Origin of the sequence: Pontibacter sp. HSC-14F20, from assembly GCF_019599265.1 — a bacterium.
Classification (GTDB): Bacteria; Bacteroidota; Bacteroidia; order Cytophagales; family Hymenobacteraceae; genus Pontibacter.
On sequence record NZ_JAHZTC010000001.1, the window covers coordinates 461,129 to 576,471 of the forward strand.

Genomic DNA, 115,343 nt, shown 5'->3' on the forward strand with positions numbered 1-115,343 from the left:
TTGTGTTTTAGTTGCTATACACCTGCCTCCCAAGTTCACGCATAGCTACTCACGCAGACTAAAGGGCATGACGGACTTAGCTGTGGTTGAAGGGCGTGCAGGTATGATTCCTATGCCTGGTAAAGTGATTATAGCCCCCGGAGGTAGAAACATGATTGTACATACTGTGATGGGAAATACCGCCAATTTAAAAATAGGCTTTAGTGAAAACGACGGCACAGCGCATGATCTACCCTCAGTTGACCAACTGATAATGACGGTGGCGCAGAGTGGCGTGCGACGCGTGATTGGTGTGGTTCTGACAGGTATGGGCAAAGATGGCACAGCAGGAGTATTGGCCCTATCACAGCGCAAAGGAGGGTATGTCATAGCACAGGATGAGGCATCGTCTGCCATTTTCGGAATGGCAAAATCAGCCATAGATAGTGGTAATACTGACAAAGTGCTGCCTTTGTCAGAAATTGGCCAGTACCTGAACTGGTATGTGGCAGCAAACAGCAGCAAGTCAGTACAACTGACGTGAATTCATGAAATCGAGAGAGCAGGAGTATAAAGAGATTTTTATAGCAGAAGCGCTGGAGTACTACGACGCCCTTAACAGGCTCATCAGCGAACTGGAAAAAAAGCCGCAGGACGATCAGGTGCTGGCGGAGATATTCCGTATGCTGCATAACCTGAAGGCAAACGCAAAAGCGATTGGCTACCTGCAGATTTCCGATGTATCGCATAAACTTGAAACTGCCTTTGGCCTGATCCGCAACAAGGAACTGAGTTTCAGCGATGAAGTAGTTGGTGTCCTTTTTGACGGTATCGACTTGCTCGGTGAACTGATCAAGGGCATTGACAGCGAACGGCAGGTGGAAATTGATCCGGTTCTGATCCGCAACCTCGATATCATTGTTGATAGCCTTTCGGACAGTACGGTAGAGCTGGCTAAGGTGCAGAAGTTCAGTACTTCACGAAACCTGACGCTATCCGATCTCATTTACATTCAGGTAAAGAAACTGGACCACCTCATGAACCTGGTGGGGGAGCTAATCATTGACCGCGACCGAATTCTCTCTCTAAGCCGCGAACTGGACAATGATGAACTAAAGACTGTAAGCTCCCACCTATACCGGATTACAGAGGACCTGGAGTACAGTGTGATGGATGCGCGCCTGGTTAGCATCGGTACTTTGTTCAACAAATTCCCGAGGGTGGTGCGCGATATCTCGACTTCCGAGAAAAAAGAAATTAACCTGGAGTTAACTGGTCAAGACATTCAGATTGACCGCAATATTCTGCAGATTATAACAGATTCGTTGCTGCATCTGGTGCGCAATGCGATCACGCACGGTATTGAAAAGCCTGAACAGCGTGCTAAGGTGGGCAAGCCCAAAGTTGGTTCGCTTCAGCTCTCAGCCCGCAGCGACCGCGAAAGTGTGATTATCACCTTAGCTGACGATGGAAGAGGAATTGATGTCGGAAAAGTTAAGAAAGCAGCTGTTGAGCGGCATATGATTGCAGGGGAAGTGGCAGATGGGCTTCCGGACTCAGAAGTATACTCTTTCCTGTTTGAGCCCGGTTTTTCGCTGGCCAAGGAGGTAACAGAGTACTCTGGCCGGGGTGTCGGTTTAGATGTAGTGAAAAATGCGATTGACTCCATAGGCGGTCGCATTCGTATAGAGTCAGAGAAAGGCAAAGGAACCTCTTTTATTCTGCAGTTACCAACCTCAATTGCAGTTAAGGGAGCACTCTTATTCGAGATAGACAGTATTTTCTATGCCATCCCACTAATCCATACCGATTCTGTGGTGGCCCTGGATAAAGACGAACTCCACGAAGTAGGGGATGTGCTCGTTGCCGATATTAAAGGGGAGACCGTAACGGTAGTGTACCTGGACGAGCTCCTGAATGTAGAAGAAAGCCAGATGCGTCTGGGTGATAAAACACGGTTAAAGGGTCAGGTACAGAACATCATTATTGTTTCGTATAACAACCGCAAACTCGGCCTGATTGTGGACAAGCTATACCGGCAGCAGGATATAGTGGTGAAGCCACTCAGCAAACCGCTGGATAGCATTGATTTATATGGCGGTGTCACGCTGCTTGGTACAGGTAAGGTATGCCTGGTGCTGGATGTGCCCGCTATTACCAGATACTTTGTGAACAGAAGATGAGGAACTGAGGCGATGGATAACATTATTAATAACACGATGAACATGATGGATACGCATGTAACCGAGTTGGAAAAGGATATTATCAAGGAGATCCTGAATATAGGACTGGCCCGCGCTGCCGATTCTTTTGCTACTATCGCCAAAGATAAGGTGATGCTCAAGGTGCCTGATGTGCAGCTGATTGAAGTTAAAGACCTTATTTCGCTCATCGCCAGATACGAGAACTCACACTTTATCATTCAGTCTGATATAAAAGGAGACTTCAACGGGGCTACGCTCATGCTTTTTTCAGATGAGCACATCACCCTGCTTTCCAACGTTTGCCTTAGCATGCTGAACGTGCAGAAGGGCGAACTGAATGTGATGCAGGAGTCACTTTTACTTGAGATCAGCAATATCATCACGGGCGCACTGGTAACGCAGTTAGCCAACATTCTGAAGAGTAATATCTACGGATCACCGCCAAAAGCCCCTAAAAGCCATATCGCGAACTCACTAAAAGATATTCTGGTGCAGCACCCGCTATTTCAGCCGCTCGTTTTTACTGTTATCACAAAGTTTCAGCACAACTCAAAAGACGTAGAACTGCCCCTGCTGCTCTTCTTCGATACCAGCACACTACTTAAAATGCTTGACATTATCAGAACTTTTAAGGTATAAGCCATACATTCTATACCTGCTGATAATTTTTTGAAATAAATTATCTGACGAGCTATACCTGTCTGTTTCATCCCGACAGGTATAGCTCGTTCACTTTTTGGGCTATTCCTACTCTTATTTGAGACGGTTCGTGGCTCGCTTCGTACTATTCTAACTGAAAGGTGTAGTTTGATTATAGCGTCAGTTTTCGTTTTTTTGCATTTTTATTTACAAGAAACCTCAAAGTCAATTAATGAACGCCTTAGGAAGACACATTTTAGTTGAATTTTACGATTGCTCTCCTGAACTGATGAACGATGTGATTCACATCGAAAACAGCATGGTTGCCGCTGCCGAAACAGCCGGCGCCACTGTCATCAACAGTACTTTTCACCACTTTTCACCTTACGGAGTATCCGGCGTGGTGGTGATTCAGGAAAGCCACTTGGCCATCCATACCTGGCCTGAGTATGGCTATGCAGCCGTAGACCTGTTTACCTGTGGCGACTCGGTTGACCCATGGGTTTCTTACATGTATCTGAAAGAGGCCTTCGAGTCTGGTCATGGCTCTTCGATGGAACTGCGCCGCGGTCAGCTGAGTCTGTTAAAGCGCAACGACTTCAATCTGGAGACATTACGTGATGCAGCTTCCAAAACCATAGAAGCGGAAGGTTCTATTACGCGGGATGTTTGGTTCACAGAGCGTGACGAGAACATCGCCTTGTCACTGAAGCACACCGGCAATCAGCTTTACAAGAAAGACTCGGAGTACCAGCGCGTAGAGATCTATGAAACACTTGCCTACGGCAACATGCTTACCTTGGATGGTATGGTAATGTGCACGCAGAAGGACGAGTATGTATACCACGAAATGATTACTCATGTACCCATGTTCAGTAACCGCGCTGCGAAGCGTGCACTGGTAATCGGTGGAGGTGACGGCGGAACCGTACGTGAACTATTGCGGCATGAACAACTGGAGGAAGTGACTCTTGTTGAGATTGACGAACTGGTTATTGAAGCCTGCAAATTACACCTGCCTGAAACTGCTGTGGCATTTGATAATCCGCGTCTGAACCTGCTGGTAGAAGATGGTATCAAGTATATTAAGGAATGTGTCGATGAGCACTACGACTTGATCATTGTCGATTCTGCTGACCCGGTTGGTCCTGGTGAAGGACTTTTCACAGCAGAGTTCTATCAGGAGGTATACCGCTGCCTGACAAAAGACGGCGTGATGATTACCCAGAGTGAATCGCCTCGTTTTAACTCGGCTGTGTTTGTAGAGATTTACGATACCTATAAGAAGATTTTCGGACAGGATAAAGTGCACTGCTACCTGGCAGCTATACCTACTTATCCGACCGGCACGTGGAGCTTCTCGTACTCAGCAAAAGGCAATGCAAATCCTTTGCAGTTTGACAAGACGGCGGCTACTGAGTTTTCTAAGCAAGCGGGACTCAAATACTACAATGAAAACGTGCACATGGCTGCCTTTGCGCTTCCAAACTTTGTGAAGGAGCTATTAAACTCAAACCCTGATAACGTAACTGATGAATACTCAGCAGAACCAACCAACTAATAGCAAGCAACAAAAGATCGCTACGTTCGACCCGAATGGTGTAGGCGATGTGAACGGTGGCCTTTTCGGTTTGCCTTTTACCATAGAAGAGTCGGAGGTTGTGCTTATACCTGTGCCCTGGGAAGTAACGGTGTCTTACAGTGCCGGTACAGCAGCTGGCCCGCAAGCCATTAAATCGGCTTCTCCACAACTTGACCTGTTTGAGCCTGCCATTAAAGGTGCCTGGAAACTAGGTATAGCGATGGAAGAGATTTCAGAGGATTGGGCTGCTGTGAGCGATAACCTGCGCCAGCGGGCTGAGAATTATATCAACTGGCTGGAGGAAGGAAGTCCGGAATCTGACAGAGCCGAGTTTGAGAACCTGCCGGCTGAGGTGACTGAAAAAGGAGAGGAGCTGCTGCAATGGCTGAAGGCAAGGGCGCACAACTACCTGGATCAGGGTAAATTGGTTGGCGTAGTAGGCGGGGACCACAGCACCCCGCTTGGTTTGATGCACGCACTGGCAGAACGCCATGAGGAGTACGGCATCCTACAGGTTGATGCTCATGCTGATTTACGGGATGCCTATGAAGGCTTCAAATATTCTCATGCTTCGATCATGTTCAATGCGCTGCAACTGCCACAGGTCAAAAAACTGGTGCAGGTAGGTATACGTGATATCTGTCAGGCAGAGGCAGAACTAGCTAATCAGTCAAACGGACGGGTGGCGATATTCTACGATAGTGTGCTCAAAGAGAATATGTACGAAGGTGACAGCTGGAAAAAAGAGTGCAAGAAAATCATTGCCCAGCTTCCTCAAAAGGTATACATCAGTTTCGACATCGATGGTCTGGACCCAAAACTTTGCCCTGCGACAGGTACCCCGGTGCCTGGAGGTCTGGAGTTTGAAGAAGCCATATACCTGATCAAAGCGCTTGTGAGATCAGGACGTGAGATCATCGGTTTTGACTTGTGTGAAGTAGCACCTGGCGAGAGCGAGTGGAATGGCAATGTAGGAGCGCGACTGCTTTATAAGTTGTGTAACTGGATGGCCGTATCTCAAAAGCGACTGGAAGTACAGTAGTCTTACCTTTATTCCCGGTTTGCCGTATAGTGGGGTAGAAATAACAATCTATCACTATATATCGAAACAAAATGGGGATCATCATTAAGATTTTACTGACCGGTGTAGCCGCTCTTTTGGCTGCCTACTTACTGCCCGGTGTGCATATTGACGGATTTATAACGGCTCTGATACTGGCAGCCGTGCTGGCCTTGCTTAACGCGGTGGTTCGTCCGATCCTCGTTATCCTGACAATACCGGTTACAATACTGACCCTTGGCTTGTTTTTGCTGGTCATCAATGCATTAATTATTCTGTTGGCCGACTATCTGATAGGAGGTTTCGATGTGGATGGATTCCTGTGGGCGCTTATTTTCAGCTTGTTGCTGTCACTTATCACAGCAATACTGGATATGATCTTTTAATTCGCAATGTTACCACAAACAGAAAAGCTCCTGGTTTAGGTCAGGAGCTTTTCTGTTTTGTATAACCTGGTATTTAGCGAGACATCCAGGCTTCGCAGGCGTCAGCACACTCGCGGCAGGCGTCGGCGCATTTCTGGCAATGGTCATGGTCATGCTTGCGGCACTCTTCTTCGCAGAGGCGACAAATTTCAATACATTCCTTCATTACATGTTTGGCATGGGCTGAATCACGGGCTACAAAACGTGCGGTAAGCGTGCAGATGTCGGCGCAGTCACGGTCCAGCATAATACAACGAACCATCATTTTTACGTCGTCCTCCTGCAGGCAGGCAGTGGCACAGGTCTCACAGGCAGTAATACATTTGATCAGCACATGCTCTAATTCATTGGTTCTTTCAGATTTCATAGTTTATCAGTTATAAGGTTCACATCTTCATAAAATACGGTTACCCAAAGTCATTGTTTGTTAATCTGAAACGTGTAGCTAAAACAGGAACCTATTTCACGCCGATTATGGTTAACTTTGGGTTTAGTACAGCAAATATTTTTCGCATCGTTACACTGATTACAAGGCATGAGTTTAGGTATAAGAGAGGCACGTGAAGCATTAAAACTGTATTTTGGGTATGAGCAGTTCAGGCCCATGCAGGAGCAGATCATCACACATATTCTGGAGCAGAAAGATGTGGTGGTGCTGATGCCGACCGGCGGCGGAAAATCTGTTTGTTTTCAGGTGCCTGCTGTGGTGATGCCAGGTCTGTGCGTGGTTGTGTCGCCATTGATTGCCCTGATGAAAGACCAGGTTGAAGCGCTTTTAGCCAATGGTATACCTGCTGCTTATTTAAATAGCTCGCAGACTACTGATGAGCAGTATAAAATAGAGGAGGAGAGCCTGGCAGGGAAGATCAAACTGCTGTACGTTTCTCCCGAAAAATTGCTTTCCGCTGGCTTTTTCTCATTCCTGAAAAGATTGCAGGTTTCCCTTTTTGCTGTGGACGAAGCACACTGTATTTCGTCATGGGGGCACGATTTCAGGCCGGAGTATACCCAGCTTCGTGCCCTTAAGCAACAATTTCCGGCTATACCTGTCGTGGCGCTGACTGCCACTGCCGACAAATTAACGCAGAAGGATATACAGGAGCAATTGCAACTCCGAAAGCCTGAAGTGTTTGTAGCCTCATTTGACAGACCGAACATTAACTTGACCGTACTGCCCGGGCAGAATCGCTTTAATAAGATCACAGATTTCCTCTCACGAAGACAAGGGCAGCCAGGTATAATCTATTGCCTGAGCCGAAAAGCCACCGAGAGCCTCTCGGGCAAGCTGCGCGATAACGGGTATAATTCCACTTTCTATCATGCAGGTATGAGTGCCCAGCAACGCTCAAAAGCACAGGAAGCTTTTCTGCGCGATGATGTGCAGATTGTTTGCGCTACCATTGCTTTCGGTATGGGTATAGACAAGTCGAATGTGCGCTGGGTGATTCACTATAATCTACCTAAAAATGTAGAAGGATACTACCAGGAGATCGGGCGGGCCGGGCGTGACGGTGCCAAGTCAGATGCGCTCTTGTTCTACAGTTTTGCGGATGTTATGAATCTGCGCACGATGCTGTCGGACAATGACAAGTCGCAGAACGAATTGCAGTTGGTTAAGCTGGAGCGCATGCAGCAGTTCGCCGAAGCAACCTTTTGCAGAAGGCGCATTTTGTTGCAGTACTTCGGGGAGCGAATGAGCAAAGACTGTGGTAACTGCGATATTTGCCGCAACCCGCCCAGCCGCTTCGATGGCACCCTGATCGCCCAGAAAGCCTTGTCAGCCATCGCCCGCTCACAGGAAAAACTGAATATGAGTCTTCTAGTAGATGTGCTGCGCGGTTCCCGCAACAGCCAGGTGCTGTCCGGCGGCTTCGATCGCATCAAAACATACGGGGCAGGCCGCGACATTGGCACCCTGGACTGGCACCGTTATCTGCACCAGATGCTCAATGCTGGTTTGGTTGAACTGGCCTATGATCAGAACTATACCTTAAAACTGACAGAGCAGAGCGAGCAGGTTCTCTTTAAAGGCCGTAAAATAGAACTAGTGAAGTTTGAAGATGCCAAGCAGCAGACTGAAACATTACAACGAGAAAAGCCAAAACGGGAGATTATTCGCGATGCCTTGTTCGAGCGACTGCGTGCTTTGCGTAAACGAATGGCCGACGAACAGAATGTGCCGCCTTATGTAGTGTTCACGGACAGCACACTGCAGGAGATGGCAGCAGAAAAGCCCTCAAACCGCATTGCCATGTTAGCAATCAGTGGGGTTGGCGCTCAGAAATTCGAACGTTATGGGCATGATTTTATAAATGAGATCATTGCTTTTATGACAGAAGAGCAGGCTAAAGGCAGTGCGATCAAAGGAGCGACGCACCTGGTGACGTGGGAGGCGTATCAGCAGGGCCTGAGTCCGGAGGAAATAGCTAGGCGCCGCAACCTGAACCCTGTTACAATCTATTCCCACCTGGCCACGCTACTGGAGCAGGGCTACGATGTGCCGGTACACGATTTCGTATCGAAGCGGGAGTACGAGGTAATCGTGGAAGCGATTGAAAGTCTCGGCAAGGATGCCAAGCTAAAGGATTTGTTTGAACACTTGGAAGAGCGATACGAATACTTCAAGATCCGACTTTCCCTGGCCATGTACAAGATGCAGTATGTCTGGTGATTTTTCGGTATAGCAATTTCTAAACAAAGAAGGCCACCCGATCAGGGCGGCCTTCTTTGTTATTATGAGGTATAGAAATTACTCAATTGAAGCAATTGAATCTGGCCAGCTGTCTTTGTCACCATTCACGATACCTTGCGAGAACACTTCGCCACGAAGAAGCAGAATACCGGCTACGTGCGGTGCTGCAAGGGAGGTTCCGCTTCCGGCGCTACCGAAACCACCGCCTATGCGTGTAGAAGATATGTTCACGCCCGGAGCGGCATAGTCAACTGGTGCACCATAGTTGGAGCTTGACCAGAAATTCTGATATTGATCCATAGCAGATACTGTGTACACACCAGGCGCATTGACACGGGCTGGAGAGTTAACTGAGCAGTCTGTAGCGCTGTTTCCAGCTGCGATCGCAAACAGGATACCTCTTCCGGCGGCCGTTGTCACAGCATTATCCAGTGTGCTCGAAATGCCGGAGCCAAGGCTCATGTTCACCACATCACCAGGTTTTGCCATGTTAATTACATAGTTCACAGCGCTGATAGCACGTGATACAGTTCCGTAGCCTGTGTTATCGAATACGCGAAGAGCAACAATATTAGCATCAGCTGCTACACCTACCACGCCGCTGCCATTGTTTTTGGCGGCAATGATACCGGCAACTTTTGTACCATGACCAAATCCATCCTCAATAGAAGCATCGCCATAAATGAGTGATGCGCTGCGCTGAAAGTCTACATTCAGGTCCGGATGATCTGTGTCAATACCTGAGTCGATTATCCATACCGTTTTGCCGGTACCGTCACCGTAGCCATTCATTTCTATATTCCAAGGCAGGGTTTCACCAGCAAGAGGCGTAATTTTAGTGTATGAGCTGCTGCCAGGTTGCTCAGGTGCAGGGCTTGGTTCAGTAGGAGTCGGCTCTGTTGGCAGAGGCTCTGTAGGTGTTGGTTCAACTGGAGCAGGCTCTGTTGGGGTAGGCTCTACAGGAGCAGGTTCTGTTGGAGTTGGCTGAGTAGGAGTGGGTTCTGTTGGTGCTGGCTCAGTTGGAACTGGTTCCGACGGAGTCGGGTCTACCGGATTAGGTTCGGTTGTGTTCTTCTTGCCGTTACCATTACCATTACCATTACCCTTACCTTTTGTGTCTGTATCGGTATTTCCATCTTTGGTTTTGCCATTACCATTTGTGGAAGCGTTCATATTAGGTTCCTTGGTTTTACCGCTATTACCTCTCGTCATGCTGTTTTCGTTGGCAGAATTTGCAAGCATAATGATACGGTCCTGCTCAACATAAGCAACTTCCGGATTTTTACGCAACTGATCGAGCTGATTCTTAGTGAGACGGGCTGCAAAGCCGTTTACATTTCCTTCAAAAGTTTGTTTGATAGCTTCGCGCTCTATACCTGAAGCAAGCATCATCCGTTCCCGCAGTGACACTACAGCAGCACGTCCGGCTATGGTCATAGCGCTTACACCGGTCGAGCTTAAATTGCTGGAGCCGTTTTTAAATACCACAATGTACTGGTCAGGTATAGCCTGTCCGTGCTGTGCATTAAATTGAGCGGCATCGGTCTGAAACTGCTCCTCCATAAAGTCCTCTTTCTGACAGCTAGAAAGAGTGAGTACTGAGGCAAGCGCTAAACCAGACAGCGCCTTAAATAGTGTAGAATTGTTCATCATATAAGTTTGGTTGGATTGGGTAATTAATTGAATTATATTTTCACAGAAACCCGTAACATTGCAAGTTTTATAAAAGTTTACGAATGTGATAAAATTGTATGAATTTTATTTTTATGTAAGACCTAAAAGGATAAAGGATTCCGGTCCGCATTTAAAAATGTGGATTCTCGAAGATGGTTTTCTCGTGAAGAGATATACTGTATGTGAGGGTTTAGTAGATTTTTATCATATAATACACGTATTGAGTAACTTTTCACGAAAGATAATTGGATAAAAAGTAAGAAAGCAAATTTTCAATCAAATAAATTTATATTGAACTATTAAGAGGTGTTACTTTTATTAAATACTTGAATATACATTATTATAATTGTATTATACCGTCATGTATAGGTTTTTATAAATATAACTAAAAAAGACCACATTTATTTGCTAATAAAATTAGTATAATACGTATAGATTTAGTAAGTTTACATGCCGGCACCAAGCGTGCTCTGTTTATTATCAGTACACGAACAAACAATAATAGTGGAAAAGGTAACATCGAATATAAGACACCTTCGCAAGCATGCCGGTTATACCCAGGCACAGCTTGCAGAAAAGTTAGAGATCAAGCGTTCGTTGGTGGGAGCGTATGAAGAGGGTAGGGCAGAACCAAAACTGAGTACCCTTGTAAATGTCGCCCGCCTTTTCGAGGTTTCTCTGGACGAGCTCATCACAGCCGATCTCTCAGACCCGAATTACAAACCCGAAGCCGGTCAATCGGGTGGTGGCAAACTGCGGGTACTGGCCATTACGGTTGATCAGGAAGATCGTGAAAACATAGAACTGGTGCCGCACAAAGCGAGTGCAGGCTATCTCAACGGTTATTCAGACCCCGAGTTTATTGAGGAGCTTCCCCGTTTCCGGCTTCCTACTTTAGGCAGCGGCGGTACTTACCGTGCGTTTGAGATCAGTGGCGACTCCATGCTGCCCCTGTCCTCCGGCACCGTCATTGTCGGGCGTTTTATTGAGGACTGGAGTACCGTAAAAGATGGAACCCCCTGCATCGTTGTCAGTGGCAAAGAGGGAGTGGTCTTCAAGCGGGTATACAACAAGATGAAAGAAGCTGCTACGCTTCGCCTTCATTCCGATAATCCCCTTTACACTCCTTATGATCTCTCAGTTGATGATGTCGTGGAGATCTGGGAAGCCAAGTCTTATATAAGTTCTACTTTCCCGATTGCTGACATTTCTCTTGACAAGCTCTCTTCCATTGTGCTGGATTTGCAGAAGGAGATGCTTAAACTGAAGAAAGCGGAATAATTTAAAACTGTTTAAGGTATAGAAGTAACAGCGCATCCTGCTCCTGATAGGGCAGGATGCGCTGTTTTAGCGCTGTTTTACGCTGCTGGTTAACTACCAACGGCATTATGCGTAAAGGCATAACATAAAACAAAAGCGCGATATGATACGATTAATTACCGATTCTCAAAGATATGAGGCCAAAGTGGAAGGAGAGCTCCGTTCCCACTACCTTTTCTCGTTTGCAGATTATTACGATCCTGAAAATATGGAATTTGGACCGTTGCGTGTCTTCAATGATGACTACGTTCATCCACGCTCCGGTTTTCCCTCACACCCGCACACAGAATTAGAGATCGTGACCATCGTACTCTCAGGGGAGTTGACACACAAGGACAACATTGGAAATGAAACCAAGATTAGGCCAGGCCAGGTGCAGCGAATGACAGCAGGCACAGGCATCACCCACACTGAAGCGAATGAAACGGACGAGGAGATTCACTTACTACAGCTTTGGTTTTTGCCCAATAAGCGAGGACTGGCCCCTTCCTATGAAATGATGGATGTTGGTTTTCTGAAAGCAAAAAATGAGCTTAAACCGTTGGTGACTGGGCAGAAGGTGCTGGAAGATGTGGCATATATCAATTCAAACTCCACGGTGTACTATGGCAGTGTAACGCAAGGCGAGGAAATAACTTTCAGGACATTTAAGCTCCGCAGAGCCTTGATCTATGTGCTTACGGGAAGTTTATTGGTCAATAATGTGGAAGCTGATCAACATGACCAGATCAGGCTCGACGAGCAGGAAGTTATTGGTATAAGAGGAACCGCAGATGCCACTTTTATTTTGGTGGATGTTCCGGCTGTGGAGGCGAATTACTAAGATCACCTAAACAAATAAAGCAGTTGGCAGGCCGATAGTGGTGCTGCCAACTGCTTTTGCTTTTTTAATCGGCCTCATCGCCAGGCGTAGCAATGGCTTCCTGCAGGAGGTGTTCATCCAAATGTTTACTCGTTTTAGCGCCTAGTTCACGTAGTATCTCCACTCTTCGAATCAGGTTGCCTTTGCCGTCAGTCAGTTTGTTCATGGCACCGTTGTAGGCAGTCTGGCTCTGCTCCAGATGGCGGCCTACCGTTTTAAGATCCTCTACAAAGCCTACAAATTTATCATAGAGCTTTCCGCTCTCCTCCGCAATTTTAAGCACGTTTCGCTTCTGGTCCTCCTGCCGCCACACGCCGGCCACGGTGCGTAGGGTAGCCAGCAGGGTGGAAGTAGTCACTAGCACAATATTCTTGTCAAAGGCATCGGTAAAGATATTCTGATCATGCTGCAGCGCCAGATTAAAAGCCGGCTCAATGGGAATGTACATGAGCACAAAATCAGGAGAATTAATGCCGCTGAGACGATGATAGTTTTTGCGACCAAGATCGGTATAGTGTGTCTTGATAGAGGTGATATGGCCGCGCAGGTATGTTTCCAACTGCGATTCGTCTTCGCAACTGCAGTAGGCTTCATAAGCCACGAGCGAAAGTTTTGAGTCGATGACCAAGTGCTTGGAGTCTGGCAGGCGTATAATCACATCGGGTCGGTATACCTGTTGCTCGTCGTTTTGCCTGACTGCTTCGCGCTCGTAATGCACGCCTTTGCGCAAGCCCGATTTTTCGAGCAGACTTTCCAGCAGGTATTCGCCCCAGTTACCTTGTGTTTTGCTTTCGCCTTTCAGGGCTTTGGTCAGGTTGAGTGCATCCTGACTCATTTGCTGGTTTAAGGCCGATAGCTGCGTGATTTGTTCTTTTAGTGAAATGCTGTCCTTGAGTGTTTTCTCATACGTCTGGTCTACTTTAGTCTCAAATTCCCTGATTCGCTCTTTGAGTGGAGACAGGATACGTTCCAGGTTTTCGGAGGAGGCTTTGTTGAAGTGCTCTGCATTCGTCATCAGCACCTGGTTGGAAATATGCTGAAACTGCTGCAGGAATTTTTCGCGCAGTTGCTCCAGTTCATTGGCCTGCGCGTGCATGCGCTCACGCAAATGTTCGTAGTCAGATTCGGTTTTAGTAAGCGCATTGGTCAGCTCCATGGTTTCAGTCTGGGCATCGCGCAACTGGTTTTTCAGCGCTTCGGCTTCCTGCGCCTGATGTCTGGATTGTCCCTCCAGTACGCCCTGGGCCACAACTGCCTGATTGAATTTATCCTGCAGTGCGCTTATTTTTCCTTTCATAGCCAGATAGGCTACCACGAGCCCTGCCAGAAATGCCGCTATACCTTCCATTATCTCCATACAGTAAAGGTATGTTTTTTTAGCATTTCAAACCAGATGCTAACAATTTTAGTTTTTAAGTTTGCTCTGGATAGTCTGTTGCATTCCATTCAGCATAAAACTGGGCGAGAAATCCTTCCATGTACCGGTGGCGTTTTTCAGCCATTTGCCGGGCAGTTAGGGTATGCATCCGGTCCTTCAGGAGTAGCAGCTTTTCGTAGAAGTGGTTGATGGTAGGTGCAGTACTGGATTTGTACGTATCAAAATTGTCGTGCAGAACGGGTTTTATTGCCGGATTATATAACTCCCTTCCCTTATGTCCGCCATAAGCAAAGGTGCGCGCTATACCTATCGCTCCGATAGCATCCAGCCGATCCGCATCCTGCACAATACGACCTTCCAGGGTGGGCATGGCAGAAGAAGTGCACGCGCCTTTATAAGACAGCCCACTTACAATGGCACATACAGCAGCTATTATCTCTTCATCAAGCTGTAGTTTTTCCAGCCACTCGCGTACCATGCGAGGTCCGACTGTTTCGTCTCCGTTGTGAAATTTATGATCGCCAATATCGTGCAGCAGCGCCGCCAGTTCAACAATAAAGGTATCGGCGCCCTTTTCATGTGAGGCAATGTAAAGCGCATTTTTCCATACCCTGAAAATATGCCACCAGTCGTGACCGGAGCCTTCGCCCTCCAGTTGTGCTTTGACATAGGATGCGGTTTTGTCGATGATGGCTTGTTGCTGCATAGTATCTGGTATATTTTCCAAAACTGCGAAATATCCTGCAAAGCCACAAAGTGAGACCTATACCTTTATACCTGTCGCTGCACCAATTCCTATACCCTGCAGCAAGGGTTGTTCTACTAATTCCAGTTCGAGCAGGTTGGCCCATGTATTCAGGTATAGTACCACATCATCGCACTGGTTGTGTTTCAGGTAGCGCCTGTTGGGTGGCAGCGCTTCGAGCACATTTGCATCCGAGAGTTTTTCCAGGTGAGTTAGGTCAGCTTTAGACAAGCCCCAGTACATCATCTGGTCGATGATTTCGTCCATGGGCAAACCGCTTTGCGGACAGTAATCGCGCAGTTGTTCGCTCCAGTCGCCAGGCCGCCACATGGCTGCTCCGTGGATGTGCCACTTGTCGAGCTGGGTGATGGTTTGGGCCAGATGACCGCAGTTGCAGCTGCCCATGTGTCCCCATTGGTAATTGGCGCCTTGTGCCAGTCGGTTTGCTGTCTGGCGTATTGCGGTTACCAGTTTTGCTGAACTTCTTGCCATAAGCTTGGTCCTAAAAGGTAAAGTTTAAACGCTCCCTTCTATAAAACGACAGCTGGCTTAAATGTTTTGGACAGTTACCTGATTTTCATTGCTCCCGCAGGGTTTATACCTTTGTAGCTATACCTGCTCACCTGCAAAGTCTCAAATCATGCGTCCTATACCTGTCTTCATCTGTTTACTCCTAATCTCTTTATTCTATACCGTTCCAAAAGCTGATGCCCAGATCCTGAATATTGAACGGTCCAGAATTGAGCGTGACACCGTTGATTTCCTAACGGGCAAGGCTGGGCTTAACTTTTCGATGTTTAACCGCAACGCAGGTCGGGACAACCCTAATAACTTCCTGCAACTGACCTTTAACGGTGATCTGGCTTATATTTCTAAAAAGCATACCTACTTGTTCCTCAACTACTACAACTACCTGTTGGTTAACTACGACTCCCGCGAATTGCGTAACACGGTGGCTAGCAATGGCTATTCCCATTTCAGGGTAAATCTAATGAGCCGACACAAGTTGTCGTATGAACTTTTTACGCAGTATCAGGCTGATATGGCCCGTGGTCTGGAGCGCCGTATACTGACAGGAGGTGGTGTACGCTGGTTGCTATTCCGGACAGACAACACGTCCTGGTTTGCAGGAAGCGGCCTGATGCACGAACACGAGAGCTGGAAAGATCCGGAGCAGGAGGGGGTGACCCGGGTTTCGGATTTGCTGAAGTCCTCGAATTATATCAGTTTGCGTTCTAAACTGTCTGAACAAGTCGAAACAAATAACATAGCCTATTTCCAGACAGGTTATGATCCGGAAATTAGTCGATTTCGGAATCGCATCAGCGGCGACTTGGGCCTGACTGTAAAATTGATTGGTCGTGTGTCTATGCGCACGAATTTCAACTTCACATACGAAGACAGACCAATTGTTCCGGTTACCCGTTTTATTTACGCCATTACCAACGGACTTCAGGTTGATTTTTAGTGGGGTAGCCTGTGTGAACCAACCAATAGCTTATTTGCACTGCGCATTCACGGATTTATATCAAATTTTTTTAATATAATTTGCACGGAGCCGAACAATGCACTCAACTTTGGCGTAAGTTGCGTCAAAGGATATGTTATAAGGGGTATACTCAACATGCATTTAAGCACATATTCTGTAATCGGAACGCTCAATTCTGGTAATCAACGTTTAATTAAATAACTGGCAAGTCCAGCGCGCTGCGAATGCGCATTTTTGCACTTTTTTATCGATGGAAAAAACTTCTAAAATTTACATTGCTGGCCACCGGGGCATGGTAGGCTCTGCCATTCTGCGTCAATTGGAGGCCAATGGTCATACCAATATCATAACAAGAACCTCCTCCGAACTGGACCTGCGCAACCAGCAGGCTGTGCAGGACTTTTTCGAAACCGAAAAGCCCGACTACGTTTTCCTGGCAGCTGCCAAAGTAGGGGGGATCCACGCTAACAACACCTTCCGCGCCGAGTTCCTGTATGACAACCTGATGATCGAGGCCAATATTATCCATGCTGCCCACATGTCCGGTGTCATTAAACTGATGTTCCTGGGCTCTTCGTGCATTTACCCGAAGATGGCCCCCCAGCCGCTCGAGGAAGAGTACCTGCTGACAGGTCCGTTGGAGGAGACCAACGAGCCTTATGCTATTGCCAAAATTGCGGGCATCAAGCTGTGTGAGTCCTACCGCGACCAGTACGGCAGCAACTTCATCAGCGTAATGCCGACCAACCTATACGGGTATAACGATAATTACGACCTACAGAATTCACACGTATTGCCGGCGCTAATTCGAAAAATACATGAGGCAAAGGACAACGGCGCACCTACTGTTACCGTATGGGGTACGGGCAGCCCGAAACGCGAATTCCTTTTCGCCGATGATCTGGCTGCAGCTTGTGTCTACCTGATGGATACCTATGATGGTCGTGAACTCGTGAATATCGGTACGGGTGAGGATGTTTCTATTAAAGAACTGGCAATGCTGATCAAAGATGTGATTGGCTACGAAGGTGAATTGGAGTTTGACACCTCCAAGCCGGATGGAACGCCGCGCAAACTGATGGACGTGAGCAAGCTGCACAGCCTGGGTTTCCACCACAAAATTGAACTGCGTGAAGGTATAGCATTAGCCTATGCCGATTTTAAAGAAAAATACGTGACTGCATAGTCATACCTTAAATACAACCATAAAAAGAGAATTATATTAAAGAAGCATATCACATGAAGACAGCCCTTATCACAGGCGTAACCGGACAGGACGGCGCATATTTAGCGGAGCTTTTACTGAGCAAAGGATATAAAGTACACGGTGTGAAGCGCCGTAGCTCTATGTTTAACACCGAGCGCATTGATCACCTCTACCAGGACCCGCACGAGAAGAATATCAATTTCAAGCTGCACTACGGCGACCTGACCGACTCCACCAACCTGATCCGCATCATCCAGGAAACGCAGCCGGACGAGATTTACAACCTAGCCGCCATGAGCCACGTGAAGGTAAGCTTCGACACGCCTGAGTATACGGCCAATGCCGACGGACTGGGCACACTCCGTATCCTGGAAGCCATCCGTATTTTGGGCTTAACCAAAAAGACAAAGGTATACCAGGCCTCTACTTCAGAACTCTACGGTCTGGTGCAGGCTGTTCCTCAAACAGAAACAACGCCGTTCTATCCACGCTCTCCATACGCAGTAGCGAAACTGTACGCTTACTGGATCACAGTAAACTACCGCGAGGCCTACGGCATGTTTGCCTGCAACGGTATCCTTTTCAACCACGAATCACCGCTTAGAGGTGAGACCTTCGTAACCAGAAAGATCACGCGTGCTGCCGCTCGTATCGCCATGGGCCTGCAGGACGGTCTATACCTGGGTAACCTGGACGCCAAGCGCGACTGGGGCCATGCCAAGGACTATGTGGAGGCCATGTGGCGCATTCTCCAGCAGGACGAGCCGGAGGATTTCGTGATTGCCACGGGCGTTACCACGACCGTGCGCGACTTTATCCGCATGGCTTTTGGCCACGTGGGCATCGAGCTGGAATTCAAAGGCGAGGGTGTGGACGAAAAAGGCTACGTAGCGGCCTGTAACAATCCGGAATACCAGCTGGAAATCGGCAAAGAGGTCGTGTGCGTGGATCCGAACTACTTCCGTCCGACGGAGGTGGAACTGTTGATTGGTGATGCGACCAAGTCGAAGGAGAAACTGGGCTGGGTTCCGAAATACGACCTGCAGGCTCTGGTAACCGACATGATGCAGAACGACATTGAGCTATTCAAGCGCGATACTTACCTGATGGAAGGTGGTCACCGCATCCTCAACTACCACGAGTAAATAGCTTTACCTTAGGTATAACTCAAATAAGAAACGGCAGTCTCACTTTGGTGGGGCTGCCGTTTTTGTATTAGCACAACCTTTTTAGTTAAAAAGTATAAACAGCAATTAACTGATCATAGGTATACCTTGTCTGATGATAGGTATAGTTTAGCCAATAATTTAGGAAGTATAGAGTTAGAAAAGCTCAAACTCCTTAGCGAGGTATAGGTATAGGTATAGGTATAGGTATAGGTATAGGTATAGGTATAGGTATAGGTATAGGTATAGGTATAGGTATAGGTGCGGCAGGGGAAGCCTATAAACGTAAAAAGCCCTTGCTTTCACAAGAGCTTTTAAGCGGTCTGGACGGGACTCGAACCCGCGACCTCCGCCGTGACAGGGCGGCATTCTAACCAACTGAACTACCAGACCAATACTTTGAAAAGATCAGAGTCATCTACTCTGAAAGATAAACCGCAGTTTAAATCTGCGGTCCGGACGGGACTCGAACCCGCGACCTCCGCCGTGACAGGGCGGCATTCTAACCAACTGAACTACCGGACCAAAATCTTGCATTTGTAAAGCCTACTGCTTTACTATTAATAACCGCAGGAATTTAAGCTGCGGTCTGGACGGGACTCGAACCCGCGACCTCCGCCGTGACAGGGCGGCATTCTAACCAACTGAACTACCAGACCAGAAGTATTTCGATAACGCTATCCGTTAAAGTGTCACAAATGTAGACGGTAAATTTCGATTCTGCAAGAGCAATGCTATATTTTGCCCCTATATTTTTAGTCTGAAACCGTAAGTCGCTCAAAACCAAATATTCTTTTTTTGTAGTGCACGATAAATTTCGAATAATGGCTATTCCATATTCTGAAACTGTTAAATTTGTGATTCAATCAGCAATGAGGATTTATGCTTTTGGATTTTGAACAACCTATAGCGGCCCTGGAGGGCAAACTGCAGGAAATGAAAAAACTGGCTAGCGAAAGCCAGGTAGACGTTTCGGAAGCAGTCAAAGCGCTTGAAGAAAAGATAAAGACGCTTAAGAAAGAAACCTACGCCAACCTTACCCGTTGGCAGCGTGTGCAGCTTTCGCGCCACCCCGACAGACCTTATACCTTAGATTATATTGCCGGCATTACTTCTACGTTTGTGGAGCTGCACGGCGACCGCACCGTGAGCGATGACAAAGCAATGGTAGGTGGTTTTGGTGATATAGATGGCCGTAGCGTCATGTTTATCGGGCAGCAGAAGGGCCGCAATACCAAGCAGCGCCAGATGCGCAACTTTGGCATGGCTAACCCGGAAGGTTACCGCAAAGCACTCCGACTGATGAAAATGGCTGAGAAATTTGGCCGTCCCATCGTTACTTTCATCGATACGCCGGGCGCATTTCCGGGTCTGGAAGCAGAGGAGCGTGGACAGGGGGAGGCAATTGCCCGCAACCTGAAAGAAATGTTCATGCTGAAAGTGCCGGTTATCTGTATCATCATAGGAGAGGGTGCATCAGGTGGTGCACTGGGTATAGCCATCGGTGACCGTGTGATGATGCTCGAGAACACCTGGTATTCGGTTATTTCACCTGAATCCTGCTCGTCTATCTTATGGCGCAGCTGGAACTACAAAGAGCAAGCTGCCGAAGCACTTAAACTGACAGCTACCGACATGCTGCATAACAAGCTGATTGACGGTATCATCAAAGAGCCACTTGGTGGAGCACACACGGAACCGGATAAAATGATGCGCACGCTCAAGAAAGAGATTTGTAAAATGCTGGATGAATTGGAAGGTATAGCACCCGAAGACCGTATCATGCAGCGTATCGATAAGTTTTCTGCCATGGGTGTGGTAATGGAAAGCTAGAAAGCAGTCGTAGAGTTTGATACTATAAGCGTATAATAATATCTATTCCTTGAAGTATCTCGCAGTAAAATATATAAGAGGTGGCAGCCAGACAGGTTTTGCCACCTCTTTTTGTTTTGGTAACTTTAAGCTGAGGCCTATAACTATTGGCTGAACATTGAGTAAAACGTACCACTCTATACTCTAAAACTTAAACTCCCTAACGCTTTAAAATTATGAAACTACACGTAATCGATACAGGATTCTTCAAATTGGATGGTGGAGCTATGTTTGGCGTTGTTCCCAAATCGCTGTGGCAGCGCACAAACCCTGCCGATGAAAATAATTTGTGTACCTGGGCGATGCGCTGTATACTCATTGAAGATGGTGACCGACTCATTCTGATTGATAATGGAATAGGTGATAAACAGGATGCAAAGTTCTATAGTCACTATTATCTCCATGGCGATGCTACGCTGGAGAAGTCTTTACAGGCTGCCGGTTTTTCGCATCAGGATGTCACTGATGTCTTTCTTACGCACCTGCATTTTGATCACTGTGGTGGCGGCGTTAGGTATAAGAACAGCGATGGTGCCCTGGAACTGGTTTTCCCGAACGCCACTTACTGGTCTAATGCCGACCACTGGAAATGGGCTACCGAGCCAAATGCCCGCGAAAAAGCCTCTTTCCTGAAAGAAAATATTTTACCAATGCAGGAAAGCGGTCACCTGCAGTTCGTAGACCCTAACAAGCCATCACCTTTCCCGCAATTCTATATTTTTTATGCGGATGGACACACGGATAAAATGATGGTGCCGATTATACCTTATAAAGGTCGCAAAGTGGCTTTTATGGCTGATCTGCTGCCTTCTGCGGGGCATGTGCCGTTACCCTATGTGATGGGCTATGACACGCGCCCTTTGCTAACCCTAGATGAAAAAGCTCGTTTTCTGAAGATGGCAGCTGACGAAGACTTTGTGCTATACCTGGAGCATGATGCTGTAAACGAATGTTGCACCGTACAGCATACCGAAAAAGGTGTTCGGCTGGGTTCGACTTTCTCACTTAGCGAACTTTAATGAAAAAAATTGGGCTGGCACTGTCAGGAGGCGCCGCCAGGGGAATCGCCCATTTAGGGGTGCTCAAGGCATTTGACGAACTAGGTATAAAGCCAGCCATACTTTCCGGGGTAAGTTCTGGCGCTATTGTAGGCGTATTCTATGCGGCCGGTTACAGCCCAGATGACATCCTGCGCCTTATAAAAGAGCTGCGTATCTACCGCATTCTGCGACTGGCCATCGGGCAAGTCGGTATTCTGCACCTCGATGCCGTTGAGAAGTTGTATTATCGTTACTTGGGTGAGCAAGCTACTTTTGAAGACTTAACTATACCTGTCATCATTGGTGCAACGGATATGCATGCCGGAGCAACCATCAACTTTTCGAATGGAGAACTGATTAAACCATTGCTTGCCTCTTCAGCGGTGCCTATTCTGTACAGACCTGTTCAATACCAGGGTATGCTGCTCAACGATGGCGGCCTGCTCGATAATCTTCCGATCGAGGCTCTGGCAGGAAAATGTGACGTTAAAATAGGTGTACACAGCAACCCGCTCAATCATGAGGCGCGCATCACCAGCCTACGGAGTATGATAGAGCGAACGGCACATTTGGCCATTAATAACAACGTACGACTTCGTCGCCACCTATGCGATTTTTTTATTGAACCACCCGAGCTAAAACATTACAGATTAATGAGTTTCAGTAAGGCAGATGCGCTTTTTGATATTGGTTATAAGTACACCATAAGCATAAAAGAGGAGTTAATGGAGGCAATTAGTTGAGTGTGGCATATTTTAATGAAAAATCTTTCATTAACTAATTTTATTTTTCTAATATTAGAAGAGTAATTACAATCTATTTCTTGCTTTGCCCGTAAAAACCAGCATATTCAACCCAACTCTACTATGCTACAACGTACCTTTACCCTTATTGTAGCCCTATTTTTTATTGGCATTTATTCTCTTAGGGCCCAAGAAAATGAGAGCTCTCTCATCAGAGCTAAAATAAAACACGGCTCGCTTTTGTTAGGAGGTAATCTTCAGGGAAGTTACCAGGTCACATCAAGTGAGTTAAACAGTTCAGGTCAGGAAGTAACCGGCCGGCGTATCGATTTTAACTTGCGCAGTAAAAACGGCTATTTTGTGCTCGAAGACCTTGTGGTGGGGCTCGACCTGAGTGTACTGCATCAGAGTAATAAACTAACTGATGTGTCAGATAGGGTGAGCGAGCCGCGTAGGGAAACATTTGTTATGGCAGGTCCTTTCCTACGCTATTATATGCTGAATGGTGTATTTGGTGAGCTTACTATGCTGGCCGGTCTGAATAACTTTAATGACGTCAATCAGAAGTATAAAGCGCTGGAAGGCGGAGTAGGCCTGGGTTACGCTTTTTTTCTCAACAAGCAATTCTCCCTAGAGCCAGTATTATCAGTGCGTTATTTCCGGAAAGTGGATCGAGACGGGAGAGCCTATAGCGAGTTTGGTCCAATGATCGGCTTCGGTTTACAGGCATATTTACTGCGTCAGAAATCCCATGTGATCAAACGGGCCCTCTAAGGTTCTGTTTTTACAGAGAATATACTATATTTGAAATGCTAATCCATTATCTCGTGCTGAGTTGTGGGTTAGCATTTTTTTATAGCCTATTATATGTTAGCAAAAGCAATTTCAAAACTTATCTTCAAGATGGCAGGCTGGAAGTTAAATGGCAACCTGGCTCCGGACCAGCGACGCTGTGTGATGGTGGCTGCGCCGCATACCAGCAACTGGGATTTTATTTTCGCCCGGGCCGCCTTTTACATGATGGAAGCCCCCATTCGCTTCACGATTAAGAAGGAATTCATGCGTTTTCCCTTTGGCGGTCTCTTAAAATCCATGGGTGCCCTGCCCATTGATCGCTCTAAAAATACCCGCATGGTAGATGCCATGATCAATATTATCAAGGAGACTCCTGGCGATATGTGTGTGCTCGTAACACCAGAAGGCACACGCAAATACCAGCCACGCTGGCGTCTGGGATTTTACCATGTGGCAATTGGTGCCGGAGTGCCCATTGTGCTTGGCTATGTCGACTATGCTAAGAAGGAGGCAGGGATAGGACCATCCATATATCCGACAGGGGATATTGAAGCGGATCTGGAAAAAATCAAAGCATTTTACCGTACCAAACAAGGCAAGTTTCCTGAAAATGGTGTGCTCTAGTGCGCATAATTTTTAAAAGCTGATTTTTGATGAATATAGAAAAATTAAGAGCCTACTGCCTGAATCTGAAAGGTGTAACGGAAGATGTGAAATGGGGGAATGACCTTTGCTTTCTGATCGGTGGCAAGATGTTTTGCGTGACCAGTCTGGATGGGGAACCAAGTGTCTCTTTTAAGGTGGCAGATGCTGACTATGATGAACTTGCTTCCTCAATTAGTATAATTCCGGCTCCCTACATGGCACGCAATAAATGGGTGCAGGTTCAGTCTTGGGATCGGTTAACTGGGGAGGAGTGGGAAAGTTATGTTAAGCAGTCTTATGAACTCGTTAAGTCTAAACTTACCAAAAAGCTACAAAAAGAAATAGACGCCGCTTAGGTATAGCAGTGCCTTTCGCAGTCTTGCTGATTAGGTATAGCTGATTGGTTCGAATAAAATTTTTGCTAAAAAACATAAAAGGAGCCGCTTGTTTAGAGCGACTCCTTTTATGTTTCAGGTATAGCCAATCGGCTAGGCGATCTGTCTTAAGTCAACAGGTATAACCCTGGAGATACCTGCCTCAATCATGGTGATGCCGTACATCACGTCTGTAGAGGCCATCGTGCGCTTGTTGTGCGTTACTACAATAAACTGCGACTCGTTCGAGAAGGTACGGATGATGTTGTTAAACTTGTCAATGTTCGCATCATCCAGTGGTGCATCCACCTCGTCGAAAATACAGAACGGCGCCGGCTTGAGCAAGTAGATGGCGAAGAGGAGGGAAATGGCCGTCAAGGTTTTCTCTCCACCCGACAACTGGTTAATCGTCAGCGGGCGCTTGCCCTTTGGTTGCGCCATAATTTCGATGCGCGAGTCTAGCGGGTTCTTCGGATCTGTCAATACCAAGTCGCAGTTGTCTTCTTCCGTAAACAGGCTGCGGAATACCCGGATAAAGTTCTGCTTGATCTCAGTGAAGGATGACAGAAACTTCTCTTTTGCCACGGTGTCAATCTCGTTGATGGTATCAATGAGTGCATTCTTGGCGTTAACCAGGTCATCCCGCTGCTCTGTAATAAACCTGTTGCGCTCCTCGATCTCGATATAGGCTTCGGCAGCCATGGCATTTACCGGGCCCATTTTATCCAGCGATGTTCTGATCTCACTGATATTCTTGTTCAGCTCTTCATTACTCAATTGGAACAGCCCATCGTGCTCCAACTCAGGTATAGGTTGCTCCAGTTCTTCGGTTGCAATGTTAAATTCAGCTCCCAAACGCTCCTGCACCGACACCAGTTTAATGCGTGTATCATTAATGGTCTGTTGCATCCGCATGAGGAGTTCGTCCGCATTCTGACGCTTGCGTTGAAGCTCGCGTATGGTTTTGTCTTTCTCGTCGAGCTCACCACGCAGACTAAAGTATTTCTTTTCAACAGCATCCAGTTCATAGCCAAACTCGCTGCGGGCTTCCACCATAGACTGAACCAGCGCCTCGTTCTTTTCTATAAAATCAGTAGCTTCAACTGTTTCTTCCTCTGATTTCTCCAGTTCCTGGCGCAGACCGGCGATACGCTCCTGGTTCGTCTCTACTGTCTTCTGCTTATAGCTGATTTCCTGCTGCAGAGAACCAAAGCGGTTCTTGAGTTGGTGAAACTGGATGTTCTCCTGGTTGTACATACCTGAGATCACCGTAATCTGCTCTTGCTGTTGGTTAATCTGCGAATTGAGTACAGCCATTTGCTCCTCCAACTGCTTCAGTTCCTGCATGTCCTCCTCAGCCTGTGGCGAAATCTGCTGACTCTGCACGTATAGATCGTCAAGGCGCTGTTGCAATTCCTGTTGCTTCTGATCGAAGTTTTTGCGGTTCTGCTGGTGCTGCTCGTTTTTAATGCGAACCGTGAGTAGTTCCTGCTGGAGTTTTGCCACCTCTTTTTCCAGCTGCTTGATCGCATCTTTCTGTGACTCGCTACGGTAGTTGAGCAGAATCTGCTGCTGTGCGTTAATACGGCTTTGCATCAACTCTACGCCCTGTTGCAGTTTCTCCAACTCTTCGGACAGTTGCTCCAGGTTTTGCTTGCGCCCCAAGCGGCTGCCATCAAACAGGCCTACCGAGCCTCCTGAAAGACTGAGCGGCTTCTTAATAGCGGAACCGTCTTTTAGGATGATCGTGCGGTAGTCTTCTGCTGAAAAGTCTTCTTCAGTTTCGTCGCTGATGTACACATTGCGCAACATGTACTTGAGCAGGTTGCTATATTTCTTATCAGCTTTTACGACCTCAAAAGCAGCCTTCAAAGCTCCCTCACTAAAGGTAGCTGTCGGCTCCAGTTCTTCAATTTCGGAGAGGATAATAAAGTTTGCACGGCCCTTGTTGTGCTGCTTGAGCAAGGCGATAGCATCTACGGCATCCTGCAGTTCCTCTACCACAAAGAAGTTCATGTAGGGCTCGAGATAGCTTTCGATAAGCGACTTATAATCAGGCTCACAGACAATGATATCTGAAAGGAGTGGAGCTGGATTTTTCCAGTCTTTCGACTGCGCCAGGTACTTGATCGCCTCCGGAAAACCTTCCATATTTTCGACCAGTGATTTGGTCAGGTTGTACTGGTTCTGACGAGCGTCACGTGTTCGGTTTAGCGCTACCAGCTGTTCTTTCAGCCCTTCAATATCAGTTTCTGTTTTCTCAATATTCTGTAGCAGCGACTCTTCCTTAGCCTGCAAACTCACAAGGGTAGAGGTCCTGTCTTCCAGCTCGGCCTGTGCCTCCTGTAGTTGCTCCTGCAGCAGGGCTGCGTCTTCGTCGGCTGTCAGTTGTTGCTGTCTGAGTTGCTCCAAATCCTGTGTCAGGTTATGAATCTGAACCTGGCTGATCTCAAGAGATTTATTCAGTTGGAATACGGCATTCTGCTTGATTCGCTGTTCCTGCGACAATTCTTGGGAAGCTTCCTGCAGGCTGAGCTTTTGTTCGTTCGCCTCCTGCAGCTGCTCTTTTAATGCATTCACTTGTTCTTCGGCACCTGCAAAACTGTCCTGTACCTGTATCAGTTCGTCACGCAGCTCTACAATACTCTCCTGTGTATGCTCCAGGTTGGCAGTATCCTGACTGATCTGCTGCCGAAGCTGCGTCATTCGCTCTTTCAGGAAATTGCTGCGTTCCGATTTAAGCTTGATATCATTCTCCAGTTGGCGCAGTTTGGCTGTCTGCACCTGCATGGTTTTCTGCATCTCGGCCAGCTGCTCCTGTGTCAGGTTCAGTTCGGATTTCTGGTCGGCAATAGCGTCTTCAGCTTCTGTTACAGCCAGCACATAACTCTCTTTTAGCTCAGTTTCGCGCTGCACATCCTGCTCCAGCCGCTCCAGCGTTTGCTGGTACTGGTTGATGTTGCGGCGGGCAAACTCCAGACTGAATTTCTTGTAGTCATCCTTTAACTGGAAGTACTTAATCGCCTGTTTTGCCTGGCGTTCCAATGTTTTCATGTTCTTGCCGATCTCGAAGAGTACGTCTTCTACACGCTCCAGGTCGGCATCAGTTTCTTCCAGCTTCTTGAGCGTCTGCTTTTTGCGCACACGGAACTTGGATATACCAGCAGCTTCTTCAAATAACAGTCGACGGGAGTTTTCCTTATCGTTCAGGATCTCATCTACCATCTTCAGCTCAATAATGGCGTAACTGTCAGATCCTATACCTGTGTCGAGGAAGAGCTCATTGATGTCTTTGAGTCGGCAGGTTACGCCGTTGAGCATATACTCGCTGTCGCCGTTGCGGTAGTACTTGCGCGTAACGGTTACCTGGGAGTACTCGGTCGGGAGGATGCCCTTGTTGTTGTCGAAGGTAATAGACACTTCGGCCATCTGCACCGGCTTGCGGGTTTTGGAGCCGTTGAAGATCACGTTCTCCATTTTGTCGGAGCGCAGGTTTCGGGTCTTCTGTTCTCCCAACACCCAGCGTATAGCATCCACAATATTGGATTTGCCGCAGCCATTCGGGCCCACTATACCTGTAATTCCTTCATCAAAATTAATGACGACACGGTCGCCAAAACTCTTGAATCCTTTAATCTCTAATCTTGATACTTGCATTCGCGTTTGCGGAATCTATTCAAACTAAACTCAAAAATAAGACTAATTTGTTTACCATATCACAAGGGAGCGGTATAAATATGCAGGTAGTATACCGGTGGAATACATTATTTATGCTATATTTGATAAGAGACCGAGAGCATGGAAGATTTTAAACTGATTCTATACATACTGGCCATTGTGGCTTATTTCATTTACACGGCCTGGCGCAAAGCCTTTAAAACGCCTGACGAAGATGGTCGGCCCCCGGCACCGAAGGAGCGTCCATTGGAAGAACGACCAGCGAGAAACCGTACAGACCAGGAGCGCCCTACACCACGACCTATACCTGCCACCCCATCACAGCCCCGACAGCAAAGACCGGCAGCCCCGGCTACTTCATTCGAGGATATTCTGCGGGAAATGCAAAGTAAAATGGAGCGGGCAAATGAGCAGAATAGAGCCCCTGTAGAAAAGCCTATACCTGTTTTGCAACCAATCACGAAGGTGGTAACCCAAGAGCGGACACCTAATCGTGTGCTTTCGCTGGAAAATCCAGAACAAGCCCGACTCTATAATCAGCAAAGGAAAGAGCGTATTGCTGCAGCGGATGCCCTGTACGAGACTAAGAAACAGGAACGGAGGGCAATTCCGAATGTTTATGGGGAGCTGCTGCACAATCCGCAGTCTGTTCGCCAGGCGTTCATTCTTTCAGAGATATTTAACCGGAAACAGTACTAGCTATACCTTAGTCTGTTAAAAGGATGACCGATAAGCACCCCTTAATTGGTTGAATCAGGCTAGAAGAAAATAATTCCTGCCAATCGAATAGTGAAAATTAGTCTCAGGTATAGGGTGTGAAATTTACTATAAATACTGCGTGAGGGCATAAGCCAGGATATTGGCACCCATCTGAAGTGCTTCCTGTCTTTTATTTTCGGGATCGTTGTGTACCTCTGCATCCTCCCAACCATTGCCTAAGTCTGTTTCGTAACTGTAAAAGCAAACCAGCCTGCCTTTATGGATGATGCCAAAGCCCTGTGGCGGTTTGTTGTCGTGCTCGTGGATTTTAGGCAGCCCGTTCTTGAAGGTATACTTCTGACTATAGATCGGGTGGTCAAAAGGCAACTCGACAAACTCATATTCCGGGAATACCTTCTTCATCTCCTTCCTAATGTATTGGTCCATCCCATAGTTGTCGTCGATGTGCAGGAATCCTCCGCTGATCAGGTAATTGCGCAAATTCTGTACTTCCACATCTGAAAACACCACATTGCCATGGCCTGTCATGTGCACAAAGGGATAGGTGAAGAGTTCAGGACTACCGACTTCTACCACCCCTTCTTCCGGCGCAATGTTCATGTTGAGATTTTGATTACAGAATCTTATCAGGTTTGGCAGCGAGGTTTTATTCGCATACCAGTCACCACCTCCGTTATACTTCAGTTTGGCTATTTTAAAGCTATACTTTTGCTGTGCAGCCAGTACACCACAAAACAGCATCAGGTATAGGAACAGGAGGGAGCGCTTCATAAATTAGAACATAAAAGTTTATAATGGGGCGTAGATATCGTGTAGAACGTGCAAGGTATGGCAGGCCACCAGGGCGGCTGTTTCGGTGCGTAACCGGCTCTGGCCCAACGTGACAGGCTTTATGCCTGCGTCATAGGCAGCCGCGATTTCGGTGGTAGAAAAGTCACCTTCCGGCCCGATCAGAATACAATGCTGGCGGTTGGGCTTGTAATGATCCTTAATCGATTTGGTCGCATCATCTTCCAGGTGCGCGATAAAAGTATCCTCAGGTATACAGGTTTTGATGAAGCGCTGGAAAGGTGTTAGTTCGTTCAGTAACGGAAGGTAGCCCTTCTGCGATTGTTTCATGGCACTAACCGCTATTTTTTCAATGCGGTCGAGGCGGAGTTGCTTGCGTTCGGAATACTCGCATTCCAGAAAAGTGATCGCACTGACACCAATCTCGACGGCTTTTTCTACAAACCACTCAATCCGGTCCATATTCTTAGTTGGTGCCACAGCAATGTGCACGTAATAAGGAAGTTTGCCATATTCGAGCTGCTTGTCTATTATCTGCAGCTGACAGCGCTTCTGGTGTGCATCCTGAATGATGGCTGTATACCTGCCGCCCCGACCATCCACCAGGTATACGGTGTCGCCCTGGTGCAAACGCAGTACACGGGTACAGTGCTTGGATTCATCTTCGGCCAGGTTATAGATGTCGGTATTGATGTCAGGGGTATAGAATAAGTGCACGGTAGTATTGGTTGAATGACAAAGCCTGCTACAGGTATACGAATGTAGTCAATTTTAAAACAAGGAAACAGATTGGCTTTCATAAAAAAAGCCTTCCCGCTTTAGCGAGGGCACTGAAAAAGTCCCTCATTTAGGAGCAACCCTTAGAAGCGATCAGGTAAAACCATGTTTTTACCTGATCGCTTCTCTTATTATCAGAAGTTGTGCTGGCCAACCGAACGATCACTTGTATAGCCAATCGGACTTTCAATTGTGTGTAGGGTCGGAAAGGAAGGGCGCCTGGGCGGTTTTGTGGGGAATTCCCGAGGCTTAAGCGCTTAGTTTGAGGATTCGCTTCAGGTTTACTGTGAAGATGGCCAGCGCTCCCTGCAGCTGCATGCTGGTGATGCCATAGGAGATGGCCCTGCCATAGCCATGGACGTTTTTGAGCTCGCTGTTCTTGGCTTCTATTTTATAGCGCTCCCTGGTCTTCTCCTTGAAGTAGGCTGTCTGTTGAAAGGCCTGCTGCTCCACATGGATAGGCGACTTGATGGTCACGGCATAGGTTTTTGACTTGGCTCCTGGTTTGTAGCAACCCTCTTTTAAGGGGCAGCTCCTGCATTTTTGAACGTCAAAGTAGTAGACGGTTGCCTGGTTCTTGCCACGGTTCTTTTTCCCCTGACGTGCCTTTCGCATGGCCATATGCCCGGCAGGGCATACAAACATAGCAGCGTCTTTGTTATACTCAAACCTGGCTTCCTCCTTTCGGGTGCCCTGGCTGATGACAGGGTTGAGTTTGGCCACCAGCTTTAGACTGCGGCCCTCCTTGTCCTGGAGCTTGAGGTTTTCCTTGCCTGAATAGGCCGCATCGCCGATGATGGTGTCCACCTGAAGGCCATTGGCGCGGCTTATTTGCAGAAGCTCTGGCAGTTGCGGGCCATCGCCTTTTTCGCCCGAGGTGACAAGGGCGGCGGCAATGATGCGCTCCTCTGTCATGGCCAGATGCGCTGTCATGGCCAGGTGCGTCTTGTAGCCAAAGAAGCTGCTGTCAGCCGATTTATGGCCCGTCCTGGCATCCGTGTCTTTGGAGAGCGTATGGCTCTCCTGGGTATCCTCCACCGTTTCCCTGAGCAGGTTGAGCTTCTCTCTGACGGCGGGAATCACGCACAGCGCCTGGTCCGCTTCAACGAGCTTTTCAAGCCTGCGGCAGTAAGCCAGCTGCTCTTCCAACCCGCCCGAGTCATTCTGTTCGGGCATGCGGCCCTTGATGTCTTCATCGATGCTGCAAAGGGCTTTGCGCAGCAGCCTTGAGCGTTCTCTGAGCACCTCCAGGGCGGATTGTGGATTTGACCTGGAGAGCGAGTGGGTGGCGTCCACGATAAGGGAGTGGGACTTGATGATGCCCTTTTCAAGGGCAATGGCGACCGTCTTGCTGATCAGAAGGTTCAGCAGGTCGGTGTCCTTTAAGCGGAGCTTGCGGAACTTGGTCAGGGAGCTGGGGTTGATCAGAGCCTCCTCGGGCGAGAGCTCGAGAAAGTATTTGAAGGACATATCGTAGCGCGAGCGCTCCACCACGTCCACATCGGAGACGGTGTAAATCGTCTTCAGCAACAAGTACTTGAACATGCGCACCGGGCTTTCGGCCCTGCGGCCATTGGTGGTGCAGTATTTACTGGCCAGCTCCTCGTAGATGAAAGTGAAGTCGATCAGGTCGTTGATTTTACGAAGCAGATTGTCCTGGGGGACAATCAGATCATAGAGCCCTGAATAGGGGCTTGGTTGAATTTGTTGCTGTTGCGCTACCATCTGAATGCTCTCTGATTCCACCAGGAGATACGAAAAAAGGAGCAGAAAACTTAATTCCTGCTCCTGTAATTCTCCAGTTTTCACGGAGACTTTTTCAGTGCCCTCCGCTTTAGCAGGAAGGCTTTTTTTGAGGTTTGAATGTATCTTAATTGATAGAAACTTCTACATGGGGAGCACCAGCCAGGATGTCCTCGCTTGCAAATTCAGCATACTTGCTGAAGTTTTTCACAAACTTGGATGCCAGGTCAGTGGCCTTTGCATCGTACTCCTCTTTGTTTGTCCAAGTATTACGCGGGTTCAGGATCTCGGCCGGAACGTTCGGGCAAGAGTTTGGCATTTCTACCCCGAAGATAGGATGCTTCGTGTACTCCACGTTGTCAAGCTCGCCGTTTAGTGCTGCTGTGATCATGGCGCGGGTAAAAGGCAGCTTCATGCGAGAGCCTACACCGTAGGCACCACCTGTCCAACCTGTGTTTACCAGCCACACATTTACGTTGTTCTCGGTCATCTTCTGGCCAAGCATCTCAGCATATTTGGTTGGGTGAAGCGGCAGGAAAGCAGCACCAAAGCAAGCAGAGAACGTCGTTTGTGGCTCTGTAATGCCTACTTCAGTCCCGGCCACTTTCGCAGTATAACCAGAAATGAAGTGGTACATGGCCTGGCTGGTATTCAGCTTCGAGATTGGAGGCAATACACCAAAGGCATCAGCCGTCAGGAAGAAGATATTTTTTGGAATATCAGCTCTGGATGGCTCTACCGCGTTGTCGATGTGATTAATTGGATAAGCTGTACGCGTGTTCTCTGTAACAGACTTATTCTCGTAATCTACCGTGCGTGTGCCTTCTATGAAGCGCGTGTTTTCTACAATAGAGCCAAACTTGATGGCATCCCAGATTTGTGGTTCTTTTTCACGGGTCAGGTCAATTACCTTGGCGTAGCAACCCCCTTCGAAGTTAAATACGCTGTCGGAGGTCCAACCATGCTCATCGTCACCGATCAGACCACGGTTCGGGTCAGCTGACAAAGTAGTCTTACCGGTACCTGACAAACCAAAGAAGATAGCCGTATCACCATTATTGCCTACGTTGGCAGAACAGTGCATTGACAAGGTGTTTTTCTCTTCCGGCAGGATATAGTTCAGCACACCGAAGATCCCTTTCTTCATTTCGCCTGCGTAGCCAGTGCCACCGATCAGGATGATGTTGCGGGTAAAGTTGATGATCGCGAAGTTAGCCTGACGTGTGCCATCTACTTCCGGATCAGCTTCAAATTCAGGGGCGCAGATGATGGTGAAATTAGGGTTGTGGTCTTTAAGCTCTTCTTTTTCAAGACGCAGGAACATATTGTTGCAGAAGAGGTTATGCCAGGCCTGTGTGTTTACGATGCGCAAGTCGAGACGATAGTCGGGGTGAGCACCTGCATAAGCGTCGCGCACATAAAGGCGGCGATCTTTCAGGAAGTCAACCATTTTGTCGTAGAGTCTGTCGAACTTCACAGGATCGAACGCAATGTTGATGTCGCCCCACCAAACGGTGTTTTCTGTTTTGGCGTCTTTCACCACAAAGCGGTCCTTCGGAGAGCGACCTGTAAATTTGCCTGTGTCACACATCAGAGCGCCAGTGTCAGTGAGTACGCCTTCGCCATTTTTCAGAGCCTCTTCCACTAGCTCGGCAGGAGTGAGGTTCCAGAGCACTTCTTTCGCTTCTTTGATGCCCAGGCTCTCCAGACCTACTTTACCTGATTTTATACCAGATTCTTTCATTTGAAAATAAAGGGTTTTAAGTGAACTGTTTGTTTCACAACGGTGATACAAAAATATAAAATATTAGATATTAAAATAAGATTAGTCGCTATAATTAAAAAAGAGGTTTGCAAATGGCGTTCCGCCAAAAAAATTTGTCTGTAAGTGTATAAACCAATATATTTACCTTCTTTGTATGCTAAACTAAACAATCAACTAACAATCCCTATGTCTTATCAAGATCATACGCTTACTGACCAGGTAAGTGAGCAAAACGCACCGATTGGCGCTGACCCGGCTGGACCAGAAATGTTCGGGCATCCGAAGGGGCTTTTTTATCTATTTTTTGCCGAACTCTGGGAACGCTTTAGTTTCTACGGCATGCGCGCTCTCTTGGTGCTCTATATGGTGAATAACCTGTTTGAGTCATTCGCTAACCGCGATGAGATCGCAATTGGTATCTACGCAGCTTATGGCGCCTTAGTTTATGCCACTCCTGTAATTGGTGGTATGATTGCCGACAGACTCCTGGGTTATCGCAAAGCCATTATGCTGGGTGCCGTTCTGATGGCATTAGGGCACTTTGCGCTCGCCATTGAGCATCCAGTTTTCTTCTACGGTTCCCTTGCCCTTTTGATTGTAGGTAACGGTTTTTTCAAGCCAAATATTTCAACAATGGTAGGTACTCTTTACAAAGAGGGTGATACGCGTCGCGATGCAGGTTTCACTATCTTCTACATGGGTATTAATATTGGCGCTATGGTGGCACCGCTCATTTGTGGTTGGTTAGGTATGACTTACGGCTGGCATTATGGTTTCGGCGCTGCCGGTGTAGGTATGTTGCTCGGTCTGATCATGTTCTGGCAAGGTGGACGCAGCGGCGTGTTTGGTAACAATGGACTTCCGCCGGAGCCAGCTGTTATCAAGGAGCGTGTTGCCGGTATCACAAAAGAGGCCTGGATTTCGATTCTGAGCTTCCTTTCGCTTCCTGTTTTCGGTCTGCTGCTGTTCAATGGTACGCTTGATCTGCCAGGTTTTGGCGAAACCGTTTTTGATGGTTCTATTATGCACATTGTGATGAACTACATCCTGCTTCCTGTTATCGCCCTTGTTTTAATTTATAATCTGGTGAAAGTGGACAGTGTGGAGCGTCAGCGCTTATTTGTGGTGATTTTACTTACCTTTTTCATCACTGTTTTCTGGTCATTCTTTGAACAGGCGGGTTCTTCACTCACGCTGTTTGCTGAGCGTAACGTGAACCTTACCTTCATGAACGCAGCGCAGACTAACTCGATCAACCCTTTCTTTATCATCCTGTTTGCCCTTCCTTTCTCGGCTATGTGGGTGTTTCTATCCAAGCGTCGTGTTAATCCATTCACGCCTGTTAAGTTCGCTTTAGGTATAGCGCAGCTAGGCTTAGGTTTCCTGATTTTTGCCTGGAGTGCTAACTATGCCGATGCCGAAGGTAGAGTATCCATTTGGTTCCTGATCCTAGGTTATATGTTCATCACAACGGGTGAGTTGTTCGTATCGCCGGTAGGTCTTTCTAAAGTAACAGAGCTTTCTCCGAAGAAGATCGTGGCCTTTATCATGGGTATCTGGTTCCTGTCATCTTCTTTCGCGCACTACATTGCTGGTCTTATCGCTAAGCTGACAGCCGTAAGTGGTACTGAGGGTGAGGCTGCTACAGGTATGGCTTCTCTGCTGGTTTACACAAGCGTATTTGAACAAATTGCTTATGTGGCCTTCGGTTTTGCAGTTCTGGCGCTGTTGCTGACTCCGATCATGCGTAAGTGGATGCACGGTATCCACTAATCTGAATATTCTTATATTAAAAAGCCCGCACCTGTTTTGGTGCGGGCTTTTTTGATTTTATAGTTCTATTTATGATATTGCGAAAATTTCTGATTTAGCACTGAATTGCTTGACCGATAGCGGCTTGGTGTTAACGTGAAAATTCAACTATTAGCCATATTATTATTTACATGCAATTTATTATCAGGCGCTTTTTTGTAGCTGCCTCCCTTGTACTTATTGCTGTCTCTTGTGAGGTAGAAACAACTACCCTTACTGAAACAGACTCCAACATACCAGAACCGCCTGCCACAACTTATACCATCAAAAAAGGCGGTCACACGGGTCAAAGTCAATTCCGGCTTGTCGATACGACTACCATCCGCTTTGAAGCTACTTTTGACAGTTCTGCTATTTATAATACTGCTATTCCAAATAACCAGGCAGATATCAATAAGCTATACGGGTTGTCTGATTGCGACACCGATCACCATACCAACAGTGCCCGTTTTGGTTGGCGCTGGTATGAAGGCCGTCTGGAAATACACGCCTATACCTACAGCAACAAAAAGCGTAACACAGCCTATATTACTTCCGTGCAGCCCGGCCAAGCGAATACATATGAGTTAGCGCTGGTAGAGAAGGGGTACATCTTTAAGGTGAATGATACGCAGGTTGCACTGCCACGATCTTGTAACACAGCGAGCAGCCATTACCAGCTATACCCATATTTCGGGGGTGACGAAACGGCACCGCATGATATTACAATCAACATCAGGGAACTCTAGGTATAAATCCAAGAATATATTAAAAGCACAAAGCCCCGGACCAGAAGGCCCGGGGCTTTGTTATATTCAAATAATGGGAGTCGATTACATCATGCCGCCCATTCCGCCCATGCCACCTGGCATGCCAGCTGGTGCTCCACCTTCTTCAGATGGCTCTTCTGATACCACACACTCAGTAGTAAGCAGCAGACCAGCGATAGAAGCAGCATTCTCAAGAGCAAGACGAGTTACCTTGGTTGGGTCGATGATACCGGCCGCAAACATGTTCTCGTACTTGTCGTCGCGGGCATTGTAGCCGTAGTCAGCTTTGCCTTCACGCACAGCTTGTACCACTACAGAACCTTCGCCACCTGCGTTGGCTACAATCGTGCGAAGCGGAGACTCAAGTGCAGTCTTGATAATGCTTACACCTGTCTGCTCGTCGGCATTGTATACATCTACATTGTTGAGGGCATCCAGCGCACGGATCAGGGCAACGCCACCACCTGCTACTATACCTTCTTCAACGGCAGCTCTAGTCGCGTGTAGCGCGTCGTCCACACGGTCTTTCTTCTCTTTCATCTCTACTTCAGTAGAAGCACCGATGTAAAGGATAGCAACACCACCAGAAAGTTTAGCCAGACGCTCCTGCAGTTTCTCCTTGTCGTAGTCAGATGTTGTTGTCTCCATCTGAGACTTAATCTGATTTACACGTGCTACGATATCATCTTTCTGACCAGCACCGTTCACGATGGTAGTGTTGTCTTTGTCAATGATCACTTTCTCTGCCTGACCTAAGTACTCAAGTGTGGCGTTCTCTAGTTTATAGCCACGCTCTTCAGAAATCACAGTACCTCCTGTCAGAATGGCAATGTCTTCCAGCATAGCTTTTCTGCGGTCACCGAAGCCAGGAGCCTTTACAGCCGCTATTTTCAGGGAACCACGCAGTTTGTTTACTACCAGGGTAGCAAGCGCCTCACCGTCAACATCTTCAGAAACGATTACCAGGCCTTTACCAGTCTGAACAACCTGCTCCAATACTGGAAGCAACTCCTTCATGGTAGAAACTTTCTTGTCGTAGATCAGGATATAAGGGTTATCAAACTCCGCTTCCATCTTCTCAGCGTTCGTCACGAAGTAAGGAGAGAGGTAACCACGATCAAACTGCATACCTTCTACAGTTTTCACTTCAGTCTCAGTACCTTTTGCTTCTTCTACCGTGATCACACCGTCTTTACCAACCTTGTCCATCGCATCGGCAATCATTTTACCGATCTCAGAGTCGTTGTTAGCAGAGATAGTACCCACCTGAGCGATCTCAGAAGAGTTTTCGATTTTCTTAGACTGCGAACGCAGGTTCTCAACTACAGCGTGAACCGCTTTGTCAATACCACGCTTCAGGTCCATTGGGTTAGCACCAGCAGCTACGTTCTTGATACCAGCCGTGTAGATAGCCTGAGCCAAAACAGTGGCAGTTGTAGTACCATCACCAGCCTGATCAGCTGTTTTAGAGGCTACTTCTTTTACCAGTTGGGCGCCCATGTTCTCGATCGCGTCTTTCAACTCGATCTCTTTTGCTACGGATACACCGTCTTTTGTGATCGTAGGGGCACCAAATTTCTTATCAATGATTACGTTGCGGCCTTTAGGACCCAAGGTAACTTTTACAGCATTTGCCAGTTTGTCAACGCCAGACTTAATTTTGTGGCGAGCTTCAGCATCAAATGTGATGTTCTTAGCCATAGTTATATTGCTTAGTTTTTAATTAAATTGATAGATTAAAGAATAGCCAGGATATCTGACTCACGCATGATCAGGTAATCGCTTCCGTCGATGGAAATTTCGGTACCTGCATACTTGCCATACAACACCTGGTCGCCAACGGCAACCTGTGGCTTCATCAGAGCACCTTGCTCAGATACTTTGCCCTCGCCTACAGCCACAATCTCGCCGCGCTGTGGCTTCTCTTTAGCAGTGTCCGGAATGATGATACCAGACTTCGTTTTTTCTTCTGCTGCAGCAGGAGCTACAATTACTCTGTCTGCTAATGGTTTAATGCTGATTGACATAGTTTGTTATGTTTTTAGTTTTTGTGGTTAATGATATAACGTTGAAACCATACTGTCCCTATCATTTCCTGTGCCAAGGCCGTTTTTCTGCCAATTTGAGCCATTTTAGCAGCTTTCGGCTACCCAGTGTCTGACAAAAATGTCAGTTTGTGTCAGGTATAAGCGAACTGTCAGCAACTAGTGACAGATAGGCGGCAGCAAAACAAAAAAGCCGGCTTTAGAGGCCGGCTTTCTCAGGTATAAAGTTACTGCTACTGGGCAGTGTCTGTCATAGTAGGTATATCAGCTGCGTCAGGAATCGACATGTCGCCTTCAGACTCAGCCCCAGGGAGGGCAGGAGCTGCCGGAGTACCCATCTGGCGGGCACGTTCTTCGTTTACGCTGCGTATGGTTGTATCAGCACTGGTATCGATCATCATGTGTGTACCAAGCGTCAATACTACCAACGCAATGGCGAAACCCCATGTCAGTTTTTCAAGCAGGTCGCCTGTGCGCTTTACGCCCATCAGCTGGCTGGCACCACCTCCGCCAAACTGGCTTGAGAGTCCGCCTCCTTTAGGGTTTTGAGCAAGTACGACTAAAATAAGAAGTACGCAAATAAAGAGAATGATACTGATTAGGGCGATATACATTTTATGTTATGTTTTGTAATTTCTCGATCTGTTCGGCAAAGTAAGACTTTTTTTCCGGATATTTCAAAATAAGCTGTTCATAAATTTTAACAGCCTTTTTTGGCTTTCCTTGCTTTATAAAGATGTTAGCCAGGCTTTCGGAAGCCATGCCTTTCTTTATTTTAGAGCTCTTGAGTGATAAATCTTCCTGTGGCTCAGGCTTTAACTTCAGGCTGGCCATGGTTTTGAGCCTCGGATTGAGCTTGAGGAACTGATCAATAATGTCGAGCTGTTTGCTCAGCACATGAGCGGTGGGCTGGATCGCTTTTTCGAGCTCGTGGGTTTTGCTATACTCTAAGATCAGTTCCGGATGGAAACTTTGAGGGCGAGTCCGGGTATAGTCATCTTTCAATTGCAGTACCTCGCCCATGCGGCTGGAGCCCATCCAATAGCCCAATGCGTCTTCAGCATACAGTCGGTCGATCTCGTCAAACGAATAGTTGATCTGAGCATCTTCGTCGCTAGCTTGTTGCTCTTCCTCAGTTTCTTCAGCGTAAAGTTCGTCCTCTGTTTCTGCAGCTGGCAATGCGGCAAGAGTGAGCTCTACCTGTGTAATTTCAGTTTGTTCATCAGGTATAGCCTCATGTTCAATAAAAGAATCTGCTGCAAATGGCTCGCTTTCTTCTTCATGAACATCCTCTAAGTCTTGCAGTACCTGGGCTGCTTCAGCATGGTGCGGATATTCCGTTTCAACCGCTATCTCTGCAGCGTTTTCTTCTTCATCTCGCTCACGTAGCAAGTCGGTGGAAGATGAGCTGATGCTGTTAAAGGTAAACAGTAAGGCAAGCTCCGAATCTATTTCTGCATCAGGTGTTTCTGTTTCCTCTTCGGCCGAATCATCTGGCAAGTATGGACTCTCTTCTACCGGAGCAGGACTGTATACATCATCCAATGATTCTTCTGATATAGGTTCCTCTGCATTGGGTATAGCGTCAACTGTTTCAGCAGGCTCTGTTATGGTTTGATCTAAGTCAATTGAGGTGTCTGCCTCCTCCGTTATTAAATCTTCTACAGGTATAGATTCTGTTTCTTCTGCTAGTGCTATGTTTTCTTCCTCCTCAGTATAAACGGATTCCAGCACAGGAGAGGCGTATATCAGGCGCTTCAGCAGTTGGCGGTCTGTAGCATAGGCTGAAGCCCTGCGCAGGCGCTGCGTAGAGAGCATGCTGCCTTTGTCATAAGCTGACTTTGCCAGCAGCAAATGGGCCGTCTGGCAATATGGGAAGGCGGCCGCCACCTGCTCCAGCTCACTTTGCTGCTGGTCAGAAATGTCGGACACCTGCTTAATCAGTTTAAGAAAGGCAGATTTATTCATGTAAGGTTAAGGGTAATGAAGCTTCTTATTGACTACCAGTTGGCAACTGTCTTGTTAAACACATCGGCCACAAGGCGCTCGGTCATGCGGTCGATAGCCGCTGGCGGAATATTTGTGATATCCACGGTTGGAGGAAACTCCTCGGTGATCGTGAATTGCTGATCAAAATCCTGTTCCGGATCTTTGGCATTCGTAAAGCGAATCTGAATACCCAACGTCAGGCGGTTCAGCGTGGCCTGATCAATATTCCCGTCACGCTGAACTGCGTTTGGCGTCAGTGTAAAAGTAACGATCTGTCCCTCTAATTGCAAATCGCCGTCGCGCTGTAAAACAGTCAGGTTGGTGTTGCGTTGGTAGTAATTTTTGAAGCTGTTGGTAACCACCTGCGTCAGGTTAGAAGGGCCTTCGCCGGCACTGTTTTCAAAGTTCTGAATCGAGATGGTTCTGATATCAGGGGAAATGGAAGTGCCAGTAAATGAATAGACTCCACAGGCGTTGCAGCACAATGCTACCAGCACAGTCAGGCTCAGGATTAGGCTTTTAGTTCTCGATATCATATTGCTTCAGTTTGCGGTACAGTGTTCTTTCCGAAATACCCAGGTCGTTGGCGGCGTATTTCCGTTTATTGTTGTGCTTTTTGAGTGCTTTCAGGATCATTTCTTTTTCCATCGACTCCAGCGACAGGCCTTCTTCCTCGGTTTCGTGCGAAATGTCTTCCACAGGTTCGTCCTCGTCATACTCCTCGCTGCGTGGCTGCTGCACAGGAAGGTAATAAGGTTCAGGCTGCTCCGTGCTCTTGTAAGCGCGCACATGATTCACCTGTTCTAAGTTCTCAAATAGATGACTGTGTTCCTTAAGTAATTCGCCATCACCGGGCTGTCGGGTCATAAGTTCAAAAACCAGTTTTTTGAGCTCCGACACGTCGCGGCGCATGTCGAAAAGCACTTTATAGAGCAGGTCGCGCTCCGAGAACGACTGGTCAGCGCCCGGCTCTTTTGCCAGCAGCGCCGGCACCTGACTACCACCCTGTTCTCGTGGAAGGTAGTGTCGCAACTTGGCGGCGTCCAGTTCGCGGTCATACTCCAGCACCGAAATCTGCTCCACAATATTTTTTAGCTGACGGATGTTACCCGGAAAGCGGAAGCTCAGCAGTTCCTCCACTGCATCCGGCGTCAAGGTAATGGATTTAACACGATAGCGCTCTGCAAAGTCAGAGGCAAATTTTCTGAATAAGAGGTAAATATCCTCACCGCGTTCACGCAAAGGCGGAACAGTAATCGGAACTGTATTTAAGCGGTAATACAAATCTTCACGGAAACGGCCTTTCTCCACGGCATTGATCAGGTTCACATTGGTGGCAGCTACTACACGCACATCCGTTTTCTGTACTTTCGAGGAACCTACTTTAATAAACTCCCCGTTTTCGAGCACGCGCAGCAGACGGGCCTGTGTGCCGAGTGGCATTTCACCAATCTCATCCAGAAAGATCGTGCCGCCGTCCGTTACCTCAAAGTAGCCTTTGCGTGTATCGGTGGCGCCTGTAAATGAGCCCTTTTCGTGACCAAACAGCTCCGAGTCGATGGTGCCTTCAGGTATAGCACCGCAGTTGATGGCAATAAACTGTCCGTGTTTGCGCGGACTAAGTTGGTGAATGATCTTGGAGAAAGACTCCTTACCACTGCCACTTTCTCCTGTAATCAACACTGTCATGTCGGTAGGAGCCACCTGTGCCGCCACCTGTATGGCATAATTGAGCAAGTGTGAATTGCCAATGATGCCAAAGCGCTGTTTAATACTCTGTATATCGATGTTGCGCATCTTATCTAATTAGAAGATTTGGAAATGTGGAAATTAGAGATGATATAAGGAATTAAACTTCAATCACTTACGTCTTCAAATCCCCAAATCTAATCAACCGCTTCGCCGAAAAGGGTGCCTACGGAGCAGTCGTTGACGAATACATTCACGTAGTCTCCTTTCTGGTAATGCTTCTTGTCGAAGATCACCACTTTGTTCTGGTCATTACGTCCGCTCAACTGCTGGTCAGATTTCTTGGAGAAGCCTTCTACTAGCACGCGGTGAACACGCCCTACGTCGCGCTTGTTGCGGTTCAGGGAGCATTCGCGCTGCTTTTCGATGATCTCGGCCAGGCGACGTTTCTTTACTTCCAGCGGAATGTCATCTTCTAGTTTGCGGGCAGCCAACGTTCCTGGGCGTTCAGAATAGAAGAACATGTAGGAGTAGTCGTACTGCACATAATCCATCAGCGAAAGCGTATCCTGATGCTCTTCCTCGGTTTCGGAGCAGAAACCCGCAATCATGTCGGAAGAGATGCCGCAGTCTTCGCCCAGTATGGCACGGATCGCATCCACGCGGTTCAGGTACCAGCCGCGATCATAGGTACGGTTCATCAATTCCAGCACACGAGAATTACCGCTCTGCGCTGGCAGGTGAATGTATTTGCAGATGTTGTCGTATTTTTTCATGGTATACAACACTTCATCTGTAATGTCTTTGGGGTGGGAGGTAGAGAAACGCACGCGCATTGTCGGGCTAAGTTTTGCTACCATTTCAAGCAGTTGGGCGAAGTTTACACTTTCTGTGCCGTCTTCTGAAGCCCATTTGTAAGAGTCCACATTCTGGCCCAGGAGAGTAACCTCCTTATATCCTTGAACCACCAGTGCTTCAGCTTCACGTACAATCGAGTGGGCATCGCGCGAGCGCTCACGACCGCGGGTAAAGGGTACCACGCAGAACGAGCACATGTTGTCGCAACCACGCATGATCGAGATAAAAGCACTTACTCCGTTGCTGTTCAGGCGGATCGGGTTGATATCGGCATAGGTTTCTTCACGGGAAAGCAGCACGTTCACCGCCTTTTGTCCGCCATCTACTTCACTGATCAGGTTGGGCAGGTCTCGGTAAGCATCAGGGCCTACTACCAGGTCCACGATCTTTTCCTCTTCCAACAGTGATTTTTTCAGTCGCTCGGCCATACAACCCAGTATACCAATCACCATTTCGGGCTTCTTCTTCTTGAAATAGTTGATCTGACCCAGACGGTTGCGTACAGTGGTTTCGGCCTTCTCGCGGATGGAACAGGTATTCAGGAAAACCACATCTGCCTGTTCAATATGAGCTGTAGTGTCAAAGCCCTGCTCAAACATGATCGACGATACGATCTCACTGTCAGAGAAGTTCATCTGGCAGCCGTAACTCTCGATGTATAGTTTGCGGGACTTACCGGTATTGGTTTCAGCCGTCACTTTGGTATCGCAGGAAGCGGCGGCTGTAGCCTGCTCCGGTGTACGATTATCTATAAAATCTAAATCTATGATTGGATCCATGCTTCAAAAAATCTCTTAGGAGGTGCAAATATACTATAATCCGCTTTAAAACGTGACAGAATGGCAGAGGATTTCTTTAAATCTGATGACTTATTCCAGCCCCAGAGCTTTCCGTATACCTTGCGCTTTAAGCAGGCACTCTTCGTACTCCTGTTCAGGTATAGAGTCGTAAGTAATGGCGCTGCCTACCATGAAGGACAGGTAACCTGTTGCGGCATTGTACTGCAGACTTCGGATCACGACATTGAAATCGAAATCCTGGTTAGGTTTCAGGTACCCAAAAGCCCCTGAATAAAGGCCCCGTTTGGTTACTTCGAGTTCCTCAATCAGTTCCATCGCCCGAATCTTAGGGGCACCCGTCATACTGCCCATCGGGAAAGCTCCCTTCAGCGCATCAGCAATGCCACTCTCAGGCCGCAAATCTCCGGTGATCGTGGAGATCATTTGCGAGACCTGCCGAAAGCCGTAAATACCGAACATTTCTTCTACCTGAATCGTGCCCGTAGCACAAGAGCGGCGCAGGTCATTACGAACCAGATCCACAATCATCATGTTCTCGGCCAGTTCCTTCTCGTCGTGGCGCAGCTGGTTTTGTAGTTGCTGGTCCTCTTCGGGCGTAGTGCCGCGCCGGATGGTGCCTTTGATAGGCTGCGAGATCAGCTTTCGGCCTTCTTTTTTCAGAAAGCGTTCCGGTGAAGCACAAAGCAGGTATAGCTCGCCGTATTTAAGGAAACCAGAAAAAGGAGTGGGGGAAAGGGCATTGAGCTGCAAGTATAGTGGTAAAGGCGAAAGCTTCGCTTCTTCGGCGTAAAACTCCATGCAGTAATTCAGTTCGTATACCTCCCCATCCCGAATATAGTCCCGCACCCGTTCTACATGCCGGATATACTCTTCCTTTTGTACCCGTTGCTGCAGCTGAAGCGGGGAAATATGAAAATCTTCTGGTATAGGAGTCGCTAGTATTTGTTGTAAATCGTCTCGAGTATTATCATCTTTGCTATAGATTGTTAGATGGTCTCGCTCAAAGTACAGGTATAACTCAGGCTCAAAGAAGAAAATTTCTGGAAAGCCTACTTCATCTTTATTTCGACTGCTCAGTTTCTCCACCTGATTCTTGAGGTCATAGCCCAGATAACCACACCAGAGTTGCTGCTGCTTTCCTAATTTCTCCTGCAGTTCCTCGAATACATGTTCTTGCTCCCACTGGATGGGTTCACTACCTGAAACAGCGATCAGTTCATCAAAACCATCATAAGGATAGGGGATGCCATTGGAGGTATAGCTGGCAACAAGTGGAAACTGCTGCGCCCAGGCCAGCGCCTTTCGACGAAAAATAGCAAGCGGGACCGGCAGATCAGGTATGGGTATGGTGAAGGTATAGGCCATGGGTTTACAGCTTTTTAAGTGTCTGAAGTGCCAGTTTGGCTTTGCCGTCTATGCTGTTTTTGTAGGTATGCCCTTTGTAAGACAGTGCTTTGGTATACCATTGTCTGGCGGTCTGGGGTTTTTGCTCTTCCTGGTAAATATACCCTAATTGCAAGGCAGCATATGGCGCAAAATACAAACTCGTGTGCTGGCTTGACTCAATGGCCTGCTCATAATAGCGCTTGGCTTCTGGCAGATTCTCCATGCTATGGTGGATGCGGGCTTTCCGATAGAAGTACTCGGCCCGTTCAGCAGGTATAGTCTCGGGCCTGAGTGGCATCTTGTTTATGACCTGTAGTGCCTCCTGATAATAGCCACCATCATACTGCAAACGGGCCAGCATCAGGTAGCGATTAGGCTGGGACTGTTCTTTCACAAAACGGGCAGCATAGGCATCTTCATCCATTTCAGTCCGGCCTTGCTGTGTTATTTGGTTGTGGTGCTTCTCTGCCTGTTGCCCTTGTCCGCCCAGCCAATGGGCCAGGTATAACTTGTAGTTTGCTGCCTTTAGATAGTGCTCCCCTTTGTGCTGTGACAGAAACAATTGATTTGATTTAACGGAGTTGCTGAAATCGCCTTTGTAGAGGTATAGGTCTGCCGCCATGTGATGCAGGTATGGGAAAGCCAGGTAGCCCGTTTGCTGCGGCCGGTCTAGGTATACCTGCAAAGCTACGTCACTTTTACGTGTTTTTTTGAGCACATGCATGGCAGCGAAGCTAAACAGGAGATTATCAGGAGACTGTCTGCTAAGTTTTAAAACAGCTTCAGCGGCAACATCATTTGCCTCCGGATTCACTAGATGCTGCAGCAAGGCCAGCAGAAGCTGCGCTTCTTCCTGAAATGGATTGCTTTTAGTAGCAGCAGCTTTCAGGTTGGCCATACCTGTTTTGATACTGCCCTGCATGCCAATGATGTTGAGCAGCACGCGGTAGGAATCAGGCACGGAGCCGATGAGCACCTGCAGGGCACCCAGTGTTTTGCGGTTTGGCAGGAAATCAGGGTAGAGCCGGGAGTTGGCAGTGTATTGCAGGTATGCCTGCCGTAAATCCCAGGCGGCGCCTAGTTTATTACCTTGCAGCAATTTACTTAAAGCAATCTGTAGTCGCACTTCAGCCAGGGCATAGCCTACCCACACGGAATTATCTGTCAGACTGCTGAGCTGCTGCAATCGCTTTTCCTGCCGTGCCAGTATACCTGCGTATACCTCCGGATTTTGTTGAATGGCCCAGGTGAGAAAGTCCTGCTGGTTGGCGATCAGGAGGGCGGCAGCATTGCCAGGGTTATATAAGAGTTCCTGCTGAATCAGACGGCGACCTTCCGGAATGCGCAGGCTGATGCTTGCTTCATAGGCCTGACGCACGGCGGGACTGTAGACCGAGGCTGCCTGTGAAGGTATAGGGGAGCACATGTATAGCAACAAAAAAAAAGGATGGGCAAACGCCATCCTTTTTAAGTATGTATGCAAGCGCATAACGCTCAACACATCCGTATTTAGTAGATACGCTGCTCAACACCTGCCATCACACGGCCACAGTGCTCGCATACGATTACTTTTTTCTGAGCTGCAATATCAGCCTGGCGCTGAGGAGGCACTGTGTTAAAGCAACCACCACAGGCATCACGCTTCACCAGTACTACGGCAAGACCGTTACGTACGTTTTTGCGGATACGGTTGTAAGCAGTCAGCAAGCGCTCTTCGATCTGATTGGCAGCAGATTCGCGTTCTTTCTCCAGGTTCTTTTCCTCTTCTTCGCTCTCGGCTACAATCTGGTCAAGTTCGTGCTTCTTGTTATCAAGGTCTTTGCGACGCTCCTCCAGACGATTTTTGGTGCCTTCGATCTCGTTGATCTTTTGCTCGATCTGGTAGTGTGCTTCTTTGATTTTCTTCTCTGCAATCTGGATTTCCAGTTTCTGCAGTTCGATTTCTTTGGTAATGGCGTCGTACTCGCGGTTGTTGCGGACGTTTGTTTGCTGGTCTTCGTATTTGAGGATAAGACCTTCGGCGTCTTTGATGGACTGCTTGCGCTGGGCGATGCTGTCGTTCAAGCCGGCCACTTCATCGTCAAACTTACGAACCCTTACCTCATAGCCCTCAATTTCATCTTCGAGGTCCTGAACCTCTTCTGGTAAATCGCCTCTTACTCGTCTGATTTCGTCAAGCTGCGAATCGATACTCTGAAGCTTTAGCAGTGCTTCTAATTTGCTGGCTACCGTACTTTCCATGTAGTTAATAGGTGTATCTGATAGGGTTTGTGTTTACTTCCGATAAATAGACTGCAAAATTAGCAAAGTTTTTGGAAATTGTATCATAAAATATCTCCTTTGTAAATACCTCGCTTTCATAATGACCGATGTCGGCAATAAGTAGCTTATCCTCTGCGTCGAAGAATTCATGGTACTTCACATCAGCCGTTACATAGGCGTCTGCACCCTGTCGCAGGGCATCCTTGATAAGGAAACTACCCGAGCCGCCACAGACAGCCACACGCTTGATTTGTCTGTCACCCACCGGGGTATAGCGAACGCCCGGCAATTGCATCTGCTTCTTGAGGTAGTCCAGGAAATCCTGCTCCTGCATAGGTTCAGCCAGTTCCCCGATCATCCCGATACCGACTTCCTGGTTGCCGTTTTCGAGCAGGGTTAGATAGTGAGCCACTTCTTCGTACGGATGTTCCGCTAGTAATGCCTGCATGATGTGCTGCTGCTTAAAGGCCGGGAAAATCACCTCTACCCGGTTTTCCTGCACCTGCTCCGGCTTTCCTGACTCGCCAATAGTTGGGTCTGCGTTTTCTGAAGGAAGGAAGCGGCCCGTGCCCTGTACCTGGAAACTGCAGTCGCTGTACTCGCCAATTTGCCCGGCACCGGCTTTGTGAATGGCAGCCAGTACTTCATCTGTATTTTCAACCGGCACAAAAAAGGCCAGTTGCATGAGGGTATGCGGCTTGGAGGTGAGCACGCGGGTATTCTGCAGCTTCAGCTTTTCCGAGATCTTGGCATTTACGCCATTGTGTACACTGTCCAGGTTGGTATGACAGGCGTAGATGGCAATGTCGTTTTGGATGGCCTTAATGATGGTGCGCTCCACATAGCTGCGGCCGGTCAGGCTTTTGAGCCCTTTGAAAATAACCGGATGATGCGCCACAACCAGGTTACAGCCTTTGGCAATAGCCTCTTCTATAACTGCTTCGGTACAGTCAAGCGTCAACAGCACGCCATTTACTTCATCGCTGGCGTGGCCTGTCTGTAAGCCGGAGTTGTCATAACTTTCCTGGTAGGGGATAGGAGCGTACTGCTCGAGCACCTTTATAATATCGCCAATGGTGGTTTTATCTTTCATCGTTCAGTTGCTTTTGAAAGCACCAAATTAAGAAGATCAGGTCAAGGCTGGAAATTTAAAGCACCTGGAGTTGCAGATATCCTGTTTCCGGCTGACGCTTGAGTTCTTTTCCGTTGAAGTAAAAGGCGGAGTAGGTATAGTCAGTATAGCACTTGCCACGATTTACGGTATAGGAAATATCCAGTGTATCAGTGTTCTTGCTGTTGAGTTGCAGCAGCATGCGAACCCTCGACTTGGTATACATGACAGGGTAGGTCTCAAATATCAGGTTGTTTACCTTCTCATCAGTGCCTGTAAACAGGTAGTTAAAGGGCTCCCCATCAAGTATCAGTTGAACAGAGTCAGGGTGCATGCCAGCATTCGGGTTATTGAATGGATTGCTGCCTGAGGCATCTACCAGGTAGAAGGAGACAGGGGCAGGTGGATCAGAGCGCATGGTGGCGCAGGGTGTGCAGGCCGCCGCACTTAACAGCAGCAAGAGTGAAAAAAAGGCAATGGTATGGTTCGTTTTCATGTGAAGATTATAGGGTCGGATATAGCAGGTATTAAATATAGAACTTATTAGGTATACGAATCAAGTACAAATGCTGGCTTTGCGCATATTTCTATACCTTTGTAAGGTATAGCTGACCCGTATGACTGTTTTGCGCTTCTTGTTATGGCCTTTTTCTATCCTCTACGGCGGTATCATGCTGTTGCGGAATTGGCTGTACGACAAGGGCTGGCTGCGATCACAGCGATTCGATCTACCGGTTATCTCAGTTGGAAACCTGACTGTGGGAGGCACAGGCAAGACACCGCACGTAGAATACCTGCTGCGCCTGGCAGGGAACAAGAAAGCGGCAGTGCTGAGCAGGGGCTACCAACGGAAAAGTAAAGGTTTTGTGCTGGCCGATGAACATGCGACGGCTGAAACGCTGGGAGATGAACCCTTTCAGTATCACCGTGATTTCCCGGATGCAGTAGTGGCAGTTTGCGAGAGTCGCCCGGCAGGTATAGCGCAATTACTTGATCTACAACCTGCTACTGAAGTTGTTATTCTGGATGACGCCATGCAGCACCGGCCCGTCAGCCCTTCGCTCAATCTGATGCTGACGGACTATGGTCGTCCGTTTTACAAAGATCACGTGTTGCCAACCGGCCTGCTGCGTGAGCCCCGGCAAGGAGCCCGTCGTGCAGATGCCGTAATTGTGACCAAATGCCCAGCTGATTTAACTCCAGCTAAGTTTACTGATATAGCATTGCAGGTAAAGCGGTATAGCCGATCAGACACGCCGGTTTTCTTCAGCGCCTTTCGTTACGGCAATCCGGTAGGTATAGGCAAGGCGCCGCAGCTATCGAAATATGTGTTGGTTCTGACAGGTATAGCGAATGCCAGGCCGTTGCTACGCTTTCTAACCGATAACGGCTATGAAGTGGTACAACACCTGGAGTATCCGGATCACCACAACTATACTTTAGCGGATTTGGAAAAGCTGCAAGCCTTGGTGGAAGGGGAGCAAGGTAAAGAGCTAAGTATTATTACAACACGAAAAGACGCAGTGAAGCTGACTGATGGAATTTTGGCTAATACTACCAGTCGGTTGCCAATTTTCTATGTGCCGATCGAAGTATACTTCCTGCAGCAAGGAGAGGCATTCGATGCGATGATAAGGCAGCACATCAGCTCTTTTCAGGTATAGGAATTAGTTACAGGGGATAAAATTTAAAGGAAAACACCTTATACTTGATCTCGTCACGTATACGGGTTGCACGAAAATCACTAATTTTGGCTTGTGAAAAGTAAGCTCTTAACAGTAATATGGCTCCTGGTGGGTCTGGCTGGTGCCGCGCAGGCGCAGTCCCAGATCATCGACGACACGACGAAAGCGCTCTATAGTCCTAAAACGACCTTGCAGTTGTACGAAAACGATGTGCTGGAAGGACGCTACCTCTTGCAGCGCATTGATACCAGCATCAACAACATGCAGAATGAGCGTTTCTGGTATCAGGATACGGCACATTACCAGCATCTGGGCAACGTGGGAACAGCTTCCAAGCCCATCCTTTTCAGGATGCCGAACAAGATTGGCGCCCGCCTGGGCAAAAACGTATTCGACCGTTACGTCTATGATCCACACCGCATCAATTATTACGATACCCGTTCGCCATACTCCCATATTTATTATATCCAGGGACAGCGAGGAGAGCAGGTCTTTGAAGCCACCCATGCCCGCAACATCACCCCGCGCTGGAACGCAGGAGTAGCTTACCAGATCATTTCCGGCAACCGCCAGCTAGGCGTTTCCAATTTGCGTCGCGACGGTTACCTAAGCAGCCAGGGGGTAAAAGTCTTCACCCATTACCGTTCCGAGGACGAGAAATACCATCTCTTTGCCAATTTTACGCACCTGAACCACGAGCAGATTGAAATTGGAGGTATAGCGCCCGATGAAGCAAACCGATTCCTTTTTGAGCAAGCGGCTACTAACCTGGAACAGGCCTCCACGCGCGAGCTACGCAATAACTACCACCTGTTGCACATGTATAAACTGGCGGGAGAGGACCTGAAGCTTTTTCATAGCTTTGATTGGGGCAGCCAGGGAGATATTTTCCAGGACGATGCCATTCCAAGACAGGCAAATGAAGAACGTACTCTTATTTTTTACCCAACAGCATACTCTTCGCTTAACCGAACAGATGACCGCACCGCTTACCGCGAATTGGAAAACGTAGCGGGTGTGACTGGCAATAACAAAATCTCTTTTTATAAAGCCTACGCCAAATTCCGTAATTCTAAGTTGGATTATAGAGTCTTGAGCACGACTAAGGAGGATAGCACTGAGTTTTATGATGAAATCAGTAATAGCTTGAACCAGTTATTTGTTGGTGGCGAATTCCGTCTGATGTACAGACAGGCGTTGCTTTCTTTCGACGGTGAGTTTCAGATGACGAACGACTACAAAGTTGGTGCCACGGCTAGACTGGGGCCATTGCAGGGGCGCGTCAGCCGTGTGCTGCGTTCTCCCTCGCTGGTGGAACAGCGTATGATCAGTAATCACTTTAAGTGGGACAGGGACTTCAACAATTCCGTAACGGACAGATTAGAGGCTACTTTTGCAAGTAAATTAGGCGAGCGTCAGTATGTGCGCCTAACTGGGAACTATAACCATATCAAACGCCACATTTACTTTGGCGAAAACGCTGAACCTCTTCAGACTCAGGATAATCAGCAGGTGTTTGGTGCCGAATTGCAGCATCACATCCGTTTCGGCAAAATTCACTTCGAAAACTTTATCGCCTATACCAACACTAGCGAAGCTCCCTTTATCCGCATACCGGAGTGGCTGTTTGACTCCAAGCTATATTTTGAGGGAGCTTTGTTCAGAAGAGCGTTAATAGGGCAGTTCGGTGTGCAGGTATATACGCCTACCGCCTACACGGCTGATTCCTACATGCCAGTCACGCAGCAATTCCATCTGCAAAACGACTTTACCATAGAGCCCTATCCAATAGCTGATGTGTTCATCACAGCAGACATCAAAAGCTTGAATGTGTTTCTGAAAATGTCAAACATCGTTTCTGACCTCACAGCGCCGGGTTATTTTACTACGCCTTACTACCCAGGTATGCAAACGAGCTTTGTTTTCGGTATTAAGTGGATGTTTTTCGATTAATTGATTTTTACCTATGTCTTCCCAGTTCACTAAGACCATACTTCGCCTTCAACTCCCGACTGATCCGCGTTGGGTGAATATTGCCGAAAAGAACATTGAAGAGATATTGGTAGACCATGCGTATTGCGAACAGAAAGCCGCGACTTCAGGTATATCCCTGATTGTAAAATATCCGGATAAAACCCGTCTGGTGGAAGAAATGACGGACCTGGTAGCAGAGGAGTGGAGTCACTTTGAGCGCGTGATGGCAGAACTCAGGAAACGAGGCTGGGGTCTGGGTCGCAACAGGCCGGATGAGTATGTAGTGGAACTGACCAAACACATCCGGAAAGGAGGCCAGCGTGAAAGACAATTAATGGACCATCTGCTGGTGAATGCGCTGATTGAAGCCCGAAGTTGTGAGCGTTTCAAATTGCTTTGGAAAAACATACAGGACGAGGACCTTCAAAAGTTTTATTACGAACTCATGGTGTCGGAAGCCGGCCACTATGTGAGCTTTGTAAAACTGGCCAAAGAATATATGCCTGCCGATGTGGTAGACGCCCGCCTGAAAGAACTGCTTGAGATCGAAGCCGAGATCATCCGAAACCTGGAGCCACGACCAGACAGGATGCACTAAGACAGTTAACAGTTATAATCTTTAAACGCGAGTGGCTGCATTGATTACAGTGCAGCCACTCGCGTTATAGAGTTTACTTTAGTATAGTATGATGATGTCAGATGCGTGTTGGGTATTGATGATAACTGTTTGCTGATTATTGATAACTGAAATCACGTCTTTTGCTTCTTCTTTTTAGCCGCCGGGAACAGAATGTTGTTCAGGATCAGTCTATACCCGGGTGAATTGGGGTGGAGGGCCAGGTCGGTCGGATCTTCGCCCACCAGGTGCTGGTAATCTTCCGGATCATGACCGCCATAGAAAGTCCAGGTGCCGCGCGCGAAAGTGCCGTGCATGTACCGGATCTCACCGACCTCCTTGTTTTCACCCATCACCACCACTTCCGGCTTCACCATATTTTTTCGAAAGGCTGTGGTCTGACCCATGAATCCCTTAATGGTTTTTGCGTGGTTTTGTGTGAGCATGGTAGGTATAGGATCCCACTTGGCTGAAAAGGTGAAGAGCTGAAAAAAATCATTTGGCTCCGTCAGGCCGCGTTCCTGTGGTTGCATGTCTATGTTGGAATACTCATACTCAAGCGGATTGCGCACCAGCGAGAAATCTTTGAAAGCGAAGGTTTTGCCAAAATCCAGTTTGCTCTGGGCATTAGGATCCGCGCCATCTCCGTCGTACATCGCTTCTATAAAATCTATACCTTCGGCTGCCAGGGCAATGTCGTAGGTGTCGGTGGCTGAGCACATCGCAAATAAAAAGCCGCCTCCTGCACAAAAGTCACGAATGGTGCGAGCGACTGCGCCTTTCAATTCCGATACTTTGTTAAAGCCGAGTGATTTGGCCGAAGCCTCTGACTCGCGCTGCTGCTCCTGGTACCAGGGGTAATGGCGGTAGCTAGAGTAAAACTTTCCGTACTGACCCGTAAAGTCTTCGTGGTGAAGGTGTAACCAGTCGTATTTTGGTAAATCGCCCCGTATAATTTCTTCGTCGTATACCTTATCATAAGGAATCTCAGCGTACGTCAGCACCAGCGTAACGGCATCATCCCAGGGCATTTTAGACTTTGGGGTATAGACGGCAATCTTCGGCACTTTCTCCAGTTTCATTACATCCATGTTCGCCTCCGGGTCGCTAATCTGCGTGAGAATGGTGTTGTATTGTGCGTCCGAAATGACCTGGTAACTGATGCCCCGTACGACCAACTCATTTTCAAGCTGCGGTGCATGCTGAAAGGCAAAACTACCGCCTCTGAAATTGAGCAACCAGTCAACCGACACGCTTTTGGAAAGTACCCAATACGCTGCTCCATACGATTTCAGGTGGTCTTTCTGCGTGTCGTCCATCGGTATCAGCACCGTGGAACTGAAGGCATGAAGGGGGAACACCAGGTATGCGGCGAACAAAAAAATAAGGCGGTTTAACTTCATGGGCTTAACATATGGTAACAAATGTATTGAAATTGGTTCTTTTTTCAGATATTGGAGGTGAATTAGAAAACTGAGGTTCTTCCTTATACTTAACGCAGGGGGGAACGTTTCGCATATAAGACCCACGTTATGGACCAGCTCGAAAATATACGGGAAAGTATTCGCGCCATCAAAAGTAACTTGCTCCGCACCGTCCTCACCGGACTGATCATTTCTATCGGCATCATGTCGCTGGTAGGTATACTCACAGCGGTAGACGGTATGAAGCACTCCCTGAACCAGACCTTTTCGAGCCTGGGTGCCAACTCTTTCGATATCCGGAAGAAATTTAACAGCGGCGGAAACGGTGGCCAAAGCCGGACAGAAAAGGTATATCCGGCTATTACGTACGATCAGGCTATTAAGTACAAGGAACTGATGGGGACAAAGTCTCAGGTGAGTCTTTCGGCCAACGTATCGGGCGCAACGGTTGTGAAAAGTGCTACAGACAAGACCAATCCGAACATTAACGTGATTGCGGGTGACGAATTCTACCTGGCAGGCCAGAACCTGAACCTCGAGCGTGGCCGTGCTTTTTCCAGCTATGAACTGGAGCTCGGCTCGAATGTGGCGATAATCGGAAAAGAGATATCTGACAAGCTTTTCCCAAAAACAGAACCAATCAACCAATACATCACCTTTTTGGGGCGCCGCTTTAAAATTGTTGGAGAGTTGGAGAAGCGCGGCAGCAGCATGGGCGGCAGCGGTGGTGACCGTATGATCCTGATTCCACTCGAAACAGGCCGGCAGATTCCGCTGACAGGTAACGGTACCCTGACTTACAACATTAAAACCTCTATTTCCAGGCCCGAAGAACTTACATACGTGATGGGTGAAGCGACTGGTGTGATGCGCAATGTTCGCCAGGACAGACTTGGCCAGGAAGAGTCATTTGAGATCAGAAGAAGCGACTCCCTTATCCAAAGCCTAAACGAGATATCCGGTTATCTGAAAATGGGCGGCTTTATCATTGGCTTTATCACGTTGCTGGGTGCCTCTGTCGGGCTGATGAACATCATGATGGTGTCTGTAAACGAACGTACCCGCGAGATAGGTGTGCGCAAAGCGCTGGGAGCAACTGCTCAGCAAATACAACAGCAGTTTCTGATCGAAGCAGTTGTGATCTGTATTCTGGGAGGTATAGTCGGTATTTTCCTGGGTATACTCATGGGCAATGGCATTGCCTCATTGATTGGAGAAGGCGGCTTTATAGTGCCGTGGATCTGGGTGTTTGTTGGCCTTACGATCTGTGTGCTGGTGGGTGTGCTGTCAGGCTTTTACCCAGCGCGCCGTGCTTCCAAACTCGACCCGATCGAATCGCTCCGCTACGAATAATATATGGTTGAGTCTATTGACGTTCTAGCCCGCATTTTAGAAAAGAAACGCCTGGTGCCAGTTATGAACCAGACGAAGTGGCGCGAGCTTATCGGGACATTGTGCCAGCTGACTCATATGGAACCGGAGATACGCATCAAGTACCTGCATGACGCTGTGGAGCCAGTTAATTTTGCGCCAATCTGGTGGGAGGAGCTGGAACAGACGGGCCTGAAGAACATCGAATGGATGGAGATCAAGGTTATCAGGGAAATCAGCGTCGGGCTCCTATCGCCTACGCTTCAGGCTGATTATACTGATCTGATACAAGAGGTGCTAGACAGGTATGCCATACCTTATAAGGCAGAAGGAGCGGTGTTCCGAATAACAGGATATCAGCAACTGCAGTAACTGACTGAAATAAAAAAGGCGGGTATAAAACCAGGAGTGGTCGGAAGATGAAATCTTCCGGCCATTTTTGTTTCGGGGCTATTTTTTCACTTCCTTGACCTCTCTGCTTCTTTTGTTTGTTGTCTTTATAGGCTAACTGATCAAGATGATGCGCCTATTCAAAGACCACCGGATGAGTGTGAGCCAGTTGCTGGCCCCTATCCCCGAGCAATACCTGGAGCAACTCGCTCTTCAAAGCCGGGTAGACCGCTATGCCAAGGTACTCCATGGGCGCAAGATGTTCTACCTGCTGCTCTAGGGGATGCTGGAAAACGAGCGGCTCAGTCAGCGGAGCCTGGAAGACACCTTCCATGACCCGCTCTTCAAGTAGCTCTTTCACCTGGAGGCTGGGGAAAGCGTCCGACGGAGCTCTATATCAGAGCGTCTATCTCAAATAGATGCCCACTACTTCAGCCAGATCTATGAATGCATCTATGAGCAGTATGCCCGCCTGTATTCAGCGCGTGAGCGGCAAAAGCACCTGTTGATCCGGGTCGACAGCACCTTGGTCAGTGATACAGCCGGCAAGCTGCAAAGCAGCATCGGGCATACAAGCGGCAAGAAGGCAGTCAAATACACCATGGCCTTCGATAGGGTGCTGCCCTGCAGCGCCCAGGCTTTCAGCGGGCGTAGCTATAACAGTGAAGCGGTCGCCCTGCCCCACCTGGTCTGGCAGCATGTCCGGCAGGAGGCGGGCCATCAGAACCTGTATGTGCTGGACCGGGGCCTGCAATCGGGCAAAAGCCTGGAGGCCTTTGCCGGGCAGCAGGTGCCCTTTGTCTGCCGGCTGAAGGAAAAGCGCAAGTATGAGCTCCGGGCCAACCTGCTTGGGGAAGACCAGCGGACAGATCTGGGGGAAGGGGTGCTGGTAAGCGATGAGCTGGTCTGGCTTTACTGCGGGGAGCGCATCCAAAACAAGAAAGGCAATGTCCACTACCGGGAAAGCCTGCTGGAGCAGGATTTGCGCCTGCTCATCGTGGAAAGCAAGCAAGACCCGGGGCAGCGCTACTGGCTGTTGACCAATGCCCTGCAGCTGTCCGCAGAAGAGGTAGCCAGGGCTTACCGGCAAAGGTGGGACATGGAGGTCTTCTTTCGCTTCCTCAAGCAGGAGCTGCACCTGAGCCATTTAGTTTCGCTCAACCAGAACGGCATCCAGGTGATGCTTTACATGACCCTGATTGTGGCCATGCTGCTGCTTATCTACAAACACGCCAACGCCATCGGCTATAAAACAGCCAAACGCCGGTTTGCCATGGAAGTCAGAAACCTGGCCATAGCCATCATCGTGGCAGCGTGCGGGGGGACCTGGACAAACTCTTCAAAACATAAAAAAGTGGTCGGAATTTTTTCCGACCACTCCTGGTATAAAACCCGCCTTTTCTGTTGCTATACCTGTTGTCTGGTTATTTCTTCTTGGTAGCAGCTTCGGCTGGCTTGGCTGCTTCTTTCTCCTGGTCGTACTCGTTGTTCAAACCAGTCAGTACTTCTTCTGTTATGTCCAGTGAGTTATCGCCATACAAGATAGCACTTTGACCTCTTGAGTAAGTCAGCACCATTTTGTAGCCTTTTTCCTGACTCAGCTTCTGCAGGTAAGCCTCTACGCGGTCGTAGATCTTTTTCATTTCTTCTGCTTCTTCAGTGGCCAACTGGTTGCCGGTGGTCTGGCTTTGCTGCTGGAGCTGCTGCTGTCGCTGTGCCAGTTTTTGCTCGGTTGAAGCACGCTGCTCTACAGTCATGCTGCCGCCATTGCGCTGGTAGTTCTGCACTTCTTTCTCAAAAGCAGTTGCCTTGGACTGAAAATCTTTTTCAGCTTTTTGAGTTTTGGACTGGAAGCGTGTGCGGGCGTCTTTAAAATACTCATACTTGCTCAGTAGAGAGTCTGAGTTGATGTACACAATTTCAGCCATGCCAGCAGTAGCTAAGGTGTCTGAGCCAGTTGCCGAAGTAGTGGCAGTGCCGGTTGCCTGAGGTTTTTGATCTGTGTTACAAGCAGTCACTAGAGCGCCCAAAGCGACTCCCAAAACGATTCTAGATAGGTTCACAAGTAGTTAATTAAGCTGTTATTGATTGTTTCAGACTGAAAATATAGCGCTAATTTTTAAAAATTCAGAATTTTTAATGTTTAAGCACTTCTATATATGTTTCTTCGGCCTCCATTAAGCCCTGTTCGTTGATGCTGGTCAGTCGTACCTGCTTTGTTTCGTTCACCAGCACCGGGTCGTATTTGGCAGCTACACGCACATAATTCTCTGTCCAGCCTTCCATCACGCCGTCTTTCACATCGTCCTCAAACAACACTGTAAACTCGCGGCCAACATTCTGCTCGTAGAAAAAACGCTTTTTCTTTTCGGAAAGGACGCGCAGCATGTCGGCTCTCCGGTTGCGGTCTTTGATGCTGACCTTGCCCGGCATATCGGGAGCCATCGTGTTCTCGCGCTCCGAGTAGGGGAACACATGCAGGTAGCTCACATCAAGTCCGTTGATAAAGTTATAGGTCTCCAGGAAGTCCTCTTCTGTCTCGCCCGGGAATCCTACGATCACATCCACGCCAATGCAGCAATGTGGCATTAGGGATTTAATGCTGGCAACACGGTCAGCATACAGCTCGCGCAGGTAGCGGCGGCGCATCAGTTTCAATATCTTGTTAGAGCCCGACTGCAGCGGCACATGGAAGTGCGGCATAAAGCGCTTGCTCTGGCTCACAAATTCAATGATTTCATCTTTCAGCAAGTTGGGCTCGATGGAAGAAATCCGGAAACGGTCTATACCTGCTACTTTGTCAAGCTCCTGAACCAGTTCGAAAAAAGTCTCTACACGTTCGCCGTTCTGCAAACCAAAGTCACCGGTATTCACGCCTGTGAGCACTATCTCCTTCACACCAGACTCTGATATCTCGTTGGCGGAGCGTACCACATTGGCTATGCTATCGGAACGGCTGTTGCCGCGCGCCAGGGGAATGGTGCAGAAAGTGCAGGAGTAGTCGCAGCCGTCTTGCACCTTCAGGAAGGTGCGCGTGCGGTCGCCGAAGGAGTAAGAGTTATGGAACGTGTTGGCTTCGCTGATGGCGCTGGCGTATACCTGCGGCTGCGCTTTCTTTTCAAAAGTCTCCAGAATGTCCACCAACTGAAACTTCTCAGCGGCACCTAACACGGCGTCTACGCCCGGTATCTCGCTGATTTCTTTCGGTTTGAGCTGGGCATAGCAACCCACAATCGTTATAAAAGCGTTCGGGGAGTACTTTTGTGCTTCCTTTACGATTTTACGACATTTCTTATCTGCATTGTCGGTGACAGAACAGGTATTGATCACATAAATGTCAGGCTTGTCGGTAAACTCCACCTTCTCAAAACCACGCTCCTGGAAAATCCTCCCGATGGTGCTGGTTTCAGAGTAGTTTAGCTTACAGCCCAGTGTATAAAATGCTACCTTTTTCATAATCAGGGTGCAAAGATAATAATTTTAATTCTGAATAAGTGAAAGGGCGCCACTGTATCCAGACTTTTGTCAGCCAGCATTTTTAGCATGCCGGTATTCTTTTTTATACTGTACCTGCTGTTGTACCCGGCGCTATACCTATTTTCTGACAAAATCTTCGAAGGAATACTGCATATACGCTTTCCCTAGTTTGAGCTGCTCAGCAGTCACTCCCTTGCCTTTGATAATTGGCTTTTCAGCCACGTTATCGAAGGAAAGCACCTTGCCCGGCGTAATAAAGGTAAAGCCATCCCGAAAAACATAAAATGCAAAAGGATAGGAGCTTGGAGCCAGTAAGTTGCGACTCCACTTGAAGTCCTGGTAAGACAGATCTAACTGGTAAAGCAGGGTAGTGGCAATGTCTGTCTGGCTGCCGATGGTCGAAATCGTGCGTCCTTTTGTTGCTAGAGCGCCTCCGGTCAGTATAAAAGGTATCCGGAATTTGGTGCTGCGGTAATTCGGATCATCATAGGGCAGCGGATGGCCGTGGTCCGCTACGAGCACGATCAAAGTTGAATCCCACCACGATTGCTGTCGCGCCTGATCAATGAAATTCCCTAGTGCCCAATCGGTATAGTAAACCGAGTTTTTGAATTTGTCGCTGATCTTGTCGCCTTTAAATTTGGCAGGTATAGGAATCTCAAAAGGTTCGTGGCTGCTCAAGGTATAGACAGTGCTAAAAAAGGGTTCCTGTTCCTGGTCAAGATCTTTGAGTACACGCTCGAACAATACATGGTCATGAGCACCCCATTTGGAGTTGTAGCTCTCGGCAGGGAAATCATGCTTGTCTATCAACCGGTCATACTTACCATTTTGCAGGTATGAGCGGATATTGGCAAACTCCAGTTCGCCGCCATAATAAAAGGAGGTGCCATACCCTGCTTGTTTAAATACCTGACTCAGATGCGGCAGCTTCTCAGTTTTCTTGGGATTCTTGATGATGGAAGTAGTGGTCTGTACTGGATAGCCGCTCAACAAGGCCACCATACCTTTTTCGCTGCGGTCGCCGCTCGAGTAGAGCTTTGTAAAGCTGACGCCCTCTGCGGCTAGTTTATCCAGGTTAGGGGTTACACCTGGCTCACCACCCAAATGTGCTACATACTTGGCGGTATAACTTTCCAGGATGATGAAAAGCACGTTAGGCCGCTCCACCCGAAGAATATTTTCAGAAGAGTCAGCCGTGGCGGCATAGAGTTGAGCTACTTTCGCGGCGGCGGTCTCATGGTCCATGTACTGGTAAGGGTTGCGCGTTTCCTCGTTATACTTTAGCATGGTATCCATCAGGTTCCAGGGCATGTTGAGTCCGGCATGGTTGGCGTAGGGGTTCTCAGAGAAATAGACCACACTTTGATTAATCGGGATTTGCTGCCAGCCCCCGCGCATCGGAAGAATCAGTACGGCAAGGAACAGAAGCGCTATACCTGCATAAGTAAATCTGGAAAAATTGAGGTGGTAATTCTGATAATCGAAGGTATAGCGGAACAGCAGGGCAAAGACCAGACTGGTGGCGAGGGCACTCACGCTGAGGAATAGGATTGGTGCCGCAGCAGCTGATGCAGCCATTTCTCCCGGCGTATTCAGGTATAGCATAGGAGTGGAGTCGAGCCGGAAGCCCCAGTAGGTATAGAGTTCCAGGTCAACGGCCATTAACACCGACAGCAACACCAATATAGTATAGGTATAGTAGCGAATAAACTTGCGCACCCGCAGCCCGGGGAATAGAGAAGTAGCTAAAATAGCCAGAAAAGGTATGGCGCTTACATAAGAACTGAATGAAAGATCCAGGCGCAACCCCTTTAGGAAGATGGTCACCAGGTCCGTCTGCGATAATTCCTGTGTGCGGTTATCGTGGTAAAGCAGGAAAATAGCTCTGGATGCAATAAAGTAGAGTACCCAGAACAAAAGGTAGAGTGGCTGATATAAAAGGCTTCGTATCACGGCTGCAAATATACAACTTAAGTGTCCTCTCTTAAACGCCAGCTGTTCGATTAAAATTCAGGATGATCAGTTAACCATATTAAATGGAAGATGAATATAGGTGTAAACATGGTTTTTATAAAACACCCCCTGTGAATCAAAGGGGTGTACAGGTAAAAAAGTATAAATATTTGAAATACCCCCCTAAATTTTATACCCTGTTGCATACAAGCAATTGATTTTGTCTTTACCTTTGGTCAGAATTTAGACCCTAACCTCCTTAACCCATGGCAATTCTTCGTTTCAAGGCGCTCGAACTGGTAAGTCAGCGCAAACCGGTAGAGGTAGTTCTACCACCCAGCAAAATCTCAGAGTACTTCGGTGTAAACGTGTTTGGCTTTTCGGCTCTACGTGCCACCATGTCCACCGAGAATTTTAAAAGACTCTGTGCAACAATAGATGCGGGCGAAAAAGTAGACCGTAATCTTGCTGATGCCGTGGCTGCTGCCATGAAAACATGGGCTATGAGCAAGGGGGCAACACACTATACGCACTGGTTCCAGCCACTGACAGGCTCAACAGCCGAAAAACACGACTCATTCTTCGACCTGACCAGTGAAGGTGATCCGATCGAGAGCTTTAAAGGAAGTGCCCTGGTGCAGCAGGAGCCTGATGCCTCTTCATTCCCGAGTGGAGGTATACGCAATACATTTGAGGCACGTGGTTACAGCGCCTGGGATCCGTCATCGCCAGCCTTCCTGATCGAAAATGCCGGTACCCGCACACTTTGTATACCTACTATTTTCGTTTCCTATACTGGTGAGGCGCTCGACTACAAAACTCCACTGCTGAAGTCGCTGCACCTGCTTAACCAGGCCGCCGTTCCTGTTTGCCAGTATTTTGATAAAGATGTGGTGAAGGTGAACACGACGCTTGGTATAGAGCAAGAGTATTTCCTGGTTGATCGCGCCCTGTACGAAGCCCGCCCTGATCTGGCCATGACAGGCCGTACACTTTTCGGACATGCACCTGCCAAAGGCCAGCAGCTCGAAGACCACTATTTTGGTTCTATACCTAGCCGCGTGCATTCATTTATGGTCGACTTCGAAAAGACGGCCCTGAAACTGGGTATACCTTTGCGCACCCGCCACAACGAAGTAGCCCCCAACCAGTTTGAATGTGCTCCTACGTATGAGGACGCTAACCTAGCTGTGGACCACAACCAGCTCCTGATGGACATTATGGACCGTGTGGCAGAACGCCACGGCCTTAAAGTGCTACTTCACGAAAAACCTTATAAAGGTGTAAACGGCAGCGGAAAACACAATAACTGGGCCTTGAGCACCAACACTGGCGTTAACCTGCTGTCGCCGGGCAAGCGGCCAAAAGAGAATCTGCAGTTCCTGACTTTCTTTGTGAACACTGTGATGGCCGTACACAAGCACGCCGACCTGCTGCGTGCCAGCATCGCCTCTGCCAGCAACGACCACCGATTGGGTGCCAACGAAGCGCCGCCGGCTATCATGTCGGTTTTTGTAGGCCAGCAACTGACAGCGGTTTTAGAAGAACTGGAGCGTACGGCCAAGGTGCCAATGGAAAAAGGTGACAACATGTACCTCAAACTAGGTATAGACAAGATCCCTGAAATCCTACGCGACAACACTGACCGTAACCGTACCTCACCTTTCGCCTTTACGGGCAATAAGTTTGAATTCCGTGCTGTGGGTTCTTCAGCCAACAGTTCTTCTTCTATCACCGTGCTTAACACCATCGTAGCTGACCAGTTAATCGATTTCCGTGTGGCAGTCGACCATCTGATCGATAACAAAGGCATGAAAAAAGAACTGGCAATCATTCAGGTGCTACGCGAGTATGTGGCTGCCTCCAAAGCAATCCGCTTCGAGGGGAACGGCTACTCAAAAGAGTGGGAAGAAGAGGCTGCGATACGTGGTCTTTCGAACATCAAGTCTACACCGCGCGCTTTGGATGTATACCACCGCGAGGAAGTACAGGAACTGTTTACGCGCCACGGCATTTTCTCAAGAATAGAGCTGCACGCAAGACACGAAATCCTGTTGGAAGAATACATCAAGAAGATTCAGATTGAGTCACGTGTTATGGGTGACCTTGCCTTCAACCATGTTATACCTACTGCTGTGGCTTATCAGAACAAACTGATCCAGAATATCCGTGGCCTGAAGGACCTGGGATTGGAGGATGAGTACACTGAATCTACTTTGGACTCGATCAAGCGAATTTCACGCCATATCAAATCGATTCAGACCAATGCCGTTGACATGATCCAGCATCGTAAGGTGGCTAATAAGATCGAAAATGTACGCGAGAAGGCAATTTACTACAATGAGGAAGTAATGCCTTATTTTGAAGCCATCCGTACGAGTGTAGATAAACTGGAACTGATGGTTGACGACGAGGATTGGCCATTGGTGAAGTATCGCGAGCTGATGTTCAGACGCTAATCTGATTTGACTATAATAAAAAAGAGCACCCGTTAAAGGTGCTCTTTTTTATTTAGCTGTGATTTCTGATCCAGCCGATCACTTCACCGGTTACCTTGGCCAGAATGATCGGCAAAAGCACAATCACCAGAGCAGTTGCTATGACGGGTCTTAGGCCCATGCTCATAATGAGTTTCCTGACAGCTTTGCTTCGTAATTCGCCAAGTATATACCTGCCAGCCTGTGTCATGGGTTTTCCTTTCAGCACCTCGAGCACACCACGCCAATTGCCACGCTCAATCTGTCGCTTCAGAAAGCCTAGTACAGTATCTTTGGTGATCAGGAAGGCTTCGCTTACCTGTTCCTGACGCAGTTTTCCCCAATGTAAAAGAGAGCGAAGCTTTTCGTCAGCGTTTTTAGGTATATAGGTGCTCATGTGTATCATTTCTTTCTATCTGATTTTACCCCCGGACAAGTTCGCATAATTTCACTCAGCATTCTTGCCAGTCCGGATGCTCCTGCAACAATATACTGATAATTTCTATACCTGGATACACCCCAGCAATGGTTAGGAATGAACAGGTTATGCAAATGCTGGCACAAAACGTGCCGCGCTTACCGCTGTTTAAAATAATGATGCTAAATTTACGCATTATGCCTGTTGAACAAAGCAGGCCTGAAATAAGTTAAGAGAACGAAGTTTTAGCGTAGGCATAAGTAGGCCTAAAATATATATGAACAGAATCTATTGCACCAGCCTGGTTGAATATAAGCGCAGAGAAACCATCGAAGTAAAGATTGGCGCTGTGCCGATGGGTGCTCATCATCCGATCCGTGTGCAATCCATGACGACCGTGGACACCATGGACACACTTGGCTCTGTAGAGCAGTGTATACGGATGATCGAGGCGGGTTGCGAATACATCCGCATTACGGCGCCCAGCATCAAGGAAGCTGAAAATCTGCGTCACATCAAGGCGGAATTGCGCCGACGAGGTTATAATGCGCCATTGGTAGCCGATATTCATTTTACGCCAAACGCTGCCGAGGTAGCTGCCCGCATCGTGGAGAAAGTCCGCATCAACCCGGGAAACTATGCCGATAAGAAGAAGTTTGAGGTAATTGAGTATAACGACGAAACCTACCAGGCGGAGCTGGACCGTATCCGGGAGCGCTTTGTTCCGCTGATTCGTATTTGCAAAGAACACGGCACAGCCATGCGTATCGGAACGAATCATGGTTCACTGTCCGACCGCATTCTGAGCCGCTATGGCGATACACCACTAGGTATGGTGGAAAGTGCGCTGGAGTTTTTGCGCATCTGCGAAGACGAGCAATATTATAACGTCGTCATTTCGATGAAAGCATCCAACACGCAAGTGATGGTGCAGGCTTACCGACTGTTGGTGCAGAAACTGGAAGAGGAAGGACTAAAGCCATACCCATTGCATCTGGGCGTAACAGAAGCCGGTGAAGCCGAAGACGGTCGCATTAAGTCTGCCGTAGGTATAGGTACGCTGCTGGAAGACGGTCTGGGCGATACAGTCCGCGTTTCTCTGACTGAGGCGCCTGAAGCGGAAGTACCTGTGGCTAAAGCACTCATCGATCGCTATACCTACCGGGCTGAAAAAGCACGTTCAATTAAGCCAATTTGCAACATTCCGATTGATCCGTTTCAATACCACCGCCGCGAAACGGCAGAAATAGAGAATGTCGGCGCCCTAAATGTGCCGCGTGTGCTCGCTGACCTGAGCCAACTGCGCGATATACAGTATGCTGATCTGAAAAGTGTAGGCCACTTATATTCTATGCTGCTGGACAAGTTTAACATGAACGATCTGGGTGCCGATTACATTTATACAGGTGATCGCCCAATCAATTTTATGTTACCCAACGGGCTGAAAGAGATCATTAACTATGTGCCCTGGCAGCTAGTAGAGGACCAGGAACACCGCCATCCTTTGCTCACTGCAAAGCAGTACCTGGAAGCCACCCAACTCCACCCGAAACTTAATTTTGTAGAAACAGATATCGATGGTATTTCAAGCGATTTACTGGAGCATTTGAAGAATGATCCTACTGTAGTGCTGGTGCTGTATACCTCCAATGAGCATGCCATGCCGGAACTGCGCAAATGTTTCTTCCGCCTGATGAACAACGATGTCAGCACGCCTGCCATTATCAAACGCTCATACGGAGCTTTAACGCCAGATGAGGTTCAGTTATACGCTTCTACTGATGTCGGTGGTTTACTGATTGACGGGCTCGGGGATGGCATTATGCTGGGCACAGAGCTACTGCCAGCGCAGGAGAAAGTTGCTTGGTTAAACACAATTGAGAAACTGAATAACCTGAGCTTCGGTATTCTGCAGGCGGCCCGCACCCGCATGAGTAAAACAGAGTACATCAGTTGCCCAAGCTGCGGCCGCACCTTGTTCGATTTACAGGAAACAACCGCCATGATCCGTAAAAGAACCGATCACCTGAAAGGTGTGAAGATTGGCATTATGGGCTGCATTGTGAACGGTCCTGGCGAGATGGCGGATGCAGACTACGGTTATGTGGGTGTCGGAAAAGACAAAATAGCCCTGTATCGTGGCCAGACAGTAGTCAAAAAATCAGTTCCTGCTGACAGAGCGGTAGACGAATTGATAGAATTGATAAGGGAGGATGCGAGGTGGATTGAACCTGTGCAATTAGAGGCTTAATCGGATCCTTGCTGCTCTTACACTGGGGATAGGCTGCTTAAAAGCGTAGCTGCAGGTATAGATGCCTTCCGAAAATTTACTAAAATATTAATTACCGCACCATGAAAGGATTATTTGATTTTTCAGAAGTAGCGACCTACTTCTTTCGCAAAAAAGACCCGAACCGGAAGACTAATTTTAATCTTCGGGCTATGCATACCATCAACAAAATCTCAATTCTGATGTTTTTGGCTGCGATGGTTTACTTTGTGATCAAGCATTGGTAAGTTAGCCACCATGAATATCGAGGATTTCAGGGATTACTGTCTGGCGAAACCGGCTACTACAGAGGAAATGCCTTTTGACCAGGACACCCTTGTTTTCAAGGTGAAGGGGAAAATGTTTGCTCTTTGCAGTCTGTCTGAATATGGGAAAGGTATAGCGCTGAAGTGTGATCCTGAACAAGCCATACTTTTGCGAGAACAGTATCCACAGGTACTACCCGGCTACCATATGAACAAGCAACATTGGAACACCGTATTGCCTGAAGCTGGCTTACCCCTTGATATTCTAAAATCATTGATCGACGATTCCTACACCTTGGTTGTGGCGAAATTGCCTAAATCTCAAAAACCGGTATAATTTATTTTCTAAAAATCTACAAAGAGACAATCTTTTGTAAGCCGATTATCTGCTTTCTGTTATAACAATCCGGCACAAAAACGCATTGTATGATAACATAGGATAAATCTGGTTGCCTGTTTGTGTCTGTTTGCTGTTTAAACCTACCTAAAACATTTTAAGGGCATATTTTAGAGTGAAATTGATGACGCAAAATTTGTAACAGATATAAAAGTTTATATGTATATTAAGATCAATTTTGCAACTATTCACCCTAACTCACTATGCAATCTCAACGCAACGTAGGCGTATTTGCTTACAGAAACGAATGGCAAAATGCCAGTCTGAACATTATCATAACAAACAGTTTACTGCTAAACAGCTACGAAGAGTTTTTTAAAAAACATGAAGTAACCGGCCAGCAGTACAATATTCTTCGCATTTTACGCGAACACTATCCCAAGCCTGTGTCCACTTCGGTGTTGCGCAATAACATGCTCGACAAAATGTCGGATACCTCGCGTTTGGTCGGCCGGCTCAAAACAAAAGGCCTGGTAGAAGTGGAGCGTAACATTTCTGATAAGCGACTGGTCAACATTGTGATCTCTGACAAAGGTTTTAGTCTGTTAGATCAAATTGGAAATGATTTATTCAAACTTGACAATCTGCTACAGGGGCTAACGGAGGAAGAAGCAACTACTTTGGCTAACCTACTGACAAAAGCAAGGGAGTCGATAGCAAGTGCCGAGGAACGACTCATACCCGCTCTTCAACTTAACGAAGCAGTGTAAGCGATTTAAAACCACACGACAAGGATAGCCCAACAGGCTATCCTTTTTTTTGCTATAACTTATCCAGAAGCGTGTTTTCAATGCAGCTCACCGCCTCGTTTTAAAAGCTGATACTTGCCAAAAGGCTATCGTATGACGGGAAAATTTTTTAATACAAGTCAGGTATAGAAGGTATAATCGAGTAGCGTGATCAAAAAATCCTAAGCTTAATAGAAGGTTTTTTCTAGGTATAAAAACCAAAAGCCGCCAGGTTTGGGGTCTGGGCGGCTTTTGGAAAAGTTAGTGGTAAGATGGAACTCCTTATACCACCACGTTGATGATTTTGTTAGGGACGATAATAACTTTCTTTGGTGTTTTTCCTTCCAAAAACTTCATAATCTGCTCGTCGGCCAGCACCGCTTTCTCCATCTCTTCCCGTGGAGCATCAGTAGCAAAAGCAAGCTTTCCGCGTGTCTTGCCATTCACAGATACCGGATACTCAAATGTATCTTCTACCAGGTACTTTTCATCCCAGGTCGGGAATGAGGCGAAGGTAATGCTTTGGTTGTGGCCCAGTTTTTCCCAAAGTTCTTCAGCGATGTGCGGCGCATAAGGAGCCAATGCAATAGTCAAAGGCTCCAGAATAGCCCGTTTGTTTGTCTTGAGGGCCGTCAATTCGTTTACACAGATCATGAAAGTGGCAACAGAAGTATTAAAAGAGAAGCGCTCAACGTCTTCTTCCACCTTCTTCACCGTTTTGTGTAGCGTCTTCAATTCCGCAGCCGTTGGTATTTCGTCGGATACAACAAAGTTGCCATCGTTGTCGTGGAATAGTTTCCAGAATCGCTTCAGGAACTTGGTTACGCCGTCCATGCCGTTAGTGTTCCAGGGCTTGAACTGCTCCAGCGGACCAAGGAACATTTCATACATGCGCAGGGTATCGGCACCGTTCCGCTCCACGATAATATCCGGGTTTACTACATTATATTTCGATTTGGACATCTTCTCAACTTCCACGCCGCAGATGTATTTGCCATCTTCCAAAACAAACTCTGCGTTGGCGTTTTCTGGTCTCCAGGCTTTGAAAGCCTCTACATCCAGCAAATCATTCTCCACTATGTTCACGTCCACATGTAGGGGAGTCGTGTCGTATTGCTTATGCAGACCATAAGATACGTAGGTGTTGCTCTCCTTCAAGCGGTAAACAAAGTTAGACCGCCCCTGTATCATACCTTGGTTGATCAGTTTTTTGAACGGCTCCTGCTCAACTACCAGCCCCAGGTCGAACATAAACTTGTTCCAGAAGCGGGAGTAGAGGAGGTGACCTGTAGCATGCTCGGCACCACCCATGTACAGGTCCACATTGCGCCAATAGGCAACTTTGTCTTTGTCGGCAAAGGCCTGGTCGTTTTGCGGGTCCATGTAGCGGTACCAGTACCAGGAGGAACCTGCCCAACCCGGCATTGTGCTCAGTTCATACTCGCACTGATCCTGGTATTTCCAATCTACGGCGCGGCCTAGCGGTGGCTCACCAGTCTCGGTTGGCAGGTAGGCGTCGATCTTAGGCAGCTCGAGTGGCAGCTCTTTTTCGTCCAGCAAGTGCGGTATACCTTCTTTAAAGTAAACCGGCACCGGCTCACCCCAGTAACGCTGACGGCTGAACACTGCATCGCGCATACGGTATTGCGTTCTTCCCTTCCCAACACCCAGTTCTTCGGCTTTGGCTATACCTGCATTTATTGCTTCTTTCACTTCCAGCCCGTTCAGGAAACCGGAGTTGATGATTTTTCCTTCTTTGGCAGCGTAAGCTTCTTCCTCTAGATTGCCGCCGGCTACAACTTCTTTAATCGGAAGATTGAAGTGTTTGGCAAAAGCGTAATCGCGGGAATCATGCCCCGGAACGGCCATTACGGCGCCAGTACCATATCCGGCCAGCACGTAATCAGCGATCCAGATTGGCACACGTTCTTCTGAAATCGGATTGATAGCATAGGCTCCTGTAAACACACCGCTTACTGTTTTTACGTCCGTCATGCGCTCGCGCTCCGAACGGTTTTTGGCTACGTTTACATAAGATGCTACTTCTGCGCGCTGGGCATCCGTAGTGATTTCGTTTACCAGTTCATGCTCCGGCGCCAGCACGACAAACGTAGCACCGTAAATGGTATCGATGCGGGTTGTGAAGACCTTGATCTTCTCAGAAGCGCCGCCCTCTACTGCAAAATCAAGCTCGGCACCTACAGACTTGCCAATCCAGTTGCGTTGCATTTCTTTTACCGGTTCAGGCCAGTCAATGGTGTCGAGGCCCAGCAACAGGCGCTCGGCATAAGCAGTGATGCGCATCATCCACTGCCGCATTAGCTTGCGTTCCACTGGGTATCCACCGCGCTCCGATACTCCGCCCACAACTTCGTCGTTGGCCAGTACTGTTCCCAGAGCAGGGCACCAGTTTACTACGGCATCGGCTACATAGGTCAGTCTATACTTCAGGAGCAGCTGCGATTTCTGCTGCTCGTTCATATTTTTCCAATCACCGGCAGCAAAAACAGGCGTATCTTCATCACAGGCGGCATTTATTCCTGCATTTCCGTTTGCCTCAAATGCAGCAATCAGCTTGTCAATGGATACAGCTTTGTCGGCTGTGTAATCATAGTAGCTGTTAAACAACTGCATGAAAATCCATTGCGTCCACTTGTAGTAGCTTGGGTCGGAGGTACGCACTTCGCGCTCCCATTCGTAAGAGAAGCCGATATTCTTCAGCTGTTCGATGTAGCGTCCAATGTTTTGTTCGGTAGTAATGGCCGGGTGCTGACCGGTTTGAATGGCGTATTGCTCAGCTGGCAGACCAAAGGCGTCGAAGCCCATCGGGTGCAGCACGTTAAATCCTTTGGCGCGTTTGAAGCGGCTCACGATGTCAGAAGCGATGTAACCGAGTGGGTGACCTACGTGCAGACCCGCACCGGAAGGGTAGGGGAACATATCCAGCACATAATATTTTGGTTTATCGGTGTTTTCAGTGGCCTTAAAAGTCTGGTTTTCTTCCCAGTAACGCTGCCACTTCTTCTCAATCTGATTGAAATTATACTCTGACATAGTTTATCGTGTATTCGCTTGATCTAAACAAGCTGCTAAGATACGTTAAATTGCTAAATGGTTAAATTGTTGATTACTGATTGTTAGCGGTAGTAAGTTGTGCGACAGTTATAGGCTTGATATAAACAGGTAGTAGTTATGCTAGTGATAATACACTGTAACTGATTCTTACTGACTAATCCATACAAATACCAGCACTCACCTATACCTACTACCTTTCATTAACAATTTAACCATTTATCCATACAGCCAATTTAGCCATTTAACAACCAATAAAGTACCTTTGCAGTTAGAAGCAAAACAGAATAAGATGGAAAAATACGACCTGTTGGATATACCGCACCTGATCTATGTAATGGACCCGATGTGTTCGTGGTGCTATGGATTTGCGCCGGTGCTGCATCAGCTCAAGCAGGAACAGGAAGGAAAAATGAAGTTCAAGCTGGTGTTGGGCGGTTTGAGGCCGGGTACGACGGAGCCGATGAGTGATGAGATGAAAGCCGCCACAAAGCAACATTGGCAGGAAGTTGAGAAAGCAACCGGACAGGCCTTCGATTTCAGTTTTTTTGAGCGGGATGAATTTGTATATGACACCGAGCCGGCTTGCCGCGCTGTCGTGACGATGCGCTACCTTCAGCCAGAAAAAGAACTGGAGATGGCCGAAGAAGTACAGCGTGCTTTTTATGCCCGTAACAATGATGTGGCCAAAGCTGAGGTGCTGGCTGAAATAGCGCTGGGACTAGGTATAGCTGAAGACACTTTTCTGGAGAAGTTTCATTCCGATGAAATGAAAGAGAAGACCGGGCAGGATTTCCTGATTGCCCGTCACCTGCAGGCCAATGCTTTTCCAAGCCTATACCTGCTCGTCGGGCACAATCTGAACCTGCTTAGCCGTGGTTACCGCTTGTATGATGCCCTCAAAGCTAAAATAGAGGAAGCGCTAAAAGGTAATACCCCTTGAAAACCGCCATCTGCCATCTGACCAAAAGGAAACTCCCGCTGAACCAATTGGAACTGGGGGCTACTATCCGTCGGTCAATTTTTAAGTTGATACAAGCCGACTACCCCGATTTTACCGATGAATCGTATGTGGCGGTGGGAAATCTTAACTTGTACCGTAAGCGGTATATGGAGCAGTTGCTGGAAAAAGAACTGGGAGAGATCTCAGAGCTTGAAAAAGAAGTACTCGACAGTATCCAGGAAAACGAACTGCTTTCTACCAACATAGAGGAGGAATTGCAGGAGAACCTGCCTATCGGTGACCGGATGGCAGACCGGATTGCCACTTTTGGCGGTAGCTGGACCTTCATTTTAGCCTTTTTCGGCTTTATATTGGTCTGGATGCTGGTGAACGTATACCTGCTGGCTACACGTCCTTTTGATCCGTATCCGTTCATTTTACTTAACCTGATCCTGTCCTGTCTGGCAGCCATACAGGCGCCCATCATCATGATGTCGCAAAACCGGAAAGAGGCAAAAGACCGGCAGCGCTCCGAATATGATTACAAAGTAAACCTGAAGGCCGAACTGGAGATTCGTCTATTGCATGAAAAGATCGACCATTTGATCGTGCACCAGAACCAGCGCTTACTTGAGATACAGGAAATTCAGATTGATCTGATGGAAGATATTCTGAAAAGATCCAGAAAATAACTTAACTCAACGTTTTGCTGACAACCCTGGCTAATGGATCGGCCCCGTTCCACAGGCCATGACTTTCGACAGGTATAAAGCGGGCAAAAAGCTCTTCGCTGTACCATTTCTCAGCCCGCGTACGCCTGATCACTTCTTTATGCAGATCCCCCTGGTACGCATAGGCTTTCATGGCTTCCATCGATTCCCATACACTGAAAGTAGCCTGCCGGATGAGCGGCAGTTCCCCTAGTCCGATAGAACAGATCAGTCCTTTAGCTTCTTCCAAGGCTTTGCTTACCTGTGGGGTAAAGCGCCAGAACTGCGGTAGCGCCCGCCAGTTGATAGAGGCCCGGGTTAGTACTGCTACCGGACCATCGGGTTGCTTTTCAGTTAATTGTGGCGTAAAAGGCTGGATTCCGTCCCAGAGGCCATGTGCTTGTGTGGGCAATAGTTTTACTGTCCAGATTTCAGAAGCATGCAGCCTGTACTCTAGCATCAGCTCAGAACGCTCCAAAAACTCGTCGGCAGCTTCTTCGCTCTCCCAGGTACACATCAACCCATACCTTCTGAAATTTGGCTTGATGCTGAAGCCCTTGCCCTGGCCACTGCCGAGCAATTTGTAAAACAGCAATCCGGGAATGTTATTTAATGCTTCACCTTTTGTACCCATTTGGGCAAGACCCCAACGGATGTGGCCTTTCCGAAAACCGAAAAGTGTCAGGGTGGTAAGCCGGTCAGACTGTGGGGGAATTCGTCGCAAGTGATTCGGTATTAAAGGGTAAGTATAAATGCAATTTACAAAACGATTAAACTAAAAACACCTGCCGAACCGAAATGTTTGGCAGGTGCTTCCGGTAGTTTATAACCTAACGCTATACCTACAGATTAATCTTTTTATTTTCGCCCGGTTCGTAGCTCTCGCCAGATAAAGTTGATTTAACAAATCCGATCAGGTGCGTGACAGCGCTATTGGGGGAGTCCCAGTATTCTGCCTTTTCAATATCCACTCGGATCAAACCGATATTTGGGTCATCTTTTCCATCCTTGAACCAGGCTTTCAATTCCGGTGACCAGAGCTCTTCAATCTTGGCTCTTTCCTTACTTAGTTTCGCTTTTCCCGAAATCGAAACATACACATTGTCTGATGGCTTCGAATAGCTTAGGTTAACATGGGATTCGTGCACGATCTCCTGGGACTTGCCTGACTCATACCCTGTAAAAAACCACATCACCCCATCTTCACTTATTTTTTGAGTGCTCATGGGGCGACTTCTCAGACTACCGTCGTCATCAATGGTCGTCATCATGGTGAAGTCAATGTCCTTTATCAGTTCTATCAGCTTATTCAGATTCTCTTTTTGTTCGTTATTCATAGTGATATGTTGTAAATTGGATTTGTATTTGAGTACGGCTGCTTTCGTCAAAGAGTTTGTTAGCTTTTGTCCTACCTCCTTACAACCCAGCATCAAGCAAGATGTTTAAACAATTACGTAATCACGCTGAACTGATTTGAACTACCTGGCCCATATCTTTCTGTCTGGCGACGATGATGCGCTCCTGATAGGTAATTTTATTGCGGATGCCGTAAAGGGAAAACAATTGGAGCAATACCCCGAAGGTATAGCTAGAGGCATTAAACTGCATCGGTTAATCGACACCTATACCGACACCCACCCGGTGGTCAGTGAAACCAAAGCACGCCTGCGCCCGCACTTCCGCAAATATGCTCCAGTCGTGGCCGACCTGTACTTTGACCATTTTCTGGCCAAGAGATTTAAGGAATTTTCTACTGAACCTTTGGAAGCCTATACCTCCCGTGTCTATACCTTGATCAACCAGCAATTGCCGAACTTGCCGGAGCGGGTGCAGTATTTTTTCCCCTATATGATGCGCCAGAACTGGCTTCTCTCATATGCAGAAGTGTCAGGTATAGCCCAGGCTTTGGGTGGACTGAGCCGACGCACTTCGTTTGAATCCGGAATGGAAAGGGCGGGAGAGGAGTTGCTGGCGAACTATAGCTTGTATGACGCAGATTTCTTGCTGTTCTTTCCGGAGTTGATCGCCTATGTAGAGAAGGTGCTGCCGGAGCTGAGCTGATTTCTTGCCAAAAAAAGATTTAACAAAAAACACAGTACTTTTTCGGGTATCCATTGATTGTCAGGTATAGAGCGCAATTCGTTGAGATATACCCGGTACACACAATGGTGATCTATACCTAAACAAAAAAGGAGCCGCAGGTATAGCGGTTCCTTTTTTGTTATACCTTGTCGCGTCCTAGCATAGGTTGACAGCAAAATCAACCTTATATGGAAAAAGCGCCAAAGAAAAAAGGCAAGCGTACCCAATGCGACTATACCTTGGGCTTTAAATTGGCTGTAGTAGCCGAGGTAGAGCGGGGAGATCTGACCTACAAACAAGCCCAGAAAAAGTACGGCATCCAGGGCAAAAGTACCTTGCTGGTTTGGCTGCGTAAGCATGGCAGGCTATCTTGGAACCTCAACACAAGCGCTATGTCCCAGACACCCAACCAACGCATCAAAGAACTCGAGTCCCAGTTGGCTGCCACGCAAAGGCAACTGAAAGAAGCCGAACTTAAGGCCAAACTACTGGATACCATTATTGACGTGGCCGAGGGCCAGATGGGGATCCAGATCCTAAAAAAGCCGCTGGAGTGGCCCTCGAACTCCTCCGCCGGGAAGGGCAACTAAGCCTTTCTGTGGCCTGCAGACTGCTTGGCCATAGCCGGCAAGCTTATTATCAGCGGCAGGCAAGGGCCCTGGAACAAAAGGAGCTGGCCGACCGGGCAGTGGAGCTGGTAGAGCAGATCCGGCTGCAGATGCCGCGCCTGGGCACCCGTAAGCTCTACTATCTCTTGCAGGAGCAGCTCGAGGTGGGACGAGACAAGCTCTTTGCGATTCTAAGAGAAAGAGGCCTGCTGATCAAGCCTCGCAAGAGCTACCATAAAACGACTAATTCAAAGCACTGGATGAAAAAGCACAAAAACCTGGTGGAGGGGCTCAAAATAGAGCGCCCTGAGCAGGTGTGGGCGGCAGACATCACCTACATCCCCACCCGGGAAGGCCACAGCTACCTTTCGCTGGTCACTGATGCCTACTCTAAGAAGATCATGGGCTACCACCTCTCCGAGGACCTGCGGGCGGAGGGGCCTCTGCAGGCCTTGAAGATGGCCGTGGGCCAGAACAGGTACCAGTTTAACCTGATCCACCATTCGGACCGCGGGCTGCCCTACTGCTCAGAGGAGTACCAGCAGCTGCTGACCGCAGCGCAGATAAGGCCGAGCATGACTCAAAAGTACGACCCTTACCAGAACGCGGTGGCCGAGCGGGTCAACGGCATCCTCAAGGACGAGTTTGCCCTGGAGCGGGGCTTTGCCCACCACCTGGAGGCAGTGGCGGTGATCCGGGAGTCGGTGGGCATCTATAACCGCCAAAGGCCTCATCTCTCATGCCATTACCTGACCCCAGAGCAGATGCACCGGCAGGAGAAGCTAAAAGTAATACAGTGGAAAAAGAAAACCTCCAACACCGAAGTATTGGAGGTCTCAAATTAAAAAGTAACTTCGTCTCAAACCCGTCAACTTATATCAGGACGAGACACTTAGATAAATTCAAGTCTTTTGTCAAAACTTCTTTAGCTAAAGAGAATTAATGATGATGCACACCACCTTCGCCGTGTACGTGGCCGTGGTCCAGCTCTTCGGATGTTGCTTCACGCACTTTTTCTACTTTGCCTTTGAAGTATAGCTCCTTGCCGGCAAGCGGGTGGTTGAAGTCCATTACAATCGCATTTTCTTTCACTTCGGCTACACGTCCCTGCAGCTGGTTACCTTCGCTGTCCGCCATCGGAATAAAGTTGCCTATTTCCAGCATGTTCTCAGGTATACCGCCTTCAACTTCAAAAACACTCATAGGCAACTCAACTACTGCATTCTGATCGAACTCTCCGTAACCGGCTTCTGAATCTAGTTTAAAGTCAAACTCGTCACCAGCGCTCTTGCCATCCAGGTTCTCCTCGAACTGATCTGGTAGGCCGCTCATGCCGTATATGAATACCATTGGATTTTCGTTATTGGCAGTTTCAACGAGGGTTTGCTCACCACTTTCGTTTTGAATACGAAGTTCGTAAGAGAGCGTCACCACTCTGTTTTTCTCAATTTTCATAATTGTGTGTTTTGGTTTGGTATCAGAAAGGTAAAAAGATTAACCGGAGATGCATAACCCCTCCAGTTTTATTTGAACGACTCTCTGATGATGAATAAAATAAATTATAAACTTATACCTACGCTAAGGCAGACTCTCAGTTAACTCCCAGGCACTTTTATAAGCACCGATGCTTTCTACATAAGCGATCAGCTCTGCAAAAAACGGATTGGTCGAAAGGGTGGCGCTGTCGCCTACCAAAATAAGCTTGCGTCGGGCGCGGGTCATGGCCACGTTCATACGTCTTTCATCTGCCAGGAATCCGATTTCCCCGCGTTCGTTGCTGCGCACCAGACTCATGCAGATAATGTCGCGCTCCTGCCCCTGAAAACTGTCTACGGTACCAATGCTCAACTGGCGCTTTTGGTGCAGCTCGTGCAGACGCGGCGTATGCTCCACTTTGTCCTGCAGGTAGTTGATCTGAGCGCGGTAAGGCGCAATCACCCCGATCTTCAGCGGCGCTACTTCCCCCTCCTCGTCGTAGTCTTTCAAAAGGTTTGTTAAGTGATTGATCAGCAGGTCTGCTTCCTCCGGATTGGCGGAACTCAGCGTCTCCGGCATCTCAGCTTCGTTATACCCGCAACCAGCCGTATCGATAAACTCCACAGGCATATCAGGTGCGAAGACGGTGCTATAGCCGTGCAGTTCGGCGCTGTGCACGCTTTCATGGGCCACCAGTTCGCCGCCGTAGAATTGCTGGTTCGAGAACTGCATGATATGGTGGTGCATACGATACTGCGTTTTCAGCATCACCGAAACATCCGGCTGACGATTGATGCACTTCTCAAACAAGGTCACACTCAGTCCGCCTTTGTCAGCATCCAAGGATTTGATGGTAGGGGGTAACTGGCAGTGGTCACCGGCCAGCACGACACGGTTCGTACGGCTGATCGGAATCCAGCATGCTGGTTCAAGGGCTTGGGCTGCTTCGTCAATGAACACCGTGTCGTAGGTCAGGTGGCGGATGGCTTTGTTCGCTGCGCCCACCAAGGTACAGGTGATCACCTGCACGTTATCGAGCAGGTCGTCGGTGATGTAATGCTCCACGTTGTCGGCCTCGTCGAGCAGGCGGTGGCTCTCGTTTTTGTAAAGCTGCCGCTGCGCCCGCTCCTGATGTCCAAACTTGCGCTTGAACTGGTAGGCCATGCGCTTGTACTCTTCGGCAGTCTTTCGCAGGTTTTTGAGGTCTTTGTAAGCCCGGTGCGCCATCACCTGCGCGTCCAACGTATGCTCTAGTAGTACATCTGACACACGCGACGGATTGCCAATGCGGATCACGTTCACGCCTTCATTCGCCAACTTTTCTGTTAAAAGGTCAACGGCTGTGTTGGAAGGAGCCGTTACCAGCAATCGCTTCTGCGATTTTAAGGTATGGAGGATGGCCTGCACCAGCGTGGTAGTCTTGCCTGTGCCCGGAGGTCCGTGGATGATGGCCACATCCTTTGCCTGCGAAATTTTCTGCACCGCTTCATTCTGCGATTCGTTCAGAACTTGATTCTCCTCCAGCTTTTGATCTGAGAAAGTGGCAGGTTTTATACCTAGCATGATGTCGCGGAGTTCAGCCAGACGTGTACCCTTCGCTTCCTGCACCTTCTTCAAGGCGATCTCCATTTCGCGGTAGCTGATCTCATCGAAAGTCAGCTCAACGCCCATACGCCCGAGGCCCACCCAATCAGGCAAGTCCTCTTTGTTAGTAGCCAAAATGACTTTGTTGCGTTTAACGCCCAGCACCACGCCACTCAGACTGGCTTTTTCGCCGCTGTTCGTAAATAGAGAGGCTGTTTTACCGGGCTGGAAAAGGTGCAGCTGGTCGCGATCGGAGGTACGCTCCAGTTCGATCACTACTTTGTTACCAAAGCCGATTTCTTCTTTAGAGATAACGACCGGATACCAGCAAAGACCCATTTCCTTGCGCTCCGTAATCGTGCTCTTGAGTGCCTTCAGCTTGTACTGCTGCCGGTCTTCTTCCTGTTCAATTTTCAGCAGGTCCTGTACCTGCCGTAATTCTTCAAAAATATCGATCATGCTTATCTAAAAAAGAAAGGCTGGGTACGTAGCGCCAGCCTTTTCCGTTGCTTTTGTCTTGTTAATCTATACCTGTAAAGGCATCATTTTATAACAAAAAGCGTGCGATAAATAATTCCGCCGCAACAGGCTGTTTCTTGTACCTGTGGCAGCTATACGTCCTTACGCTTTCTTGCGTTTTTTAGGAGATTTTCTGGTGCTCAGCCTGATTTGCAGGTACATGGCATAAAGGAACATGATGAACGCGGCGCCTCCCAGAATGGCGATCACACGGTCCTTACCGTAGCGTACCTCGTCTGTGGCTTTCAGTTGCTCTTTTAAATCCAGAATGGCGCGTTCCCGCTTTTTGGCCTGACTCTCGAGCGTACTGATCTGCCCTTTAAGGTCGGTAATCTGGTTGTTGATCAGGCGCTCGTCCTGTTGAATCATTTTACCGGCCCGCTGGCTCTCCACGGTAGTCTCGGCGATCCTGCGCACGCTGGCCTCTTTCACGGCCGCGATAAGCTCAGAGTCTTTGCGGATAATCTCTTTGAGGGTATCGATGATGTTGAGCAGGTCCTTTTTGGATTGCTTGCCCCAGAAATTGCTGTTTTGCTGGCTGTAATACTGGTACTCCAGAATCAGCTGTTCACGCTCGCCCATCAGACGGTTGAGCTTGTCTTCTTGTGGTGTTGCTTGTTCCTGTGCCTGCGCGCCCACAAACCAAAGGCAGCAAATACAAATAGCCAGTAGTTTCTTCATCATCATAAAAAGGAATGCTTTACTCTATCACGCAAATATGGCCATCCTTATTGGATTAGGCGCAAATTATTTTTTCTTTGGCCTGTAAAAATAAAGGATCAGCAAGGGCAAAAGCAAGAGGTCTGCCACCACAGCAAAAACTAGTGTGAGACTTACAAAAACTCCTACATAAAAAGTGGCATCGAAAGTAGACAGCACCAATGTCATGAAACCGGCAACCAGGATACAGGAGGTAATAATGATGGCTTTACCTGTTGAAATAAAAGTGCTTTTAATGGCATAAGGCAGCGACTTGCCCTTGCGCAACTCCACTTTAAGTTTGCCCAGAAAGTGAATCGTGTCATCCACGGCAATACCAAAAGCGATAGTGAAAATGATGGAGATAGAAACTGTCATCTTAATGCCCAGGAAGCCCATGATGCCGCCTATCATCAGCAAAGGGATAATGTTGGGCACGAGCGAGATCAGCACCATGCGCAACGAGCGGAAGATAAGCCCCACCAGTAAGGCCACCACCAAAAAGGCAATCAGTAAACCCTGCAGCATGTTACTGACTACATAATCGTTGTTTTTGTCGAGCATGACGGCACTACCGGTGATGCGCGTCTGCAGTAGTTCGGGGTTGATGTGTTTTCCGATAAAAGCCTCCAGCGAGTCATTGAGTTCACCCGCCCGCACACTGCCTACATCGGACATTTTGCCAGCCAACCTGCCTTCCTGCTTGTCAGCCGTCACGACTGCTCGCAGCTCGCTTCGTTTGCTGAAAGCCGCCAGCCGCCGCTGTACCTGTTGCATCTCCCGCTCGTTGGCAGGCAAGGTATAGTAATCTGGCAAACCACCATTCTGGGCTCGGTGTATGGCGCGAACCACTGTAGCAGGAGAGGTGATGAAGTTGAGGCCGTATGTCTGGTAAAGGTAAGTTTCGAGTTGATCGATTTCCTGCATCACCTCCAGGTCATACATGGTTTTGCCGGGGCCAGCGATCAGGTGCAGCTCAAACGGACGCACGCCGGAAAACTTTTCCTCAAAGTACTGGAAGTCCCTGATGATCGGATCGTCGTCACCGAGGTCTTCCAGCATGGTCGTATCGACTCTGATCATACTAATGCCGATCAGAGAAACTAGGACTATACCTATACTGGTATATAGAATCGGATATGGCTTGCGTAGTACGAATGTATAGACGCGTCGCATCAGCACTGGCCAGGATAAATCTGTACGCCGGGCAGCGCGCGGGTTTGGCCGTTTGGTCAATAGCAAAATAGCAGGCAGCAAAGTGAAGGCGAGCACAAAGGCCAGTGCAATTCCTATGGCAGTAAATAGCCCGAACTCCTGAATGGGCACAATAGAAGTGGTGAGTAAAGTCAGGAAGCCGACGCTGGTGGTGAGGGAGGTTAGCAGGGTAGCCATACCTACTTCCCGAATCGTGACCCGCAACGCCTGCACCTTAGTAACTCCCTGCCCGATCTCGGTAATGTAGCGCGACATAATGTGTATGACATCCGACATACCCACCACGAACATGATGGTCGGCAATAGCACAGTCATCACATCGATAGGCTTGTTGAATAGCCCCATCACCCCGAGACTCCAAAGCACGGAAAGAAGCACGACCACCAAAGGCACCAGCACCCCCCAGGCTGTCCGGAAAGCTATCCAGAGAAATAAGATAACCAAAAGGATTGAAGCCGACATAAAAATGCCCAGCTCGATCTTCATCTTTTCAATAAAGACAGACTGCGCCAATACCTTTCCAGCCACATGATGCTCCTGCAGCCCCAGCCGCTCAATCTCGCTATTTAGGGTAGCAATCAGAGAATCTCCAGGCTCTTTTGCCAGGTTGTCGCTGGTCTGCACGAAGAGCGAAACGGCCGTTGCGTCCTCTGAGAACAGTGTGCCTACCAACTCACGGCTCTGGTAGATCAGTGTAGAGTCCTGGGTATAGCGCTCAGGCTCGTCGGGGTGCAGGTATGGGATCTGGAAGTAGCCGAACTGCTCGATGACCGGACTTTTAACAGTAGTAGGAGAGAGCACCGACTCCACATGCGGCTGTTGCTGCATGAAGCGTGTCAGGGTATCGACTTTCTGAAGAAATTGCTGATCGAACAGACTGCCGCCATTGTCGAGTCCGATCAGTAAGTAATCATTATCGTTGCCGAACTTGTCGCGGTAGCTGAAGTAGTAGGCCAGATCCGGATCACCTTTCGGGAAAAAGTTGTCGAAGTTGTAATCGAAACGTAAACGGGAGGCGTAGAAGACGCTGAGTGCCGTCAGGATCGCAATAACGGTCAGGGCAATTAAACTGCTGGTTCTGTGGCTCAAGGGATTAAAAAATGATGATGATCATTTTGGTGTTTGGGTAGAACGTGTATATTTACTCAACTAACAACAAAGGGTTGATTTCTGTTTAAAACAATCAATAAACCAACGGATATGAAGAAAATCGTTTTAGCATTGGCACTAACAGGATTTTTAGGTGCCGGCCTCGCCACCCCAGCCCTCGCCTGCGAAGGCGGCAAGTGCAAGATGGAGCACACCGACAAAAATGGCAAATCTAAAAAAGCCAAAAAAGGTGAAAAAGTCGAAGCATGCCATATGATGACTGCTTCAACCACAGACAAAGATGGTAAAATCGCAGCGGCTGTACCGAAGTCGTGCTGCGCTAAAAAAGATGCACCTAAAGCTGAAGCAGCGAAAGAAACTAAGAAATAGCGTTACGTTTATTGAATATGAGAAAAGGGACTTGCTGAATTATCAGTAAGTCCCTTTATCTTTTGAGGTATATCCTAAGGACGATTAAAATCAATTACAGTTATATTCTGTCAATTTTAAGAATTAAAAGAAGCTGATTTGGAGATCCTTGTCCGAATCTAAATTGCTGCGGACTTCCAAGTCCGCGTTTACCACCACATGGAGATGTGGACATCCCCAACAGTTTGCTTCGGTATTAAGAAATCTCGAAAAGCCTTTCTTTGAAAAGCTGATAGCGGTAAGAAATATGTAGTTTGGGTATAACATGTGCATGATTCGGACAGGTCGCGACCTGTCCCTACGATATGATCATACTTTTGCGCCTAAACTACTAAGCTCTTCTATTTCACCAGTCCAACCCGAAACTTCCTGCCTTTTATCTTACCATTTGTTAACGCCTCTACAATTTCACTGGCCTGCTCTGCAGGTATAGCCACATAGCTGGCTCTGTCCTGTACTTCGATGCGGCCGATCTGGTCGGCTTTCAATCCAGCTGCTGCGATCAGCGCGCCTACAATATCGCGTGGACTCAGTTTGTCTTTCCGGCCTGCGTTGATGTGGAGCGTGGCAAAGGCTTCGGTGAATTCGGGTTCAGCTTTCTCAACGCGTGCAGCGAGTTCATTTGTATTCAGCCATTCATCCATTCTCACCAGTCCCCAATCACGCAACGTTTTCTCGTCGCGGGTAGTGGCAAAGGTATAGACTTCCCCGCTTCGACCGGCACGGCCGGTGCGGCCGCTGCGGTGGAGGTAGGCGGCTTCGTCATCAGGCAGTTCGTAATGAATGATGTTTTTGAGGGCAGCAATGTCGAGTCCGCGGGCAGCCAGGTCGGTAGCAACGAGGACCTGTGTAGTGCCATTGCGGAAGAGCGTCATGGCTTTGTCACGATCCTGCTGCTCCATGCCGCCGTGTAGCGAACGAGCACCGAAACCGTGTTTAGCTAGCATGGCTGCCACATCGTCGGAGGCCCCGCGGGTGTTGCAGAATACCACTGTACCGGCGGGGTTGATACTCTGCAGGAGGTGGAGCAAAGCTTGCTGCCTATCCGGCTGCGAGACTTTTATACCTGTGAGCCGCACCTGGTCAGGTATAGCATTAGGTGACACCTGCACAAATTGTGGATTTTTGAGCGAGTCCGTGATCAGTTGCTTCACTTCATCAGGCATGGTGGCAGAGAAAAGCACGGCCTGTCGCTTTTTAGGTATAGCCTCCAGTATCTGATCAATTTCATCGGCAAAACCCATTTCCAGAAGCTTGTCGGCTTCGTCGAGCACCAGCATACGTACCTGACTAAAATCAACGGTCTGGCGATAAAGGTGGTCGGTCAGTCGACCGGGTGTGCCGACAAGCACTTGTGGCGGAAAAGCCAGCGAAGCACGCTCCTGCGAAAAAGAGTGCCCGCCATAAAAAGCGCTGATCTTGAGGTTGTCAATTTTCTGAGCGAGTTGCTTCAGTTCGTGGCGCACCTGCACGGCCAGTTCGCGGGTAGGTACCAAAATAAGTGCCTGTACCTGCTGCTTGCTAGTGTCGATCTGCTGCAGCAGCGGCAAACCGAAGGCTGCTGTTTTTCCACTGCCCGTCTCGGCCTGGCCGGCTACATCCTGCCCCTTGAGGAGCACAGGTATAGCGGAAAGCTGTATAGGAGTAGGAGTGTGAAATTCTAACTCAGCAAGGCGCTCCAACAGCGCAGGGGAGAGTCCCAGTTGATCAAATGAAGCCATAGGCATGCGTACGTGAAGCGCAAAGGTACGGATTCCAATATATCCCATCTGCTATTTTTTCAGTATTAGGGGTATGGCAAACGACTACAATCGGGTAAAAAAACTTACTTATTGGTTATTGTTTCTGGTGCTATTGGTGTTTGTGCTCGTGGAAACACGCGAATTCCTTTACCCGCTGGTGATGGCCATGCTATTTGCCTACCTGCTCTACCCGGTTGTCAAGCGACTGGAGAAATGGGGATTACCGCGCATAGTGGCTAATTTCGTGACTATTATTGCGTCCCTGGCTTTGTCTGTCGGTTTACTTATTCTGCTGTACAAACAACTTTCTGTTTTCATCTCCGATTTACCCGCTTTGAAAGAAAAGGCACTGGCCAACATTGATATGCTGCAGGCGCTCATCGATCAGAAGTTTGGTGACGAAAGCCAGGCCAACGAGCGCTGGCTACGCATCCAGGTGAATAATGCGCTGGACTTAAGTGGCGAGGCCATTACCAGCATACTACTTGCCACTACCAGTACCATTACCAAATTCGGTCTGATGCCGGTATACATTTTCCTGATGCTTTATTACCGCAATAAGTTCGAGTATTTTCTGTTCAGGATATTTCCTTCGCATAAACATGGCAAGGTTAAGGTGATGATAGATGAGATTTCGAATGTGACCAAACATTACATGGGCGGAGTGGTGATCGTGATTTTGATCCTGTGCATTCTCAACTCTGTCGGGCTGATGCTCATCGGTGTGGAATACGCGCTTCTGCTGGGTATTGTGTCGGCTTTCATCAATTTTATACCTTATTTCGGGACCCTGATTGGGGGAGCCATACCGCTGCTCTTTACCTTGGTGGTGCAAGGGGATCCGCAGAAAACCTTTGCTGTGCTGCTTTTCTTCCTGGCCATTCAATTCACCGAAAACAACATCCTCACACCCAATATTACCGGCAGCCGGGTGAACATTAATCCGCTCTTTACTATTCTCAGCATTATAGTAGGTGGTATGCTGTGGGGTTTGCCGGGCATGTTTGTGGCGGTACCTATTGTAGGCATGTTTAAAATATACTTCGATCATAGTCCGGAGCTGCAGGCCTATTCTTTTATGCTCGGCACCGAGGGCACCGAAGAACACGCACTTACCATCGATAAAGTCCTCCGTTTTCTGCGCCTCAGGAAGTAAAATACAAACAATAAGTGCTATTTCTGCTTCCGGTAAAATAACTAAAACAAAAGCAGTGCTGACAGGTTACTTTTAGCGTATTCTGAGCATTAACAGGCAGTTGAGTTGTCGTATCATTTATGCTTCAGAGCATGCAACTCTTTTAAGGTTTCGGGCGTCTTCTTTGTAGTACCATCTCCCAAAATATAGTTTTAAAGCCAAAGGTTTGTCTACCTCCATTATCTCCTCATTTTTCAAGCACCGCATCACACAGCCTGTGCTCAACCTGCTCCGGCAGGGCATGACGCCGCATAAGCTGGCCGTTACGGTTGCGCTTGGCACGGTGGTAGGTATATTGCCCGCTCTGGGCGTCACGACAGTGATAGGAACCGCATTGGCTGCCCGTTTCAGACTAAATATTGCTGCTACCGTGCTGGTCAGTTACCTGGTGCATCCACTGCAACTATTGCTGATCATTCCTTTTATCAAGGCAGGTATTTTTATGTTCGGGCTCGATGATCTTAAACTAACACTGGATGAAATGATCGCGATGTTCAGAATAGACTGGCTGGCAGCATTGAACAAACTGTGGATGGCTAATTTAGCTGCTGTATCAGCCTGGGCGATACTGGCTATACCTGTTGGGGCTTTGCTATACTTTGCCTTACTTCCTGTTTTAAAGCGGGTTTTACCAAAGCCTGCAACTCAACCTATACCTGTCACTTCTATATCTGAGCTAGCGATCCCGGCTATACCTATACCTGAAACTGAAGTTCAACCTTAGGTCCAAATTATAGCAACGCATACCAGAAGCTTATAAAACACAAAAGCCAGCTCATTGTAGAAGCTGGCTTTTGTGTTTATACTGAGTAAGGATCAGGCTGACTCCAGAATCTGGAACAGTTCGTCCAGTTTAGGGGTAAGGATAATCTCGGTTCGGCGGTTTTTCTGACGAGCCTCTTTTGTTTTGGCTTCATCGAGTGGCACATACAGGCTGCGACCAGAAGGCGTCACGCGATCAGGCTGCACGCCGGCTTGTGTTATGATGCGGGTGATTTCTGTGGCACGTAGCACACTCAGGTCCCAGTTGTCCTGCATACCTACGGTACCGCGGGCGATCGGCACATCATCCGTATGGCCTTCCACGACCACGTTCACATCCTGCTGCTCTTTCAGTACGGCGGCCAGTTTTTTCAGGGCTTCCACACCTTTCGGGTCCACTTTGGTAGAGCCGGAGTTGAACAGCAATTGCTCTGCCAGCGATACGTATACCTTGCCGTTGCGAATGTTTACCGTCAGGTCTTTGTCGTTGAAGCCGAGCAGCGCGTTGCTCACTTTTGAACGGAGGGCATTTACAGCTTTATCTTTCTCGTCGAGGATACGCTGCAGTTCGGCCAGACGCTGTTCGCGGGCTTTGAGGTCGGCGTTCAGTTTGTCGATCTGCGATTTGCTCATGTTCAGATTATCTCCCAGTGCTTTGCCTTCTTTCAGGGCCTGCTGCAAACTCTGCTGGTACTCTGCCTTCTGGCGCTCCAATTCGGCTCGTTCCTGCTCCAACTGGGCTTTCTCGTTTTCAAGCGCAGACTTTTGCTGCTCCAGGTCAGACTTATCCAGTTCCAGTGCATTTTTGCGCGTCATCAGGTCATCGTATTTCTTTTTGGAAACGACGCAGGAAGAAAGCGACATAGTTCCCACTAACAGAAGGAGGGAGGCTCTGTAGAATTGCTTTTTCATATCAATCTTTAAGGTTGGATGGTGCTTGTGTATTGTTCTTGCTTAGTTGGCTGCTTCGGCTTCGCTGCGGAACATGCCTTTCGGGTCTGGCATGCGTACCATTAATTCTGACAGGAAATCATAATCCAGCGACATAATATTGATGTCACGGCCACGGTGCAGGTAATCCCAGGCTTCGGCGTATTTCTTGTTATGAAAGTATACGCGCGAAAGGCCTGTTAAGGCAAAAGCGTTATTTTGGTCCGCCTTTAGAGCACGGTCAAGAAAAGCAGTTGCCTGTTTCAAATTCTTTTTCTTTTTGTCTGTGGTGTATTGCTGCAGGTAAGCTGCGCCAATATCAGAGAGCAACAAAGAGTTGTTCGGTTGGTATTTCAGTGCACGGTCCAGCATGCCAATTGCTTCCCGGGAGTTACCTTTGCTTTGTTCCACCAGGCCAAATGCCCAGTAAGTATTGTAATTATCCGGGTTGAGGAGCCAGGCCAGGTTAAAGCGGTAAACTGCCGTGTCTACCTGCCCTTCATTCAGATACTCCCAACCGCGGTCCATAAAAAAATTGCTGGCCTCCGTGCGGCTTTCGAAGCTCTTATCGCAGCTGGTCAGAAATTTTTCATCTGCTTTCTGCTCAGCATCTGTTTTGGCAATCTGCCCAAACATTGGCAGTACTTTCGGGTGCGATGCAGGCTGCTGCTCCTGCGCAAAGGCCATTGAGCCGCTTAGTAATATAGTGGCCGCAGCCAGGAAAATTCTTTTCATGTAACGGTATCAGCTAGGTATGGTAATCCTTCTTGAACTTAAAAATACGCCACCTGACTTGAAATAACAAATACCGTCTTTTCATTTAGTGGTATTTGCCAGCCGGATCCTGCTGCTTCTCTAACAGGGCTGCAATGAAAGCGGCATCTGCTATACCTTTGTCTTTGCTGATACTTTTGTGAAGGTAACTCCATGCCTTACCGTACTCCTGCAGGTAATAGTGGCTGATGGCTAATTTGTAATAGGCGTCTGCAGCGTCAGGGGAGTAGCGCACGGCGCTTTCGAGCAGTTTACGGCTCTGCATCAGGTCTTCGGGGTTGCTTTCAGCGTAAAATCGACCAAGATGGCTGGTAGCCAAGTCGGTGAGCAGTCGCGGATTGTGCTGGTCTTTTTCCAGGGCATGGTAAAGCAAAAAGAGGGCTTTATCAAATGCTTTTTGCTGCCCGTATACAAGCCCGTAGCCCCAGTATACCTCGTTGTTGGTGCTATCCATCAGCCAGGCCCGCCCAAAAAAGAAGTTTGCAGAATCCAGCTTCTCTTCATTGAAAGTGCGCTTTGCTTGTAAGGCATAGTAACCGGAGGCAGCTTTGCGGTTCATAAACCGTTTTGCATCCTTGTCCAGCATTTTCTTTTGCTGCTGTTTTTCCTGCAGGGTCAGAGTTTGTTTTGCCGGAATGACGTCGGCCATTGTGAGTTCTGGTCGGGGTGCCTCGCTGTTTTCGATGATGGCATTTTGGGAGGTACAGGCAGCCATCGAGCCTGCTATCATTAATCCAAAAGCGATGAGGTTGCTTCGCATGCTTAAAGCGGGTTGATTCTGGCTTCAAACGAGCTCACTTCCCAAATAGTGCCTCCTTCGTAATCATCCGTTTAATATTGGTCTTATTGTCCATTTCCACAAAGGTATAGCCCAATTAACTTTTCGGGCACCTCCTGTTAATTGATGGATAGCAAAGGTATATGTCAAAATTAAAATCAGCAACTTGTCGGAATAATTGCGACAATGTTCGTATATTTGATAAAAGGAAATGATTATGGGAAAGGCACTAAAAGTGAATGCAGGAATTAACTTCAGTCTGCTGGACGACAGGGACGTGTTTATGCTGATCACCACTGTCCGGGAAGGTATAAAGTATGCCACTTTTCAGAATATCGCCAATAAAATTCCTTTTAGTTTGGGCGAGTGGTCTGAATTCCTGCATTTGTCAGAGCGCACGTTTCAGCGTTACAAAAAAGAGCAGCGTAAGTTTGACCCGCTACACTCAGAAAAGATACTCGAAATCACGCTTGTGTATAACAAAGGGGTAGAGGTGTTCGGCGAAAAAGAAGACTTTGATGCCTGGTTGGAAGCCAAAAACGTGGCCCTCGGTGGTATACGCCCCAAAGAACTGCTCGACAGCACGTTTGGCATTGGTCTGCTGCGCGACGAACTGACCCGCATTGAACATGGTGTGCTCGCATGATCGTATACCGCCTCAGCAGAAAACTGTATTGCAATGACTTGTCTGGTAAAGGAGCTGAATTGGCAGGTGGCCGATGGAACAGCAAAGGGACCGCTGTGCTCTATACCAGCGAATCCATCGCCTTGTGTACAGTAGAGATAGCCGTGCACATGCCGCTGGGTATTGTACCCAAAGACTACTACCTGGTTACAATAGAAATCCCGGATAACGAGCCGATCGGGGAGATACATGAAAAGGACCTTGCTGCTTCCTGGAAATCATTTCCGCATAGTAGCGTCACCCAAAAGGTCGGGGACAGTTACGTCCGGGACGGGGTATACCTTTTCTTAAAAGTACCATCAGCCACCGTACAGGGCACATTCAATTATCTCGTAAATCCACACCATCCCGAATTTCACAAGGTCCGCATACTCAAAACAGAGCCTTTTGTATTCGACAAGCGCTTATTTATCAAATAAAGGGCGCTAGTGTAGTTCGTATGTGGTACCCATTTCAGCAATGGTGCAGCCCCATCCTAACGTATCTGTTATCTTCAATCTCAGCGCTTCGAGCGCCTGAGCTTCGCCATGGTTCAGAAACACCTGTAGCGGCACCTTTTTAAAATGACTGAGCCACCAAAGCAGATCTGCCTGGTCACCGTGCGCTGATAATGATGAAATTTGCTGTATTTCGGCATTCACCGGGTAGTAATTGCCCTGCATTTTTATCTCAGTTGCACCACTAAGTAGCAGACTGCCCCTGGTGCCAAGCGCCTGAAAACCTACCAACAGCACGGTGTTATTCGCGTCGTGGATCAGGCGTTGCAGGTAGTAAAGTACTCTTCCTCCGGTCACCATACCGCTTCCCGCAATTACGATCTTAGGACCTGGCTTATCAAGTACGCGCAGGGTCTGCTCAAATTCACGGATCACCTGCACATTGTTCATCATGGTTCGGCACTCGGCATCGCTCAGACTGTGCCAGTCACGGTGGTGCAGGTATAGCTTCGTCACATCAATACCCATGGGCGTGTCGAGGTAGATCGGTATATTCGGTATACTTCGCTCTTCACGCAAGGTGTTAAGTATAAGCAGCAGTTCCTGCGCCCGCTCCACGGCAAAACTCGGTATCAACAGCACACCTCCTTTATCAATGGTATGTCTTACATATGCTTGTAGCTCGTCGTAAGTTGAGGTTTGTTCATGCAGCCTGTCGCCGTAAGTAGACTCCAGAACCAAGTAATCGGCCTCCCTTATAAAAGCAGGCGGCTCCATGAGCAGTGGTTTGCGCCGCCCGATATCACCTGAAAACATGATGGTGCGGTCCTTGCATCTGAGTTCTACAAAAGCAGAACCTAAAATATGACCACTTTTCCGGAAGCAGAATTTCATATCCTCATTGATGATCACCCATTCGTTGTCCAGGTGTGTATCGAAGAGCGGCATGGTCAGGTCTACATCTTCGGAGGTATAAAGCGGCTTCGCCGGGTGATGCTTGCTGTAGCCTCCATGGTTAGCTTTGGCAGTGTCTTCTACCTGTATTTTGGCACTGTCGCGCAGAATGATTTCGGTTACGTCGCGGGTTGGCGTGGTGGCATAAATGGGGCCGTTATACCCTTTCTGGGTAAGCACGGGCAGGTAACCGCAATGATCCAGGTGACCGTGCGTCAGAATAACAGCTTCCAGTTCCTCAACATTCAACGGGAGGTTCTGCCAGTTGAGCAGGCGCATTTGCTTTAATCCCTGGAACAAACCACAGTCGATCAGCACCTGGTGCTTATCTGTTTTGAGCAGTAATTTAGAACCAGTTACAGTACCGGCACCGCCCAGAAAAGTCAGTGTGAAAGGAGGAGTAGAGTTTAGCATGTGTTCTATGGATAGTAGGTATGGGTAAGATAGATAATCCTGGATTGTTGTATAATGATAAATGTTACTTTTTTCATCTATCCGTTAACTTATTTGTCTCCATCTCATGTTTAACAGTAATTTAAAATAAGCATACTGGCAGCTACGCAGCTTTTGCCGTATCTTCGCCGCATGAAACAGATCTTCGTTTTGCTGGTTTGCCTGCTTTGGCAAGGATTGGCATTCGCACAAGTAGATACGGTGCAGCGCGTTATCCAGGATAGGTATAACAGCCCGGCGCAACAGCAGAAACCTTATGTAATCCTGATCTCGGCAGACGGTTTTCGCTATGATTATGCGGATAAGTATCACGCTACTTTTCTGAAGTCCATGCGGGCACAGGGAGTACAGGCAGAGTCGATGCTGCCGGCTTTTCCGTCCAAGACATTCCCGAACCATTATTCCATCGTGACGGGGCTGTACCCTGCCAGCCACGGTCTGATTAACAATTACTTTTACGATCCGCAACGCAAGGAACACTACAGCATGCGCGACCGCAGCAAAGTGGAAGATGGCACTTGGTATGGCGGCACACCACTTTGGGTGCTGGCAGAACAGCAGCAAATGGTAGCAGCCAGTTTTTTCTGGGTTGGCTCAGAAGCGCCCGTGCAAGGCATACTGCCGACTTATCATTACCAGTACAGCGAGGTATTGCCGATTAAGCGTCGCATCCAAACAGTTGTTGACTGGCTGAATTTGCCCGCCGAAAAGCGACCGCATCTGATCACTTTTTACCTGCCTGAGGTAGACCACGCCGGTCACCGCTATGGCCCTGATGCGCCACAAACCAGGGAGGCCGTTTTAGAACTGGACAAGCACTTGCAAATGCTGACCGAAGCCGTTGCCAAAACAGGGTTGCCTGTCAATTACGTGTTTGTATCGGATCATGGTATGCTGGAGGTAGACACTAAAAACACACTTCCCATGCCTGCTGCCATCGATACGGCCAAGTTTATGGTATCCGGAGGAGGGATGGTTGTAGAGTTGCATGCGAAGGACAAAAAAGCCATAAAGCCCACTTACCGCAAACTGAAGAAAGAAGCCAGTGATTACCAGGTATACAGGAAAAACAAAATGCCCAAACACCTGCACTACGGAGCCAAAGATGATAGGTACGAACGTGTGGGTGACATCCTGCTGCTGTCGGATGCACCAAAGGTATTTCATTTTTCAACCCGGCCGCCGTCTCCCGGCCAACATGGCTACGACGCCACCAAAGTAAAGGAGATGCACGCTACATTCTACGCCTGGGGACCCGCTTTTAAACAGAAGACAAAAGTAGAAACTTTTGAAAATGTAGATGTATACCCGCTGATCGCAGAGATTTTAGGCTTACCCTATACCCATAAAATTGATGGCAGCAGACATTTGATCGAGAAAGTACTGCCGTAAGGTAAAAGACGAGACAAAATAAAAAGCCCGCCTCTGCAGAAGGAGGGCACTGAAAAAGTCCCCGTGAAAACTGGAGATTTGAAGGAGTAGAAATTAAGTTTTCTGCTCCTTTTTTTGTATCTCCTGGTGGAATCAGAGAGCATTCAGATGGTAGCGCAACAGCAACAAATTCAGCTAAGCGCCTATTCAGGGCTATATGCTCTGATTGTCCCCCAGGACAATCTGCTTCGTAAAATCAACGAACTGATAGATTTTACCTTTATCTACGACGAGCTGGCCAGTAAATACTGCACCACCAATGGCCGCAGGGCCGAAAGCCCGGTGCGCATGTTCAAATACCTGTTGCTGAAGACCATCTACACCCTCTCCGATGTGGATGTGGTGGAGCGCTCGCGCTACGATATGTCCTTCAAATACTTTCTCGAGCTCTCGCCCGAGGAGGCGGTCATCAACCCCAGCTCCCTGACCAAGTTCCGCAAGCTCCGCTTAAAGGACACCGACCTGCTGAACCTTCTGATCAGCAAGACGGTCGCCATTGCCCTTGAAAAGGGCATCATCAAGTCCCACTCCCTTATCGTGGACGCCACCCACTCGCTCTCCAGGTCAAATCCACAATCCGCCCTGGAGGTGCTCAGGGAACGCTCAAGGCTGCTGCGCAAAGCCCTTTGCAGCATCGATGAAGACATCAAAGGCCGTATGCCCGAACAGAATGACTCGGGCGGGTTGGAAGAGCAGCTGGCTTACTGCCGCAGGCTTGAAAAGCTCGTTGAAGCGGACCAGGCGCTGTGTGTGATTCCCGCCGTTAGAGAGAAGCTCAACCTGCTCAGGGAAACGGTGGAGGATACCCAGGAGAGCCATACGCTCTCCAAAGACACGGATGCCAGGACGGGCCATAAATCGGCTGACAGCAGCTTCTTTGGCTACAAGACGCACCTGGCCATGACAGCGCATCTGGCCATGACAGAGGAGCGCATCATTGCCGCCGCCCTTGTCACCTCGGGCGAAAAAGGCGATGGCCCGCAACTGCCAGAGCTTCTGGAAATAAGCCGCGCCAATGGCCTTCAGGTGGACACCATCATCGGCGATGCGGCCTATTCGGGCAAGGAAAACCTCAAGCTCCAGGACAAGGAGGGCCGCAGTCTAAAGCTGGTGGCCAGACTCAACCCTGTCATCAGCCAGGGCAGCCGAAAGGAGGAAGCCAGGTTTGAGTATAACAAAGACGCTGCTATGTTTGTGTGTCCTGCCGGGCATATGGCCATGCGAAAGGCACGTCAGGGGAAAAAGAACCGTGGCAAGAACCAGGCAACCGTCTACTACTTTGACGTTCAAAAATGCAGGAGCTGCCCCTTAAAAGAGGGTTGCTACAAACCAGGAGCCAAGTCAAAAACCTACGGAGTGACCATCAAGTCGCCTATCCATGTGGAGCAGCAGGCCTTTCAACAGACAGATTACTTCAAGGAAAAGACCAGGGAGCGCTATAAAATTGAAGCTAAAAACAGCGAGCTCAAAAACGTCCATGGCTATGGCAGGGCCATCTCCTATGGCAGGGCCATCTCCTATGGCATCACCAGCATGCAGCTGCAGGGAGCGCTGGCCATCTTCACAGTAAACCTGAAGAGAATCGTCAAACTAACCTCTTAAGTCTCCGAAATTCCCAAAAAACCGCCCAGGAGCCCTTGCTTTCCAACCGTATATACAATTGATAGCTCAATTGGCCAGCACGACTTCTTATAATAAAAAAAGCGATCAAGTAAAACATGTTGTTACTTGATCGCTTCTAAGGGTTACTCCTAAATGAGTAGCTTTTTCAGTGCCCTCCTGCAGAAGAGACGGGCTTTTTATTTTGAGTGTTGCGCGTTCTACATAGTACCGCGACCCGGCAGGTAGATCTGAAAACCAACACCAACTGAAAGGCCCGAAGTGCTGGTATCGACTGAAACATCGGCACTGGTGCGGGTATAGTTAAGGGTGGCTTCAATGGCAACATTGCGGGCTACAAAATGCGCATAGCCTGCCCGTAAGCCCAGCACGGAACTGAAAATACGGTCGCCATCACTGTCTTTCAACGAACTGCCGGCAAAACCAGCCAGTGCTTCGCCAAACCAGCGACTATTAGGAGAGGCCCCTTCCGGGAAATAATAGCGTGCAAATGGTGTCAGTCCATAACTGAAGTTTTCACCGCCATCATAAAGCATGAGGCCGATCTGGGCCTGCACTCCAAGTACGGCATTGTCACTTATAAAATAGCCAGCTCTTGGCTCGAGTATCAACTGAAATGTTTCGGATTTAAAATTGTAACCGAGTGAACCAATACTGGCGCCTACCAGCCAGTTACCCTGCTGAATAGATTCGTTAGCCACCGCAGCCGATGTCTGGGGCTTTTCAATGTTTAAATCGGTCTCCTGCGCCAGAAGCGAGCTAGTTGTAAAAAATGCGCATAATGTAAATAGGAGGTAAATTCTTTTCATAGATATAGCATTAGAGGTTTACAATAACTTATATTTAAATAATCATAGTCTAAACATTAATAATAACGCAGGGCATAATGTTTTGTTCTGAATAGCTCAAAATCAAGTAATTACATTTAAATGTCCTTTCAATTGACTTTTAGTAATTTGGAATAGAATCGAAGAAACCTGAAAACTGCCTTTGAAGAAGAGATGCGTATAATGCCGGGACTAATTAATAGAGGTTTTTTCACTGGGAAGGATGTTTATCTAATAGTGACCTCAAAAAAGATCTCATAAAAAGAAGAGAAGGTGAGGCGTATAGGCTTGTTCCGGTATAGGGATGCTTACCAGCTTGGATAATTAAAAAGAATTTAAAAGCAAAAGGCCGGGCACTACTCTTAGTGCCCGGCCTTTTGCTTTTTATTGGTGTAATCGGAGAGTAACCCTTCGTAGATCCAGTTGGCAAGGGCCTGCCGGTTATCAGCTATTACAAAGCGCCGTTGATCCTTGACGTTACGGATATTGCCAAGCTCGATAAAAACGGTGGGCGGATGACTGTACTTAATGACATACAAACTGCTGCGTTGCGTGACATTACCAGAGTAGTCGCGGTAAGGTTGGTAGCGTCTGTACTTGTTTGTGAACGTCTGGTGAATGTTTTTGGCCAGTTGCTCGCCGTCCTTGCTGTTTTCGTGGTGGTAAAAGAAGACGTCGATGTTTTGGCTCTCGCTGCGGCTATCGACGTGGATGGCCAGCATGCGCTGGTAGGCGCCCTTATGCTTCAGGTATAAACCATTTACGGCCTCTGTGCGCTGGCGCAGGCGGGCACTATGGTTAAGGGGAATTTTTTTGTTGGGGTATACAATTTCATCACGGTCCATCTTCAGCACCCCTTCGTCACGAATGCCATCATCAGCGTCCTGCACGATCATATACACTGTGGCCCCTTGTTCCACCAATACCCGTGCCAAACGGATGGTCACATCGTAAGCATACTCATCCTCGGCCAGGTCATTGCTGCCATATTTGCCCACAGCCCCCGGGTCGGGTCCGCCATGGCCGGAGCTGAGGTAGTATACAGCGCCCTGCAGCTTTGTGCTTTTCACCTCTACTTTGGAATACTTCTCCCCAAACAGGGGGATTTCGAGCACACGGGCAGAAACCTTGGCAGGTTCAGCAGTCAGATCAGTTCTTGTTTTACTGTCCCCGGCGGCTACCCGGGTATTGTCGCTAGTCACAGTGGTGTTGTCGGTTGAAGTTACGCTTTCAGGTAAGTTATAAGTTTTCCCGACAATCAGGCCGTTGTCTTTGCCGAAACGGTCTTTGTTGATCTCCACGAACTTTTGTAGATGCTCCGAAGGATTGAGTCCGTGACGGCGCAACAAGGTATAGATACCGTCACCGGGCATCGCGACTGCCTCCAGTATAGTGCTCTGACCGTAAACGGCAATTGATGATAGTACAAGAAAAAGGGTGATAATAGCGGTACGCAATGCAATCAGGTTTATCAGAAAATATTAAGAATCCGATATTACAAAAAATGTATGAAGTATGAAAGATGATCTGTTGTATCAGCGCAGAATATCGGAAGCTCTATATAAACGATACCTGATTTTTTGAAGCTAACATCAGAAACCAGGTATAGCCACCCTGCCACTTACTGCAAGCGGTAGCTTACCAGTTCATAGCGCCGCATCAGTTTGTCAGAGTCGGCGTAGTACCAATCTGTACGGATCATGCCAATTTCGGGCGTCACGTATTCGTTCACCCAGGTAGTGCTTAGGGAAGATGATGCTTTTTGTTCGGTTTGCCTTTCAAAACGGAACTCAAGTGCCTGACTCGCATGCGGAGAATCAGGCACAGCTACAAGGCCCGTCGTTCTTCTGTGATAAATCCACAGGGTATAGCTTGGGTATTGATACCCATATGCAATACCTGACATACCTGGATTGGGATACGTGATATACTGCTCATTTGCATCTTTTCTATAGTGCACGTAGCCGTCTTTGTCATTCCGGACAATCATGCCATTATTCAGAATATACCAGGTAGTTTTGTTGATCAAAGTGTCTTTCATCACTTGCCGTCTGAACGAGCTGGTTGACAGCACTTCTCCATCGGTATTATATTCTATCTGGTCGTACACCCATTCATTGCCGACCTGCAGGGGCATGATGTCTTCAAAAGGTTCGGATATTTCCTCTTTCTCACATGAAAAGAGGAGCAGTGATAAACAGAAAAGGATGATGTGTCTGAATAGCGGCAGTCGTTTCATAGGCTTTCTTTTAAAGGTATGATACCCATAATTGCCAAAACGTTGCATGCTCAGCTAAAACAATATTGTGAAATCAAGAGGTCTTCTGATTATCGCGCGCAAATTCCCCGATAAGGGCAGTACTGACAGATCTCCAGCTCCTTCGTTTTCCGGATCACTTCATCCGGGTCGAGCAATTCCTGCACAAAACGTGTGAGCAAAGCTTCGGATGCTGAAATAAAATCCTGACCAGTTGCCTGCTCAAAAGCGAAATCTGCTGTCAGGACGCCGGCGTCGAGGTTGCGGAACGACAGTATACCTGACTTCGGCACAATCCGCGCCGGATCCATGTGAGCTGCGTTTCGGAGCAGTAGTTCCGGCTTCTGCTGCAGGTTACGCTGCAGAATGTACTCGTAGAGCCACAGCTGTCGCGCTTTATCATACTTAGGCGAGGTGATAAAATGCAGGTCCACATCATCCGGCTTCACACTTACCTGGTTGCGTTCAACTTTTCCGGTCTTGTAGTCGATCACGCGCAGCTCTGCCCCTTTCAGATCGATGCGATCGGCTTTGCCAGCTATCTTCACAGGTATAAGCTCGTCGCCGACCTGTACCTGCAGGGTAGTTTCTAGTTGCTCTTCCAGGCGCAGGACGTAAAGCGGCAGTTCGTCATCCGATTTCAGAAGACTCTCCAGGTACTTTTCGAGCACCTGCACGGCTACTTTGAAAAGCAGGAAATTCATGCCGCGTTCAGGCGTAGCACCGCGTGTCACTTTCTTAAATTCAGCCTCTACCTTAGCTGGCAATCCCTGCAGCATCTGCTCCACGTGCGGCTTCTCGATCGGCTTGCCATTCTGCTCAAAAGGTCGGAAAAAGTCCTCCAGCACCTGGTGCACGATAGTTCCAAACTGGTCGGCTCCAAGCTGTTCTTCTACCTCGTCAATCTCCCTGATCTTAGCGATGCGACTAAAATAGTACTGCAGTGAACAGTTAATGTACATGTTCAGGTGCGAAGGGTAAAGGCCGCGCTTCAGTTCCTGCCGCAGTTGCTCCAATGTCTGAGCATCTTTGTGAATAACAATGTCCTCATCGTATTTCTTCTGATCACGCAACTCTACTGTAGCCGTCAGGTCCCGGAATTTGATCTTTGGATTTCGCAGTGCCAGGTCGTTTTGAAGTTGCAGAATAAAGCGGCTTTTTTCACCGGAACCATATGTATCGGAAGGCAACACGTAAAGCAGGTTCACAGTTTTGGCGCGCTGCAACAGGCGGTAAAAGTTATAGGCCATAGCACCCTCGGTTTCTGCGTAGGTGGGCAGGCCAAACTGCTTGAGAACATCAAATGGCATCAGCGACTCGTGCCGCTTCGGAGCAGGCAGCGTATTCTCATTGACCGATAGAATGATTAGGTTTTCAAAATCGAGCGCACGGGTTTCGAGCATACCCATGATTTGCAGGTCTGAGATAGGCTCACCACTAAAAGGCAAACGTTGACGCCCAATCAGCTCGTTGAGGAACTTGCGGAAACTGCGCACCGATATCTTCTGTTCCCGGCAGTCGAAGATGGTATCGAGGCGCTTGACGATGGTATAGAAAATGTAGAGATACTCGGTCTCGATGGTGCTGGGCTGGTGACTGTACATTTTATGCAGCAGGTCGATCAGCTGGTAAAGCGAGGCGATGATGTCGTCGCAGTCGCGCCAGGACTTGAACAGTACTTCGTAGAGCGGCTCGTGCTTCCCCATCTTCAGTAGGTCATTGGCCGTGATGAGCACGCGGTTGTCTTGCACAATCTGGTCCAGCACACGCTGCACAAAACCATGAAGTTCCTGCTTGTCGGGTTGCTCGTTCAGGTATAGCTCATACCTGCGGATGAAAGGGTGGGAGAGCAGCTTGGTCACAGTCAGGTGATGGTACTGGTATACCTTGTAACCTGACTCCTGCAGCTGCGTCACGCCGGTCAGGTGCACATCAAAAAGCAGGTCGATCAGGTTGTAGAGCGGCGTACCTTTGAAGCTAAGACCCATCGTTACGTTATAATTCGGCACCTCCTCAGGTATAGAGTGCAGCACAGGAAGCAGCAGCGTTTCGTCGGGCATCACCACTGCTACCTGCGCGTGCTTGTCACGTTGCCGGATTTCCTGAATCAGTTGCCCGGCCAGTTTGCCCTGCATGCTCGCATTAGCCACTCCGATTACGTTGATCTCCTTCTCGTCCGTAAGTAGTAAATTCTGTTGCCAGCGCCATTCCGGCAGATCCCAGTTGTTTTTATACCTGCGCAGGAAACTGCCAGCCCGGTTTGGGGTGCCATCTTCCATGTAGAAATCATCGGAGTCAAACAGTACTTCAGCCTTGCTGTGCTTCAGTAGTGTGCGAATGATCTTCTCCTCAGAATTAGTGAGTGCATTAAGGCCGATGAAAAGGTACTGGGCACATTCCGATGACTTGGCCAGTTGTTCTATGTTATCGGAAACAATCTTAAAAGCCATACCTGTATAGGCCTGCTTGCGCTCCTCCAGGTGGTTTTTTAGGTTGTGGTAGGTCTTCTCAATGTTGTCCCAGAGGCTGAAGTATTTCTTGACAGCAGGCGTCAATTCTTTGCCCAGGTGCGCAGGGTCCCAACGCTCCAAAGCTTTGGCCTCACCCACATAATCAAATAGCTTGGAAGTATCTACCAGGTTCTGGTCGATGCGGCTGAAATCGTCGAGCAGCGTGCCACCCCAGGTGATGAATTGGTCAAAGTCGAGATTCGGGTCTTGCTCACGCATTAGGTCGTAGAGCTCTAACTGCAGATTGATCGGCTCCAGCACATCCACTTTGGCCAGCTTGGTAATGAAATCCTCCATACCTGATACCTCCGGGGACCAGATTGGTTCAGGAGCAGCCTGCGCCAGAGCGTTCTTAAAAAAGAAACTCGCACGTCGCGACGGCAGCACAATGCACAGTTCGCTGATGTTCTCTTTATACTTCTCGTATACGTATTTTGCCGCTAGCTCAAGAAAGGTCTGCACTTTGTTGTTGAGTGATTAAGTGAATAAGTGATGGAGTGAATTGTTAGATTTTTGTCGAAGGTTAAATTGTTGGATCATTAAATGGTTAGTGCACGATTCAGCGAGATTGTGACACAACAACTTCATTGTAAGTATCTTTTGTCATATCGGCCTGGGGTAGGGGCGCTCGTTTTGAGAGAAATCTGAAATATTGTTTTGTCTGAAACAACCCGGATCTCTCAACTCTTTCGGAATGACAATTCCCGCTCCTTGTTCCTAAAATTGACATCGAGTTGAGAACTGTCCTTACAGGTAATCGAACTTTTTAACTCCCAACGTTTCCCTTTCCATCCATCGTCATGAAGGGATTATAGGCTATTTCCCAGAGGTTGTCATCCGGGTCTGCGATGTAGCTGCTGTAGCCTCCCCAAAACACTTTTTCCGGTTGCTTGAGCACGCGGACACCTTTGCCAGCCAGTTCTGCTACCAGGTCATCCACCTCTTTTTCGGAGCGCACATTGTAGGCCAGCGAAAAACTTTTAAAACCCTTGCCATCGGCCTCCAGTCCAGCATCATCTGCCAGCGACTCTTGCGGGAACAGCGCAAGTTGCAGGCCGTTCAGCTGAAAGAAAATGATGCTTTCTGTGCTGCTTTCGAGCGGCTGCCAACCAAAGATGTTCTGGTAAAACTCTCTTGCGCGCTGCAAATTCCTGACGCCTAATGTGATAAGTGTAATTCTCTGTTCCATTATTTCCCTTTGATCTCTTACTTGATTACTGTTAACCTACTGCTATACCTTGCAGCTATACCTTACCTGGCTTCTTCATAGGCCGCTTTCAACCAGCCGATTAACTCGGCATTTACTTCATCTGCGTGTTGAAGCTTTATACGATGCGAACACATGGCATTAAAACTACCTGACTTTTCCAGTCTGCCTTCCGGTTCACGGCCTTTCAGGTTGATGCCAACATCCAGTCTGGTTTTGGTGGAAGGCTGGATCAGGGCAAACTGCTTTTTGCTGCGCACACTAACATAGGCATTTTTGGGAGCCAGCTCCACATCAGCACCAAACTGTTTTAACTGTGCAGTAAGTGCTTCATAAATAGGTAGGAGCTGCTCTTTTCCTTTGTATTGCTTTTCGATCAGATCTTCCGGCTTTTCAGCCGATCCGGCATCTGTTCCTTTAGTTTTAAGCGCGACCAAATTGGCAAAGCCATGTGTGAAACCGTGGTCCGATTTCAGATACTTTACAATCTCACCGTGCTTCTGAAGGCCTGTGCCCTGCACCACGTAAATCCATTCTCCAAGCGATTTCCCAGTGTTCTTTTCCAGATTATCGATCATGGTTTGAGCTGCTTTGTCCATTTTATGATTGGTTGTTAATGTCGGATGTATGTTACAATGCCAGGCCTATTTGCTGGCTTTTGCCGCCATAAGACCATTCGTACAGCTCTTCGGTGTCGAAGTAGTAGAGCAGGCATTTCACTTTTTCATAGCCCAGTTGCTTGAAGCGCACAGCGTAATGATCAAGCTTATTTCGATGCTCTTCCAGCGGAGGCGGCAATTTGAATTCCAGCAGCACCACCTGGTCCCCATCAAACACCACGCGGTCGGGCTTGTAGAGGTAGGCGCGGGCGTCGAGCAACTCTTTTTCGTGCTCCACAATAACATCACCCGAAAAGTAATGACTGATCTGCTGATGATTGACCACCTGGAGCAATCGTTCTTTGAATAAAGGCTTTTCCCGGTCACTGATAATGCCTTGGTATACCATCTGGCGCAGCACGTCATCAAGTTCTGCCGCGGTCAGGATGCGGGAGAGGGCATAGTGCAGTTTCTTGTTCTGAATGCGTTGCTCGGTCTGCGTCTCGAAATCGAACACGTTGTTGGCGTGTTGCTTGAGCTGAAGTCGTTGTGCCCAGTCATTGGTTTGGAGATAATCCAGGGTATAGACCGGACCAATTTCGCGGCTGCCACTATCCTGTTTCGTTTGCTGATCCGCGTATACCTGGTAGCAAAGCTTGCCGGGTTCCCAAAGCCCCTCCGCCACCAGGTAGCGGTAAAGCAGGTGACTCACATTTTTGGCTGTTCCTTCAAGTGCTTTTTGTGCCTTACGTTCCTCCAGCAGGTCCTTTCCGTTGCCGATCAGGTATAGCCTGTCCTTGGGGCGGGTGAGGGCCACGTAGAGCATGTTCAAGTTTTCAATAAAGGTCTTCTCTATCTCGGTATTGTATTGATCGGCCAGTTCGGTATGCTCCAGTCTGGAACTGATGTTCACGGCCACACTGCGTAATTTGCCCATCACCTTGTTCTCATCAGAAAGACGACTCCACATTAATGCCCTGGTCTGCGGCTCGGTGCTCCAGTCGGCGAACGGAATGATAACAATAGGATAAGCGAGCCCTTTGGCCTTGTGGATGCTGGTGATGGTAATGGCGTTTCGGTCTTTGGGTGTGTTGATGCTCAGCTTCTCTTTCTGTACATCCCAATAAGCCAAGAAATTATTCAGGTTATTGCTGTTCTTGAGACTATACTCCAGCACCAGATCCAGAAAACGGAACAGATACTCACATTCGTTGTTGTGCCCCAGCAAATTGAAAATGCGGATCAGTTGCTCGGTAAGTTCATAGAGCGACAAATTGCCTGTCTCACGTTCCTTCACATCAAAACCTACATCGCGCAGGTAGTTGAAGAACGGCTGCGGATCCGTCTGGTTGGAAATCTGCGCGATTGTTTGGGCCAGTTCAGTGGTAGGTACTTTACCCTGCGTAACAGTATAGATAAGGTATAGCGCTTCTGATTTTGCCAATGTGTCGTTCGGGCGGTTGAATACCCGGAACATAGCGATGATCAGGTTGATCACTTCGGCAAACTGCAGCGAAAGCGAATCCTGTGAGATGATATCGTACTGCTTTTCCTTCAGAAAATTGGCAATCAGCTTGCTCTTGGCATTGGTGCGGCAGAGTATCGCCATGTCCCTTAAGGTATAGCCATCGCCCAGTCCCTGCCGCACCAGTTCGATCACCATGTTGAGCGTGCTGGCATCGTAGCTGAGTTCCTGTTCGTGGGTATAGTCATCGTAAAATAGCCCGGTTCGGGTGCAGCTGCTAAGGTCATATTTGTAGTTCAGATCATCGGGGTAAGTGAACATGATCTGCACATGTCCGCCAGTCTTCCCTGTTATGGGCGCCTCCTGCACAAACTTATTGTCGTAGATGGAGGTGAAGGTGCCGTATACCTTGTGTTGCTCACTAAAGAAAGTAAAGAGCTTGTTATTGAATTCGATGATCTCGCGACGACTACGGAAATTTTGCTGCAGCACATCAGGGGCCAGGTTTTCACGTACCGACTCGTAGCGCTCTCGGATCATGTGACCATGGCGACGGTTTTCGTATAGCAGGTGCGTGTTGTTTTTGTAAAGGTGCAGGATCTGCTCCATCTCCCCGCCGCGCCAGCGGTAAATTGCCTGCTTGGCATCACCTACCACCATGCTAAAGTGCCCGGAAGCCAGCGCGTTGTCGACAAGCGGCAACAGGTTGTTCCATTGCAGTACCGAAGTATCCTGAAATTCGTCGATCAAGATGTGGTTGTACTTCTCACCAAGTCGCTCATATATAAAAGGCACCGGCTCCTTCAGCACAATATCGATAATGCGCTTGTTGAATTCCGAAATATGCACCGTGTTACGGTCAAGCTTGATCTCCTGCAGGCATTTCTCCAGCTCATTCAGCACCGACACCTTATATAAGTGCGGCACCACCGCCGAGATCAGGGTAAAGGTACCGGCATACTGCTCTTTTATCGACTCAATATTATAATAAAGGTCCGTGAGCAGCTGCCGTATACTACCGATCTGGTTTTTGGTAGCCGTAGAGGCTTTGCCAGCGTACCATTTATCATCCTCCACTGTCTGTCGGGCGTAGTTGTTACCGTAGGTTAGGTCGGCTTCGCGGTTAAATTTGCTGAAGTAGCCGTAAAGTCCTCGGTTGCCCTGAAAAAAGTCGGAAGGGGAGAGTCCCGCCTGCTCAATGGCCTGCAACGCCTTCCCGGCGTCTTCTTGCAGGGCGGCCAGTATACCTTCCTGCAAAGTTTTCAATTGATTCCTGATCTCCCTGAAATCTTCCAGCGTGAGTCCCTGCAGATCTGTTACCGCTTCGTATACCTGTTCGTTCAGCAAATTTTTGGCAAAGTCAGCCAGGTCATCGGCCAGGGTATTCCAGCTGCGTCCTTCACGGGCTTTTTCCAGCGCATAGTGTTCCAGCGTTTCCGAGAGCAGATCGTCTTTCCGGTTGCTCACCTTGTCCAGCAGCAGCTGCACAGCGGAGCTAACCAGTGTTTGCGAGTCCAGATCTACTTCAAAATTATAAGGTATGTTGAGCTCCTTTGTAAAGGCCTGCACGATCTTATTGACAAAGCTATCAATGGTACTAACAGAAAAGTCGCTGTAATTGTACAGGATCTGGGTAAACAGTCGTCCCGCACGCTGACGTAGTTGCTCTATATCAAAGCTTTCATCCGGGTAACGCTGCTGCAACTCTGCTACGATCTTTTGGAGCAGGTCTTCACTTTTCTGCAGTTCCGTCCCGTTCAGATTAGCATCGTTAAAATTGCGCAATGCCCCCAGTATGCGCTCCTTCATCTCAGCAGCCGCGTCGTTGGTAAACGTGATCGCCAGAATGGATCGGTAATAGTCCGGGTCTGAGGTATGGAGTGCAAGCTTCAGGTATTCTTTGGTCAGGGTATAGGTTTTACCGGAACCTGCTGAGGAGGAGAGTATCTTAAAATTTGGTGACATAGCTGCCGGCTTTAAACGGGATTTTAAAGATACATTTCCTATGTGGCTTATACCAACACCGTCCTTTAAAATAATGTGGGGCCAAAGCAAGTAATTGGGGATCAAGGTATAAAATACAAAAAGCTCCATCGCTTGCGCGAAGGAGCTTCCTGCCTTTCTAAGTCAGTGTAAAAGGCTATGCGTATACGATCTGGCCTTTCTTCTCTTCTTTTTCTTTAGCAGGGGCATGTTCTTTAACACAAACATTGCGCATGATGCGGGCCATGGAAATAGAGTAATCCGTTATAATGCAGTGCTGCTGTTCGGTACTCATCAGTGCCTTGCCACCACCTAGTGTCAGCTTGTTCAGCTCGATCACTTCATCAAAATTCTGACGCAGCATTTTAAGCGCTTTAAACGAGGGCTCGTTGTAATACATCGGAATCACCTGACAGACGGCATAACTGCCTTTAGCGCGCTCCTTGGCAATCATGTTACACAAGCTGGAAGCATCCATTTTGTCCAGGTCAGAAATGATTACGAAGAATACCCTAGCCTCACTTTTGTCGGATTTGATAGCCGCATTGTTTGGCAACAGGTTACGGGACACTTTGGCACCTTTCATGAAATCTTCGTCTTTCAGAATCTTATTGTGGACCTTAAATGCCAATGCCCCAGACGCGATTAAATGAAAGTCTTTGCTTTTTGTTGTGATTTTGGAGAAGTGTAACATAATTAGAAAGGATTAAAGGGTTAAAGATCTATGATAATTTTATTCCGTGAAGTGACTTCACACAGTTATTCCTAAAAATATTGCTTTCAAGTAGTGGGTGGGGCGGTGGCAGCAACTAAGCATTCTAAATAACCGCATTAAACGATCATTTAATTATTGCTTAGTATGTAGGTGTAAATTTAATCTGATTTTGGTCCTGTTCTACACTAAACTACGAGCTTATTATTGGATACACCAATGAAAAACTTTAATAATAGTTAATAGCTTGATTATGAGTGTGAACGTAGTCTTTTAACGAGTTAATGAAACCGTTGTTTCTTATTTTAATAATTTTTATGAATATTTTGACGCAAAATAGAGATTATTTTCAAATAAATATAATCGTTAGCCATTTTCTGAGAACAATTTTATAACAGAATAATGCCCAATTCATAAAACGAGCATATTTGCTAATATCTTTGTACGTATGATGATGATTTCATTTATTCTGCGTACCTTTGCAGCCGATTTGGAATCAGTCTGATTTAAGTATAACTGGCTACACCGCTTTTTTTGAGCATAACCTGGTTGATTTTTTTTCTTGTCGGACTTCTTTTTCGTAAAGAAGGGTTTATGGACAGGCTGTCTCCAGATGTAGTGTATAAAGTTATTATAACAGAATGAACAAAATCAGATTTGACGAGCTTCCGCTATCGCCGGAAGTCCAGCGTGCTATCGCTGACATGGGCTTCGAAGAAGCATCTCCCATCCAAACAGAAGCAATCCCGGTAGTTTTAGAAGGACGCGACATTATTGGCCAGGCCCAGACGGGTACGGGCAAGACGGCCGCTTTCGGTATACCTACCATTGAGAGCATCGACGAAAACGATCGCAGTGTGCAGGCGCTTATCCTGTGCCCAACGCGCGAACTGGCTATTCAGGTAGCCGGAGAGATCCAGAAACTTATTAAGTACAAGCCAGGCATCAGCATCGTGCCTATCTACGGTGGTCAGGCTTACGACCGTCAGCTGCGTGCCCTTAAGCAGGGTGTACAGATCGTGATCGGTACGCCGGGCCGTGTAATGGACCACATCGAGCGCGGTACGCTTAAACTGGACAAGATCAAAAAGATCATCCTGGACGAAGCAGACGAAATGCTGGATATGGGCTTCCGTGACGACATCGAGTTTGTACTAAGCAAAATGCCGGAAGAGCGCCAGACGATCTTCTTCTCAGCTACGATGTCCAAGCCGATCATGGACCTGACCAAGCGCTACCAGAATGATCCGGTGATCGTGAAAGTGGTGCACAAGGAGCTGACCGTAACCAACATTGATCAGGTATACTTCGAGGTGCGCAACTCTATGAAGCAGGAAGTACTTTCCCGCATCCTGGACATGCACAACATGAAGTCGGTGATCATCTTCTGCAATACCAAGCGTATGGTGGATGAACTGGTAACCAACCTGCAGGCCCGTGGCTACTTTGCCGATGGTTTGCACGGTGACCTGAACCAGAACCAGCGCTCGAACGTGATGGGCAAATTCCGTAACGGAATGCTGGAGATTCTGGTGGCTACTGACGTAGCAGCCCGTGGTCTTGACGTAGACAATGTGGAGGCCGTATTTAACTACGACCTGCCGCAGGACGAAGAGTCTTATGTACACCGCATCGGCCGTACTGGTCGTGCCGGTAAGTCAGGTAAAGCTTTCTCTTTCGTAGCTGGTCGCTCAGATATGTACAAGCTGAAGGATATCATGCGCTATACAAAGGCTAATATCCAGTTGCAGCAGGTACCTACTTACGATGACGTTAACGAGATCCGTACCAACCTGTTCCTCGAAAAAGTGCGCGAAGTGCTCGAGAAGGGCAACCTGACCAAGCATGTGAACACCATCGAGAAGCTGGTAAACGAAGAGTATACTTCCCTTGAGATCGCAGCAGCACTTTTGAAAATGTCTTTGAAAGAAGCCAAGACAAAAGAAGCTGGCAAAGAAGCTGAAAAAGGCCTTGATGGACCGAAAGCCGGTTTTGACCGTCTCTTCATCACGATCGGTAAAAAAGACCGTGTTCATCCAAAAGACCTGATCGATTTGCTGAGCCAGAACGCTGATATACCTGCTTCTAAAGTAGGCGACATCGACCTGTATGACAAGTTCAGCTTTGTGGAAGTGCCGACCGAATACACTGCTGACATCCTGCAGAAAGTAGGTCGCATTGAAGTAGATGGCCGTATGGTGATCGTGGAGAAATCGCAGAAGAAAGAAGGCGGTGCAGCAGGTGGTGGCAGAGAAGACTTCGGCTTCAGCGATCGCGGAGCAGACCGTGGTGGTGACCGTGGCAAGCGCTTCGGCGGTGGTGACCGTGACCGCGGAGGTTTCGGAGGTGATCGTGGTGGTGACAGAGGTGGCCGTCGTGAAGGCGGATACGGAGGCGGTGGAAGCCGTTTCGGTGGCCGTGGCGACAGAGATTCTTTCAGAGGCGGTGACCGTCGCAGCAGCGGTGGTGATCGTGGCGGATTCCGCAAAAAAAGATTCTAACCGATCCAACCTGCCAACAGGCAGTGCGTATAAACATATATACAACGCTTGAAGTGTAAAAACTTTAGATTGTTAGAAAAGGCTGACTTGAAACGTCAGCCTTTTTGTTTTAAAATAGGGATTGTAATCTAAACTGTGTCATCTCTATATTTCAATTTACTGGCCCTGTTGGTGTACTGGCGTAAGTCCTTACAGCAACAGGGCCAAACTTTTGAAGTGCTTCTCACTTCAAGTCCAGCTGCATCCTGTCCCCGAACCAGATCGAGAGCTGCTGGGCCGTCTGACTCCAGTTAGCCAGCGGCATGACCCATTTTCTGCTGATGTTCTGGTGAGACAGGTAAATGAGCTTTAGCAAAGCCATGTCCGAGGGGAAAGCCCCCTTTGTTTTGGTCACCTTCCTGACCTGGCGGTGATAGCCCTCGATCGTGTTGGTGGTGTAGATCAGGTGGCGAATCGGCCCGGTGTACTTAAAGTACGTGCTCAGTTTGTCCCAGTTTCGTTGCCAGCTCTCCAGCACCTTCGGGTATTTCTTGCCCCACTTCTCCTCCAGCTCCAACAACCTGAGCTCGGCCAGTTCCTTTGTCTCAGCCCGGTACACCGGCTTGAGGTCCCGCATGAACTCCTTCTGGTCCTTGTGGGCCACGTACTTGAGGCTGTTTCGGATCTGGTGGACAATGCAGCTCTGCACCTCGGTTTGAGGAAAGACACTGCTGATGGCCTCGGCAAAGCCCTTCAGGTTATCGATGCAGGCGATGAGCATGTCGGCAACACCCCGCTGCTGCAGGTCGGTGAGCACGGAGAGCCAGAAGGCGGCCCCCTCGCTTTCGGACACGTACACGCCCAAGAGCTCCTTGTGGCCGTGGCGGTCGATGCCCAGGATGTTGTAGACGGCCCGGGAGACCACACGCCCCTCTTGTCTGACTTTATAGTGCATGGCGTCGAGCCAGACGATGCAGTAGAGCGCCTCCAGCGGCCGGGCCTGCCACTCCTTGACCTGGGGCACGATCTTCTCGGTGAGGGCGGCCAGCGTGTCATGGGAAATGTCCATGTCGTACATCTCTTTCAGGTGCGAGGAGATGTCCCGCAGGCTCATGCCCAGGCCGTACATGCTTAAAATCCGGGGCTCGAGGTTTTCGGCCAGCACCGTTTCCCGTTTTTTGATGATCTGCGGCTCGAAGCCTGCCGAGCGGTCGCGGGAGGATTCTATTTCGATCACGCCGTCTGAGGTACGAACCTGCTTCGAGACTTTGCCGTTGCGCCGGTTGCCTTTCTGCCGCTGCTCGGCGTCCAGATGCACCTCCATCTCCGCGTCCAGGGCGGCCTCTAAGAAGTGCTTCAGCAGGGGGCCAAGCGCGCCGTCTTTGCCGAAGGTGGGTTTGCCGGTCCGGAACTCTTCCAGGAACTGGCGCTTGATCTTGTCCAGATCCAAGCCGTTTTTTTCTTCCATGTGTTCTGCGTTAAAGGTAATACTCAAAAACCCTTGACACAGTTAGCATTACACCCTGTTAAAATATTTTTTCAGCGCACGTAACCTTGGCTATACCTTTCCGTTAAAGAAGGTATCATAAAAAGGTTGGAAGATTATTCTACTGTTTTACGCAGTTAGAACTGATAAGCCTGACATCAGACGGATGTCAGGCTTATTACTTTTATACCTGTCTATATCTTCCTTTACTCTGAAGGCATAAAGAAAGGAGCTTTTAAAGCTCCTTTCTTTATTATCTGTCTTTTACTATCGATCAGGCACTATCGCGCAGTGAGCGAATGTGGTCGTGTGCGTTTTTCACATCCTGGTACTGCTGCGCTATTACTGGCTTAAGTTCTCCCGGAAGGCTCTTTTCCATCGCTTCTTCGTAGGCTTTCACGGCATAGTCTTCTCCGCGCTCGCACTCTTCCAGAATACGCTTTCTGTCCTTCGATGAAAGAGCAGCTTTGATGTCGATCCAGGCACGGTGCAGGGTTCCCTCGATGGAGCTGGATTCATCGTCCATCTTACCCATTTTGTGCAACTGGTCCTGCAGTTCGGTGATCATGCTGTCGCGCTGCACAGCGTACTTGCGGAACAGGTCTTTCAGGTCTTGGTCCTCTACGTCTTCGGCAGCAGTCTTATAACCTTTTACACCATCTTTGCATCTTTCGATGAGGTGGTGTACGGTCGAGTAAACTTCTTTATTAACTTCCATAGTGATATTTTTTTAGGTTTTGTATGCAGATGTACTGCTTTCACTTGGTTTTTGTTTCCCAAATGGATATATCGCTATGCTAGGATATGGAAGCGGCCAAGGCAATGCCCGCGAGGTAGCCCGTCGTCCAGGCAGCCTGAAAGTTGAAGCCACCGGTAATGCCATCTATGTCAAGCACTTCACCGGCAAAGTATAAGCCCGGGTGCAGGCGGCTCTCCATCGTTTTCATATTGATCTGGCTCAGGTCCACACCACCGCAGGTTACGAACTCTTCTTTGAATGTAGTCTTCCCGTCCACCTCCACAGGCATCCGGAGCAGTGCTTCGACCAGCTTGTTTGTGTTTTTGGCGGGCAGTTCGGCCCATTTCACCTCTTCGCCTATACCTGCTATACCTGTCAGCGCCTTCCATAGCCGTTGTGGCAAACCGAAAAGGGGATTGGTGGTAACGACTTTCTTGGGGTGCGCCTGTCTGAAATTGTGAAGTTGTTCGCGCAGGCTTTCTTCAGTTTGATCGTGCACCCAACTCACCAGGGCCGTAAAGCGGTAATTCATGCCATGGAACAGGCGGGCTCCCCAGGCGGACAGCTTCAGCACCGCTGGTCCGCTATAACCCCAGTGTGTGATTAGCAGCGGCCCTTCGTACTCCAGTTTCAGACCGGCTATGCGCACCCTGGCCTGTGGCACTGCTATACCTTGTAATTCTTTAAGCGGCGAACCCGGCACATTGAAGGTAAATAGGGAAGGAACCGGTTCCTGAATCGGATGGCCAAGCGCCCGCAGCCAATCATAGTTCTGGCTTTTCGGATTGCCGCCCGAACTCACGAGCACACGGTCTGCCTGTACCACGTTGTTGTTACTCAGGTATAAGGTATAGCCTCCTGAATCTGGATCGATGCGCTCTACGGCTATACTATTTTTCACCTCCACACCAGCTTTGGCGGCTTCGCGTTGCAGACAGTCAATAATGCTCTGGGAATTATCTGTGACCGGAAACATGCGCCCGTCAGGTTCTGCCTTTAATTGCACGCCCCGGCGTTTAAACCACGCTACCGTTTCCGTTGCTCCAAAGGTTTTAAAAGCTTCCTTCAGTTGCTTGCCCCCACGCGGATAATGCTGCGCAAATACGGAAGGAACGAAGCAGTTGTGCGTCACATTACAACGGCCGCCACCCGATACCTTTACCTTAGACAGTAGTTTGTTACTTTTCTCCAGGATGGTAACCTGTGTCTTCGGATTGGCCTGAGCACAGGCAATGGCCCCAAAGTAGCCAGCCGCGCCACCACCTATCACTATTATCTTCATGGAGCTGAATTACTAAATTGCTATATGGTTGAATTGTTGGAGGAATCGATTACAATTTAATCATTCAACCATCTAACCATCAAAAAAACAAAGATACTAAAAGAATGCCATGGGGTCGGGGTGGGAGAAGACATAGGCCAGTTCGTATTTCAGTTTCTGACTGCTGATCAGCTTGAAATGGGTTTCCTCCATGTCTCTGAAAGTCGGGGCCTCCAGGTGGAGCGCTTTTGTAGCTGCTTCATAGAAATCCCTCCGGCTGGGATGCTCGTCGGCGCAGGCATTGTATACCTGGCCCCATTTGTCCTGCGCGATGATACGCTCCAGAATGTTCAGACAGTCCTCCAAGTGGATCATGTTAACAGGTGCATCGCCATTTGGAAGCTCGCGTTTACCGGCCAAAAATCGACCCGGCTGCCTGTTGATGCCAACCAGGCCACCAAAGCGTACGACCGTGCTTACCCAGCTCTCGCTATCCTGGAACAACCGCTCCGCTTTTAAGAGTGTATTGTCCGGGTCACGTTCATGGGTAAAGCTGGTATCTTCTTCTGTTACAATGCGGTTAAGATCCAGGTATACGGAGGTGGAAGACACAAAAAGCACCCGGCTCACCGGCGACTGTAAAAGCGCTTTGCGTAGCACCGCCATCTGCTGCAGATAACTCTCGCCGCCATCTGATCGAAGCTTGGGAGGTATGTTGAGCACCAGTACATCCGCCTGCAGGAAATTTTCAAGTGTTTTCTGCTTTAACTCCGGATCGGAAAGGTTGATCAGAAAAGGGTTTATACCTGACTGAAGCAGTATATCCAGTTTTTGCTCAGAAGTTGTGGAGCCGTTTACGCGTAGGCCTGTCCGTATAAGAAGTTCCGCCAGGGGCAGGCCGAGCCAGCCACAGCCCATCACACTGATATCAACTTTCTTTTGCATCGCTTTGGTGTTTTGGTGTTAACATTCCGTAAGCTCACTTGTTATCGATTGCGACAAAGGTAAGCCTAAATTAGTTGAAACATGCAGTACGACGTCTTACTGGTCGGTTCCGGAATTGGATCACTCTCAGCCGCTGCGCTGCTCGCCCAAAAAGGGTTGAAGGTAGTTGTGCTGGAGCAGGCCAAATACCCGGGCGGCTGCGCCTCATCCTATAAACGCAAAGGCTACTGGTTCGAGACGGGCGCTACGACACTGGTTGGTCTGGATGAGCACATGCCCCTGCGCCATCTGCTCGATGTGACAGGTATAAAACTCCCCTTACTGCAGCTTGACACCCCCATGCTGGTATACCTGCCAGATAGACAGATCCTGACACGCTATGCCAGGCTTGAGGATTGGATAAAAGAAGCCGAGCGGGTATTTGGAACGAGTGGCCAGCGTGCATTCTGGGAACACTGTTATCGGATCAGTAAGCAGGTATGGCGCACTTCGCTGGAGCAAAAATCATTTCCTTTTTCTAATGTACGGGACCTCTGGCAGGCGATGCGGCAGGTTCGGCCGCAGCAGCTTAGCTTACTGCCAGGTGCTTTCCGAACCATGGAGGACCTGCTCAGGAGGTATGGCTTGCTGGACAACAAACTGTTTGTTGACTTTGTAAACGAGCAATTGCTGATCACGGCGCAAAATCACCTGGAGGAAGTAAACGAACTATTTGGTACCACCGCCCTTTGCTATACCTTGTTTGGCAACTACTATGTAGAGGGCGGCATGATCGCACTGGCCCGGGCGCTGGAGCAATACCTGCACAGCAAAGGCAGTACCATCCTGTACCGACGAGACGTGAACCAGATTATACCTATATCAGACGGTTATGAAGTAAGTTGTATGGCAGGCACCTACTGTGCCCGTTTTGTTATCAGTGGTATTCCGCTGAACGATACTTACCAATTGTTTCAGGATGAAAAAACAAGGCAAAAGTTAAAGCCATACCTGCTGCTATCCGGGAAACTGAATGGTGCTTTTACCATGGCTATCGTGCTTCGCAACACACCTGCTATACCTGTGCTTCATCACCAGATACACGTGCCGGAGGGTTTGCCTGTTATCGGGAGCAAGAGCTTCTTCGTCAGTTTCAATCATCCAAAAGACACAAAAAGAGCACAGGAGGGAGAGCGGGTTGTGGCTGTGAGCACACACGTACCTGATCCGGCAGCGCTTCGGATTAATGACAAAAGGCAACTCCAAGAGGCGATCATCAACAAAATGGAAGCCTTAGGAATGCTTAACCGCCCAGACATTCTATACCTGGATTCAGCCACTCCCGGCGCCTGGATCTTCTGGACGCAAAGAGCTTATGGCATGGTGGGAGGCTACCCGCAGTACCGCGACATCAAACCCTGGCAAATGAAGGACGCACGACTAGACCACAAAGGTGCCTACGTATGCGGAGATTCTGTTTACCCTGGACAGGGGATAGTGGGAGTCTGCCTGAGTGGTATCATTGCGGCAAATAAGCTACTGCAGGATCATTTTTAAGGGTATAGCAGGCACTCAAAAGGATCAATAGCTTCACACGGCTTAATAAAAAGTCCCCGGCTGTTTCAGTCAGGAATTTTTTATTGGTTCAGTTTTCGACTACCATGGTTTTAAGCCCTGCAATTTCGCCGCCTGGTGTGCGGCCCAGTATGAGGACCAATTTCTGGGTTTCGCCGACGAGGTATACCTTAACGTCCTGTAACAGTTCGCGCAGTTTTATCTCCAGGTTTTGAAAGCGATTGGCTTGCTCTATACCTGCTTCACCCGCTTCCGGACTAGCATGAACCATGTTGCGGAAAAAATGCTCCAGTTCCATTTCCTCCACCGGGTATTCGGCGGGCATAGCGGCCAGCTTCAGTATTGTCTCTTCGTCGAGCTTTTCGTCTTTGAAGTTTTCGGCCTGGTAGAATTCAAAAGGGGCGTCGGTTTCGCTTAACATGAGCAGGCCATCGGTTGCCGCCTTCAGTTCTGATTCAATTTGTTTTAGATCCATAGTTTTAAGTGCTTCTGCAAAAGAATGCTTCTTTTACTCTTATTCTCGCCTTAGGTTCTTATCTTTAGCTAGTCAGCCCTGACTATTTATACGTTAGCTTTTTAAAACAAACAAAATAAGACGATGAAGGCAGAACCAATGCTGAAAGAAGGCGCCCTGAAAGGCAAAACCATTGTGGTAACCGGTGGCGGTACCGGCCTTGGCCGCTCCATGACAAAGTATTTCCTGGAGCTCGGCGCCAATGCCGTAATCTGCAGTCGCAAACAGGATGTGCTCGAAAAGGCAGCCGAAGAGCTGATGCAGGAAACCGGCGGTCAGATATTAGCCGTTGCCTGCGATGTGCGCAAATACAACGAAATTGAAACCATGCTCCAGGCCACGCTCGACAAATTTGGCAGGGTAGATGTGCTGGTCAACAATGCGGCCGGCAACTTCGTGAGCCCCACCGAACGCCTCAGTCACAAGGCTTTTGATGTGATCACCGACATTGTGCTGAAAGGCAGCTACAACTGCACGCTTGCACTGGGCAAACACTGGATTGAGCAGAAGCAGGAAGGAACCATCCTCAACATCGTAACCACCTACGCCTGGACCGGTTCCGGCTATGTAGTGCCTTCGGCCTGCGCCAAAGCCGGTGTGCTGGCCATGACACGTTCGCTCGCTTCCGAGTGGGCCAAGTACGGCATCCGCTCCAACGCCATCGCCCCCGGACCTTTCCCGACCGAAGGTGCCTGGACCCGCCTTTTCCCGAAACAACTCGCTGACAAACTTGATCCGGTGAAGCGTATACCTGTCGGCCGTTTTGGCGAGCATCAGGAACTAGCAAATTTGGCCGCCTACCTGGTGTCGGACTACGCTGCGTTTGTAAATGGCGAAGTTGTGACCATAGACGGAGGCGAGTGGCTGTACGGTGCAGGTGAGTTTAACTCCTTCGACCAGATACCGCAGGAAATGTGGGACGCTATGGAAAAGCAGATGAGAGGGAAGGGTTAATTTATTTAGTGAGCGAATTAGGAGTGACAAAGGAAGAAGTCTTTGTAGGGACAGGTCGAGCACTGGCAATCCTTTACGAATCGGCACTGTATACCTGATGCCGTCTTTCTACATAAACTCTTCTGCGTCATTCCATTCCTGGATCGCATAA

Annotated in this window: 100 protein-coding genes, 3 tRNA genes and 1 pseudogene (1 of these 104 cut by a window edge); 48 read left to right on the top strand and 56 right to left on the bottom strand. The window is 48.4% G+C overall.

The genetic code is table 11. The annotated features are described in order from the left end of the window. The 6 genes from K3G39_RS02075 to K3G39_RS02100 form a co-directional block, all read left to right on the top strand. A protein-coding gene (locus K3G39_RS02075) for a chemotaxis protein CheB (RefSeq protein WP_255593761.1) crosses the window boundary here: on the top strand, positions 1-523 show its 3' end. The gene continues 596 nt to the left of window position 1, outside the view; 523 of the gene's 1,119 nt are visible here — the last part of the coding sequence; the start codon falls outside the window, past its left edge; it ends in the stop codon at positions 521-523. A 4-nt stretch (positions 524-527) separates the two neighbouring features. Continuing rightward, on the top strand, positions 528-2,162 hold the full coding sequence (locus tag K3G39_RS02080) for a chemotaxis protein CheA (protein WP_220624494.1): 1,635 nt from the start codon (positions 528-530) through the stop codon (positions 2,160-2,162). A 42-nt stretch (positions 2,163-2,204) separates the two neighbouring features. Further along, the gene (locus K3G39_RS02085) at positions 2,205-2,822 is read left to right on the top strand and encodes a chemotaxis protein CheC (protein ID WP_220624495.1); all 618 of its coding nucleotides are present in this window, start codon (positions 2,205-2,207) and stop codon (positions 2,820-2,822) included. Positions 2,823-3,054: 232 nt separating this feature from the next. Further along, positions 3,055-4,383 (top strand): polyamine aminopropyltransferase, encoded by a 1,329-nt coding sequence (gene speE, locus K3G39_RS02090; protein ID WP_220624496.1) that lies wholly within the window; start codon positions 3,055-3,057, stop codon positions 4,381-4,383. Next, complete coding sequence (locus K3G39_RS02095; protein WP_220624497.1) at positions 4,355-5,446, top strand: agmatinase family protein; 1,092 nt, start codon at positions 4,355-4,357, stop codon at positions 5,444-5,446. Before speE ends, K3G39_RS02095 begins: the two co-directional genes overlap by 29 nt. Positions 5,447-5,517: 71 nt before the next feature. Next, positions 5,518-5,850, top strand: a complete 333-nt coding sequence (locus K3G39_RS02100) for a phage holin family protein (protein WP_220624498.1) — start codon at positions 5,518-5,520, stop codon at positions 5,848-5,850. 73 nt (positions 5,851-5,923) lie between these two features. Here the strand turns inward: K3G39_RS02100 and K3G39_RS02105 are convergent, their stop codons facing one another. Next, the gene (locus tag K3G39_RS02105; protein ID WP_220624499.1) at positions 5,924-6,256 is read right to left on the bottom strand and encodes a four-helix bundle copper-binding protein; all 333 of its coding nucleotides are present in this window, start codon (positions 6,254-6,256) and stop codon (positions 5,924-5,926) included. Positions 6,257-6,424: 168 nt separating this feature from the next. Here K3G39_RS02105 and recQ point away from each other — a divergent pair, with 168 nt between their 5' ends. Next, positions 6,425-8,560: a DNA helicase RecQ gene (recQ, locus tag K3G39_RS02110; RefSeq protein ID WP_220624500.1), complete on the top strand. Its 2,136-nt coding sequence runs from the start codon at positions 6,425-6,427 to the stop codon at positions 8,558-8,560. 78 nt (positions 8,561-8,638) lie between these two features. Here recQ and K3G39_RS02115 read toward each other — a convergent pair whose 3' ends face one another. Continuing rightward, positions 8,639-10,234: a S8 family serine peptidase gene (locus tag K3G39_RS02115; protein ID WP_220624501.1), complete on the bottom strand. Its 1,596-nt coding sequence runs from the start codon at positions 10,232-10,234 to the stop codon at positions 8,639-8,641. A gap of 525 nt (positions 10,235-10,759) precedes the next feature. On the opposite strand from K3G39_RS02115, the gene K3G39_RS02120 reads away from it, so the two are divergent. Both K3G39_RS02120 and K3G39_RS02125 read left to right on the top strand, forming a co-directional pair. Then, complete coding sequence (locus tag K3G39_RS02120) at positions 10,760-11,536, top strand: XRE family transcriptional regulator (protein WP_220624502.1); 777 nt, start codon at positions 10,760-10,762, stop codon at positions 11,534-11,536. Positions 11,537-11,678: 142 nt separating this feature from the next. Then, the gene (locus tag K3G39_RS02125; RefSeq protein ID WP_220624503.1) at positions 11,679-12,398 is read left to right on the top strand and encodes a pirin family protein; all 720 of its coding nucleotides are present in this window, start codon (positions 11,679-11,681) and stop codon (positions 12,396-12,398) included. Between the two features lie 64 nt (positions 12,399-12,462). Here the strand turns inward: K3G39_RS02125 and rmuC are convergent, their stop codons facing one another. The 3 genes from rmuC to K3G39_RS02140 are packed head-to-tail and all read right to left on the bottom strand — an operon-like array spanning position 12,463 to position 15,052. Then, on the bottom strand, positions 12,463-13,794 hold the full coding sequence (gene rmuC / locus K3G39_RS02130; protein WP_220624504.1) for a DNA recombination protein RmuC: 1,332 nt from the start codon (positions 13,792-13,794) through the stop codon (positions 12,463-12,465). Between the two features lie 55 nt (positions 13,795-13,849). Further along, positions 13,850-14,521 (bottom strand): HD domain-containing protein, encoded by a 672-nt coding sequence (locus K3G39_RS02135; protein WP_220624505.1) that lies wholly within the window; start codon positions 14,519-14,521, stop codon positions 13,850-13,852. Positions 14,522-14,578: 57 nt separating this feature from the next. Then, positions 14,579-15,052, bottom strand: coding sequence for a hypothetical protein (locus K3G39_RS02140; RefSeq protein WP_220624506.1), 474 nt, complete (start codon positions 15,050-15,052; stop codon positions 14,579-14,581). Positions 15,053-15,200: 148 nt separating this feature from the next. On the opposite strand from K3G39_RS02140, the gene K3G39_RS02145 reads away from it, so the two are divergent. The 3 genes and pseudogenes from K3G39_RS02145 to gmd all read left to right on the top strand — a co-directional run bounded on the left by K3G39_RS02145 (position 15,201) and on the right by gmd (position 18,401). Next, entirely contained in the window at positions 15,201-16,028 is an 828-nt protein-coding gene (locus K3G39_RS02145; protein WP_220624507.1) for a DUF481 domain-containing protein, read from the top strand. A gap of 265 nt (positions 16,029-16,293) precedes the next feature. Next, positions 16,294-17,235: pseudogene (locus K3G39_RS02150) on the top strand (GDP-L-fucose synthase family protein); the annotation flags it as partial. A 53-nt stretch (positions 17,236-17,288) separates the two neighbouring features. Then, positions 17,289-18,401 carry a GDP-mannose 4,6-dehydratase gene (gene gmd / locus K3G39_RS02155; protein WP_220624509.1) on the top strand — a complete coding sequence of 371 codons (1,113 nt, stop codon included), beginning with the start codon at positions 17,289-17,291 and terminating at the stop codon, positions 18,399-18,401. A gap of 177 nt (positions 18,402-18,578) precedes the next feature. Here the strand turns inward: gmd and K3G39_RS02160 are convergent, their stop codons facing one another. The 4 genes from K3G39_RS02160 to K3G39_RS02175 form a co-directional block, all read right to left on the bottom strand. Beyond that, positions 18,579-18,728, bottom strand: a complete 150-nt coding sequence (locus tag K3G39_RS02160) for a hypothetical protein (RefSeq protein WP_220624510.1) — start codon at positions 18,726-18,728, stop codon at positions 18,579-18,581. A 13-nt stretch (positions 18,729-18,741) separates the two neighbouring features. Then, positions 18,742-18,815: transfer RNA gene (locus tag K3G39_RS02165), tRNA-Asp, on the bottom strand. A 58-nt stretch (positions 18,816-18,873) separates the two neighbouring features. Beyond that, positions 18,874-18,947: transfer RNA gene (locus K3G39_RS02170), tRNA-Asp, on the bottom strand. A gap of 60 nt (positions 18,948-19,007) precedes the next feature. After that, positions 19,008-19,081, bottom strand: a tRNA-Asp gene (locus K3G39_RS02175). A 223-nt stretch (positions 19,082-19,304) separates the two neighbouring features. On the opposite strand from K3G39_RS02175, the gene K3G39_RS02180 reads away from it, so the two are divergent. The 6 genes from K3G39_RS02180 (at position 19,305) to K3G39_RS02205 (ending at position 23,873) form a co-directional block, all read left to right on the top strand. Then, complete coding sequence (locus K3G39_RS02180; RefSeq protein ID WP_220624511.1) at positions 19,305-20,255, top strand: acetyl-CoA carboxylase carboxyltransferase subunit alpha; 951 nt, start codon at positions 19,305-19,307, stop codon at positions 20,253-20,255. 215 nt (positions 20,256-20,470) lie between these two features. Beyond that, complete coding sequence (locus K3G39_RS02185; protein ID WP_220624512.1) at positions 20,471-21,313, top strand: MBL fold metallo-hydrolase; 843 nt, start codon at positions 20,471-20,473, stop codon at positions 21,311-21,313. Next, a complete protein-coding gene (locus K3G39_RS02190) occupies positions 21,313-22,077 on the top strand; it encodes a patatin-like phospholipase family protein (RefSeq protein ID WP_220624513.1) in 765 nt (254 codons plus the stop codon). Before K3G39_RS02185 ends, K3G39_RS02190 begins: the two co-directional genes overlap by 1 nt. A 240-nt stretch (positions 22,078-22,317) precedes the next feature. Continuing rightward, positions 22,318-22,851, top strand: a complete 534-nt coding sequence (locus K3G39_RS02195) for a hypothetical protein (RefSeq protein WP_220624514.1) — start codon at positions 22,318-22,320, stop codon at positions 22,849-22,851. A gap of 93 nt (positions 22,852-22,944) precedes the next feature. Beyond that, complete coding sequence (locus K3G39_RS02200) at positions 22,945-23,496, top strand: 1-acyl-sn-glycerol-3-phosphate acyltransferase (RefSeq protein ID WP_220624515.1); 552 nt, start codon at positions 22,945-22,947, stop codon at positions 23,494-23,496. 29 nt (positions 23,497-23,525) lie between these two features. Further along, entirely contained in the window at positions 23,526-23,873 is a 348-nt protein-coding gene (locus K3G39_RS02205; RefSeq protein WP_220624516.1) for an MmcQ/YjbR family DNA-binding protein, read from the top strand. A gap of 132 nt (positions 23,874-24,005) precedes the next feature. Here K3G39_RS02205 and smc read toward each other — a convergent pair whose 3' ends face one another. Further along, positions 24,006-27,548 (bottom strand): chromosome segregation protein SMC, encoded by a 3,543-nt coding sequence (smc, locus tag K3G39_RS02210; protein WP_220624517.1) that lies wholly within the window; start codon positions 27,546-27,548, stop codon positions 24,006-24,008. Positions 27,549-27,689: 141 nt separating this feature from the next. Between smc and K3G39_RS02215 the strand changes: the two genes are divergently transcribed. Continuing rightward, positions 27,690-28,268, top strand: coding sequence for a hypothetical protein (locus tag K3G39_RS02215; protein WP_220624518.1), 579 nt, complete (start codon positions 27,690-27,692; stop codon positions 28,266-28,268). 126 nt (positions 28,269-28,394) lie between these two features. On the opposite strand, the gene K3G39_RS02220 is transcribed toward K3G39_RS02215, so the two are convergent. The 4 genes from K3G39_RS02220 to pckA form a co-directional block, all read right to left on the bottom strand. Next, positions 28,395-29,060 (bottom strand): DUF4159 domain-containing protein, encoded by a 666-nt coding sequence (locus tag K3G39_RS02220; protein ID WP_220624519.1) that lies wholly within the window; start codon positions 29,058-29,060, stop codon positions 28,395-28,397. A gap of 18 nt (positions 29,061-29,078) precedes the next feature. Continuing rightward, positions 29,079-29,795, bottom strand: a complete 717-nt coding sequence (locus tag K3G39_RS02225) for a 16S rRNA (uracil(1498)-N(3))-methyltransferase (protein ID WP_220624520.1) — start codon at positions 29,793-29,795, stop codon at positions 29,079-29,081. Between the two features lie 309 nt (positions 29,796-30,104). Then, positions 30,105-31,580, bottom strand: coding sequence for an IS1182 family transposase (locus K3G39_RS02230; protein WP_220624617.1), 1,476 nt, complete (start codon positions 31,578-31,580; stop codon positions 30,105-30,107). Positions 31,581-31,725: 145 nt separating this feature from the next. Further along, a complete protein-coding gene (pckA, locus tag K3G39_RS02235) occupies positions 31,726-33,342 on the bottom strand; it encodes a phosphoenolpyruvate carboxykinase (ATP) (protein WP_220624521.1) in 1,617 nt (538 codons plus the stop codon). Between the two features lie 207 nt (positions 33,343-33,549). Between pckA and K3G39_RS02240 the strand changes: the two genes are divergently transcribed. Continuing rightward, the gene (locus K3G39_RS02240) at positions 33,550-35,136 is read left to right on the top strand and encodes a peptide MFS transporter (protein ID WP_220624522.1); all 1,587 of its coding nucleotides are present in this window, start codon (positions 33,550-33,552) and stop codon (positions 35,134-35,136) included. Positions 35,137-35,306: 170 nt separating this feature from the next. After that, the gene (locus K3G39_RS02245) at positions 35,307-35,903 is read left to right on the top strand and encodes a hypothetical protein (RefSeq protein WP_220624523.1); all 597 of its coding nucleotides are present in this window, start codon (positions 35,307-35,309) and stop codon (positions 35,901-35,903) included. An 84-nt stretch (positions 35,904-35,987) separates the two neighbouring features. On the opposite strand, the gene groL is transcribed toward K3G39_RS02245, so the two are convergent. From groL to K3G39_RS02305, 12 genes are all read right to left on the bottom strand, one after another. Further along, entirely contained in the window at positions 35,988-37,625 is a 1,638-nt protein-coding gene (groL, locus tag K3G39_RS02250) for a chaperonin GroEL (RefSeq protein WP_220624524.1), read from the bottom strand. Positions 37,626-37,660: 35 nt separating this feature from the next. Next, entirely contained in the window at positions 37,661-37,951 is a 291-nt protein-coding gene (gene groES / locus K3G39_RS02255; RefSeq protein WP_116542610.1) for a co-chaperone GroES, read from the bottom strand. Between the two features lie 251 nt (positions 37,952-38,202). Continuing rightward, entirely contained in the window at positions 38,203-38,583 is a 381-nt protein-coding gene (gene secG, locus K3G39_RS02260) for a preprotein translocase subunit SecG (protein ID WP_220624525.1), read from the bottom strand. A 1-nt stretch (position 38,584) separates the two neighbouring features. After that, positions 38,585-39,937 (bottom strand): hypothetical protein, encoded by a 1,353-nt coding sequence (locus tag K3G39_RS02265; protein ID WP_220624526.1) that lies wholly within the window; start codon positions 39,935-39,937, stop codon positions 38,585-38,587. 32 nt (positions 39,938-39,969) lie between these two features. Continuing rightward, the gene (locus K3G39_RS02270; protein ID WP_255593777.1) at positions 39,970-40,494 is read right to left on the bottom strand and encodes an LptE family protein; all 525 of its coding nucleotides are present in this window, start codon (positions 40,492-40,494) and stop codon (positions 39,970-39,972) included. Continuing rightward, on the bottom strand, positions 40,478-41,755 hold the full coding sequence (locus K3G39_RS02275; RefSeq protein ID WP_220624527.1) for a sigma-54-dependent Fis family transcriptional regulator: 1,278 nt from the start codon (positions 41,753-41,755) through the stop codon (positions 40,478-40,480). Before K3G39_RS02275 ends, K3G39_RS02270 begins: the two co-directional genes overlap by 17 nt. Positions 41,756-41,844: 89 nt before the next feature. Continuing rightward, entirely contained in the window at positions 41,845-43,284 is a 1,440-nt protein-coding gene (miaB, locus tag K3G39_RS02280) for a tRNA (N6-isopentenyl adenosine(37)-C2)-methylthiotransferase MiaB (RefSeq protein ID WP_220624528.1), read from the bottom strand. Positions 43,285-43,374: 90 nt separating this feature from the next. After that, on the bottom strand, positions 43,375-44,670 hold the full coding sequence (locus K3G39_RS02285) for an anthranilate synthase component I family protein (protein WP_220624529.1): 1,296 nt from the start codon (positions 44,668-44,670) through the stop codon (positions 43,375-43,377). 4 nt (positions 44,671-44,674) lie between these two features. After that, the gene (locus K3G39_RS02290) at positions 44,675-46,153 is read right to left on the bottom strand and encodes a DUF3808 domain-containing protein (protein WP_255593781.1); all 1,479 of its coding nucleotides are present in this window, start codon (positions 46,151-46,153) and stop codon (positions 44,675-44,677) included. Positions 46,154-46,200: 47 nt separating this feature from the next. After that, a complete protein-coding gene (locus K3G39_RS02295; protein WP_220624530.1) occupies positions 46,201-46,932 on the bottom strand; it encodes a zinc ribbon domain-containing protein in 732 nt (243 codons plus the stop codon). A 4-nt stretch (positions 46,933-46,936) separates the two neighbouring features. After that, a complete protein-coding gene (locus K3G39_RS02300; RefSeq protein ID WP_220624531.1) occupies positions 46,937-48,046 on the bottom strand; it encodes a Nif3-like dinuclear metal center hexameric protein in 1,110 nt (369 codons plus the stop codon). A 55-nt stretch (positions 48,047-48,101) separates the two neighbouring features. Beyond that, a complete protein-coding gene (locus tag K3G39_RS02305) occupies positions 48,102-48,560 on the bottom strand; it encodes a hypothetical protein (RefSeq protein ID WP_220624532.1) in 459 nt (152 codons plus the stop codon). A gap of 121 nt (positions 48,561-48,681) precedes the next feature. Between K3G39_RS02305 and lpxK the strand changes: the two genes are divergently transcribed. From lpxK to K3G39_RS02320, 3 genes are all read left to right on the top strand, one after another. After that, a complete protein-coding gene (gene lpxK / locus K3G39_RS02310) occupies positions 48,682-49,728 on the top strand; it encodes a tetraacyldisaccharide 4'-kinase (protein WP_220624533.1) in 1,047 nt (348 codons plus the stop codon). 93 nt (positions 49,729-49,821) lie between these two features. Beyond that, positions 49,822-51,702: a putative porin gene (locus K3G39_RS02315; protein WP_220624534.1), complete on the top strand. Its 1,881-nt coding sequence runs from the start codon at positions 49,822-49,824 to the stop codon at positions 51,700-51,702. A gap of 13 nt (positions 51,703-51,715) precedes the next feature. Further along, the gene (locus K3G39_RS02320; protein WP_220624535.1) at positions 51,716-52,321 is read left to right on the top strand and encodes a tRNA-(ms[2]io[6]A)-hydroxylase; all 606 of its coding nucleotides are present in this window, start codon (positions 51,716-51,718) and stop codon (positions 52,319-52,321) included. A 152-nt stretch (positions 52,322-52,473) separates the two neighbouring features. Here the strand turns inward: K3G39_RS02320 and K3G39_RS02325 are convergent, their stop codons facing one another. Continuing rightward, positions 52,474-53,742, bottom strand: a complete 1,269-nt coding sequence (locus K3G39_RS02325; RefSeq protein ID WP_220624536.1) for an asparagine synthetase B — start codon at positions 53,740-53,742, stop codon at positions 52,474-52,476. A gap of 129 nt (positions 53,743-53,871) precedes the next feature. Here K3G39_RS02325 and K3G39_RS02330 point away from each other — a divergent pair, with 129 nt between their 5' ends. The 4 genes from K3G39_RS02330 (at position 53,872) to K3G39_RS02340 (ending at position 56,965) form a co-directional block, all read left to right on the top strand. Beyond that, complete coding sequence (locus tag K3G39_RS02330) at positions 53,872-55,116, top strand: ABC transporter permease (RefSeq protein WP_220624537.1); 1,245 nt, start codon at positions 53,872-53,874, stop codon at positions 55,114-55,116. 3 nt (positions 55,117-55,119) lie between these two features. Further along, positions 55,120-55,506 carry a DUF6678 family protein gene (locus K3G39_RS02335; RefSeq protein WP_220624538.1) on the top strand — a complete coding sequence of 129 codons (387 nt, stop codon included), beginning with the start codon at positions 55,120-55,122 and terminating at the stop codon, positions 55,504-55,506. 145 nt (positions 55,507-55,651) lie between these two features. Next, positions 55,652-55,804, top strand: coding sequence for a hypothetical protein (locus tag K3G39_RS20705; protein WP_255593788.1), 153 nt, complete (start codon positions 55,652-55,654; stop codon positions 55,802-55,804). A 135-nt stretch (positions 55,805-55,939) separates the two neighbouring features. Then, positions 55,940-56,965 carry a transposase gene (locus K3G39_RS02340; RefSeq protein WP_370627178.1) on the top strand — a complete coding sequence of 342 codons (1,026 nt, stop codon included), beginning with the start codon at positions 55,940-55,942 and terminating at the stop codon, positions 56,963-56,965. Here K3G39_RS02340 and K3G39_RS02345 read toward each other — a convergent pair. From K3G39_RS02345 to K3G39_RS02355, 3 genes are all read right to left on the bottom strand, one after another. Continuing rightward, the gene (locus tag K3G39_RS02345) at positions 56,949-57,587 is read right to left on the bottom strand and encodes an OmpH family outer membrane protein (RefSeq protein WP_370627175.1); all 639 of its coding nucleotides are present in this window, start codon (positions 57,585-57,587) and stop codon (positions 56,949-56,951) included. The two genes, K3G39_RS02340 and K3G39_RS02345, sit on opposite strands and share 17 nt — an antisense overlap. A 73-nt stretch (positions 57,588-57,660) precedes the next feature. Next, positions 57,661-58,980, bottom strand: coding sequence for a tRNA (N(6)-L-threonylcarbamoyladenosine(37)-C(2))-methylthiotransferase MtaB (gene mtaB, locus K3G39_RS02350; RefSeq protein ID WP_220624539.1), 1,320 nt, complete (start codon positions 58,978-58,980; stop codon positions 57,661-57,663). A gap of 138 nt (positions 58,981-59,118) precedes the next feature. Continuing rightward, complete coding sequence (locus K3G39_RS02355; protein ID WP_220624540.1) at positions 59,119-60,921, bottom strand: LTA synthase family protein; 1,803 nt, start codon at positions 60,919-60,921, stop codon at positions 59,119-59,121. Positions 60,922-61,223: 302 nt separating this feature from the next. Here K3G39_RS02355 and K3G39_RS02360 point away from each other — a divergent pair, with 302 nt between their 5' ends. Then, a complete protein-coding gene (locus tag K3G39_RS02360) occupies positions 61,224-63,416 on the top strand; it encodes a glutamine synthetase III (RefSeq protein WP_220624541.1) in 2,193 nt (730 codons plus the stop codon). Positions 63,417-63,468: 52 nt separating this feature from the next. On the opposite strand, the gene K3G39_RS02365 is transcribed toward K3G39_RS02360, so the two are convergent. Continuing rightward, positions 63,469-63,831, bottom strand: a complete 363-nt coding sequence (locus K3G39_RS02365) for a hypothetical protein (protein ID WP_255593790.1) — start codon at positions 63,829-63,831, stop codon at positions 63,469-63,471. A 298-nt stretch (positions 63,832-64,129) separates the two neighbouring features. Between K3G39_RS02365 and ispG the strand changes: the two genes are divergently transcribed. The 4 genes from ispG to K3G39_RS02385 all read left to right on the top strand — a co-directional run bounded on the left by ispG (position 64,130) and on the right by K3G39_RS02385 (position 67,494). Further along, the gene (gene ispG / locus K3G39_RS02370; RefSeq protein ID WP_220624543.1) at positions 64,130-66,103 is read left to right on the top strand and encodes a (E)-4-hydroxy-3-methylbut-2-enyl-diphosphate synthase; all 1,974 of its coding nucleotides are present in this window, start codon (positions 64,130-64,132) and stop codon (positions 66,101-66,103) included. A gap of 101 nt (positions 66,104-66,204) precedes the next feature. Next, positions 66,205-66,369, top strand: coding sequence for a DUF6728 family protein (locus K3G39_RS02375; RefSeq protein ID WP_220624544.1), 165 nt, complete (start codon positions 66,205-66,207; stop codon positions 66,367-66,369). Positions 66,370-66,379: 10 nt separating this feature from the next. Further along, positions 66,380-66,724, top strand: a complete 345-nt coding sequence (locus K3G39_RS02380) for an MmcQ/YjbR family DNA-binding protein (RefSeq protein ID WP_220624545.1) — start codon at positions 66,380-66,382, stop codon at positions 66,722-66,724. A 263-nt stretch (positions 66,725-66,987) separates the two neighbouring features. Further along, positions 66,988-67,494 carry a MarR family winged helix-turn-helix transcriptional regulator gene (locus K3G39_RS02385; protein WP_220624546.1) on the top strand — a complete coding sequence of 169 codons (507 nt, stop codon included), beginning with the start codon at positions 66,988-66,990 and terminating at the stop codon, positions 67,492-67,494. Positions 67,495-67,794: 300 nt separating this feature from the next. Here the strand turns inward: K3G39_RS02385 and leuS are convergent, their stop codons facing one another. After that, positions 67,795-70,566, bottom strand: coding sequence for a leucine--tRNA ligase (gene leuS, locus K3G39_RS02390; protein WP_220624547.1), 2,772 nt, complete (start codon positions 70,564-70,566; stop codon positions 67,795-67,797). Between the two features lie 310 nt (positions 70,567-70,876). On the opposite strand from leuS, the gene K3G39_RS02395 reads away from it, so the two are divergent. Then, positions 70,877-71,527 (top strand): DsbA family protein, encoded by a 651-nt coding sequence (locus K3G39_RS02395; protein ID WP_220624548.1) that lies wholly within the window; start codon positions 70,877-70,879, stop codon positions 71,525-71,527. Then, the gene (locus K3G39_RS02400; RefSeq protein WP_220624549.1) at positions 71,524-72,219 is read left to right on the top strand and encodes a DUF1003 domain-containing protein; all 696 of its coding nucleotides are present in this window, start codon (positions 71,524-71,526) and stop codon (positions 72,217-72,219) included. Before K3G39_RS02395 ends, K3G39_RS02400 begins: the two co-directional genes overlap by 4 nt. 1 nt (position 72,220) lies before the next feature. Here the strand turns inward: K3G39_RS02400 and K3G39_RS02405 are convergent, their stop codons facing one another. Next, entirely contained in the window at positions 72,221-72,961 is a 741-nt protein-coding gene (locus K3G39_RS02405; protein ID WP_220624550.1) for a spheroidene monooxygenase, read from the bottom strand. 118 nt (positions 72,962-73,079) lie between these two features. Continuing rightward, positions 73,080-73,574 (bottom strand): pyridoxamine 5'-phosphate oxidase family protein, encoded by a 495-nt coding sequence (locus K3G39_RS02410; RefSeq protein WP_220624551.1) that lies wholly within the window; start codon positions 73,572-73,574, stop codon positions 73,080-73,082. Positions 73,575-73,710: 136 nt separating this feature from the next. Here K3G39_RS02410 and K3G39_RS02415 point away from each other — a divergent pair, with 136 nt between their 5' ends. Together K3G39_RS02415 and K3G39_RS02420 are read left to right on the top strand one after the other, a co-directional pair. Next, positions 73,711-74,298, top strand: a complete 588-nt coding sequence (locus K3G39_RS02415) for an ACP phosphodiesterase (protein ID WP_220624552.1) — start codon at positions 73,711-73,713, stop codon at positions 74,296-74,298. Between the two features lie 209 nt (positions 74,299-74,507). After that, a protein-coding gene (locus K3G39_RS02420) for an IS3 family transposase (RefSeq protein ID WP_370627176.1) occupies positions 74,508-75,772 on the top strand; the annotation gives its coding sequence in 2 pieces (ribosomal slippage) (positions 74,508-74,856 and positions 74,856-75,772; 1,266 coding nt in all). A 94-nt stretch (positions 75,773-75,866) separates the two neighbouring features. Here the strand turns inward: K3G39_RS02420 and K3G39_RS02425 are convergent. The 4 genes from K3G39_RS02425 to K3G39_RS02440 all read right to left on the bottom strand — a co-directional run bounded on the left by K3G39_RS02425 (position 75,867) and on the right by K3G39_RS02440 (position 81,509). Beyond that, positions 75,867-76,382 (bottom strand): peptidylprolyl isomerase, encoded by a 516-nt coding sequence (locus K3G39_RS02425; protein ID WP_220624554.1) that lies wholly within the window; start codon positions 76,380-76,382, stop codon positions 75,867-75,869. A gap of 123 nt (positions 76,383-76,505) precedes the next feature. Then, the gene (locus K3G39_RS02430; RefSeq protein WP_220624555.1) at positions 76,506-78,446 is read right to left on the bottom strand and encodes an AAA domain-containing protein; all 1,941 of its coding nucleotides are present in this window, start codon (positions 78,444-78,446) and stop codon (positions 76,506-76,508) included. A 162-nt stretch (positions 78,447-78,608) separates the two neighbouring features. After that, on the bottom strand, positions 78,609-79,193 hold the full coding sequence (locus tag K3G39_RS02435) for a hypothetical protein (RefSeq protein ID WP_220624556.1): 585 nt from the start codon (positions 79,191-79,193) through the stop codon (positions 78,609-78,611). A gap of 60 nt (positions 79,194-79,253) precedes the next feature. Beyond that, a complete protein-coding gene (locus K3G39_RS02440; RefSeq protein WP_220624557.1) occupies positions 79,254-81,509 on the bottom strand; it encodes an RND family transporter in 2,256 nt (751 codons plus the stop codon). Between the two features lie 111 nt (positions 81,510-81,620). On the opposite strand from K3G39_RS02440, the gene K3G39_RS02445 reads away from it, so the two are divergent. Further along, positions 81,621-81,899, top strand: a complete 279-nt coding sequence (locus K3G39_RS02445; RefSeq protein WP_220624558.1) for a hypothetical protein — start codon at positions 81,621-81,623, stop codon at positions 81,897-81,899. 380 nt (positions 81,900-82,279) lie between these two features. On the opposite strand, the gene K3G39_RS02450 is transcribed toward K3G39_RS02445, so the two are convergent. Continuing rightward, positions 82,280-83,659: a DEAD/DEAH box helicase gene (locus tag K3G39_RS02450; protein ID WP_255593800.1), complete on the bottom strand. Its 1,380-nt coding sequence runs from the start codon at positions 83,657-83,659 to the stop codon at positions 82,280-82,282. A gap of 73 nt (positions 83,660-83,732) precedes the next feature. On the opposite strand from K3G39_RS02450, the gene K3G39_RS02455 reads away from it, so the two are divergent. Both K3G39_RS02455 and K3G39_RS02460 read left to right on the top strand, forming a co-directional pair. Continuing rightward, on the top strand, positions 83,733-84,836 hold the full coding sequence (locus tag K3G39_RS02455) for an AI-2E family transporter (RefSeq protein WP_220624560.1): 1,104 nt from the start codon (positions 83,733-83,735) through the stop codon (positions 84,834-84,836). Positions 84,837-85,041: 205 nt separating this feature from the next. Further along, the gene (locus K3G39_RS02460; protein WP_220624561.1) at positions 85,042-85,599 is read left to right on the top strand and encodes a DUF2062 domain-containing protein; all 558 of its coding nucleotides are present in this window, start codon (positions 85,042-85,044) and stop codon (positions 85,597-85,599) included. A 92-nt stretch (positions 85,600-85,691) separates the two neighbouring features. Here the strand turns inward: K3G39_RS02460 and K3G39_RS02465 are convergent, their stop codons facing one another. From K3G39_RS02465 to K3G39_RS02475, 3 genes are all read right to left on the bottom strand, one after another. Beyond that, complete coding sequence (locus K3G39_RS02465; RefSeq protein WP_220624562.1) at positions 85,692-86,549, bottom strand: OmpA family protein; 858 nt, start codon at positions 86,547-86,549, stop codon at positions 85,692-85,694. 42 nt (positions 86,550-86,591) lie between these two features. Then, positions 86,592-87,302, bottom strand: a complete 711-nt coding sequence (locus K3G39_RS02470; RefSeq protein ID WP_220624563.1) for a tetratricopeptide repeat protein — start codon at positions 87,300-87,302, stop codon at positions 86,592-86,594. A gap of 85 nt (positions 87,303-87,387) precedes the next feature. Continuing rightward, positions 87,388-88,101 (bottom strand): hypothetical protein, encoded by a 714-nt coding sequence (locus K3G39_RS02475; RefSeq protein ID WP_220624564.1) that lies wholly within the window; start codon positions 88,099-88,101, stop codon positions 87,388-87,390. A 235-nt stretch (positions 88,102-88,336) separates the two neighbouring features. Between K3G39_RS02475 and K3G39_RS02480 the strand changes: the two genes are divergently transcribed. Both K3G39_RS02480 and K3G39_RS02485 read left to right on the top strand, forming a co-directional pair. Further along, a complete protein-coding gene (locus tag K3G39_RS02480) occupies positions 88,337-88,765 on the top strand; it encodes an antitoxin Xre-like helix-turn-helix domain-containing protein (protein ID WP_220624565.1) in 429 nt (142 codons plus the stop codon). Then, positions 88,762-89,223, top strand: coding sequence for an RES family NAD+ phosphorylase (locus tag K3G39_RS02485; RefSeq protein ID WP_220624566.1), 462 nt, complete (start codon positions 88,762-88,764; stop codon positions 89,221-89,223). Before K3G39_RS02480 ends, K3G39_RS02485 begins: the two co-directional genes overlap by 4 nt. Before the next feature lie 6 nt (positions 89,224-89,229). Here the strand turns inward: K3G39_RS02485 and K3G39_RS02490 are convergent, their stop codons facing one another. Continuing rightward, positions 89,230-90,609: an MBL fold metallo-hydrolase RNA specificity domain-containing protein gene (locus tag K3G39_RS02490; RefSeq protein WP_220624567.1), complete on the bottom strand. Its 1,380-nt coding sequence runs from the start codon at positions 90,607-90,609 to the stop codon at positions 89,230-89,232. A gap of 171 nt (positions 90,610-90,780) precedes the next feature. Between K3G39_RS02490 and K3G39_RS02495 the strand changes: the two genes are divergently transcribed. Both K3G39_RS02495 and K3G39_RS02500 read left to right on the top strand, forming a co-directional pair. Continuing rightward, complete coding sequence (locus tag K3G39_RS02495; RefSeq protein WP_220624568.1) at positions 90,781-92,040, top strand: ectonucleotide pyrophosphatase/phosphodiesterase; 1,260 nt, start codon at positions 90,781-90,783, stop codon at positions 92,038-92,040. 147 nt (positions 92,041-92,187) lie between these two features. Further along, positions 92,188-93,681, top strand: coding sequence for an IS1182 family transposase (locus K3G39_RS02500; protein WP_220624621.1), 1,494 nt, complete (start codon positions 92,188-92,190; stop codon positions 93,679-93,681). 218 nt (positions 93,682-93,899) lie between these two features. Here the strand turns inward: K3G39_RS02500 and K3G39_RS02505 are convergent, their stop codons facing one another. From K3G39_RS02505 to K3G39_RS02540, 8 genes are all read right to left on the bottom strand, one after another. Then, positions 93,900-94,508, bottom strand: a complete 609-nt coding sequence (locus K3G39_RS02505) for a hypothetical protein (protein ID WP_220624569.1) — start codon at positions 94,506-94,508, stop codon at positions 93,900-93,902. Between the two features lie 380 nt (positions 94,509-94,888). Beyond that, positions 94,889-95,992, bottom strand: coding sequence for an N-acetylmuramoyl-L-alanine amidase (locus K3G39_RS02510; protein ID WP_370627179.1), 1,104 nt, complete (start codon positions 95,990-95,992; stop codon positions 94,889-94,891). Positions 95,993-96,147: 155 nt separating this feature from the next. Beyond that, positions 96,148-96,765: a hypothetical protein gene (locus tag K3G39_RS02515; RefSeq protein WP_220624570.1), complete on the bottom strand. Its 618-nt coding sequence runs from the start codon at positions 96,763-96,765 to the stop codon at positions 96,148-96,150. A gap of 89 nt (positions 96,766-96,854) precedes the next feature. Continuing rightward, positions 96,855-99,755: a PD-(D/E)XK nuclease family protein gene (locus K3G39_RS21120; protein WP_220624571.1), complete on the bottom strand. Its 2,901-nt coding sequence runs from the start codon at positions 99,753-99,755 to the stop codon at positions 96,855-96,857. A 304-nt stretch (positions 99,756-100,059) separates the two neighbouring features. Beyond that, entirely contained in the window at positions 100,060-100,482 is a 423-nt protein-coding gene (locus K3G39_RS02525; protein ID WP_220624572.1) for a VOC family protein, read from the bottom strand. Positions 100,483-100,544: 62 nt separating this feature from the next. Beyond that, a complete protein-coding gene (locus K3G39_RS02530; protein ID WP_220624573.1) occupies positions 100,545-101,099 on the bottom strand; it encodes a DUF4287 domain-containing protein in 555 nt (184 codons plus the stop codon). A 31-nt stretch (positions 101,100-101,130) separates the two neighbouring features. Next, positions 101,131-104,529: an exodeoxyribonuclease V subunit beta gene (locus K3G39_RS02535; RefSeq protein WP_220624574.1), complete on the bottom strand. Its 3,399-nt coding sequence runs from the start codon at positions 104,527-104,529 to the stop codon at positions 101,131-101,133. Between the two features lie 175 nt (positions 104,530-104,704). Beyond that, positions 104,705-105,241, bottom strand: a complete 537-nt coding sequence (locus K3G39_RS02540) for a hypothetical protein (RefSeq protein WP_220624575.1) — start codon at positions 105,239-105,241, stop codon at positions 104,705-104,707. A gap of 659 nt (positions 105,242-105,900) precedes the next feature. Here K3G39_RS02540 and K3G39_RS02545 point away from each other — a divergent pair. Next, complete coding sequence (locus K3G39_RS02545) at positions 105,901-107,760, top strand: DEAD/DEAH box helicase (RefSeq protein WP_220624576.1); 1,860 nt, start codon at positions 105,901-105,903, stop codon at positions 107,758-107,760. Positions 107,761-107,983: 223 nt separating this feature from the next. Here the strand turns inward: K3G39_RS02545 and K3G39_RS02550 are convergent, their stop codons facing one another. Next, positions 107,984-109,183, bottom strand: a complete 1,200-nt coding sequence (locus K3G39_RS02550) for an IS256 family transposase (protein WP_370627180.1) — start codon at positions 109,181-109,183, stop codon at positions 107,984-107,986. On the opposite strand from K3G39_RS02550, the gene K3G39_RS21125 reads away from it, so the two are divergent. Further along, positions 109,091-109,291 (top strand): hypothetical protein, encoded by a 201-nt coding sequence (locus tag K3G39_RS21125; RefSeq protein WP_370627181.1) that lies wholly within the window; start codon positions 109,091-109,093, stop codon positions 109,289-109,291. The two genes, K3G39_RS02550 and K3G39_RS21125, sit on opposite strands and share 93 nt — an antisense overlap. A gap of 208 nt (positions 109,292-109,499) precedes the next feature. Here K3G39_RS21125 and K3G39_RS02555 read toward each other — a convergent pair whose 3' ends face one another. The 3 genes from K3G39_RS02555 to K3G39_RS02565 all read right to left on the bottom strand — a co-directional run bounded on the left by K3G39_RS02555 (position 109,500) and on the right by K3G39_RS02565 (position 112,170). After that, positions 109,500-109,943 (bottom strand): PA2169 family four-helix-bundle protein, encoded by a 444-nt coding sequence (locus K3G39_RS02555; RefSeq protein ID WP_220624578.1) that lies wholly within the window; start codon positions 109,941-109,943, stop codon positions 109,500-109,502. A 79-nt stretch (positions 109,944-110,022) separates the two neighbouring features. After that, positions 110,023-111,246 carry an NAD(P)/FAD-dependent oxidoreductase gene (locus K3G39_RS02560; protein WP_220624579.1) on the bottom strand — a complete coding sequence of 408 codons (1,224 nt, stop codon included), beginning with the start codon at positions 111,244-111,246 and terminating at the stop codon, positions 110,023-110,025. A 96-nt stretch (positions 111,247-111,342) separates the two neighbouring features. Then, on the bottom strand, positions 111,343-112,170 hold the full coding sequence (locus K3G39_RS02565; protein WP_220624580.1) for an SDR family oxidoreductase: 828 nt from the start codon (positions 112,168-112,170) through the stop codon (positions 111,343-111,345). A gap of 81 nt (positions 112,171-112,251) precedes the next feature. Between K3G39_RS02565 and K3G39_RS02570 the strand changes: the two genes are divergently transcribed. Continuing rightward, positions 112,252-113,706, top strand: a complete 1,455-nt coding sequence (locus K3G39_RS02570; protein WP_220624581.1) for an NAD(P)/FAD-dependent oxidoreductase — start codon at positions 112,252-112,254, stop codon at positions 113,704-113,706. An 88-nt stretch (positions 113,707-113,794) separates the two neighbouring features. On the opposite strand, the gene K3G39_RS02575 is transcribed toward K3G39_RS02570, so the two are convergent. Next, positions 113,795-114,199, bottom strand: coding sequence for a nuclease A inhibitor family protein (locus K3G39_RS02575; RefSeq protein ID WP_220624582.1), 405 nt, complete (start codon positions 114,197-114,199; stop codon positions 113,795-113,797). A 123-nt stretch (positions 114,200-114,322) separates the two neighbouring features. Between K3G39_RS02575 and K3G39_RS02580 the strand changes: the two genes are divergently transcribed. Then, the gene (locus K3G39_RS02580) at positions 114,323-115,192 is read left to right on the top strand and encodes an SDR family oxidoreductase (protein WP_220624583.1); all 870 of its coding nucleotides are present in this window, start codon (positions 114,323-114,325) and stop codon (positions 115,190-115,192) included. The last annotated feature ends 151 nt before the right edge of the window (positions 115,193-115,343 follow it).

What these genes read in the sequence shown, in the direction of transcription:
- K3G39_RS02080 (WP_220624494.1), top strand. Translation starts at nt 528, where the DNA reads ATGAAATCGAGAGAGCAGGAGTATAAAGAGATTTTTATAGCAGAAGCG.
- K3G39_RS02085 (WP_220624495.1), top strand. Translation starts at nt 2,205, where the DNA reads ATGATGGATACGCATGTAACCGAGTTGGAAAAGGATATTATCAAGGAG.
- speE (WP_220624496.1), top strand. Translation starts at nt 3,055, where the DNA reads ATGAACGCCTTAGGAAGACACATTTTAGTTGAATTTTACGATTGCTCT.
- K3G39_RS02095 (WP_220624497.1), top strand. Translation starts at nt 4,355, where the DNA reads ATGAATACTCAGCAGAACCAACCAACTAATAGCAAGCAACAAAAGATC.
- K3G39_RS02100 (WP_220624498.1), top strand. Translation starts at nt 5,518, where the DNA reads ATGGGGATCATCATTAAGATTTTACTGACCGGTGTAGCCGCTCTTTTG.
- K3G39_RS02105 (WP_220624499.1), bottom strand. Translation starts at nt 6,256, where the DNA reads ATGAAATCTGAAAGAACCAATGAATTAGAGCATGTGCTGATCAAATGT.
- recQ (WP_220624500.1), top strand. Translation starts at nt 6,425, where the DNA reads ATGAGTTTAGGTATAAGAGAGGCACGTGAAGCATTAAAACTGTATTTT.
- K3G39_RS02115 (WP_220624501.1), bottom strand. Translation starts at nt 10,234, where the DNA reads ATGATGAACAATTCTACACTATTTAAGGCGCTGTCTGGTTTAGCGCTT.
- K3G39_RS02125 (WP_220624503.1), top strand. Translation starts at nt 11,679, where the DNA reads ATGATACGATTAATTACCGATTCTCAAAGATATGAGGCCAAAGTGGAA.
- rmuC (WP_220624504.1), bottom strand. Translation starts at nt 13,794, where the DNA reads ATGGAGATAATGGAAGGTATAGCGGCATTTCTGGCAGGGCTCGTGGTA.
- K3G39_RS02135 (WP_220624505.1), bottom strand. Translation starts at nt 14,521, where the DNA reads ATGCAGCAACAAGCCATCATCGACAAAACCGCATCCTATGTCAAAGCA.
- K3G39_RS02140 (WP_220624506.1), bottom strand. Translation starts at nt 15,052, where the DNA reads ATGGCAAGAAGTTCAGCAAAACTGGTAACCGCAATACGCCAGACAGCA.
- K3G39_RS02145 (WP_220624507.1), top strand. Translation starts at nt 15,201, where the DNA reads ATGCGTCCTATACCTGTCTTCATCTGTTTACTCCTAATCTCTTTATTC.
- gmd (WP_220624509.1), top strand. Translation starts at nt 17,289, where the DNA reads ATGAAGACAGCCCTTATCACAGGCGTAACCGGACAGGACGGCGCATAT.
- K3G39_RS02180 (WP_220624511.1), top strand. Translation starts at nt 19,305, where the DNA reads ATGCTTTTGGATTTTGAACAACCTATAGCGGCCCTGGAGGGCAAACTG.
- K3G39_RS02185 (WP_220624512.1), top strand. Translation starts at nt 20,471, where the DNA reads ATGAAACTACACGTAATCGATACAGGATTCTTCAAATTGGATGGTGGA.
- K3G39_RS02190 (WP_220624513.1), top strand. Translation starts at nt 21,313, where the DNA reads ATGAAAAAAATTGGGCTGGCACTGTCAGGAGGCGCCGCCAGGGGAATC.
- K3G39_RS02200 (WP_220624515.1), top strand. Translation starts at nt 22,945, where the DNA reads ATGTTAGCAAAAGCAATTTCAAAACTTATCTTCAAGATGGCAGGCTGG.
- K3G39_RS02205 (WP_220624516.1), top strand. Translation starts at nt 23,526, where the DNA reads ATGAATATAGAAAAATTAAGAGCCTACTGCCTGAATCTGAAAGGTGTA.
- smc (WP_220624517.1), bottom strand. Translation starts at nt 27,548, where the DNA reads ATGCAAGTATCAAGATTAGAGATTAAAGGATTCAAGAGTTTTGGCGAC.
- K3G39_RS02215 (WP_220624518.1), top strand. Translation starts at nt 27,690, where the DNA reads ATGGAAGATTTTAAACTGATTCTATACATACTGGCCATTGTGGCTTAT.
- K3G39_RS02220 (WP_220624519.1), bottom strand. Translation starts at nt 29,060, where the DNA reads ATGAAGCGCTCCCTCCTGTTCCTATACCTGATGCTGTTTTGTGGTGTA.
- K3G39_RS02230 (WP_220624617.1), bottom strand. Translation starts at nt 31,580, where the DNA reads ATGGTAGCGCAACAGCAACAAATTCAACCAAGCCCCTATTCAGGGCTC.
- pckA (WP_220624521.1), bottom strand. Translation starts at nt 33,342, where the DNA reads ATGAAAGAATCTGGTATAAAATCAGGTAAAGTAGGTCTGGAGAGCCTG.
- K3G39_RS02240 (WP_220624522.1), top strand. Translation starts at nt 33,550, where the DNA reads ATGTCTTATCAAGATCATACGCTTACTGACCAGGTAAGTGAGCAAAAC.
- K3G39_RS02245 (WP_220624523.1), top strand. Translation starts at nt 35,307, where the DNA reads ATGCAATTTATTATCAGGCGCTTTTTTGTAGCTGCCTCCCTTGTACTT.
- groL (WP_220624524.1), bottom strand. Translation starts at nt 37,625, where the DNA reads ATGGCTAAGAACATCACATTTGATGCTGAAGCTCGCCACAAAATTAAG.
- groES (WP_116542610.1), bottom strand. Translation starts at nt 37,951, where the DNA reads ATGTCAATCAGCATTAAACCATTAGCAGACAGAGTAATTGTAGCTCCT.
- secG (WP_220624525.1), bottom strand. Translation starts at nt 38,583, where the DNA reads ATGTATATCGCCCTAATCAGTATCATTCTCTTTATTTGCGTACTTCTT.
- K3G39_RS02265 (WP_220624526.1), bottom strand. Translation starts at nt 39,937, where the DNA reads ATGAATAAATCTGCCTTTCTTAAACTGATTAAGCAGGTGTCCGACATT.
- K3G39_RS02270 (WP_255593777.1), bottom strand. Translation starts at nt 40,494, where the DNA reads ATGATATCGAGAACTAAAAGCCTAATCCTGAGCCTGACTGTGCTGGTA.
- K3G39_RS02275 (WP_220624527.1), bottom strand. Translation starts at nt 41,755, where the DNA reads ATGCGCAACATCGATATACAGAGTATTAAACAGCGCTTTGGCATCATT.
- miaB (WP_220624528.1), bottom strand. Translation starts at nt 43,284, where the DNA reads ATGGATCCAATCATAGATTTAGATTTTATAGATAATCGTACACCGGAG.
- K3G39_RS02285 (WP_220624529.1), bottom strand. Translation starts at nt 44,670, where the DNA reads ATGGCCTATACCTTCACCATACCCATACCTGATCTGCCGGTCCCGCTT.
- K3G39_RS02290 (WP_255593781.1), bottom strand. Translation starts at nt 46,153, where the DNA reads ATGGCGTTTGCCCATCCTTTTTTTTTGTTGCTATACATGTGCTCCCCT.
- K3G39_RS02295 (WP_220624530.1), bottom strand. Translation starts at nt 46,932, where the DNA reads ATGGAAAGTACGGTAGCCAGCAAATTAGAAGCACTGCTAAAGCTTCAG.
- K3G39_RS02300 (WP_220624531.1), bottom strand. Translation starts at nt 48,046, where the DNA reads ATGAAAGATAAAACCACCATTGGCGATATTATAAAGGTGCTCGAGCAG.
- K3G39_RS02305 (WP_220624532.1), bottom strand. Translation starts at nt 48,560, where the DNA reads ATGAAAACGAACCATACCATTGCCTTTTTTTCACTCTTGCTGCTGTTA.
- lpxK (WP_220624533.1), top strand. Translation starts at nt 48,682, where the DNA reads ATGACTGTTTTGCGCTTCTTGTTATGGCCTTTTTCTATCCTCTACGGC.
- K3G39_RS02320 (WP_220624535.1), top strand. Translation starts at nt 51,716, where the DNA reads ATGTCTTCCCAGTTCACTAAGACCATACTTCGCCTTCAACTCCCGACT.
- K3G39_RS02325 (WP_220624536.1), bottom strand. Translation starts at nt 53,742, where the DNA reads ATGAAGTTAAACCGCCTTATTTTTTTGTTCGCCGCATACCTGGTGTTC.
- K3G39_RS02330 (WP_220624537.1), top strand. Translation starts at nt 53,872, where the DNA reads ATGGACCAGCTCGAAAATATACGGGAAAGTATTCGCGCCATCAAAAGT.
- K3G39_RS02335 (WP_220624538.1), top strand. Translation starts at nt 55,120, where the DNA reads ATGGTTGAGTCTATTGACGTTCTAGCCCGCATTTTAGAAAAGAAACGC.
- K3G39_RS20705 (WP_255593788.1), top strand. Translation starts at nt 55,652, where the DNA reads ATGATGCGCCTATTCAAAGACCACCGGATGAGTGTGAGCCAGTTGCTG.
- mtaB (WP_220624539.1), bottom strand. Translation starts at nt 58,980, where the DNA reads ATGAAAAAGGTAGCATTTTATACACTGGGCTGTAAGCTAAACTACTCT.
- K3G39_RS02360 (WP_220624541.1), top strand. Translation starts at nt 61,224, where the DNA reads ATGGCAATTCTTCGTTTCAAGGCGCTCGAACTGGTAAGTCAGCGCAAA.
- K3G39_RS02365 (WP_255593790.1), bottom strand. Translation starts at nt 63,831, where the DNA reads ATGAGCACCTATATACCTAAAAACGCTGACGAAAAGCTTCGCTCTCTT.
- ispG (WP_220624543.1), top strand. Translation starts at nt 64,130, where the DNA reads ATGAACAGAATCTATTGCACCAGCCTGGTTGAATATAAGCGCAGAGAA.
- K3G39_RS02375 (WP_220624544.1), top strand. Translation starts at nt 66,205, where the DNA reads ATGAAAGGATTATTTGATTTTTCAGAAGTAGCGACCTACTTCTTTCGC.
- K3G39_RS02380 (WP_220624545.1), top strand. Translation starts at nt 66,380, where the DNA reads ATGAATATCGAGGATTTCAGGGATTACTGTCTGGCGAAACCGGCTACT.
- K3G39_RS02385 (WP_220624546.1), top strand. Translation starts at nt 66,988, where the DNA reads ATGCAATCTCAACGCAACGTAGGCGTATTTGCTTACAGAAACGAATGG.
- leuS (WP_220624547.1), bottom strand. Translation starts at nt 70,566, where the DNA reads ATGTCAGAGTATAATTTCAATCAGATTGAGAAGAAGTGGCAGCGTTAC.
- K3G39_RS02395 (WP_220624548.1), top strand. Translation starts at nt 70,877, where the DNA reads ATGGAAAAATACGACCTGTTGGATATACCGCACCTGATCTATGTAATG.
- K3G39_RS02410 (WP_220624551.1), bottom strand. Translation starts at nt 73,574, where the DNA reads ATGAATAACGAACAAAAAGAGAATCTGAATAAGCTGATAGAACTGATA.
- K3G39_RS02425 (WP_220624554.1), bottom strand. Translation starts at nt 76,382, where the DNA reads ATGAAAATTGAGAAAAACAGAGTGGTGACGCTCTCTTACGAACTTCGT.
- K3G39_RS02430 (WP_220624555.1), bottom strand. Translation starts at nt 78,446, where the DNA reads ATGATCGATATTTTTGAAGAATTACGGCAGGTACAGGACCTGCTGAAA.
- K3G39_RS02435 (WP_220624556.1), bottom strand. Translation starts at nt 79,193, where the DNA reads ATGATGATGAAGAAACTACTGGCTATTTGTATTTGCTGCCTTTGGTTT.
- K3G39_RS02445 (WP_220624558.1), top strand. Translation starts at nt 81,621, where the DNA reads ATGAAGAAAATCGTTTTAGCATTGGCACTAACAGGATTTTTAGGTGCC.
- K3G39_RS02450 (WP_255593800.1), bottom strand. Translation starts at nt 83,659, where the DNA reads ATGGCTTCATTTGATCAACTGGGACTCTCCCCTGCGCTGTTGGAGCGC.
- K3G39_RS02455 (WP_220624560.1), top strand. Translation starts at nt 83,733, where the DNA reads ATGGCAAACGACTACAATCGGGTAAAAAAACTTACTTATTGGTTATTG.
- K3G39_RS02465 (WP_220624562.1), bottom strand. Translation starts at nt 86,549, where the DNA reads ATGAAAAAGCAATTCTACAGAGCCTCCCTCCTTCTGTTAGTGGGAACT.
- K3G39_RS02470 (WP_220624563.1), bottom strand. Translation starts at nt 87,302, where the DNA reads ATGAAAAGAATTTTCCTGGCTGCGGCCACTATATTACTAAGCGGCTCA.
- K3G39_RS02475 (WP_220624564.1), bottom strand. Translation starts at nt 88,101, where the DNA reads ATGCGAAGCAACCTCATCGCTTTTGGATTAATGATAGCAGGCTCGATG.
- K3G39_RS02480 (WP_220624565.1), top strand. Translation starts at nt 88,337, where the DNA reads ATGGGAAAGGCACTAAAAGTGAATGCAGGAATTAACTTCAGTCTGCTG.
- K3G39_RS02485 (WP_220624566.1), top strand. Translation starts at nt 88,762, where the DNA reads ATGATCGTATACCGCCTCAGCAGAAAACTGTATTGCAATGACTTGTCT.
- K3G39_RS02490 (WP_220624567.1), bottom strand. Translation starts at nt 90,609, where the DNA reads ATGCTAAACTCTACTCCTCCTTTCACACTGACTTTTCTGGGCGGTGCC.
- K3G39_RS02495 (WP_220624568.1), top strand. Translation starts at nt 90,781, where the DNA reads ATGAAACAGATCTTCGTTTTGCTGGTTTGCCTGCTTTGGCAAGGATTG.
- K3G39_RS02500 (WP_220624621.1), top strand. Translation starts at nt 92,188, where the DNA reads ATGGTAGCGCAACAGCAACAAATTCAGCTAAGCGCCTATTCAGGGCTA.
- K3G39_RS02505 (WP_220624569.1), bottom strand. Translation starts at nt 94,508, where the DNA reads ATGAAAAGAATTTACCTCCTATTTACATTATGCGCATTTTTTACAACT.
- K3G39_RS02515 (WP_220624570.1), bottom strand. Translation starts at nt 96,765, where the DNA reads ATGAAACGACTGCCGCTATTCAGACACATCATCCTTTTCTGTTTATCA.
- K3G39_RS02525 (WP_220624572.1), bottom strand. Translation starts at nt 100,482, where the DNA reads ATGGAACAGAGAATTACACTTATCACATTAGGCGTCAGGAATTTGCAG.
- K3G39_RS02530 (WP_220624573.1), bottom strand. Translation starts at nt 101,099, where the DNA reads ATGGACAAAGCAGCTCAAACCATGATCGATAATCTGGAAAAGAACACT.
- K3G39_RS02535 (WP_220624574.1), bottom strand. Translation starts at nt 104,529, where the DNA reads ATGTCACCAAATTTTAAGATACTCTCCTCCTCAGCAGGTTCCGGTAAA.
- K3G39_RS02540 (WP_220624575.1), bottom strand. Translation starts at nt 105,241, where the DNA reads ATGTTACACTTCTCCAAAATCACAACAAAAAGCAAAGACTTTCATTTA.
- K3G39_RS02545 (WP_220624576.1), top strand. Translation starts at nt 105,901, where the DNA reads ATGAACAAAATCAGATTTGACGAGCTTCCGCTATCGCCGGAAGTCCAG.
- K3G39_RS02555 (WP_220624578.1), bottom strand. Translation starts at nt 109,943, where the DNA reads ATGGAAGTTAATAAAGAAGTTTACTCGACCGTACACCACCTCATCGAA.
- K3G39_RS02560 (WP_220624579.1), bottom strand. Translation starts at nt 111,246, where the DNA reads ATGAAGATAATAGTGATAGGTGGTGGCGCGGCTGGCTACTTTGGGGCC.
- K3G39_RS02565 (WP_220624580.1), bottom strand. Translation starts at nt 112,170, where the DNA reads ATGCAAAAGAAAGTTGATATCAGTGTGATGGGCTGTGGCTGGCTCGGC.
- K3G39_RS02570 (WP_220624581.1), top strand. Translation starts at nt 112,252, where the DNA reads ATGCAGTACGACGTCTTACTGGTCGGTTCCGGAATTGGATCACTCTCA.
- K3G39_RS02575 (WP_220624582.1), bottom strand. Translation starts at nt 114,199, where the DNA reads ATGGATCTAAAACAAATTGAATCAGAACTGAAGGCGGCAACCGATGGC.
- K3G39_RS02580 (WP_220624583.1), top strand. Translation starts at nt 114,323, where the DNA reads ATGAAGGCAGAACCAATGCTGAAAGAAGGCGCCCTGAAAGGCAAAACC.